Source organism: Sphaerisporangium flaviroseum (assembly GCF_039537005.1).
Classification (GTDB): Bacteria; Actinomycetota; Actinomycetes; order Streptosporangiales; family Streptosporangiaceae; genus Sphaerisporangium; species Sphaerisporangium flaviroseum.
This window is the reverse complement of record NZ_BAAAZR010000009.1, coordinates 228,832-344,174: the sequence shown is the minus strand read 5'-3', so window position 1 is coordinate 344,174 and position 115,343 is coordinate 228,832. Positions and strand designations below refer to the sequence as shown.

Genomic DNA, 115,343 nt, shown 5'->3' with positions numbered 1-115,343 from the left:
GACGCCATCATGGACGCGGTCACCCGTTACGACATCGACGGCGTGCACCTCGACGACTACTTCTATCCGTATCCGGTCGCCGGTGAGACCATTCCGGACGCGGCCACCTACGCGCAGTACGGCGCCGGTTTCGACAACGTCCACGACTGGCGGCGCGACAACGTCAACCTGCTGATCCAGGAAATGGATCAGCGAATCCACGCGGCCAAGCCCTGGGTCGATTTCGGCGTCAGCCCGTTCGGCATCTGGCGCAACGCCGCCACCGACCCGCTCGGCTCGCGCACCTCCGGCCTGCAGTCGTACGACGCCATCTACGCCGACAGCCGGCTGTGGGTGAAGCGGGGCTGGGTCGACTACATCACGCCGCAGATCTACTGGCACATCGGATTCCCCGTGGCCGACTACACAGTGCTGACCGCCTGGTGGTCCGACGTGGTGCGGAACACCGGCGTGCGGCTGTTCGTCGGGCAGGCCGCCTACCGGGCCGGAGCGGCCGGCCAGGACCCGGCATGGCAGCGGCCCGAGGAGCTCACCGAACACCTCCACTACGGCCGGCAGCACCCCGAGGTGCTCGGCGACGTGTACTTCAGCGCCAAGGACGTCAGGGCCGACCGGATCGGGGCCATCACCCGGCTGGTGGGCGACCACTACTCCAGGCCCGCGCTGGCGCCCGTCCACGGCACCGCCACCGCGCCGCCCGCTCCCTCGATCACCTCCGCCACCCGCGTGTCCGGCGGGGTCGCGCTCTCCTGGCGGCCTGGCGGCTCCAGCGGCCCGGTGTCGTACGCGGTGTACCGCGTCGACGGCGCTCCGGCCATGGACCCGTGCCTGTTCGCCGACGCCCGCAACCTGATCAAGACGACCCGCGAAACGTCGTTCACCGACACCACCGCCGACCCCACGCGCGCCTACACCTACTACGTGAGCGCCCTGGAACGGCTGCGCAACGAGGGCGAGCCCAGCGCGGGCAGGGCCGTCACCGGCACCGGCGCGTTCAGCGTCGTGGTCGACAACGGCGGCACGGGCTTCACCGCCGGCCCGAACTGGGGTACGTCGAACTACTCCTCGCAGCTCTACGGGGCCGACTACCGGTTCGCCGAGCCTGTCGCGGCCAGCGACCCGGCGTGGTTCCGGTCCACCATCCCCTCGGCCGGCAGCTACCGCATCGAGGTCTGGTACCCGGCGAACGCCGGCTACAACGGCTCGACGCCGTTCATCGTGGCGACCGGCGGCGGCAGCCGGACCGTCACCGTCGACCAGCGCGTCAACGGCGGCCAGTGGCGCGACCTCGGCACCTTCACCCTCTCCCCCGGCACCTACAACCTTGTCGGCGTGAGCCGCTGGACCTCCGCCCCCGGGTACGTCATCGCCGACGCGATCCGGGTGACCCGGCTGTAGCCGGGGGCGTCCGTCCTTGCGTTCTCCGAGGTTATAGACGGGTTACCCGTGGGTACGATCATGTCAATAAGACGTGCTCGGCCCCCCAGGTCGTCGGCCAGGAGTACCCCCATACCGGTGCGAGCCGCTCGATCGAGCGCCGTCGGGGCGGTGTCGGCCTGGACGATCCGCCTCGAGACCGAACCGACCGGAAGGAGGGGGCGAGATGGCTGGGAGGCGGAGGAAGCACGGCCGCCGGTGCGGGGACCGGGAACGGCGCGAGTGGGTACGGCTGGCAGTCGAGATCACGCTGACCGTATGGCGCACGGCGCTCGCGATCTGGAGCTCCGTGCACGGATGAACCACGGGACACGGGCCGCGGGACCACGCGGCGACGGGGCGTCTCAGCGCGTCACGAGGGCGACCAGCCAGGCGTCGTGATCGGTGCGGCGCAGATCGATCTTCCGGGTGAAGTCGAAGGCGAAGTCGTTCGTCGCCATGACGTGCTGGACGTCGCCGTCACCCTTGCGGAACCAGCCCGGAGGGACGCAGGCCTGCGCGTCCGGCCATCCGCGGAACCTCAGGTTCAGGTCCCCGCCCATCACGCTCGGCTTGGTGGCCCCCTGGGAGGACCAGAGGCCGGGCACGATCCCGCTCATGAGGTACCGGCACTGGTTGGCCGCGATGCTCCCGCTTGAGCTGGCCAGGTGGGTGGTGCAGCCGTAGGAGTTGCCGACGGCGTAGGCGCACAGCCACGCCCGCTTCTCGCTGGAACCCGTGTCCTGCGTGGGCGAACCCTCGTGGGAGTCGGGATAGACGTCGCCGAAGACGCGGACCTCCTCGTACAGCGGGGCGGGCACGTGCCCGAGGATCCCGATGCCGTACTCGTCGCCGTTGGCGCAGAGGTAGGGGGCGTTCCTGCCGCGGTCGTAGGCGGGCATGAATCCCGAGTACACCCAGTCGCCCGGCCAGATCTCCCGCATCGTGGCGAAGAGCGTCTCCATGACGTCGGCCTCGCAGATCTCGTTCAGCGTGACCAGGTCGGGCCACTGCGCCCTGATGACTCCGGCCGCCTCGCCGACCGCCTGGCCGTTGTTGTACCTCGTGTAACAGCTCGCGATGCCGCTGTTGCAGAGGTTGAGCTGCAACTCCCAGAAGTTCGTGCCGGTCGGCAGCGTCGCCGCCGACCGGCGCGGGCCCGGCGCGCCGGGCTCCGCGGGGGGAGCGACCCGCGTCCGCGAGCACGCCGCCGGCGTACCGCCATCGCAGGTGACCGCCGCCGGCGTGGGATCCTCGGCCTGAGCCGCGGCCGGCGGCATGAGCAGCGCCAGCATGACGCCCACGAGGGCTCCCCCGAGAAGGCGGCCTCCCGCCGGGCGCCCGATCCGTGCCGCATGAGGTGACCGGAACCGCTCTGGCATGTGCTCCCCCGTCCCCGAACGCGCGGACGTGCGACGACCGCTGACGGCCGGCCGGCCGGATGGGGGAACGCAGGGGACCCGCCGCCGGTGGCCCATCACCGTCCCGGCGAGGCGCCGATCTTCCCCTCCCAATCTGTGATCGGCATCGGGAGCTGTCAAGGCCCAATCGCCCGTACCCGTACGAATTAGGACACGGCGGGATCAGCCGGTGCCGAGACCTTGATGGGCGCGGGGGCGGGGTCGAGCAGGCCGTCGTCCGGACCCGTGTCCTTGTCGGCGGGCAGGGTGATCAGGAAACGGGTGCCGCCGGTGTGAGCGATGTCCAGCTCGATGCGCCCGCCGTGGTAGGCGACGATCTTGCGGCACAGGGCCAGCCCGATCCCGGTTCCCTCGTACTGGTCGCGGTTGTGCAGCCGCTGGAAGATGAGGAAGATCTTGTCGGCGAAGCGGGGCTCGATGCCGATGCCGTTGTCGGTCACGCTGATCCGCCACTCGGCGCCCACGCGCTGGGCCTGGATGCACACCACGGGCGCCCGGTCGGGGTGGCGGAACTTCAGCGCGTTGCTGATGAGGTTCTGGCAGAGCATCACCAGCTGGGTGCGGTCACCGATGATCGTCGGCAGCTCGCCCACCTCGACCCGGCCACCGGAGTCCTCCAACCTGGCGGCCAGGTTGCGCAGGGCCAGGTCCACGGCGTCGTTGAGGTCGAAGGGCACGGACTCGGCGTTGGTCCTGCCGATCCTGGAGAAGGTGAGCAGCTCGTTGATGAGCACCTGCATCCGCTTGGCGCCGTCGACGGCGAAGTCGATGTACTGCTTGGCCCGATCGTCGAGCTGATCGGCGTAACGCTGCTCCAGCATCTGGGTGAAGCTGGCGACCTTGCGCAGCGGTTCCTGCAGGTCGTGGCTGGCCACGTAGGCGAACTGCTCCAGCTCGCTGTTGGAGCGCTTCAGCTCCCGCGTCTGGCGGGTGAGCAGCTCACGGGACTGGCGGGTCTCCTCCAGTTCGGTGACGATGCGCAGCCGCATCGCCTCCATGTCCTGCGCCAGGGCCGCGACGTCCGCGGGACCCCCGGTGTCGACGTGGTGGCCGAAGTCGCCCGCGGTCACCCTGCGCGAGGCCGCCGCCAGCCGTTCGAGCGGCCGGAACACCACAAGCCGCAACAGCACGGCCAGGGTGATGATGGTGAGCAGGAAGACGGCGACGATGGTCATGAAGCTGAAGTCCCTGACCGCCCGCGCCGACAGCAGATCGGCGCGCGCCTCGTTACGGGCCCGCGACCATGCCGTTTCCTGGACGGTCAGCGCGGCCCGCAGCATATCGAAGGACTGCCTGCTCGCCTCGGTCTCCGAGGTGGGAACGCTGTCGGGGCCATCCCGGCGGACCCGTTCGATCATCGGCTCGGCGTGCCGCAACCGCCACTGGGCGCTCAGCCGCTCCACTTGCCCGAGCTCACGCAGCGGCGGTGCCCCGGCGGCCAGTCGCTGGATGCGCGCGGCGGCCTGCTTCTCGGTCGCCTGCCCGCGCCGGTAGGGGTTGAGGAACTCGTCCTTCCCGCTGAGCAGGAAGCCTCGCACGCCGGTCTCCTGGTCGACCAGAGCCGTCTGGATGCGCTCGGCCTCGAGCCTGGAAGGGGAGATGACATCGGCCAGCCGGTTGGAGGCCTGCGTCGTCCGCCGCAGGACCACCGAACCCACCACGGTCGACAAGCTCAGCACGATGACCATCACAGCGAGCACCAGGCTGAACCACGCCTGAGCGCTCCATCGTCCACTCATGCCCGCACCACACCAACCTCGACGACGACAAACCTAGCGGAATCGTAGCGAGACAAACGGTGACCGCATGGCATACGGCGACCCGGAATGCTCCGGCCTCGTGAAGCCGCGTTCGACGCCTCCCGTGGAGACCCTATGCGCATCTCCGTGCGGGGGTCGCCCTGCCGGCGCCGGCCCCGCATCGCCGGCGTGCTCCTTCACCAGGGCGGCGACCGTGGCGGATGGTCCCCGGCCCGCGTCGCCCAGTTGAAGGACGGACCGGTCCCGTCGGTGACGGTAAATCATGGTACGGGCGTCATCTGGATGCAAGAACCGAATTGTATCGAGCAAATAACGCTTCACATCCTACGAAGTCCTCCCAGCTGAATGGACACCAGGCTTCATCTCGGCCGAGTCTCATCCCATCATTTCGCCGAGGCGCTGGCTCGACAAAGAACTCATATCCCCATTTAACATCACAAATCGTACGAACAGGCAGCCGTATCTCTAGGTCTTGACACCTTGTACATCCGATGTAACCATCGCAAAAAATTGCATCTCTATGAAAATAGATTCGAGTAACTCGAATGCAAGGTGGCAGGAAATCATCCAGCGTCGGCAAGGCGTTCGAGCTCATCCAAGCGGTCTCCGAGACGGGCAGGTCAGGGATCACGCTGAGCGAGCTCGCCCGCCACGCCGGCATCGCCGTCAGCACGGCCCACCGGTACCTCACCACGCTGCTCGAACTGGGCGTGCTCGACCGGGACGCCGCCGGTTCGTACCACCTCGGCGTGACCCTCGTCGCGCTCGCCGGGCAGTACCTGGAGGAGGACGGCCTGCGGGCGGCGGCGCGCCCGTACCTGGTGGAGCTGGTCGAGCTCAGCGGCGAGACGGTCCACCTGGGGATCCCCGCCGGCAACCAGATCGTCTACATCGACAAGGTCGAGAGCGCCAAGTCGGTGCGGCTGGTCTCCCGGATCGGCAGCCGCGTACCCCTGCACTGCACGGCGATGGGCAAGGCCGTGCTCGCCCTGCTGGACCGGCGGCGCGCCGAGGAGATCGTGGCCTGCCCGCTCGACCGCCGCACCCCGCGCACCCTCACCGGCCTCGCCCTGATGGACGAGCTCGACCTCATACGTGAGCGCGGCTTCTCGATCGACGACGAGGAGAACGAGGAAGGCGTGCGCTGCGTCGGCCTGCCGATCATGAACGCCTCGGGCCAGCCGGTCGCGGCGTTCAGCGTGTCGGCTCCGGCCAACCGGTTCAGCGTGGAGGACTGCCATCGCCTCGCGCCGTCCGCGCTCGCGATGGCGGCGGAGATCAGCCGCCGGATCGGCTACGCGGCGGCCCGGAACGGGACGTCCGGGACGGGAAGGCGAGCCGCCCCGGCCACCGCAGAGGCCAGGGACCCCTGACCTCGGCGAGGAAAGCGCCAGCCGTGCCCCGACCGAGAAGCCGATCCACCCGAGGAGTGCAACGGATGTCCACCCCCATTTCGCCATCTGGTCACGTCATCGTCGTCCGCAACCCCGGCACCGGCGAGCCTCTCGGAGAAGTGGAGGCCATGAGCGCGCGGGACGTGGCCGCGGTGGTCGACGCCGCGCGGGAGGGTCAGCGGGCCATGGCCGCCATGCCCGCTCACCAGCGGGCCGGCCTGCTGCGCCGGGTGGCCGACCTGGTGGAGCAGGAGGCGGAGGGGCTCGCCGTCCTGCTCGCCGGGGAGAACGGCAAGCCCCTGCCGCAGACCCGCGGCGAGATCGAGGCCGCGATCCGCATCTTCCGTGGCTACGCCGGCGAGGCCACACGGCTGTTCGGCCGGCAGATCCCGCTGGACGCCGTGCCCGGGCTGGAGCGGAACCTCGCCGTGACGATGCGCGAGCCGCTCGGCGTCGTCGCTGCGCTGGTCCCCTTCAACTACCCGGTCGAGCTGTACGCCCACAAGGCGGCCGCGGCCCTGGCCGCCGGCAACGCCGTCGTCGTGCAGCCTCCCGCTCGCTGCCCGCTGTCCCTGGTGCGGGTCGCCGAGCTGGTCGATCGCGCGGGCGCGCCCGCCCACGCGCACCAGCTGGTCACCGGCGGGGTGGAGGTCTCCACGGCGCTGGCCGAGTCGCCGGGGATCGCCGCGGTGAGCCTCACCGGCAGCACGGCGGCCGGCCGGGAGATCGCCCGCCGCGGCGCGGGCACCCTGAAGAAGGTGCTGCTGGAGCTCGGCGGGAACGACGCGCTGATCGTGTGCGACGACGCCGACGCCGAGGCCGCCGCCCAGGCGGTGGTGCTCGGCCGCCTGGCACGGGGCAACGGGCAGATCTGCTGCGCGGTCAAACGGGTCTACGTCCAGGACGGGATCCACGACGCCTTCGTGGAGTCGCTGCTCGGCCAGACCGCCAAGCTCACCGTGGGCGACCAGCTGCTGGAGTCGACCGACGTGGGCCCGCTGATCAGCGAGGAGGCCGCGGAGCGGGTCGAGGCGGCCGTCGGCAGGCTGGTCGAGGACGGGGCCCGGCTCGTCGCCGGGGGCGGCAGGCGCGCGGCGTTCGTCGATCCCGCCGTGCTGGTGGACGTGCCGGTCAGCAGCGCGGCGTTCGCCGAGGAGATCTTCGGCCCGGTCGCGCCCGTGGCGCGCTTCACCGACCCGCTGGACGCGGTGCGGATGGCCAACGAGTCCCCGTACGGCCTGCACGCCGCGGTCTTCACGCGGGACGTCTCCCGCGCGTTCACCATCGCCAGGCGGCTCGACGTCGGCGCCGTGATGATCAACGGCTCGACGGCCTTACGCGCCGAGAACCTGCCTTTCGGCGGCACCAAGGACACCGGGGGCCATCGTGAGGGCCTGCACGAGACGGTCCTGGACCTCACCCGGGAGAAGACCATCGTGCTGATGGAGGCCTTCGGATGATCCTGGAACTCCGGGGCGTGCGCAAGGACTACGGCGGCGTGCCGGTGCTTCACGGGGTGGACCTCGCGGGCCGCGGCGGCGAGGTGCTCGCCGTGGTCGGCGCCAACGGGGCCGGCAAGTCCACCTTGATCAAGATCCTGGCCGGCGCGCAGCCCATGAGCCAGGGCGAAATGCGGATCGACGGGGAGCGCGTGGAGCTCCGCTCACCCCACGACGCCCACGCCCGGGGCATCAGGACCGTCTACCAGGAACTGACGCTCGTCCCCCAGCTGTCGGTCACCGAGAACCTGCTCATGGGCAACTTCCCCCGGCGGCGCGGCGGGCTGATCGACTGGCCCGCGGCGCACGCCCGCGCCCGGGAACTGCTGGACGCCGCCGGGTTCGGCGCGATCGACCCGCGCACCGTGGCCGGCCACCTCTCGGTGGCCCGGCAGCAGATGGTGGAGATCGCCAAGGCGCTGGTGGACGAGCCCCGCGTCCTCGTGCTGGACGAGCCGTCCGCGGTACTGGCCGGCACCGACCTGCGGGCCCTGTTCGCGCTGATCCGGCGGTTACGGGACCGGGGCGTCCTGGTCGTCTACGTCTCCCACCGGCTCGCCGAGGTGCTGGAGATCGCCACCTCGATCGTGGTCGTCAAGGACGGCCTGGTGATCGGGACCACCACCCCGGCGCACACCAGCGAGGGCGAGCTGATCGGTCTCATGGCCGGCCGCCGCCTGGAGCAGATCTACCCCGACCGGCGTGCGGAGCGAGGCGAGGCGGCGCTCAGCGTGTCGCGGCTCGGCCGTGCCGGGAAGTTCGACGACGTCTCGTTCACGCTGCACGCCGGGGAGATCGTAGGACTGTTCGGCCTGGTCGGCTCGGGCCGCAGCGAGCTCGCCCGGTGCGTCTTCGGCGCCGAGCCCGCGACCTCCGGCGAGGTGCGCATCGCACGTGCCCCCGAGGCCTCCGGCCAGGTGCCCCTCGCACGTGCCCCCGCGGCTTCGGGCCACGTACGTTTCCGCACGCCGGGCGAGGCCATCGCGGCGGGGCTGGCGCTGGTCACCGAGGACCGCAAGGGGAGCGGCCTGGTGCTCGGAATGAGCGTCTCCGACAACATCGGCCTCGCGACGCTGCGCGCCACCACGCGCGGCCCGCTGATCGACACCGGGCGCCGCCGCCGGAAGGTCGCGGAGATGATCGACCGGCTGGACATCCAGCCGCCCGGATGCGCCTCCATGGCGGCGGCCCATCTCAGCGGCGGCAACCAGCAGAAGGCCGTCCTGGCCAAGTGGCTGCTCACCGGGCCCCGCGTGCTGATCCTGGACGAGCCGACGCGCGGGGTCGACATGGCCACCAGGGTCGCGATCTACCGGATGATCGACGGCCTCACGCGCGAAGGTCTCGCCGTCCTGCTCATCTCCTCCGACCTCACCGAGGTCCTGGGCGCCACCGACCGGGTGCTCGTGATGAACCAGGGACGGATCACCGGTGAGGCGCGCTCGGACTCGGCGACCGAGGACCAGATCCTCGCCTACGCGATCGGAAGGGCCGCATGACAGGTCAGCTCGCCGAGGCCGCACCGGCCGCCACGGCAGGCAGGAGGTTTCCCCGGCTCGTCGTCGGCGGGCGGGACCTCACAGTGCAGGCCGCCTTCGTCACGCTCATCGTGCTGCTGGCGGCGACGGCGGCGCTCACCTCCGACACGTTCCTGAGCCAGGCCAACCTCACCAACCTGCTCAAGCAGATGGTCACCACGGGCCTGCTCGCCTTCGGCATGCTCGTGGTCATCCTCACCGGCGGCATCGACCTGTCGGTGGGATCGGTGGTGGCCTTCTCCGGCATCGTCACCGCGGGCCTGGTACCGGGGATCCCGATCCCGCTGGCCATGGCGGTGGGCGTCGCGTCGGGCATCGGCTTCGGGATGGTCAACGGCACGCTGGTCGCCCGCTTCGGGCTGGCGCCGTTCGTGGTGACGCTGGCCGCGCTGACCACCATCCGGGGGCTGGCGTTCGTGTACTCCGAGGTGCCCATCGCCCCCGACGATCCGGCGTTCTTCGCCCTCGGCTCGGCCATGGCGGGCCCGCTCCCGGTGAGCACCCTGATCATGCTCACCGTGTTCCTGGCCGGGGGGATCTTCCTGACCCGGACCCCCGCGGGCCGGTCGATCGTCGCCATCGGCGGCAACGCCGAGACCGTACGGCTCGCCGGCATCGACGTGCGCAGGCACGTGATCCTCGCCTACACCATCAGCGGCGCCTGCGCCGGTCTGGCGGGGGTCATCCTGGCCAGCCGGGTCGGCATCGCCCAGCCGAGCGTGGGGGTGGCGTTCGAGCTGGACGCGATCGCCGCGTGCGTGATCGGCGGCGCCAGCCTCGCGGGAGGGCGGGGCTCCACGCGGGCCACCTTCGGCGGGGTGCTGGTGCTGGTCCTCATCAACAACCTGCTCAACCTCTACGGCGTGCAGAGCTTCTGGCAGCAGGTGCTCAAAGGGTTGATCATCATCGCCGTGATCCTCGTCCAGCGCACCAACCGGGTGCGTCCCTGACACCTCACATCCCAGGAGGTCCCCCGCCAATGAACGCCAAGAGGTTGTGCGGCGTGCTGGTCACCGGCGTCCTCGCCGCCGGCCTGACCGCCTGCTCTTCCGGTACCGACAAGCCCGCCGCGCCCACCGGCAAGGCCGGTTACACCATCGGCGTCGCCAACTTCATGCTGAGCGGCCCCTACTTCAGCGGCATGGACAAGGCCATCGCCGCCCAGGCCAAGAAGCAGGGCAACGTCCAGATCATCAGCACCGACGCCAACGGTGACGCGGCCAAGCTCGCCTCCAACGTCGAGGACCTGCTCACCAAGAACGTGGACGCCGTCATCATCTCCGGCGGCCCGCTGGAGTCGGCGCCCGCGGCCCTGAACGCCATCAAGGCCGCCGGCAAACCGGTCGTCCTGGTCGACCGCAAGTTCCAGACCGGCGAGTACACCAGCTGGATCGGCCCGGACAACGAGGCGATCGGCAAGCAGGACGGCGAGTTCCTGGCCGAGAAGCTGCCCGACGGCGGGAAGGTGGCCATCATCAAGGGCGGACCGGCCGACAACAGCATCGGCCTGGCCCGCACCAACGGCGTCAAGTCGGTGTTGCGGGGCAAGCCGTCCATCACGCTCGTCGAGGCCCCCGACTTCGGCAACTGGGGATCGGACGGCGGGCTGGCGGTGATGGAGAGCCTGCTCGCGAAGAACTCCGACCTCAAGGCCGTCTTCTGCGAGAACGACGCGATGTGCCTGGGCGCCCAGCGCGCCATCGCGGACGCCGGCAAGTCCAAGCAGATCATCATCGCGGGCGTGGACGGGCAGGCCGAGGCGCTCAAGGCGATCCTCGACGGCACCAACTACGCCGTCACCGGCCTGAACGACGCGGACATCATCGGCAGCCGCGGCCTCGACAGGGCGGTGGAGATCCTCAAGGGCTCCACGGTGGAGAAGGACACGGTGGTCCCCTCCCCCAGAGTCACCAAGGAGAACGCGGCGAAGTACTACGACCCCAAAGGCGCCTTCTGAGGCATCCAGGGACCGACGCCCTGGTCAGGTGGCGGGCGGCGACGCCACCTGACCGCCACGCGGACGCCCCCGCGTCACGCGTTCACGCCCCCTACCGGAGGACACCGACCATGCGACAGACCGTCAGACGAGTCATGCGCGGGGCGGCCATCGCCGCGGCCACCTCGAGCCTGGTGATCACAGGCTCGATCACCACGGGCGCCACGGCCGAGAGCCCCGCGGCCGGGAAGGCGGCGGCCGACGACCCGGCCCGCCCCGGCTGGACCCTGCTCTACAACGAGGACTTCTCGGCGCCGCTCACCGGAGCGGGCGCCCCGTGGGTCAAGGAGAACTACACCAACCCCTTCGACACGATCACCGACGACGCCGGCCAGTGGTACAGGAACGACTACGGACCGGCGTGGACCACCGCCTTCAACTCGTTCTCCACCTACCGCAAGGAGTTCAAGGTCGGTAAGGACGGCTGGCTGACGGCCTCGCTCTCGGCCCGCGACTTCAACAAGGACGGCGTGATCGAGGCCCCGCCGTCGATCACCACCCAGGCGCTCGGCGGCGAGCACGTCGCCGTACTCAACGTGCCGGAGTCCACCGGTGGCGCGATCTTCCGGCCCACGAGCAAGCTGCCCGAGCGGTACCGCATCGAGTACAAGCTCAAGACCCTGGACTTCGGCGGCAAGCGCAACGGCACCATCGAGTACGGCGGGCGGATCAACGGCTACAGCACGCAGGGCTGCAAGACGCAACATCCGTGGGGTGAGGGGTCCAGGTCACCCGGCTGGACCGGGGACGCGTCGGTGCCCTACTGCCAGTGGCAGGACGTGCGGCAGGGGGCCTACGGCTACAACGGCTACCACTTCCTGTCGATCGTCGACTTCGCCGACCCGGCGCCCCGCAACAACCACTTCTGGCACTACCACCGCAAGGTGCTGATGGACGCCTTCTCCCAGCATCCCGACAGGGTGGGCGGCGGCACCGGCGGGCGCGTCTGCGACTCCGCCACGAACCAGTACTACAACTACCGCGACAGCAGCTTCAACACCGTGAACATGTGGATCAGCGGCATGCCCAACTGGACCCCGGGGCCCGGCGGCCTGCCCGGCAACTCCCAGTGGTTCATGACGAGCTGCTCCGGCGGCCTCGCCGAGCAGCAGCTCTCGTCGGCCGCCGAGCTCCAGCCCGAGCTCATGCCCAACCAGTCCTACACCTTCGCGATCGAACGCGACGCCACCGGCTATACGCTGGAGGCCAGCGGGAACTTCGCCCGCGCGGGGCAGAGGACGCTGCGCTTCCACCGCCCCTTCGTCGTCGGCAACGACCCGATCTGGCACTACAACGTGAAGGCGTCGGAGTACGACGGCCGGTTCAACGGCAACCTCGTGCAGAACGACGCGCACGGCAGCGCGACCTGGCCGAACCAGTGGCCGTCGAACTCGGCCTACCCCGACTACTTCGTGATCGGCGACCTGTACACCAACGTCTACGAGGGCAGCGCGAGCCTGACGGACATCCGCCTCTACGTGCCCGGCCAGACCGGCGCGAACCTCGCGCTCAACAAGCCCGCGACCGCGGACGGCCAGTGCGCGGCGAGCGAGGCGCCGGCCAAGGCCGTCAACGGCAGCTGGACCGGCGGCGGGGCGGACAAGTGGTGCTCCCTCGGCGCGAACAAGTGGCTGCGCGTGGACCTGCAGTCGCCCGCGACGTTGCGGCGCTTCGTCGTACGCCACTCCGGCGCGGGCGGCGAGAAGCCGGTATGGAACACCCGTGACTTCGACATCCAGGTCAGCGGCGACGGCACGACCTGGACCACGGTGGCCTCGCCTCGCGGCAACACCGCCGACGTCACCACGCACACCATCTCCCCCGTGACGGCCCGGTACGTGCGGGTGAACGTCCTGAATCCGACCGGCGACAGCGACAGGGCCGCCAGGATCTACGAGCTGGAGGCGTACGCTTCCTGAGCCGCGCGTTCCCCGGCCGGCTCCCGCGCGGCCGGGGAACGCGCCCGTCCCGCTCCGGGACGGGCGCGACTCAGCCGGTGGTCACCGGGCAGGTGGCCAGGTGGGCGCAGGCCACCTGGTGCCCCTCCTCGACCTCCAGGAGCCGGCCGGTCGTACCGCTGTCGTGGTAGAGGCAGGTCTCGACGGGGGCGGCCTCCTCCCAGGAAGAGCGGAGCCGGGGCACGGCGGAGAGCAGCTGGCGGGTGTAGGGGTGCAGCGGGTCGCCGAAGACCTTCTCGGTCAGCCCCATCTCGACCACGCTGCCGTGACGCAGCACCACCGTGCGCTCGGCGAGGTAGTTCCCGAGAGACAGGTCGTGGGTGATGTACAGCACGCCGAGCCCCCGCGCCTTGAGGTCGGCCAGCAGGTTGAGCACGTCGATGCGGGTGGAGGCGTCCAGCATGCTGGTGATCTCGTCGGCGACCAGCAGCTTGATGTCCAGCAGCAGCGCCCGTGCGATGAGCAGGCGTTGCAGCTGGCCGCCGCTGAGCTGGTGGGGGAACTTGTTCAGCACCTGGCCGGGGTTGAGCCGGACCGCCGACAGCGCCGTCTCGATGCGCTCGTCCCAGTCCCGCGCCGAGGGGAAGTACTCCTCTCTGATCATCCGGAACACGCGGTCGGCCTTGAACACGGGGTTGTAGGAGCTGAACGGGTCCTGGAAGACCCCTTGGACGTTGCGGTAGTAGGCCTTGCCGGGCTTCACCGGGACCCCGTCGAAGGTGATCGTGCCCGAGGTGATCGGGATCAGGCCGAGGATCATCTTGCCGATCGTGGTCTTGCCGCTGCCGCTCTCCCCGATGAGGGAGACGACCTCGCCGGGGGCGACGTCGAAGCTCACGCCGCCGACGGCGGTCAGCGTCTTGCCGCCGAACGCGCCTACCTTGTAGACCTTCGTCAGGTCGTCGAGTCTGAGCATCATGCCTTCCAGCAGGCGACGAAGTGATCGGGTTCCATCTCGACCACCGGTGGTTCCTCCTCGGCGCACTTGGCGAACGCCAGGGGGCAGCGGTCCCTGAACCTGCACCCCGAAGGCGGGTCGAGCAACGAGGGCGGGCTGCCCGGGATGCCGGACAGCCTCTTGTCGGCGTAGCGCACGCCGACCTCGGGCAGCGAGTTGATCAGAAGCCGGGCGTACGGGTGCCGCGGGGCGTTGACGATCACATGTGCCGGGGCCTTCTCCGCCAGCTTCCCCGCGTACATCACCATGATCGTGTCCGCGATCTGGTACGTGAGCGAGATGTCGTGCGTGATGAAGATCATGCTCTTCACCAGGCCCTGCTCACGGAATCCCGCGAGCGCCCTGGCGACCGCCTTCTGCGTGGACACGTCCAGCGCCGAGGTGATCTCGTCGGCGATGAGCAGGGACGGGTTCAGCAGCGCGGAGATCACCATCACCATGCGCTGCTTCATGCCGCCCGACAGCTCGATGGGGTACCGGTCGAGGACCTCGTGGGACAGCTCCACCTGGTCGAGGCGTGCGAGCAGATCCTGGCGGTCCAGCTTGCGGCCGCGGGACCTGACCAGCTCGCCGACCATCTTCCCGATCTTGCGGGTGGGGTTCATCGCGCTCATGGAGTACTGCGGGATCAGCGACACCTTGTGGAACCGGTAGGGATTCATGCGCACGTCGTCGGCGATTGGCAGCACCTCGCCGTCGAGCTCCACCGTGCCGCCGACGTGCTTCATCCGGCCGTCCATGCGGATCAGGCTCTTGCCCAGGGTGGTCTTGCCGCACCCCGACTCCCCCGCCAGGCCGAGGATCTCGTCGTCCTTGATCGAGAAGGAGACGCCGTCGAGCGCCTTCACCTCGCCCCTCAAGGTCCGGTAGTAGACCTTGAGGTCGTCGACCTTGAGGCTCATGTCTCCCTCAGCTTCGGGTTGAAGACCTCGTCGAGGCCCACGTTCGCGACGTACAGGGCGCCGACGATCGCCGTGATCCCGGCGCCGGGCGGGACGAACCACCACCACAGGCCGAGGTGCAGCGCGCTCCACTGGTGCGCGTTCTGCAGCATCAGCCCGAGCGACACCCCCTCGGTCGGGCCGAGTCCGATGAAGTCCAGTGAGGACGCGATGAGGATCGACCCGCCGAACAGCAGGATGAACGTCATGAACAGGTAGGAGCTCATGTTCGGGGCGATCTCCCGGCGGATGATCTTCCCGGTGCGCACCCCGCTCAGCCGGGCCAGGTCCACGAACTCCCGTGTGCGCAGCGAGAACGTCTGCGCCCTGATGGCCCGCGCCGCCCAGGGCCAGGAGGTGAGGCCGATGAACAGGCCCTGGACGGCCACGCTGCGGATGCCGAGGTAGGCGTTGATGATCAGCAGCACGGCCAGCGTGGGGATGACGAGGACGATGTTGGTGATCATGTTGAGCACCTCGTCGATGAGGCCGCCCCGGTAGCCGGCGACGAAGCCCACGAGCATGCCGATGATCGCGGCGATCCCGCCGCCGAGGACTCCCACCTCGAAGGTGGTGCGCAGCCCGTAGACGAACTGGATGAAGATGTCCTGGCCGAAGGTGTTGGTGCCGAACCAGTACTTCGACGAGGGCGGTCGCATCGGCGGGCCGATGTAGTCGTTGGGGGTCCCGGTGACCAGGATCGGCCCGAAGATCGCGGTGAGGAGGAGGACGACGATGACGCCGAGGCCGAGGAGCAGCTTTCCGTTGCGCAGCGCGAAGTACAGGGCCTCGCGCCTGATGGTCGGCGGGGTCTGCGGCAGTGCCGTGTCGATGGTGGTCATGCGGCCGCACCGGCCATTCCCGCCCTGGTCCGCGGATCGACCACGACGTAGACGACGTCGATGATGAAGTTGGCGATCAGCACGCCGATGACGATGAACAGGAACGTGCCCTGGAGGAGGAAGAAGTCCTGGTTCTGGATCGCCTTGAGGATCAGGCTGCCCAGCCCGGGATAGGAGAACACGATCTCGGTCACCAGGGCGCCGGCCACGAGCACGCCCAGTTGCAGGGCCAGGCCGGTGATCTGCGGGAGTACCGCGTTCCTGAAGGCGTACCTGCGGATGAGCCGCTGCGGAGCCCCTAATGCGGCGAGATAGTGGGAATAGTCAGACTCCAGCTCATAAATGATCATATTGCGCATGCCGATCGCCCACCCTCCGAGTGCGACCAGGAACAGGGAGGCGAACGGGAGCGCCCAGTGCAGCGCCAGGTCTCCGAGGAACTCCAGGGACCAGTTCGGGCGCATGGCGAAGCTGTAGCCGCCGGCCACCGGGAAGATCCCCGCCACCACCCCGAGCCCCCAGGCCAGGATCACCGCCAGCCACATGTACGGCATGGCCGTCAGCACGTACCCCACCGGCAGCACGGTGTTGTCGAGCAGCTTGCGCCGGGCGGCGAAGGCGCCGAGCCGGTTGCCGGCCACCCAGCTCAGCAGCACCGCGGGGATCATCAGGCCCAGCGTGTACGGCACCGCGCCCAGGATGACGGTGGCGACCGGGGTCGGGAACACCCAGACACTGATCCCGAAGTCTCCCTGGAGCAGCGCCGCCCAGAAGTTGAAGTACTGCTTCCACAGGGGCTGATCGAGCCCGAACAGATTGGTGTAGTACACCCGCATGGCCTCGACGGCCTCCGGCTGCGTCACCCGCGCCCTGGCCAGCATGCCGGCCACCGGATCGCCGGGCATGAAGCGCGGGACCATCCAGTTGATCGTGACGGCCACGAAGAAGGTCAGGCCGTAGATGAGCAGTTTCCTACCGAAATATCGACGCACGTGGTCTCCAGAAGGCCCCCTCCCGAAGATCGGGAGGGGGCGAGGGTCATCCGGTCAGGGGTTGGCCGGCTGCAGCCGCGCGATGGTCTCGAAGCCGCCCAGCTCCAGCCAGTTGCGCCACATCGCCGGGGCGGACTTCGGCGTGCCCGGCGCCGAGCTGGGCCAGTTCTTCCAGACACCGCCGCTGACCTGGGACCACAGGCCGTTGTACCAGAGCGGAATGTTCGGCATCTCCTCCAGATGGATCTTCTGGATCTGCGAGGTGATCTTCTTCATGCCTTCGAGGTCGTCGGTCTTGACCTGGTCGAGCTGCTGGACCAGGTCCCAGGCCTTCTTGTTCTCGTACCGGCCGAAGTTCACCGTGTTCTGCACCTTCTGGATGGGCAGCTGGAAGACGTAGTCGTAGTACGTCCACGGGCTGCTCGACAGCTGGCGCTCGTTGTTGATGACCAGGTCGAACCTGCCGGCACCGCGCTTCTCCACCAGGGCGTTGAAGTCCGGGAAGTCGGGGGTGATGGCGATCCCGGAGTCCTTGGCGCTGGCGGCGATGACCCGGATGGCCTCCATCCAGTCGGTCCAGCCGGAGGGGACGATGAGGCTCAGGTTGATCTTGGAGCCGTCCTTGTTCTCCACCATGCCGTCGCCGTCACGGTCCTTGTAGCCGGCGTCGGCGAGCAGCTTCTTCGCCTTGGCCTTGTCGTAGGCGAAGCCGTTCTGGCTCACCACGTTCTGGTCGATGTACTTGTCCCACTGGGGCAGCAGGCCCGTCGGGCTCGAGGCCTTGACCAGGTTGCCGTAGACGCCTTCGACGATCTTCTTGGTGTCGATGGAGCTCGCCAGGGCCCTGCGGAACGCCGGGTCGTCCAGCGGCTTCTTCTTGGTGTTCGGCACCAGCCACGCGGTGTTGGCCGAGAGCATGTACGGGGGCTCGGGGTAGTAGGTCGTGATGCCGAAGTTGCCCTTGACCAGGTTGGCCGCGCCGGGCAGGAAGTTGTTGCTGAGGTCCAGGCCCTTCTGCAGCAGCAGGCCCATCGCCACCTCGTTGCTGGAGTTGACGATGTCGACGATGTACTTCGGCTTGGGGTCCATCCCCAGCGCGGCCTTCCCCCACCAGTCGTCCCGCTTCACCCAGGCGACGCGGTCCTGGTCGTGACTGAGGTACTTGTACGCGCCCGTGGAGACCGGGTTCTCGTTGACCCCGTTGAGCACGTCCTCCTCGGACCTGCCCTCCCACAGGTGCTGCGGCACCATCGCCCTGCTGTACAGGTTGAAGTCCCACTCCTGGTAGTTGGCCTTGGAGAAGGTGAACTTCACGGTCTGGTCGTCGACCGCCTCCACCGACTTCAGCCAGTTCCAGATGTTCGCGTACGGGATCGTCTTCATCTTGCCGAGCTCGAAGGTGAAGACGACGTCCTTGGCCGTGAAGGGCTTGTTGTCCGTCCAGGTGACACCCTTGCGGAGCTTGACCTGGTAGGTCGTGTCGTCGCTCCACGTGCCGCTCTCGGCGAGCCAGGGCGTGAGCTTGCCCGCGTTCGGGTCGAAGTGGAAGAGCGTCTCGTACGCGAGCCCCTTGGTGCCCGTCGCGGAGTCCCACTCCCTGATCGGGTTGAAGTTGGCCGGCGGGCCCCACTGCGTGCCACTGGTGTACAGCGTCTCGTTCCGGGGGAACGAGTTCGGATTGGCCGGGTTGGCGGCGGGCGCGCTGCCCGCAGCGGATCCCTGGGGGGCCGGCGTGGCGCCGCCACCCGTACAGCCCGCGGCGACCAGACCGGCCACCACGAGTGGGACCAGGAACCGCGCTCGGTTTCGCATCGTGTCTCCTTCCTCCGCGACGGATCACGGAGGGTCCGAACATCCTTCATGCTCCGAACAAGATCGGGTCGAGGGGTCGAGATGGCCTCCGGTGGCCCGAGGGAGCGCTCCCACGAGCGAACGGCCACGCCCACCGCCCATGAACCGATCAGCTGTCGTACCTCGCCCTACTGCGGGAACGGCCAGCGAAGGGGCGCTGAGCGTGCTGAATCAGGATTTGATGAACCGGATAAGTACCGCGAACGTAAATTCGATATATCTCGTGTGTCAATAGCTGTGACACGTTCGATACACGCCGCCCGGGTACGGGCCGGGACACGCGGCAAGCCGCACGGACGCCCCTGCGGAGGGCGCTTTCGGTAACCTGTGCACCGTGCGACCATTGCCGGAATAAGCCCTCATCCGGCAGGTCACGCCGTCACCCGCTCGTCGCCCACGGTGTCCGATCGGGCGTTCGGGTCCGGCCCCCTGTAAGGGCCTCGTTGCGTTGAAAGCTAACCGGTTAACCCGGTCCCGCCGCGCCGGTCGCGCTCCTCCAGCAACCGCGCGGTCTCCTCGGACACCTCGGTGGCGAGGACGGCCGACACCACGTCGATCAGGTGGCTGGTGAAGAGCCGGTCGTCACGGCCTTCCGGGCCGCCGGCCCTGCGAGCCAGCTCCACGTAGGTCACCCTGATGGCCATGAAGCGCTGGTGCAACCGGCGCACGGCCACCTCGGCGAGCAGCGGGGCCACCAGTTCCCGCCAGCGGTTGATGCTGTGGCCGCCGTCCTCACTCACGCCGTGCGGTGCCGGTGGGCCGGTGCGGTGCACGAGCTGCTCCATGATCCGCAGGTAGGCGCGGCCGCCGTCCGGGTCGGCCAGCTTGGCGGCGGACGGCCGCACGAGCGCGGCCGCCAGCGTGCGGCGTGCCTCCGGGCCGGGCGGGGCGCTACGGGACTCGTACTCGTCGAGCAACCGGTGCCGGTGGACCTCGATCGCGGGCTGGTGCTTGGCGAGCACCGCGTTCAGCAGCCCGGCACGATCGCCGTAGTGGTACTGCAAGGCCGTCGAGTTGCGCTGGCCGGCGGCGGCGTTGATCTCGCGGAGCGACACCCCGTCGATGCCACGCTCGGAGAACAGCCGCTCCGCGGCGGCCACCAGCCGCCTGCACGTGCTCTCGGAGCTGGGGGGCATGCGCGCTCCCTGTCTTGTCGGGGGACGGCGACCCGCTTATGGTAATCAGGCAAGTGCCTGATTACACAAGGCGGCCCTGCACACCGCACTCCGGTCGCTGAGACCCACCCGCAGACAGTGTCAAGGGGAGCCCCATGGCCATCGACTTCACGCTCGCACCCGAGTACGAGGAGATCCGCGCGCGCGTGCGGGCCTTCGTCCAGAAAACCGTGATCCCCGCGGTCGAGGGCTTCGGCGGGGAGGACCCCGTCTCGCGCGAGGAGTACCTGCGCACCATCTTCGAGCTGCGCGGGAAGGCGCGGGCGGAAGGGCTCTGGCTGCCCCACATGCCCAAGGAGTGGGGCGGCATGGGCCTTGGGCAGGTCGAGCTGGCCATGGTGCAGGCCGAGGCGGCCAAGACGCGGCTGGGTCCGTGGATCCTCAACTGCTCGGCCCCGGATGAGGGCAACATGCACACGCTGCTGCACTGGGGGGACGAGGAGCAGAAGGAGAAGTACCTGAGGCCGCTGCTCGAGGGCAGGAAGATGTCCTGCTTCGCGATGACCGAGCCCGAGGTCGCCGGATCCGACCCCACGCTGATCCGCACCCACGCGGTCCAGGACGGCGACGAATGGGTGATCAACGGTCACAAGTGGTTCATCTCCAACGCCCGCCGGGCGAACTTCGCCATCCTCATCGCCAAGACCGAGCTCGACATGCCCGAGGGCGCCCGCGGGGCCAACACCGCCTTCCTCGTCGACCTGCCCCAGGAGGGCTGGAACGACGTGCGGGAGGTGGAGACCATGCACGGTTCGACCGGTCACAGCGAGATCGTGATCACCGACCTGCGCCTGCCCGCCTCGCAGATACTCGGCGGGCGGGGCAACGGCCACCGGCTGGGCCAGTACCGCCTCGGCCCCGCCCGGCTGGCCCACTGCATGCGCTGGATCTCGCAGGCCGAGACCGCCCTCGACATGATGGTCGACCGCGCTCTCAACCGGTACAGCCACGGGTCGCTGCTGGCCGACAAGCAGGGCGTCCAGTGGCTGATCGCCGACTCGGCCATGGAGCTCTACCAGTGCAAGCTCATGGTCCTGCACGCCGCCTCGAAGATCGACAAAGGTGAGGACTTCCGCACGGAGGTGTCGATGGCCAAGCACTTCGTGGCCAACAGCCTCAACCGGATCATCGACCGGGCGATCCAGGTGCACGGCGCGCTCGGGTACTCGACCGACACACCCCTGGCCAACATGTTCCAGCACGCCCGATGGGCCCGGTTCGCCGACGGGGCCGACGAGATCCACCAGATGCGCATCGCCGAGCGCACGATCGCCGCCTACCGCGCCACGGGCTCCACCGCGGTCGCCACCGGGAACCTGCCGCTGTAGCCGTCACTCCGGCGGCACATCGGCGTCGTACGCGGCGCAGCGGCGGCGGCCGTCGTCGAGGCAGACGGTGAGCCGCAACCGGTCGAGGTGCTCCAGGAGGGGCACGGCGACGCGACGGCTGGTGCCCAGTGCCTGGCGGGCCTGGCTGACGGTGAAGGGCTGGGGCAGCTCCGCCAGAAGGGCGGCGGCGCGGCGGTCGGCTCCGGGAAGCAGCACCACGCCCGGGGCCAGGCGCAGCAGCGCCCCGGCGCGGGCGGCGGCCGCCATCTCCTTGGGCCCCAGGCCGAGCGCGGCAAGGCGGTCCGCGTCCGGAGCGCGGAAGGGGTCCGCGGCCAGCTCGGCGCGCACCCGGTCGACGGCGGCGGCCACCGGCCGGGGCAGCACGGGCACCTCGGTGACGATGCGGCCGCCGGTCACGGCCAGCGGCGCTCTGATCAGCGCGTGGACCAGCCGGCGGTCGGGCAGGTCCAGAACCCGCCGGGCGGCCTCCACCGGCATGCCCGGGTCGAGCGGATGGGCGGCGCCGTGCTCGCGGACGGCCACGGCGAGGCGGGCGGGCAGCGCGGCCCACAGCGCCGGATCGGCGTGCCAGTCACCGGCGACCGCCTCCCGCGGCGGGACGACGCCCATGGCGGCCAGCTCGGCGGTCCGCAGGAAGCGGTGGGTGCGCAGCAGGAACTCCGCTCCCGGCGCGTCGGCCAGCTGCGTGGCGCGCTCGGACGCGGCGCCCCTGCGCCGCAGTGGCGGTGGCCGCACGTCCAGCACGGTGGCCCCGGCCAGGACGCGCAGCCGATCGCGGGCCCGGCCGGGATCGCGCAACAGCAGCACGTCGCCGACATGCAGCGGCAGCGCCCTCGACAGGCGCAGCCGCGCCGTGTCCTTCCCGAGGGGACGCACCTGGCAGCTCACCGCCGCCGACCCGATGTGGGCGGTCACCTCACCGGGCATCGGCGCCACGCTCGCCGCCGTTCCTGCCGTTCCCGTCGTGCCGGGTCCGGCGGGCGACAGGCGCACATCCACCAGGTCGGTCTCGGTCCAGCCGGAGGGGGTGATCAGGGCGGTGCCCCGGTCGAACGAGCCGCGCAGATTCGCCGCGACCCTGGCCACGCCGGTCACCGACTCCACCTGCTCCTTCAGGGCCTGCAGGCCACGGATCCTGACCGGCGTTCCGTCGAGGACCAGCTCGTCGCCCACCGTGATGCGCCCGGCCGGAAGGGTGCCGGTGACGACGGTGCCGCTCCCCTTAACGGTGAAGGCGCGGTCGACCCACAGCCGGACCGGGGCCGAGTCGTCGGCGGGGGGCAGGCGGGCGACCAGCCGGTCCAGGGCATCGAGCAGGCCGGGCAGCCCGGCACCGGTACGGCCGCTGACCGTCACCGTCTCCACCCCGCTCAGGCCGCCCGCGGCGAGCCTGGCCCGCGCCTCGATCGTCGCCGGCCCGGGATCGGCCAGATCGGCACGGGTCACGACCAGGAGAAGGTGCCGCACGCCGAGGGCCTCCAGCGCCACCAGGTGCTCCTCGGACTGGGGCATCCAGCCCTCGTCGGCGGCGACCACGATCATGGCCGCGGGCACCGGGCCCACACCGGCCAGCATGGTGGCGAGGAACCGCTCGTGGCCGGGCACGTCGACCAGGGCCAGACGCGCCCCGGACGGCAGGGTGGTCCAGGCGTAGCCGAGCTCGATGGTCAGGCCGCGACGGCGCTCCTCGGCCAGCCTGTCGGGCTCCATCCCGGTCAGAGCCCGTACCAGCGTGGACTTCCCGTGGTCGACATGGCCGGCGGTGGCCACGACGTGCATCATCCGGCGACCGCCCGGATCAGCTCGGTGTCCTCCTCCGGTGCGACGGCTCGCAGGTCGAGCAGGAGACGGCCGTCCTCGATGCGGCCGGCCACGGCGGGCTCGCCCGTCCGCAGCGGTGCGGCCAGCGCGGCGGGGAGGCTGACCGCGGCGCTCGGCAGGGTGACGCCCGGCGCTCCCCCGCCGCCCACCGTGGCAAGGCTCGGCACGGCGGTGGCCTCGACACCGGCTCGCCGCAGGGCCGCGGCGATGGCCTCGGCGCGCTTGGCCAGCAGCGCCGGATCGGCGTGCAGGGCGGCGGCGACGGGCGGAACCGGATCGCGCAACGTCGCCTCCAGCGCCGCCAGGGTCAGCTTGTCCACCCGCAGCGCCCGCGCCAGGGGGTGGCGCCTCAGCCGCTCGACCAGGTCGCGGCGGCCGAGCAGCAGCCCCGCCTGCGGCCCGCCGAGCAGCTTGTCACCGCTCGCGGTCACCAGGTCCGCCCCGGCGCGCAGCACGTCGGCGGCGGCCGGCTCGCCGGGCAGCAGCGGCTCGCGCTCAAGCAGCCCGGAGCCGATGTCGACGACGACGGGGACGCCCAGCGTGGCCAGCTCGCCGACCCCGACCTCGCCGGTGAACCCCTCGACGCGGAAGTTGGACGGATGCACCTTGAGCACGAAGCCGGTGTCCTCACCGATCGCATCGGCGTAGTCGGGCAGGTGGGTGCGGTTGGTGGTGCCGACCTCGCGCAACCGGGCGCCCGTGGAGACCAGCAGATCAGGGATGCGGAAGCCGTCGCCGATCTCCACCAGTTCCCCGCGGCTGATGATGATCTCGCGCCCCGCGGCCAGCGCGGTGGCGGCGAGCACCAGCGCCGCCGCGTTGTTGTTCACCACGTGGACGGCCTCGGCCGCCGGCACCGCCGCGGCCAGGGCCGCCATCGCGCCGCGCCCCCGGCGACCGCGGGCGCCGGTGTGCAGGTCGAACTCCACGTCGGTGTGCCCCGCCGCGATGGCGGCCGCCCGGATCGCGCCGGCCGACAGCGGCGCCCGGCCCAGGTTGGTGTGCAGCAGCACTCCGGTGGCGTTGATCACGCGGCGTAGCGGCCCGAGCGCGCGAAGCCCCTCCAGGGCCGACTCGGCCACCTGCGCGGGTGTGATGGCGCCCGCCCTCGCCCGTTCCTGGGCCTGGACGACGACGGTCTTGACCAGCGGCCTGCCCAGCCGCTCAGCGGCGGCGACCAGCCGGGGATCGGCCAGCACGGCGTCGGTGCGCGGCACGTTCCTGCGAGGATCGTCCACGCTTGTCGAGCATAGGCGTGAAGCGGAGGCGGACGGGAATCGAACCCGCCAGGCCGAGATCCTCGGCCTCGTCGGTTTTGAAGACCGCGGGGGCCACCAGACACCCTGACGCCTCCAGGAATGAGGATAAGCGTATGACTGTGCGGCTTACGCAGTACGCCCATGGTGGCGGGTGCGCCTGCAAGATCCCGCCCGGGGAGCTGGAGTCGATCGTGAAAGGGCTGGTCAGACCCGGCGGCGACGGCCTGCTCATCGGCCTGGAGGACGGCGACGACGCCGCGGCGGTCCGCATCGACCGCGACCGGGCCGTGGTGGCCACCGCGGACTTCTTCACCCCCGTGGTGGACGACGCCTACACCTGGGGCCGGATCGCGGCCACCAACGCCCTGTCGGACGTGTACGCGGTGGGCGGCGAGCCGCTGCTGGCGGTCAACCTGCTCGGCTGGCCCAGGGACGTCCTTCCGATGGAGCTGGTGACCGAGGTGCTGCGGGGCGGGCTGGACGCCGCCGACGCGGCCGGATGCCACGTGGCGGGCGGGCACAGCGTGGACGACCCCGAGCCGAAGTACGGCATGGCCGTCACCGGGCTGGCCGACCCCGAGCGGTTGCTGCGCATCGGGACGGGCCGCCCGGGGTCGCCGCTGTCGCTCACCAAGCCGCTGGGCATCGGCGTGCTCAACACCAGGCACAAGGCGACCGGGGAGGTGTTCCCGCAGGCCGTCGCGGTCATGACCACCTTGAACCGGGACGCCTCGCGCGCCGCGCTGGCGGCGGGCGCCACCTGCGCGACCGATGTGACCGGGTTCGGGCTCCTCGGGCACCTGTACAAGCTGGCCAGGGCGAGCGGCGTGACGGCCGTGGTGGACGTCGCGGCGGTGCCGTACGTGGACGGGGCCCGCGAGGCGGTGCGCGACGGCCACGTCAGCGGCGGCACCCGGCGCAACCTGGCCTGGGCCGAGCCGCACCTGGACGCGGGCGGCATGGACGAGGAGACCCTGCTGCTCCTGGCCGACGCCCAGACCTCCGGCGGCCTCCTGGTCGCGGGCGAGGTCCCCGGGGCCCCCGTCATCGGGGAACTGGTGGCCGCCGACGGCCCGGCACTCCTACTGCGCTGACCCGCCCTCGGTGCCGCGCCCGGCGGCCGTGAGGCGTTGCCGCTGGGGGATGATCGTGTACGCCGGGTCCTCCGCGGAGGCCCGGCCGGCGCGGAGCACGCCGAAGCGGGTGCATAGGGCTCCGGCCGTCAGCGCCGCCGCGGCGGCCGCCGCCAGCGCCGGCCCCAGTACGCGACCGCCGCCCCTCCGCGACGGCAGGGCGCTCAGGGCGGCGAGCGCGCCGCCGCCCACGGCCAGCAGGCGGGCCGCGCGCATCAGCGGTTCCCGCCGGTAGGGTTCCGCCACCAGGCCGAGGCGGCGTTCCATGACGGCCCCCGCCGCCGTCTCCAGCGCCGCGCCGAACACGGCCATCCGCCTGACGGGCGCCGCCTCCTCGGGTCTGGCCAGGGTGGCGAGCATGCCCAGCGCTCCCGCTCCGGCCATCGCGCTGCCCCCGAACAGGAAAGGCAGCTCGTGGCGGGCCTCGTGCCAGGCGGGCACGGCGGTGTCGGCGATCAGGACGGCCGTGTAGGTCGCCATCAACGGCCCGGTGACCCCCAAGGAGAGCGCGGCGGCCCGGCCCGCGCCGGGAAGGACGCCGGTCACGGCCGATGCCGCGGCCATCGTCGACAGCCCGCCCTGCGCGGCCAGCAGCCACGATCCCATGCTCATCGGCGAGGTCGGCTTGAACACGCGCATCATGTTGAGGAACCGCTCGGGACGGCCCAGCTCGGCGATCAGGAACCCGGTGCCGAGGACGGCGCCGAGCGCCGCCCCCAGCCGGGCCAGCGTGCCGAGACGCCCATGGGGGCGGGGCTGGAGCTCCTCAAGGGCCGCCGACAGGGCGCAGGCGCCGGACACGCCGCCCAGGTACAGGTACAGGGGCATGTGCGGCTCGTGCCAGATCGGCGCCTTGATGACCGGGCGGCCATAGTAGGAGCTGAACTCGGCCTCGGGCACCATCGCCCGCTCGCGCGCCATTCTCACCGTCCCCCGAACCGGGTCCATGCGGTCGCGCCGGCCATCGTCAGGGCCGCGACGGCGGCCCATCCCCACATGGACGGCAGGTCACGGGTGGTCACGACGGGGTCGGGTGGCAGTCCGTACACTTCCGGTTCGGCCATCAGCAGGAAGAAGGCGCCGTCGCCGCCCACCCCGTCGCCGGGGTCCTCCCCGTAGAGGCGAGCCTCGGTTCTGCCGTTGGCGTGCAGGTCGGCCAGGCGCGCGTCCGCGCGTTCGAGCAGCTCGTCCAGCGGCCCGAACTGGATGGAGTCGGTCGGGCAGGCCTTGGCGCAGGCCGGTTCGAGGCCGCCGAGCTGCCGGTCGTAGCACATCGTGCACTTCCACGCCCGCCCGTCGTCCTCCCTGCGGTCGATCACGCCGTACGGGCAGGCCGGCACGCAGTAGCCGCAGCCGTTGCAGACGTCGGCCTGGACGACCACCGTGTCGAACTCGGTGCGGAACAGCGCGCCGGTGGGGCAGACGTCCAGGCACGCCGCATGCGTGCAGTGTTTGCACACGTCGGAGGCCATCAGCCAGCTGTCCGGGGTCTCGATGAAGGCGACGTGCCGCCAGGTGCTCGCCCCCAGCGACCCGGTGTTGTCGTAGGAGGTGGCGCGGAAGACGAACCCGTCGTCGGGCACGCCGTTCCACTCCTTGCAGGCGACCTCGCAGGCCTTGCAGCCGATGCACACGCTGGTGTCGGTGAAGAACCCCATGCGCTCACTCACGCCGGTACTCCTCGATCAGGTCGAGCAGGGCGCGCCCGGTGGGGCGCCGTCCTGCACGGATGTCGCAGGTAGAGGCCTTGCTCTCCTGGATGTAGACGTTGGGGTCCAGCACGATGGGCGTCAGGTCGTTGGCCGCGTCGCCGGTGACCACGCCGCCCCCCGCCCAGCCCCAGTGGTACGGCACGCCGACCTGGTGCAGGGTGCGGCCCTGCAGGCGCAAGGGCCGCATCCGCTCGCTGACCAGCACGCGCGCCTCGATCGCGGCCCGGCTCGTCACGATCGTCGCCCACCCGCCGTTGACCAGGCCGCGCTCCCTGGCCAGCTCGGGCGAGACCTCGCAGAACATCTCCGGCTGCAGCTCGGCGAGATAGGGAAGAGTGCGGCTCATGCCGCCGGCGGTGTGGTGCTCGGTCAGGCGGTAGGTGGTGAGCACGTACGGGAAGCGCGGCGAGGCCGGAGGGTTGTAGGGAGACTCGGACCGGTTGTAGACCTTGCGCGCGGGATTGCCCCGCCGGCCGTACATGATGTTGGGCAGCGGCGACTCGTGCGGCTCGTAGTGCGCGGGCAGCGGCCCGTCGGCCAGCCCTGCGGGGGCGAACAGCCAGCCCTTGCCGTCGGCCTGCATGACGAACGCGTCGGTGCCCGACAGGGCGGCCTGCGCGGTGGCGCCGGGCGGCGGCCGGTAGCCCGGCGGCTTGTCCCTCTCGAAGTCGGGTACGTCCAGCCCGGTCCACTCCCCCTTCTCGGCGTCCCACCAGATGTAGGCCTTGCGCTCGCTCCACGGCCTGCCCTCGGGGTCGGCGGAGGCGCGGTTGTAGAGGATGCGCCGGTTGAGCGGCCATGCCCAGCCCCATTCCGGGGCGACGAGCGACTGCTCGCGGCCCGGCTTGCGGCGGGCGGCCTGGTTCACCTCGTCGGCGTAGACGCCGCAGTAGATCCAGCAGCCGCAGCGCGTGGAGCCGTCGGGCTTCAGCTCCAGATAGGAGGAAAGGGCGCGGCCGTCGGGCCCGGTGCCGTTGATCTCGCGCAGCACGGCCTCCGCCGACGGTTCGCCGCTCTCGCCGTGCTCGGGGTAGTCCCAGGTGAGGTCCCGGAGAGGGCGGTCGATCTCGTCGTCGCCGATCCGCTGCCTGATCCGCTTGCCCAGGTGGTAGTAGAACCACAGGTCGCTGCGGCAGTCGCCGGGAGGCTCGACGGCCTTCTCCCGCCACTGGAGCAGCCGCTGGGTCTGGGTGAAGGTGCCCTCCTTCTCCACATGGCCGGCCGCCGGCAGGAAGAACACCTCGGTGGCGATGTCCTCGGGGCGCATCTCCCCGGTCTCGATCTCCGGGCCGTCCTTCCAGAACGTGGCCGTCTCGACCAGCGTCATGTCGCGGACCACCAGCCAGTCGAGGTTGGCCAGCCCGAGCCGCTGGGTCCTGCCGCCCGAGGAGCCCACAGCCGGGTTCTCGCCGACGACGAAGTACCCCTTGACGATGCCGTCGATCTGCCCGAGAACGGTGGCGTAGGTGCCGTGGTCGCCGGTCAGGCGCGGCAGGTAGCCGTAGCAGAAGTCGTTGTCCTCGGTCGCCGCGTCCCCCCACCATGACTTCAGCAGGCTGACCATGTAGGAGCGTTTGTTGCCCCAGAAGCCGGTGTCGCCCGCGGCACGTTCGAGGTACTGGTCCAAGGTGCGGTTCTGATGGGCGTGCGGCATGGGCAGGTAGCCGGGCAGGATGTTGAACAGCGTCGGGATGTCGGTGGAGCCCTGGATGCAGGCGTGGCCGCGCAGCGCCAGGATGCCGCCGCCCGGCCGGCCCATGTTGCCCAGCAGGAGCTGCAAGATCGAGGCGGCGCGTATGTACTGCACGCCGACGGTGTGCTGGGTCCAGCCGACCGAGTAGACCCAGGCCGTGGTGCGCTCCCTGCCGCTACCGGCGACGACGGCCTCGGCCAGCCGGTTGAAGTCCTCCGCCGTGATGCCGCACACCTGCTCGACCATCTCCGGGGTGTAGCGGGCGAAGTGCCGCTTGAGCACCTGGTAGACGCAGCGGGGGTGGCTCAGGGTCTCGTCGGTGTGCGGGCGCGGGTGGGCCGCCGCGCCGCCCGAACCGTACTGGTCGGCCCTGGCCGCCTCCGCGTGGTGCCGGCCGCCCTCGACCCTCTCGCCGCTCTGGCCCGAGGCGGCCTCCTCCTCCACCCCTTGGTACGCCCAGCTCGCGGGGTCGTAGGTGCGCGTCTCGGGGTCGAAGCCGGAGAACAGGCCGTCCAGGTCCTCGGTGTCGCGGAAGTCCTCCGACACCAGGACCGAGGCGTTGGTGTAGGCCAGCACGTACTCCCGGAAGTCGTGCTCACCCGCCAGCACGTGGTTGATCAGCGCGCCGAGCAGCACGATGTCGCTGCCCGCGCGGATCGGGACGTAGTGGTCCGCCATCGCGCTGGTGCGGGTGAAGCGCGGGTCGATGTGGAAGACCTTCGCCCCGCGGGCCTTGGCCTCCATCACCCATTGGAACCCCACCGGATGGCACTCGGCCATGTTGGAGCCCTGGATGACGATGCAGTCGCTGTTGACCAGGTCCTGCTGGTAGGTCGTCGCGCCGCCGCGCCCGAAGCTGGTCCCCAGACCGGGGACGGTGGCGGAGTGTCAAATACGCGCCTGATTCTCGATCTGCACCGCGCCCATGGCGGTGTAGAGCTTCTTCATCAGGTAGTTCTCTTCGTTGTCGAGCGTCGCCCCGCCCAGGCTCGCGATCCCGAGCGTACGGCGTACGGGGTGACCCTCGTCGGTCTCCTGCCAGGTCCTGCGCCTGGTCTCCACGACCCGGTCGGCGATCATGTCCATCGCCCGGTCCAGGTCGAGCCGCTCCCACTCGGTGCCGTGCGGCCGGCGGTACAGCACCTGGACCGGCCGTTCGGGGCGGGTCACCAGTTGCTTGCTCGCCGAGCCCTTCGGGCACAGGCGGCCGCGGGAGATCGGCGAGTCGGGATCGCCCTCGATCTGGGTGACCCGGCCGTCCTTGACGTAGACGAGCTGCCCGCAGCCGACCGCGCAGTAGGGGCACACCGATCGGGCCACCGAGTCCGCCTCGGCCGTGCGGGGGGTCAGGGACAGCGTTCTCGGGGAGCGCGCGGCCGAACGCCGGCCGTCCTCGCCTCTGAGCTGGCGGTACACCGGCCAGCGGGCGATCCACTCCCGCGGTCCCATAGGTTGCACGTGCCCCGTATCCGGGGTGCTATACCTACGACCGCGACGCCTTTACGAAGTCGAGCGCCATGACCGCTCAGCGTTCCAGAGGGTTCAGGCGCATCCGAAGCCGGACCCGGGACCTGCCGCCCTCCTGGTGGATGGCGAACTCGTCGCACAGCCTGCCCATCAGCCACAGCCCGAAGCCCCGGGGCGCGGGCGAGTCCGAGCCGGGCAGCTCGCGCCGCACGTCGTCCCCCGTCAGGCGGCCGGCGGTGTCGGTGACGTCGATGGTCAGGGCCGCCTCGTCATGCCAGAGTGCCAGGACGCCGCTTCCGCCGCCGTGTTCCAGCACGTTGATGGCGGCCTCGTTGGCGGCGATCAGCAGGTCGTCGAGGCGCTGCCCGGTCAGTCCGACCCGCTGGGCGTGGTGGTGGATGTGGCGCCGTAGCCCGGCGAGATCTTGGGTGATCGGCCAGCGCCCACAGTGGTTGACACGCACGCGAACCCCCCCTCAAAAGGGTGACCTGTCTGGTGTCACCGGGGGCGACCGACTCACCTATCAGGATGGTTGTCCGGAACATTCTATGAGGTAGCTACCCGCTCAAGGGCCCTCTACCATCACCGCGCGTCCAGGTTCTGGTGGATCGGCCCCGGGGGGGCTTCCGGCGGACCGGTGGAGCTTCCGAGCGGACCGGCGCACGTGGTCATCAGGCGGGCAGCTGTGGCCTCAGCAGCTCCACGGCGTCGGCGACGGTCGGCTGGACGGCGAAGAACTGGAACAGCCCGGTCACCTTGAAGATCCTGTTCAAGCGAGGCTGCAGGCCGCTCAGCGCGACCGTGCCGCCCCGGTCGTCGATCAGGCTGCGCAGGGCCAGCAGGATCCGCAGCCCGGTGGAGTCGCAGAAAGGCAGCTCGGACAGGTCGACGATGAGGTGGCGGTGCTCCGGCGTCAGCACACCGAGGACATCCTGGCGCAGCTGCTCGGCATTGGTGTAGTCGAGCTCACCGGTGAACGAGACGATGGCGACCTCGGGCAGGGAGTCGTCGGGATGGGCGGCGAGTTGGACGACAGCGGTCACCTGAGCACCTCTGGGCGCGGTAGGGAGGGATTACGATCAAGCCGGTATGCGGTCATCGCCGAACAGGTGTCCGCCGTGCGACGCGTGCCTCGGTCAGCCCGTAGTGTAGAGCAGCAGGTCGGAGGATGGCGGCGGACACGTGCGGAGGACGGACGACTGGCCGGAAAGCGGCCTAGTATCCTTTGTATTCTGTCCGACCGAAGGATCACCGGGATGCGGGAAGAGTGGGTAAAAGGCCGCTCGAGGGGTAGAGGGATCGACCCGCGGGGTCAGGCCGGATCCATTCGACGTCGAGCGACCGGAGCCCGATGAGCATGTGCTGGACATCGCACGACCAGGAGCGGCGGGCCCGGACCGCCGTAGTGACATGATCCATCCGGCAGGTAGGGGCACCGGCACCGCAGCGGATCCGTTCGAGCACATCGGTCTTTTCTATCGTGACGAGGACGAATACGCCACGGCGTGTGCGGGCTTCCTGGACCCTGCCCTCTCCTCTGGAGACCCCGCCCTGGTGGCCGTGCCCGGTGACAACGGCCGGATCATCAAGGACCGGTTAGGCGCCAGGGCCGACGCCGTCGCCTTCGCCGACATGACCGTCGCCGGCCGCAATCCGGGACGGATCATCCCCTCGGTGCTGCTGGCCTTCGCCGGAGCCCACCCCGGCCGCCGGGCGTGGATCATCGGAGAGCCGATCTGGAAGGGCAGGAGCCCGATCGAGTACCCCGCCTGCGTCGCCCACGAAGCGCTGATCAACGCGGTGTTCACCGGCCTGCGGGTGGCGATCCTGTGCCCCTACAACAGCTCCCAGCTCGACGCCATGGTGCTCGCCGACGCCGAACGCACGCATCCCCTCGTCGCCGACGTCGCCGGCACCCGCCCCAGCCCCGCGTACGCCGACCCCATCAAGGTCGCCGGCATGTTCGACTGGCCGTTGCCCGAACCGCCGCGGGACGCCGCGTTCCACACCTTCACCGGGACGGACGCGCTGCCGGAGGTGCGAACGTTCGTCACCGAGCGTGCCGGGGCCGCAGGCCTGGGCGAGCAGCGTGTCGCCGACCTGCTCCTCGCGGTCAACGAGCTGACCACCAACACCACCGAGCACACCAGCGGGCCCGGCACGCTGACCATGTGGACCGAGCACGACACCCTCGTGTGCCAGCTCGACGACTTGGGCCGGATCGCCGATCCTCTCGCCGGACGAGTGCCGGTGCCGGACAATGCCACCCGGGGGCGCGGCCTGCTCATCGTGAACGAGCTGGCCGACCTGGTCCGCCTGCACCACCACTCTTCCGGCACCACGATCCGCCTGCACTTCGGCCTGTGAAGCCCGCGATCGGCCGCTGATCAGCGCCCGTGCCGGTCACCGGCGGCCGGCGCGGACCAGGCGCCGAGCACGCGGCGCCCGAGGAGCTGCATGGGCTTCTCGACGAACCGGTACGTCAGCCAGCTGGCGAGCAGGATCACGGTCACGAAGACCGCGGCCATGAGGAGCTGGACGGGCAGCGGTGACCAGCGCAGATCGCCGGTGATCTCGATGAACAGCTTGAGCATCGGGTGGTGCAGCAGGTAGAGCGAGTAGCTGATCAGCCCGAGGCGGACCAGGACGCGCGGCAGGCGGCGAGCCCGCAGCGCCATCACTCCGGCGAAGGTCGCGCCCGCCAGGGCGATGGTCGTGATCCACACACTCGGCTGGACCCACCACCAACCACCCTGGATCGCCCAGATGGGGGCGAGCGCCACGAGCACCGTGGTGACCGCCACCGGCCACAGCCCGCCCGAGCCCTCCTCCCATCGGTGGATCGCCGTGCCGGCGAACATCACCGCCAGGATCGCCACGCCGAACCACGGGGTCCTGCCGCCCAGCGGCAGCAGGACGAGCGCCATGAGGCCCAGGGCGCACGCGGCGGCCGTACGCAGGCGGCCGGAGATCACGCACGTCAGCCCCACGACGAAGATCGCGCACGACACCATGGCGACCCAGCCGCCCCTCAGCGGCGCCGCGGCGAGCACGAGCCCCACGACGACGGCCGCCACACCGAACAGCACGGCCGCCACACCGCTGCGCCGGTGCGCGCCCATCACGAACAACGCGGTGACCAGCAGGTAGAAGACCATCTCGTACGACAGCGTCCACATCGTGTCGGCGACGCCACCGACGCCGACCACGTCGAGCAGCATCGTGGCGTGCGCGGCCACCGCGGTCGCGTCGCGCGGCACGGCCTCGCGGACCGGGATCCACCAGCCCATGACCACGACCAGGCCGATGACGAGAAGGTAGAGCGGATAGAGACGGAAGATCCGGCTGAGCCAGAACGCCCTCACGTCCCCGCGCCGCTCGAGCGAGGTCGGGATGATATAGCCGCTGACCAGGAAGAACACGAAGATGCCGTAGATGCCGAGGTTGAACCAGTAAGGGCGCAGCGAGGGAACGACCCAGGGCAGCAGGTGCTCGGCCAGCACGGCCATGGCACCGATACCGCGCAGCGCGTCCAGCCAGCCGAGACGGGTCGGCGAGCCGGTCGTGATCGGAGTGGTCGTGGCTCGGGGAGTCGGCACCGGGTCAACCTACCGAAGATGCTCCCGATGGGCCGACCGTCACCACCGTCCCGTACGGGCGCGCATTTAGGTAGGGGACTACTCATGCTTCGGCGTCGCCGTCCGGTCACCGTGGGCCCAGACACTCGCGATGAAGGGACGAAGATGCCCAATCTGGATGGACTCTACGAGGGTGACAACGGCGACCTCGCCATCGTCCTCCGAGTCGACGCGAACGGCTCGGCAGTGATCAGCGGCGACGTCTTCAGGAGACAGCCCGATGGCAGGAACGCCTACATCGCGTCGCTCCGCACCGCCCCGGGATCGCCCGTGACCACGGGAGCGGGACAGTGGCCGGTGGCCTGGCAGTCCGTACCCGGCACCCGCACGACGGGCTCGCTGGCCATCGGCGAGGGGGCCGAGGGCGCCCTGCCGGTCGTGCTGCGCCTGGACGAGCCTCTCGGCGGGCTGCCCTTCCGCACCGACCTGGCCGCGACGCTCACCCGCAAGGGCGACGCGCTGCGCCTGCTGGGCTTGGAGATCGAGGTGGAACAGGGCGTGACGCCACCGAACCCGGTCACCTTCCAGGGCGAGAACGTGGACTTCGGCGGATGCCTCGCGGCCGCTGGGTTCGCCGTCGGCGCCGTCGGGACGACCAGCTCGATCCCGGCGGGGCTCGCCAGTTCCTGGGACGACTCCATGCTCTACTCGGTGCTCAGCGACATCATGCTCATCAAGGGGGACGCCTCCCTGCGCGCCGTCACCTGGGAGCTGCACCTTCTGCTGCTGTCGAGGGCGGCGGAACCGCGCCTGCTCGGGGTCATGTTCGACGCCGAAGGACTGCTGCAGCGCCAGGGCGCCGCCGTGTTCGCCGGGGCGATACCGAACAAGGCCAACCGGGACAGGAAGCTGGTGCAGACGATCGTGCACGAGCTCGGGCACGCGCTGAACCTCGCGCATCGCTTCGAGCGGGCGGTCGGGCGCGCGGACTCGACCTCGTTCATGAACTACGACTGGAAGTACCGGGGCGGGGGCCAGGAGGAGGCGTACTGGGAGGGGTTCGACTTCACCTTCGACGCGGATGAGCTGGAGTTCCTGCGCCATGGGCCGCAGCTGCAGGTGGTCCCGGGCGGTGCCGCCTTCCACTCGGTCCGCTACTGGGCCGACGGGACCGGCGGCCACGTGTCTTCCGTACCCGAGATCGCCTCCGACGCCTTCCGGCTGACGCTCACCGCTCCTGCGGGCGGCCCGCTGTTCCGGTTCGGGCAGCCGGTGTTCCTCACCGTCACGCTGGAGAACCGGGGAACCGCCGAGGTGGAGGTGGAGCGCGAGTTCCTCGATCCGAAGGCCGGAGTGCTGGAGATCCTCGTGCGCCGGCGCACCGGGACCCGCGCCGAGACCGAGACGGAGGCGGTCCCCTTCACGCCGATCGCCCAGCGATGCCTGGCCGACCTCCAGGAGGGAGAGGCCCTCGCCCTGGCGCCAGGGGCCTCGATCAGCAACAACCTCAACCTGACCTTCGGATCGGGTGGCTTCACCTTCGCCGAGCCGGGAGACTACGACGTCATTCCGGTGCTCGGCATCTACGGCCGGACCCCGCTGGGGGACGTGGTGCAGTGGGTGGTCCAGGGCGAGCCGTTGCGTATTCGGGTCGCCCATCCCCAGAGCCTGGCCGAGGAAGGCGACGCCACGGTGCTGCGGCGGCCGGACGTGGGCGCGTGGTTCGCCTTGGGCGGCGCCGCGGCCCTGGAAGGCGCGCGCGACGCGCTGGCGGAGGTACGGGAACGCCGGCAGGCGAAGGAAGGGCTGCTGGACCCCGTCGTGGCGGCGATCGTGCGAGCCGAGGGCATCGCGGCCAACCGGACGTCGGTACGTCTGGGCGACAAGGGATTCACCCGATACGAAGGCGACCCGGAGGTCGCCGCCCAGCTGCTCGGCAGCCTCGACGAGCGGGCGCTGCGCGCCTTCGACCCGCACACGGCCCGCCAGACCACCCTTCTCGCGGACCGGCTGAAGGCGCTCTCGTAGACCAGAGCGTCCGTAACGGACCGACCGGTTGGCCGGCAGGGCCGGGGGCCCGCGTAAGGGGAGCCGGCCGGCTGGTCGCCGAGGGGGGCCGCGGCGGCACCGGACCTGCCGTCCGTCACCAGCCCAGCCGAAGGCCGTGGTCCATCGAACACCCGGACCTACAGAGCCGGCCCTCCGACCGCTCGGCGGCCGTCCTTGACACGGCCGGACACAAAGCGGTCCGGACCTATTTACTCTTAGGAAAGTTTCTTTTATGTTTCAGTCATCCCCCCAGCAAAGGAGTATGCCGTGCGAAGAACGATCATGGTGGTCTCGACGGCGTTGCTGACCGCCGGTGTCACGGTCCTCGCCGCCTCGCCCGCCTTTGCCCACGGTTACATATCGTCACCGCCGAGCCGGCAGGCGATGTGCGCCCAGGGGCGCGTGGCGAACTGTGGCGACATCATCTACGAGCCGCAGAGCGTGGAAGGGCCCAAGGGACAGCGGAACTGCCACGGCGGCGTGGCCCGCTTCGCGCAGCTCAGCGATGAGAGCAAGCCCTGGCCCGCGACCTCGGTCGGCTCCTCGGTCACCTTCAACTGGGTGCTCACCGCGCGGCACGCCACCAGCACCTGGGAGTACTACATCGGCGGCACCCGCATCGCGGTGTTCAACGACGGAGGCCGCCAGCCCGGCGCGACGGTCTCCCACTCGGTGAGCCTGGGCGGCTTCAGCGGCAGGCAGAAGGTCCTGGCGATCTGGAACATCGCCGACACGGTCAACGCCTTCTACTCGTGCGTCGACCTGCAGATCGGCGGGGGCGGCGGCAATCCGACGCCGACCCCCACCCCGACCCCGACGCGCACCCCCACCCCGAACCCGACGCCCACCACCACCGCACCCTCGGGAACCTGGGCGGCGGGCACCGCCTACGCCGTGGGCGCCCAGGTCACCTACAACGGCCTGCGCTACCGCTGCCTCCAGGCGCACACCGCCTTGACGGGCTGGGAGCCGCCGAACGTCCCGGCACTCTGGCAGAGGATCTGACCCCCAAGGACCGGATCCATGTGGGCGCCTCGTCCCGCCGGCGCGGCGCCCACCGCACGCACCTGACCGGCAGCCCGGCACACCCCGATCCAGAGAGGCGGAACCCATGAGGCGCGCTGCCCTCGCCCTCGTCACGGGCCTGAGCCTGATGGCGCTTCCCGCCTGCGCCGCTACGGCCTCGCCCGCCTCACCGGCGAGGAGCAGCGTCTCGGCGACCCCAAGTGAAGGTTTCAACGCGGCCGACGTGATGTTCCTGCAGATGATGATCCCGCATCAGCGCCAGGGCATCGAAATGGCGCGTCTGGCCACCACCCGCGCCGTGCGAGGCCAGGTCAAGGCGCTGGCGTCGGCGGTCGAGACGACGCAGCGCGACGAGGTGCACACCATGACCGCCTGGCTGATCGGCTGGGGCCGGCCGGTGGCCGCGGACCCCCGCGCGCACGCCGCCCACGGCGGGCTGCACGTCACCAGCCCCGCGGAGATCGCCACCCTGAGGACGATGGACGGCGACGGCTTCGAACGCAGGTTCCTCAACGTGATGATCGCCCATCAGCACAACGCCATCGACATGGCGCGCACGGAGATCGGCACAGGGCTGAACGCCCAGGTCAAGAGCCTGGCCCGCCGGGTCGACCAGTCCCGGTCGGCCCAGATCGGTCAGATGCTCGCCGAACTGAACTGACCCGGGCACCGGACATATCGACGGCCGCGATGAGTAGCATGATGGTCCATGCCCGACAAGCCGCGTGTCCTGGCCGTGCAGCACGGGCCGTACGGCGGTCCCGGCCGGTTCGGCGAGTGGCTGTCCGGCGCCGGGCTCGACGTCGAGACCGTCACCGCCTTCGACGGCTCTCCCCTGCCGCCGCGGCTGGAGCACGACGCGCTGCTGGTGCTCGGCGGGGGTTACATGCCCGACGACGACGAGAAGGCGCCGTGGCTTCCTGCGACCCGGGACCTGGTCGTCCAGGCCCTCGCCGCGTCGGTGCCGCAGTTCGGCATCTGCCTCGGCGGGCAGATGCTCGCCTCGGTGGCGGGCGGAAAGGTGCGGGCCGACGCGGGGGCGCCCGAGCACGGCAGCACGCCCATCACCATCAGGGCCGAAGCGGCGCACGACGCCCTCTTCCACGACCTGCCCGGCGTCGTCCCCGCCATCGAGCACCACGTCGACGCGATCACCGCCCTTCCGCCGGGGGCCGCGTGGCTCGCGGAGACCGGCAGCTGCCCCTACCAGGCGTTCCGCGTCGCAGACCACGCCTGGGGCGTGCAGTTCCATCCCGAGGTCGGCCCCGAGCGGATCATGCGGTGGGACGCGGCCCGGTCGCGCGTACAAGGACTCGACCGTGACGAGTTGTACGCGAGGGCCGTGGCCGACGAGCCGATCTCGACGCCGGCCTGGCGGCAGGTGGCGGGGCGCTTCGCCGCGCTGGTCCGTGAGCGGCATTCCGTACGCCGATCGGTACGGGCTCCCGCACCAGCCGGGAGGAAGAACGGGCAAGCTCTTCCGCCACACAGAAGGACGACCGGTATGAACGGCGCGCAGTCACTGATCCGCACCCTCGTCGACGCCGGTGTCGAGGTGTGCTTCGCCAACCCGGGCACCTCTGAGATGCATTTCGTGTCCGCGCTGGACACCGTCCCGCAGATGCGCGGCGTGCTCGGCCTCTTCGAGGGCGTGGTCACCGGCGCGGCCGACGGTTACGCGCGCATCGCCGGCAAGCCCGCGGCGACGCTGCTGCACCTTGGCCCCGGTCTCGGCAACGGCCTGGCCAACCTGCACAACGCCCGCCGCGCGCGCACCCCGATGGTGAACATCGTCGGCGACCACGCCGGCTACCACAAGAAGCACGACGCGCCGCTGGAGTCGGACATCGAGGCCGTCGCCGGGTCGCTGAACGGCTGGATGCGCCGCTGTGCCACCGTCGCCGAGCTGGGCGCCGACGCCGCCGCCGCGGTCGCCGCCGCTCAGGACGCACCGGGCCGCATCGCCACGCTCATCCTGCCCGCCGACGTGTCCTGGGGCGACGGCGGCCGGCCGGGCACGGCCGTACGGTCCACGGGGCCGCGGCCCGTGAGCCGGCAGACCATCGAGCGTGTCGCCGAGTTGCTGCGCGGCGGGGAGCAGGTCGCCCTGCTCGCCGGTGGCCCGGCCTGCCACGAGGCGGGGCTGCGCGCGATCAGCCGCATCTCGGCCGCCACCGGCGCACGCGCGCTGGCCGAGACCTTTCCCGCCCGCATCGAGCGCGGCGCCGGGATTCCGCCGATCGACCGGCTGGCCTACCTCTCCGAACAGGCGACGGGCCAGCTCGCCGGCTGCCGGCACCTCATCTTGGCCGGGGCGCCGGCGCCGGTGTCGTTCTTCGCCTACCCCGGGGAGCCCAGCGAGCTCGCACCCGCCGGTAGCGAGGTGCACACGCTGGCCGTGCCCGGGGAGGACGTGATCGCCGCACTCCGCGACCTCGCCGACCTGGTCGCTCCCGATCAGGCCCCCGTGCCGCAACCGCCCCACCGTCCGGTGCTTCCCTCGGGGCCGCTGACCGTCTTCAACTGGGCGGACGTGATCGGCGCCCTGCTGCCGGAGAACGCGATCATCTCCGACGAGAGCAACACCTCGGGCTTCATGCTGCCCACCGCGACCGCCGGGGCGCCCCGCCACGACGTGCTGACCCTGACCGGTGGCGCGATCGGCCAGGGCATGCCCGTGGCCACCGGCGCCGCGATCGCGGCGCCGCAGCGGCCGGTGGTCAGCCTGCAGGCCGACGGGAGCGCGCTCTACACCATCTCGGCGCTGTGGACCCAGGCCCGGGAGAACCTCGACGTCACCACCGTCCTGCTCAACAACCGTGCGTACGCCATCCTGCGTCACGAGCTGCGGCGCGTCGGGGCCGAGGTCTCCGGCCCCAAGGCCGGCAGGCTGCTCGACCTGTCCGCCCCAGACCTGGACTTCGTCCAGATCGCCGAAGGGCTCGGCGTACCCGCGACCAGGGCGACGACCGCCGAGGAGCTGGCCGGACAGTTCTCGCGGGCGATCGCCGAGCCGGGGCCGCACCTGATCGACGCGCACGTGCCTTCGGTGTTCTGAGCGGTCCCACGACCGGGTCGTCCACGCGAACCCGCCGGCCGGCGCACACGATCCGGGGCTCACGCGGCACCGGACGAGGGCACTCCGGCCGAGCCCTGGCGGCGGAAAACGTGTCGCCTGGGCCTGGAGAGATGCCTGATACTCGACCGCATGGTGGATTTCTCCGAATTTGACACGCGCGGCTACCGGACGGTGGACGTCACCACCGGTTACGGGCAGTGGGTCGGCTCTTATGAGCAGACCGTGGAAGACGTGATGGACATCGCCCTCCTCGACGACCTCGCCGAACCCCGCTGGTCCGCCGTGGCCCGCGCCGCCGACCTCGGATGCGGCACGGGCCGGACCGGTGCCTGGCTGCGGCGCAACGGCGTCACCGCCATCGACGGCGTGGACCTCACCCCCGGGATGCTCGCCGTGGCACGCTCCCGTGGCGTGCACGACCGGCTCGTGGAGGCGGACGTATGTGCCACCGGGCTCGACGCCGGCGCCTACGACCTGGTCATCGCCTCGCTCATCGACGAGCACCTGCCCGACCTGCGGCCCTTCTACGACGAGGCGTGGCGCCTGGGCGGGCCTGGCGCCACGTGCGTCGTGGTGGCGTTCCATCCGCACTTCATCATGGCCACGGGCATGCCGACCCACTTCACCGACGCCTCGGGCGAGCCTGTCGCCATCACCACCCACGTCCACCTGCTGAGCGAGCACATCATGGCGGGGCTGCGGGCGGGCTGGACGCTGGTGGAGATGCGCGAGGGGGTCGTGGACGAGGGCTGGCTGGCGGTCAAGCCCAAGTGGGAGCGGTTCCGCCACCACCCCGTCTCCGCGGCCCTGGTGTGGCGCAAGCACTCCTGATCGTCCCGCGCGCCTCTTCCCGGCCGGCAGGTCACCGTGAGGCGGTTCCGGCAGGGTGAAAGTTTCACGGACTTCCTGACTGAACACCCGGATTCAAACACATTCCGTCAAGGCACGCTTGACTCCATGAGATGTTGTGTGGGATTCAGTTCGAACGTGGGGAATCGGTGTCGCCGGTCCTGGACGCGTGAGGGCCATCCGAACCCGGAGCCCTCCGTCCCGAACCGGTAAGGAGTCCGAATGCGCAGAATCCTCCGCCTGGCGCTGGCGATGACGCTCTCCGCGGGAACCCTCGTCGCTCTCGGCGGCACCTCGCCTCCAGCCCTGGCGCTGAACAACGGCCTCGCCCGTACGCCGCAGATGGGATGGAACGACTGGAACTCCTTCGGCTGCAACGTCAACGACGGGCTGATCCGCCAGACCGCGGACGTCATGGTCTCCAGCGGCATGGCCGCGGCGGGCTACAAGTACGTCAACATCGACGACTGCTGGTCGACGAGAAGCCGCAACGCGAGCGGGGACCTGGTCGCCGACCCGCAGAAGTTCCCGAGCGGCATGAAGGCCCTGGCCGACTACGTGCACGGCAAGGGCCTGAAGATCGGCATCTACTCCTCCGCGGGGCTCACCACCTGCGCCGGATACCCGGCCAGCCTCGGCAACGAGACGCGGGACGCGAACCTGTGGGCGTCCTGGGGCATCGACTACCTCAAGTACGACAACTGCGGCGACCACCAGGGCAGGACCGCACAGCAGCGGTACACCGCGATGCGCGACGCGCTCGCCGCCACCGGCAGGCCGATCCTGTACAGCCTGTGCAACTGGGGCCAGGACAGCGTCTGGACGTGGGGCGCCGCCGTCGGCAACTCCTGGCGCAACACCGGCGACATCCAGGCGAACTGGAACTCGGTGATGGGCATCCTGGACAGCCAGGTGGGGCTGGAGAGCTATTCGAGCCCGGGAGCGTGGAACGACCCCGACATGCTGGAGGTGGGCAACGGCCTCTCCGGCACGGAGTCGCGCGCCCACTTCAGCCTGTGGGCGCTGCTCAACGCGCCGCTCCTCGCGGGGAACGACCTTCGGTCCATGAGCGCCGAGACCCGTGGCATCCTCACCAACTCCGAGGTCATCGCCGTCAACCAGGACTGGGGCGGCAGGCAGGGCCACAAGATCAGCGACAACGGCAACCTGGAGGTCTGGCGCAAGCCGATGGCCGACGGCTCGGTCGCCGCCGTGCTGCTCAACCGGGGAGGCGGCACGGCCACCGTGTCCACCACCGCCGCGGCCCTCGGGCTCGGCGCCGGGACGTCGTACTCCGTACGCGACCTGTGGGCCCACACGACCGGATCCTCCTCCGGGACGGTCAGCGCGTCGGTCCCGGCGCACGGCGCCGCGATGTACATCGTCTCGGGAGGTGGCACGCCTCCCACCGCCACCGCACTCAGAGGCGTCGGCTCCGGCAAGTGCCTGGACGTGACCGGCGCGTCCCAGACCAGCGGCACCGCCACGCAGATCTGGGACTGCAACGGCCAGTCCAACCAGCAGTGGACCCTCAACGGCGCCGGCGAGCTTCGCGTCTACGGAAGCAAGTGCCTTGACGTGTACAACCGGGGCACCGCGAACGGCACCGCTGTGATCATCTGGGACTGCAACGGCCAGTCCAACCAGCAGTGGCGCGCCAACTCCGACGGCACCATCACGGCCGTCGGCGCCGGCAAGTGCCTCAACGTGCCGAACAACGGCACCACCAATGGCACGAAGGTGCAGATCTACGACTGCAACGGCGGCGCCAACCAGAGATGGACCCGCGCCTGACACCCCTGCGCACCCGCCCGTCCCGGCCGGGCGGCCTCACCTGCCCGTCCCGGCCGGGCGGCCTCACCTGCCCGTCCGGGCCGGGCGGCCTCATCTGGGCCGCCCGGCCGGCGACGATCGCAGGTGATCCTTCACCCCTGACGCCCTTCGACGTCCGCCCTGGCTGACCGGCTTGAGTAGGGGCCTACTCATGTGCCGCTCCCCGAAGCCCGCGACCGTCGGTACCTCAGGCGGAACCGCCTGTCCCGGCGCATCCGGGGATGTCAGACATGAGGAGCACGCCATGGACCGTTCCACCAGACCCCTGCTCGGCCTCGCCGCCGCCTTCGCCGTCGTGGCGGTGGGCGTGCCCGCCGCCTCCCCCGCCGTCGCGGAGACGACCGCGCTCTCGAACACCACGGCCCGTTCGCAGCCGGCCCCGGGCACCGCGCTGATGCTCACCAACGTGCAGACCGGCAAGTGCCTCACCATCGCCGGCGGAGTGAGCACCGCCAACAACGTCACCGCCCTGCAGTACAACTGCGACACCCACCCCTCGCGCCGCTGGAGGCTGGCCGACGTGACCGGCACCGGCCTGTACCAGATCAGGAACGTCCAGACCGGCAAGTGCCTCACCATCGCCGGCGGGGTCAGCACCGCCAACAACGTCGAGGCCCTGCAGTACAACTGCGACACCCACCCCTCCCGCCGCTGGACGCTCCGGCTCGTGGGCTGACCGTGGGCTCGGGCCGTTCCGGGGCGGACCACATGTGTGAGCGGCTCAGATGATCGGGCCGTTCCGGGATGAGCCACGGGGATGAGCGGCTCAGATGAGGGTCTCCCACCATCCGTCCACCGCCGGCGAGGCGTCGACGTCGACGCTCTCGCCCGGCCGTGGCACCACGATGCGGGCATCGCGCGCCTTCGCCTCCCGCCACAGCCGGTCGGCCGGCTCGGCCCACGGATGCAGGGCCAGCGTGAACGTCGCCCAGTGCACCGGCAGCATCAGCGCGCCGCCGAGGTCGATATGGGCGTTGACCGCCTCCTCGGGGTCCATGTGGATGTCGGGCCAGGCCGCGTTGTAGGCGCCGATGGGCATCAGCGTGAGGTCGAAGGGCCCGTGCCGCGCGCCGATCCCGGCGTAGCCCTCGAAGTAGCCGGAGTCTCCCGCGTAGAAGACGCGGCGGCTCTCGCCCGTCACCACCCATGATCCCCACAGGGTGTCGTTGCGGGCGAGGGTTCTGCCGGAGAAGTGCCGCGCGGCCGTGGCGGTGAACCGCAGCCCGGCGACCCGCACGTCCTCTTCCCAGTCGAGCTCGACGATCCGTTCCACCGGCACGCCCCACCTCTCCAGGTGCGCGCCGATGCCGAGCGGCACGAGGAAGGGAGCCGTGGTGGTCCGGGTGAGCGTACGCACCGTCGCCCGATCGAGGTGGTCGTAGTGGTCGTGGGAGATGACGATCGCGTCGATCGATGGCAGCTCGCCGAGCGCCACGGGGACCGGATGCAGCCTTCTGGGGCCCACCAGCCGCGAGGGCGAGACCCGGTCACTCCATACCGGGTCGAACAGAACGGTACGCCCCTCGATCTCCACCATCGTCGACGCGTGACCGAACCAGACGACCCTCAGCCCGGCCGGTTCGGCGGACGTGGACGACGGCGTGAGAATGGGCACGCGCCCGGCCGGACGGCGCCTGTCGCGCCCGGTGAGCAACTCGCGGACGAGGTTCGGATTCGGCGCCGGCGGCAGGTTCCCGCCCGGCATCGGGTTGTGGAAGGCGCCGTCCCTGAACTGGGGTGAGCGCCGGATGCGTGCGGCCCGCGCCTCTCCCGTCTTCAGGGGTCGCGATCCGAGCTCCGCGGGGAGGTCCCGCAGCGCCCATCCGGCCGCGGCCACGGCGCCCCCGGCCAGAACCCGCTTCACTATCCGGCTTGCTGTCATGCTCACTCCCCAAATCAGCTCTAACCTGCCGAACTGAAGGCGGTATCGACGTTGTTCCCGATTGGAGAAGATATATCGCGTTGCTGCCATCCATACCCGCGCGGAGCTCAGAACGTGGTGGCCGCGTTGTGGTGACGTGGGGCACCCCGGCCCGGGAGAGCGCGCGGTGGGAGCGTGATGGTGGAGGGCTGCTCCTCGCACAGTGGCAGGTGAGGCAGCATGGAGGGGTGAGCGAGGCGACGAGCATGCTGGCGGAACTGCTGGCCGCGGGCGACGTGGTGGTGCTGAGCGGAGCGGGGCTGTCGACGGAGTCGGGGATCCCGGACTACCGGGGGCCGAGCGGGGCACGCACCCGGCACAGCCCGATGACCTACCAGACCTTCGTCGCGGACCCGGCGGCGCGGCGGCGTTACTGGGCCCGAAGCCACGTCGGGTGGCGCATCATCGCCCGTGCGAGCCCCAACCGCGGCCACCGCGCGGTGGCGCACCTCCAGCGGCAGGGCCTGGTGACCGGCATCGTCACACAGAATGTCGACGGCCTGCACCAGGCGGGCGGCGCCCGGGCCGTCATCGAGTTGCACGGCAGCCTCGACCAGGTGGTCTGCCTGGACTGCGGCGACCGAAGCCCGCGTGAGGAGCTGGACCACCGCCTGCGGCGGGCCAACCCCGGGTTCGACACCGGGGTCACCGCCGTCAACCCGGACGGCGACGTCGACCTGCGGGACGAGAAGGTCGAGGGTTTCCAGGTCGTCGGATGCCGCGCGTGCGGCGACGGGATGCTCAAGCCCGACGTCGTCTTCTTCGGCGAGACGGTCCCGGCGGACCGGGTCGGCGAGTGCTTCGCCCTGGTCGAGCGGGCCCGGGTCCTGCTCGTGCTCGGGTCGTCGCTGACCGTGATGTCCGGGCGCCGGTTCGTGCTCCGGGCCGCCAAGCTCGGCATCCCCGTGGCGATCGTCAACCAGGGCGAGACCCGCGGCGAGAGCTACTCGTCGCTCACCGTCGACGCCGCGCTCGGCGAGGTGCTGCCCGAAACCGTCCGCCTCCTCGGCGAGCGGACGGCGAGCGGGGAGATGTCCGCGCCGTTCACCCGGTGAGGGGCTCGCCGGCGGTGCGGCGGCGCAGGTGGAGCGCCAGCGCCACCACCCAGGCCCATCCGATGACGATCGTCAGGCGTTGCATCAGCCCGGCGATCGGCGCGAGCGCCGGCTGCCGCGCGAACCCCATGCCGGTGAGCACGAAGCAGCCGAGGAAGGCGACGGCGGTCCCGGCGGAGTAGGCGGCCCACCCCTTGCGGCCCAGGACCGCGAACCGGTAGGCGGCCACCAGGCAGGCGGCGGGCAGGCCCAGGAAGAACAGCGCGGAGAAGGCGTCGTGCGAGGCCCCGTGCGCGGTGGGCGGGTCCATCACCATCGGCGTGCCCCCTGCCAGTGCCGTCTCGCACTCGCATCGGCGAGTACACCGGCGATGTCGGTCGTACTCGCTACCATCGGCGCTGTGAACAAGGAGGGGTTCCCGATGGTCAACGCGCTGATCGTCCCTGTGCTCGTCACCACCGACCTGCCGCCGGACACCGATCTCGCCGCCTTCGCGCAGGTTGTCGCCGACGCCGTGGGAGCCCTGGCCGGCGACTCCGGCACGCCGTATCCCGGCTACCTGCGCGGTGCCGCCTTCTGGCTCGACCGGCCGATCGCGCTGCGCGCGTCCACCGACCCGGCTCCCGCGACCGAGCAGCTCCGGTTCGCCGCGATGCTCGGCTTCCTGTCCACCTGCGGCCCGCGCGGGTCGGCCAAGGAGGTCCTCGCCGACGCCCGCACGGCGATCAGGGCCGCCGTCGGCGGCCGTTACGGCGACCTGGGCAGCCCGCCCGCGATGCTGGCCATCACGGCCAACGACATCCGGGAGCGCACGCCGGAGTCGGCCGTCACCGCCGCCACCGAGCACGCCCACCCCGAGCTGGCCGCGGCCACCCGTCTGCACATATAGGCGACTTACATTTAATTCTGGTGACAGATCGCGGTTTCGCGAGCCAAGTCCTTGTCAAGCAGACAAGATCGAATCACGATTCTCCACATGGGATGTAAAGATCACCCCGCATCCCACGTCACTTTCCCCGGCGGGACACTCCCGCCCGGCGTGAAGGAGATCGTGTGTCATTCCTCCCCCGGCACTGGCGAGCGGTCCTGACGGGAACCCTCACCGCTCTCGCGCTCCTGACCCCCCAGGGCGTGGCCCAGGCCGCGCCCGACCCCGTCAAGATCGACAAGACCGTCCTGGCGAAGCTGGCCGTCGACGACAAGGCCACCTTCTGGGTCCGCCTCAAGAGCGACGCCGACCTCAGCGTGGCCCGCAAGGCGAAGACCAAGACCGAGAAGGCCAGGCAGGTCTACCAGGCCAAGACCGAGCTCGCCACGACGTCGCAGGCCGGCCTTCGCAAGCTCCTCACCGGCGAGCACGCCCAATTCACCCCGTTCTGGATCGCCAACGCCATCCAGGTGACCGGCAACGCCAAGCTGGCGGCGGAGATCGCCGCGCTCCCCGAAGTGGAGCGGATCGACCCCGGCCACGTCGTCAAGCTCCCCGAGCCGCTACCGGGCAAGGAGGTGAAGCAGGTCAACGCCATCGAGTGGAACATCGACCGCGTCAACGCCCCCCGGGTCTGGAGCGAGCTCGGCACCCGCGGCGAGGGCATCGTCGTGGCCAGCATCGACAGCGGCGTGCAGTTCGACCACCCCGCGCTGGCCGCCCAGTACCGCGGCAGGAGCGCCGACGGAAGCGTCGACCACGACTACAACTGGTTCGATCCGGCCGGAGTGTGCCCGAGCGCCGCGCCATGTGACAACAACGACCACGGCACCCACACCATGGGCACCATGGTGGGCGGTGACGGGGACGCCAACGCCGTCGGCGTGGCCCCCGGCGCCAAGTGGATCGCGGCGAAGGGATGCGAGTCCAACAGCTGCTCCGACGCCTCGCTGCTCGCCGCCGGGCAGTGGGTGCTCGCGCCCACCGACCTCGACGGCCGCAACCCCCGCCCCGACCTGGCGCCGGACATCGTCAACAACTCCTGGGGCGGCAGCGGCTTCGACCCCTTCTACAAGGAGATCGTCGAGGCGTGGGTCGCGGCGGGCATCTTCCCCGCCTTCGCCAACGGCAACCTGACGGGCGCGGGATGCAACTCCAGCGGCTCCCCCGGCCAGTACATCTCCAGCTACAGCGCCGGCGCGTTCGACGCCGCCAACGCGATCGCGAGCTTCTCCACCCGCGGTTCCGGCGAGAACGGCGAGATCAAGCCCAACCTCGCGGCGCCCGGCGTGGACGTGCGCTCCTCCATACCCGGCGGCTACGACAGCTTCTCCGGCACCTCGATGGCCAGCCCGCACCTGGCGGCCACCGTGGCGCTGATGTGGTCGGCCTCCCCCGCACTGCAGGGCGACATCGCCGCCACGAGGGAACTGCTCGACCGGACCGCGATCGACGTCGACGACACACGCTGTGGCGGCACCGCCACGGACAACAACATCTGGGGCGAGGGCCGGCTCGACGCGTTCGCGGCGGTCCGGGCCGCCCCGGTGGGGGCGCTCGGCGCGCTCGCGGGCACCGTCTCCTCGGGCGGCTCGCCGGTGGCCGGCGCCACCCTCACCGTCACCGGGCCGCTGAGCCGCACGGTCACCACCGCGCAGGACGGGACCTACACGCTGCCACGCCTGCTCGTGGGCGACTACCGGCTCACCGTGAAGAAGTTCGGGTACGACGACGCCACCGCCACCGTCACCGTCGTGGCCGACGAGACGGTCACCAGGGACGTACCGCTGACGCCGCTACCCTCGGGCACGGTGTCGGGCACGGTCACCGCCGCGGGCGCGCCGGAGGCGGGAGCCACGGTGACCGCGGTCGGCACCCCGATCAGCGCGGTGACCGACGCCGCCGGGCGGTACCGGCTCACGCTGCCGCACGGCGCCTACGAGCTGAAGGTCACTCCGGTCTCCCGGTGCGCGGGCGGCCTGACCGTGCCGATCACGGTGAGCGGCGACCTGGCCAAGGACATCGACCTGCCGCGGCGCGCCGACACCTTCGGCTACACCTGCGCGAGCGCCTCCGAGGCGTACGTCGCGGGCACCGAGAAGCACCCGCTCACGGGCGACGACGTGGCCGCGCCGGTCACGCTCCCGTTCACCTTCCCCTTCTACGGCGCCGGCTACACCGGCGGCTGGATCAGCAGCAACGGGCTGCTGAGCTTCACCGCGAGCAACACCACGGCGGGCAACGGAACCCTGCCCTCCACCTCCACGCCCAACGCGGCGCTCTACCCGTACTGGGACGACCTGGTGCTGGACGACCAGGCGGGGGTCTACACCGCCACCATCGGAACCGCGCCGAAGCGTACGTTCGTCATCGAATGGCGTCAGGCCCGGTTCTACTCCGACGCCGCCCAGCGCATCTCGTTCTCGGCCCTGCTGGGCGAGGACGGCTCGATCGGGTACCGCTACCGCGGCATCGTCAACGAGCGCGCCTCGGGTACCAGCGCCACGATCGGCATCGAGAACCCGGGCGGCACCGACGCCCTGCAGTACTCCGCCAACAGCGCCGCGCTCACCGACGGTCAGAGCCTGACCTTCTCCGCGAGCCGGCACGGGTTGCTCACCGGCACCGTCACCGACGCCAACGACGGCCGGCCGCTGGCGGGCGCGACCGTCAAGGTGGGCGACGTGGCGAGCTTCACCACCGGGCAGAACGGCACGTTCCTCGGCCAGATCCTGGTGGGCGACTACCAGGTGGAGGTCTCCAAGGAGAACTACGGGACCTTCACCCAGGAGGTCACCATCACCGCCGGAGCCGTGACCCGGGTCGACACCGCCCTGGCCACCGGCCGGGTGACGGCCTCGGCCGGCGAGCTGACCCTGGTGATGCCGGCCGAGTCCACCCGGACCGGCACGGTCGAGCTGTCCAACCTGGGGGTGGCCACGGCCTACACCGTCGTGACCGATCCCGCGCAGGGGTGGCTGGGCGTGACGCCCGCGGCCGGTCAGCTCGGTACGGGCACGTCGGTGACGCTGAAGGTCACCGCCTCCAGCGCCGGTGTCCAGCCGGGCACCGTTCGCACCGGCAAGCTGCTGGTGCGCTCGGCGAGCGGCCGTAACCCGCTGATCGAGATCGTCGTGACCGTCGTGGTGCCCAAGCATCAGGTGGCCGTCGAGGTGGGCGGCACCAAGGACCTCGTGGACGCCGCCGGCGACCGCTGGACCGCCGACCGCAAGTACAGCGCCGGCGGCCACGGGTACGTGGGAAGCAACACCAGGACGCACACGGCGAGCAAGACGATCAAGGGCACCACGGAGCAGGAGCTGTTCAAGCGTGCCCGCGAGTCGATGCTGGAGTACCGGTTCGACCAGGTGCCCAACGGCACCTACACCGTCGAGCTGGGCTTCGCCGAGACGCGTGACATGCGCGAGGGCCGGAGGGTCTTCGACGTCATCGTCGAGGGTCAGCTCGCGATCCCCGCGCTCGACCTGGCCCTGGAGTCCGGCACCTACACCGCCGTCACCCGGCAGTACACGGTGAAGGTCACCGACGGCCAGCTCAACGTGCGGTTCGCCGAGCGGGTCGGCGTACCGATCGTCAACGCCGTGCGCATCTCCGAGCGTCCCGACAAGGCCACCCCGTAGCGGCCTGAACCTCCCACCGGCCCGTCCCGCCCGAGTGGCGGGGCGGGCCGCGCCATGTCCGCCACCACAGGATGGAGAGCGCTCTCCAGGAAGAACATGCCCCCACCAGGTCGTTCTCCCCCGGCTGATCTGAAATGCCCTGCTCACTCCGCGAAACCTCGCACGGGTGGCCGCGTCCCCGGCGGGAGCCGCTCCCCGGCAGGCCGAACCTGTTCGCAGGCCGCCGCGCGGCGAGTGAGGGGCGGGTCATCCCGTTTCCGTGCCGTGAACAGCAGGTTTCGGATTGGTGGTGCCCCTTGTATTGACAGCCGCTGTCATCGGCGGTCACTCTTCTTGGAGAGCGCTCTCCCACCTGTCGTCCCCACGGCAGGGCACCCCCCACTCGAAGGAGAGGCCGTGCACCCTTCCCGAAGTCCGGGCCGGTTCCGCCTGGGACTGGTCACCGCCATGCTGGTCGCGCTGGTCGCGACCGGTCTGGCGATCATCTCCCCCGCCGTCGCCGCCGACGCCCTGCTGTCGCAGGGCAGGCCCGCCAGCGCCTCATCCGTCGAAGGAGGCGGATACGGCGCCGGCGCCGCCTTCGACGGCAACAACGGCACCCGCTGGGCCAGCGCGTACAGCGACCCGCAGTGGATCCAGGTCGACCTCGGCGCCACCGCGACGATCTCCCGTGTCGAGCTGCGCTGGGAAGGCGCCTACGGCACCGCCTTCAAGATCCAGACCTCCGCCACCGGCACGTCGTGGGCCGACGTCTACTCGACCACGACCGGCACCGGGGGCGACCAGAGCCTCAACGTGTCCGGCAGCGGCCGCTACGTGCGGATGTACGGCACCGCCCGCAACACCGGATACGGCTACTCGCTTTGGGAGTTCAAGGTGTACGGCACGGGCGGCTCCGGCTCCACCCCCGTCCCGAGCCCCACGTTCACCGATGAGGTGACCCACCACGAGTTCCAGGCCAACTGCTCGTTCACGCAGAACCGGCCGGACGACCCGATCGTCTACCCCGGCCTGCCCGGCGCCTCGCACATGCACACCTTCGTCGGCAACAGGACGACCAACGCGAGCAGCACCCCGGCGTCGCTTCTGGCCGGCGCCACATCGTGCACCAACCCGCACGACAGGTCCGCCTACTGGTTCCCGAGCTTCTACAAGGGCGACCAGCTGATCCAGCCGACGGGGCACCAGGTCATCTACTACAAGTCCGGCATCCTGGAGTACTGGAGAGTGCGGAACTTCCCGCAGGGTCTGCGCTTCGTCGTCGGCAGCCCGACCTCGACGCTGGCGCAGTTCCGCGACTCCCCCGGCGCGGTCGAGGGCTTCGAGTGCGGGAACATCTCCAAGGTCTGGGACATCCCCACCTCCTGCCCCGCGGGCACACAGGTGAACGTCCGCTTCCAGGCGCCGAGCTGCTGGGACGGGGTCAACCTCGACAGCCCCGACCACAAGGGTCACATGGCCTACCCCGACCACGGCTACTGCCCGGCCGGCCACCCGGTGCCCGTGCCGATGCTGGAGTTCAAGATCGCATTCCCGGCGAGCGGTGACCTGTCGCAGGCACGGCTGGCCAGCGGCCGCGGCTACACCTGGCACTACGACTTCTTCAACGCCTGGGACAATCCGGCCATCCTCAACGCCCTGGTGACCCACTGCATCAACGGTGGCCTCCAGTGCAACCCCCGAGGTTACGACCTGTACAAGCCACACCGCGGCGCCGCCCTCACCGAGGACTTCGAGCTGCCGTAGGACCCCGCCTGCCCGGCCGCGGGCTCACCGCCGCCGGGCAGGCGCCCAAGACCGGGCTCATGACTCCGCGGATGGCGAATGGGCGTCTTGTCGGGAACATTGTGATCTGTCAGAGTCGGCAGAAGTTCCCTTGACACCTCGTCGACGCACGCCGAAGGGGCGGAACCAGGTGATCGAGCTGACATCGGGCCATCTTGAGGACGTGCTCGCCACGGTGACGGGCCAGGAGATGGAGACGCCCGGTGAGCTGCTCTACGTGACCCGCCGCGAGCAACCGTCGTTCCTCGCCACCCTGCTGAGCGCCTGGGATCGGGACGGACGTGACCTGGGTCCCGCCCTCTCCCACGAGCTGGGCCAGCAGCGCACGCGAATGGACTTCTACCGGGACCTGCGGGAGCGGCTGGGGGCGGCCTGGGAGAACCCGGTCGCGTTCAAGGGCCTGGAGGTCGCCGGCCGCTATCCCCCGCCCTTGCTGCGCTACATGAACGACCTGGACTACTGGGTTCCCGAGGAGGAGCGCCTCTGGCGGATCGTCTCCTGGCTGCGCGACGACGGCTGGTCGGTGCACAGCGCGACGTTCCTGCGGTTCGAGGAGGACCTGCACTTCATCGTCAGCCTGCGCAGGCTTCCGGATGATCCTTACGCCCTGCCGTACGGGGTCGAGCTTGGCACGTTGGCGCTGCTCGGCGACCGTGTCGGCGTCCCGGCCCGGCGTGACCTTCCCGAGGCCTGCGCGGATCCCATCGCCAAGAACCTGGTCGCGCTGCTGTTCGAGCGGTTCGAGCAGCCGTACCGGGCCCGTGACCTCGTCGACGCCGCGGTCCTGCTGGGCGACGCCCCTCTCCCCGCGTTGAAGGCGTGCGCGCTCGCGGTCCACGAACTGGCCCTCTGGCCCGAATACGCGGAACTGGCGTCGTTGCTCGAGGCGACCGGGCCGGCCGTCCCTGCCCTTCCCGGCGACCTGCGGCTCCTGACCCGGGCCGGCCAGGCGCGCCGCCGCGTGAGGGCGGCCTCCGGACTGCGGCGACCGCTCAACCTCGCCCTGACCAGCCTGCAGAACCGCATGATGGACGGCGGGTCGGGCGCGCTGGCCCGGCGGGTCTGGGGCCTGGCCGAGCGGAGGCTCGACACGCGGGCGGCGCTGGACGCGGGCCTGCTGCTGTTCGCCCTGCCCGTCGAGGGCGACCACCACGCCGAGCGCGCCACGCTGCGCGAGCGCGGGGGCACGCTGTGGGCCGACACGCCGGTGGGCGGCTTCGTGCTGGTGCACGGCGAGGAGGTCGACGAGTCGGCGCTGGAGGGGGCCAGGGCCACGGGCGGCATCGGCGAGACCACGAGGGCGGGCGAATGAGGGCACCGGCGCGGGCGGCGCTCGCCAACGGCATCCCGGTCTGGACCCTGCCGCGACCGGGGGCGACCGCGACGACGGTGACCCTGTGGCTGCTGACCGGGTCACGGTACGAATCGGCGGAGGTGGCGGGCGGCACCCACCTGCTGGAGCACATCCTGATGCAGGCGCCGCTCGGCGGTTCCGGCCGCCCGACCGACCTGCTGGAGGCCCTCGGCGGCGAGGCCAACGCCATCACCAGCCGCGACCACCTCGCGCTGTACGCGCGCGTGCCCGCGCCGGAGTCGCTGAGCGCGCTGGAGATCCTGGCCCACGCCCTGGCCGAGCCGCGGCTCACCGAGGAGGTCCTGGAGGCGGAGCGCAAGGTCGTGCAGGAGGAGCTGCGGCTGGCCGCGGGCGATCCGTTCGACGTGGTGCACGACGTCTTCTACGACGTCGCCTTCGCCGGCCATCCCCTCGGCCGGGCCGTCGGCGGGACCGCCGAGAGCGTCGGCCGGGTGGACCTGGACGACCTGCGCGCCTACCACGCGAAGTGGGTGCGCGCGGGGTCGGTCGGCGTGGTCGTCTGCGGTGACGTGACCCCTGACGCGGTGCTGAAGGTCCTGGAACGCGGGCCGCTGAACGCCGTGCCCTCCTTGTCGGCCCCCCGCCCGGACCAGGGCCTGCCACGGATCCATGGCGGGCGGCGCGGCCTCGCGCTGAACAACGACTCGGCCGGGGTGGTGCTGGGCGGACCGGCCGTGCCCTACGGCCACCACCTGCTCCCGGCGTGGCAGGTCCTCATGGACCTGGTGGCCGGAGCCAGCTCGGCGCTGCTGTTCGAGGAGATCAGGAACCGCCGTGGCCTGGCGTACGACATGTGGGGGTTCACCAACGCCTATCACGACACCGGGGTGTGGCGGGCGTTCGTCGCCACCGCGCCGGAACATGTCGAGGAGGTGGTGGAGACGGCCACGACGCTGCTGGCCCAGCGGGCCGAGGACGGCTGGACGGCCGGGGAGGTGGAGCTGGCCACCCGGCGCACGGCGGGCCTGCTCCAGCTGGAGACCGAGCAGTCACTGGAGGAGGCGTTGTTCTACGGCCGTTACGGGCTGATCCCGGCCCATCCCTCCTGGACGCTCGGCGACCACATCGAGGCGATCCGCGCGGTCACCGCCGACGATGTGCTCGGTTGCCTGCGAATGGCCATCGATCCCTTGATAATCACGGTCGCTGGTATTGACTAATCATTTCCTTGCCCCGAAAACTCGTAAATACGGGTAAATCGCGAGGAGTGGACCGAATTGTCATACTCCAACGATCCGAAACAGGGGTGACCATGGACCGCCACGCCAAGTCTCTACGCCGCCCGAAGATCGCCAAGCCGAAGAAGGGCTGATCATGGACCGCAGGCACCACGCATTACGCCGTCCCAAGATCGCCAAGCCGAAGAGGAGTTGACCATGCAGACACTCCGCCGTCCAAAGATCCGCAAGCCGAAGAAGGGGTGATCGAGAACCGCAGCAGCGCCGCGCCGCGGCGCCCGAGAATTCGCGAACCGAAGAAGGGGTGACTATGGACCGCATGCTCCTAGCACTACGGCGCCCGAAAGTTCGTAAGCCGAAGAAGGGCTGACATGGACCGTCACCGCCGAGCGGCACGCCGGCCCCGTGTTTCCAGGCCCTCCAAGGGCTGAGCCCGCTGATGCTAAGGAGTGATGGGTGACAGCGATCGACTGGCAGCGAACCATCCTGGTCCTCCTGCCGCCTGACGCGCTTGAACGTCACCTGTGCTCCCCCGTCCTGGACATGCTCGACGAGCACGGGTTCACTCCGGTGCGGTACGAGGTGCTGTGGCACCGGCCGCCCAACCAGGACGCCTGGCAAGAACGCAACATCTCTTCCGTATGGAAGGCCTACTTCTACCGGCAGGTCGACCTGGTGTTCGATCTCGGACCCACCCTCGCCCTGCTGGTAGAGGACAGGCGCGCCGATACCGCGCCGGGCACCGGCCACAAGCGCCTGCGTGCGCTGAAGGGCGCCAGCGATCCCGCCGAGGCCGCTCCGGGGACGATCCGCCGCGACCTGCGCGGCATCAACGTGATGCTCGACATCGTGCACACCGCCGACACACCCGAGGACTCCGCGCACGAGGCGACGGTGTTCTTCGGACCCGATCTGGGCAGGCCGCTGACCGGGGGGCAGAGCGAGCTGCGCGACGTCGTGGCCCTGCTGGAGGCGGGCATCCCCAAGGAGACCAGGGAGTACGACGACGTGCTCGTGGGGCTGCGGTCCAAGCTCGTCGCGGCCGTGTGGAACGAGCTCACCGCCGAGGGCCGCAAGCTGGCGCCGGGGCTGGTCGCCGAACCGCGCGCCGGCGCGGGGGCGGAGCTGGCGGCGCTGCTCCCGGGCGGAGCCGCCCATCCCCTGGCGGAGTTGCTCGCCTGCGAGTTCCTGCCCGGGCACCCGCGGCCCGACCTCAGACGGGCGGCGGCGCAGCTGGCCGTCTACGGCCTCACCCTCGACCGGTGGGAGCACGTGGTCCTGCAGACCTCGACGATCTTCGAACCGCTGCGCCGGTCGTGAGCGGTCAGGGGGCGAGGACGGTGGTCCGCGCGCTGTCGGCCACCACCGGCGCGAGCCGCGGGTCCAGCGCGAGCACCCATCCCGGCAGCTCGACCGCCCGGCATCCCCTGGAGAGCTTGGCCCGCCAGCTGCCCTGACCGTAGTGCAGCCGCCGCACGCCGGCCGAGTAGGCGAGCCGTACCGGCTCGTAGAAGACGGTCGCGAAGTAGGCGTGGCGTGCCTGGTGGCGGCCGTAGTCCATGGCGGTGCTCACGCAGTACCACACGCCGGCGTGCTCGATGAACAGCCCGTAGCCGACCAGCGTCCCCTCCAGCTCGGCGCGGACCAGCAGCCCGGACTCGGCGCACAGTCCCTCCAGGCGGGCGCGCACCTTGGCGCGGTCCGCCGGGACGCCGTTGTACTTGGCCGAGTGCCCGCACTTGAGCCCCACCACGTCCTCGGGGACGCGGGTCACCCGGACGGCCCGCACCACCACGCCCGCCTGGGTGAGCCGGCGCAGCTCCCGGCGCGCCTCGGTGCGCCGCTTGCGCGGCAGCGCCGCGAGGTAGTCGTCGAACCCCTCACCGGTCAGCGCGAGCTCGCAGGTATAGGCCAGCGGGATCCTGGAGAATCCTCGTGAGGCCAGCGCCTCCTGCAGCGCGGCCGTGCTCGGCGGGGTGTAGAGGAACGCGACCAGGCGCAGGCCCTGGTCGCGTGCCCAGGCGACCACGGCGCCGGTCAGCTCCGACAGCGCGTCCGGGTCGCCCGCCAGCGGGCCGATCGGGTGGCATTCGTAGCCGGGCAGCATCACGACCAGATGGGGATACCAGCTCTCCGGGGGCGGCACCCGCCATGAGGCGCGGGCCGCGAGAGAGTCCTCGGCGAGCGGGAGGTCGCGGGCGTCTCCGGTGAGGATGTACGGCAGCCCGAAGACCTCGTTCCTCTCCGCCCCCGCCAGCACGGTGCCGTAGAGCGCGAGGACCGTCTTGCCCGGCTCGCGGAGCACGAAGGTGAAGTCGGCGCCGGGTATCCGGCCGCGCATCGCGTCCAGCCACAGCTCGGTGGCGAACATCGGCCCGCCCGCCGCCAGGTCCCGCCAGTCCGGTGGGCGGCCGGCCACGGCGGCGAAGCGCCGCATCAGACCGGGAGCAGGCAGGCGTCCAGCGCGAGCGGCGTGAGCCCGTGCCGCACTTTGAAGACGTGGTTGCCGCGCCCGCCCTCCAGCGTGGAACGGCCCTCGCGCAGCGCCTGCTCCACCGTCGCGGTGTAGAGGATGGGGTAGGGGCTGTAGTTGCCGCCGACGGCGTAGTCGACCCCGCAGGCCCAGGCGTGGAAGCGCGTCTCGTCGCGCAGGCAGATCGCCGCGCCCACCAGCCGGCGGCCCTCGCGGACCTCGATGACGCAGGCCCCCTGGCCGATCTCGGTGACGAACCCCGCGAACAGCTCGTGCGGGTAGAAGGAGCCGGTTCCGTGCCGGTCGGCCGTGACCGCGCAGAGCCGGGCGATCTCCGTCAGGTCGCTCCGCGCCACGTCGGCGACGCTTGTCGTCACCCCTGTCTCGTACGCCCGGCGGCCGTTGCGGCGCAGGTTGGCCCTACCCCGGCGGCCGGCGGTGGCGATGTAGTCCGCCACCCCCGCCATGCCGCGCAGGTCGGCGACGAAGCGGTCCTCGATGTGCCGGGCGGGGAAGCCCGCGGCCACCAGGCCGTCGCGCAGCGGGGAGCCGTGCGGCACGTTGACGAAGCCGTACCAGGCGGCGCCGAGCTCGGCGGCGAGGGACCGCATCGCCTCGACGATCACCGCGGTGTGGTCCCGCCCGGGGAGCCAGGCATCGTAGCAGTGCCAGACGTGGCTGATCAGGCCCCGCTCGTCGCCCGACAAGGGATAGCGGGTGCGGAGCTGGCCGAGCGGATCGAGCCCGCGCAGCAGGGAGACCGGCAGCACCGTGACGGCGCGTCCGCGGTCGCGCACGACGAAATAGAAGAAGGCCTCGACATCGGTGAGCGGAAAATGCTCATAAGCACGTAAATAGCCGGACCGATAAAAGATCGGCGCGCCTGACCTCGATACAACATCATCCCATTCGGGTGCGTCAACCGCATCGGCCGACTTATGGACTTCGACTGTCAATGACACGCTCAAGGCACACCTATCCAGGGTTCACAAGGCTGTCAGCCGCAGGCTTGCAACGCTTGACGCGAATGCCGCAAATGACCCCATACTAAGCGGACGCCGTCGCCGTAGCGAGGGAGGAAAGTGGTGGCCCATGTCGTCTTCCACAACAAAGTCGGGGGTTCGGAGACTTTGGCCGCCACTCCCGGCCGGCCGTTGACAGAGGTCCTGACGATGCACGGCATTCCGGTGAACGCCGTGCTCACGACCTGTAACGGGAGAATCGTTCCTGAGGAGACGACGACCGTCGGCGCCGACGACGTCATCGAGATCCGCCAGGTGCGCCACTACGACTTGGACGTGACCCGGCGGCCCGCGCGCACGGTCTACGGCACCGCCGACCCCATCTACGCCAAGTCGGTGCTGTTCGACACCGCCGGGCAGCTGGAGCAGCGGGTCGAGCAGTTCGACGCGGACGGCTTCGTCCGCTACGTCGAGGAGACCTTCGCCCAGAGCATCACCGCGCACGACGTGCTGCGCGCGGGCGACTCGGTGGTGATCGGGCTGTCCGGCGGCAGGGACAGCGTCGCGTTCCTCAAGCTGCTCGAACGCGTCGGCCACCGGCTGCCGAAGTTCGCCATGACCTCGGTGACGATCACCGGGCTGCCGGACTGGGAGGAGCCGGCGACGTTCGCCGCGGCCCGCGCCTCGGCGGCCGGGCTCGGCATCGAGCAGGTCATCGTCGACGCCTCCGACATCGAGCGTGTCTTCAAGCTCCGCAAGCCGTTCGTCGAGGCCATGAACAGCGTGGTCTCCGGCGAGATGCGCCACCTCAACATGGTCGTCGGGCACCAGGTGCTGCGGCGCATGCTGGAGAACCACGCCAGGGAGATCGGCGCGGGCACCGTCGCGTTCGGGTTCAACGCCGACGACCTGGTGGCCAGCATGGTCACGTGGCTGACGAGCGGATTCCGCATGGGCGGCATCCCGGTCAGGGAGATCGGCGGCCTGCGCTACGTCTTCCCGCTCTACCGGGTCACCAAGAAGGAGCTCATGCTCTATCTGGAGCTCGTGGCGCCCGAGCTGAACCGCCAGGGCGCTCCGGGACGGTTCACCACCGGCCCGCAGGAGAGATCGATGGCCTACGCGATGGCCGACCATCTCTACGGCCTGTGGCCGGGCATCGACTACTACCTGTTCGAGGCGTTCACGAACATGCAGCGCTACATGTTCCCGCTGGTGGAGCAGACGTGCCGGATGTGCGACGGCGTCTACATCCTCCAGGAGGGAGTGCCCAACCCGGCCGACCTCTGCGACGTGTGCGACTTCTTCGGCCGCCAGGAATTCTCGTGACCGGCTGGTACGCCGACTACTTCACCGCCGACTACTGGAGCTTCGCCCGTCACGAGTACAACGCGGAGCGCACGGCGGGCGAGGTCGCCTACCTGGTCAAGACGCTCCAGGAGCACGCGCCTGGACGGCGGGTGCTGGATCTCGGCTGCGGCGTCGGGCGGCACGCGGTCCCCCTGGCCGAGCACGGCTTCCAGGTGGTCGGCGTCGACGTCTGCCGGTGGGCGCTCGACCAGGCCGCGGACGCCGCCCGGCGAGCGGCCGTCCCGCTCGATCTGATCCTGGCCGACCTGCTCGCGCGGGTGGAACTGCCCGAGGCGGACGCGGCGATCTGCCTGCAGGCCTTCGGCTGGGGCAGGGACGAGGAGCAGCTCAGGTTCCTGCGCCGGGTGCGCGACCGGCTCGCCCCCCAGGGGGTGCTGATCCTCGACCACTCCAACGTCGGCGCGATCCTCGGCAGGTACGAGCCCACGGCGCGGTTCGAGGCCGAGGGCACCGTCTTCGACTTCCTGCGCTCCTACGACCCGGTGGCGGGCCGCAGCCAGGGGGAACTGCGCGTCACCCGCCCCGACGGCACCGTCACCGGCCTCCGCGACGACGTGCGCCTGTACCAGCCGCCCGAGGTGGCGGCCATGCTCCGCCAGGCCGGATACGAGAGCCTCCGCGCCGAGGCCGACTTCACCATCGGGTCGCGGGTACGGGCCGACACGCGGTACGTCCAGTTCGTCGCCCGCGCCGTGGCCGCACCCGAGCCCGCCGTGCTGGACTACGCGCGCGCGACGCCCTCCCCCGGTTCCGTGGACCTGCGCTGGGCCCCCGACGAGGTCGAGTTCGCGCGCGCCGCCATCGACGAGGTCTGGGCGGAGGTCGCCGCGTCGGAGCGCGAGATCGCCGACCTCGCCAGGGACTACGCGGTGACCGACCCGTACGGGGGCGCCCGCTCCGCACCGGTGCTCGGCCGGCACTTCGGCACCGAGATCACCCCTGACCGGGTCACCGCCGGCGCGGGGACCACCGGCCTGCTGCACGCCCTGAGCGCGCTGGCGGCCCCCGGGACGCTGATGTGCACGCCGTACGCCCACCCCGACCTTCCCGGATGGGCCGCACGGCTCGGCGCGACCCTGCGTGTCTTCGACCCCGCCGACGACCGCGCGCCGGAGCTGGTCGCGGCCGTGCGGCCCGCACTGGTGCTCGTCGAGCGCCCCGGCGTCCGCGGCGACCTGCTGCCGCTGGACCGGGTCCGCGCGCTCGCCGAGGCGGTCCACCAGGCGGGCGGCGTGCTGGTGCTGGACGAGGCGTGCGCCGCGTACGCGGGGCCGGCCGCCAGCGCGGTGCCGCTCACCTCGCGGATCCCCGGCCTGGTCGTGCTGCGCGGCGTGTCCAAGGGCTACTGCTGCGGCGGCCTGCGCGCCGGTTTCGCCGTCGCCTCCGGCGACGTCGGCCCCGCGCTGCGCCGGGTCGCGGCGCCGCTTGCGGTCTCGGCGCTGTCGCTGGACGTGGCGCTGCGCCTGCTCGACCGGGGCGACGTGCTGGAACCGCTCCGTGCGGCCCTGACGGTGGCCAAGCCCGAGCTTGTCGAGGGACTGCGCCACCTCGGCCGGACGGTGGAGCCGGGGCATCCGGCCCTGCCCTGGGTGACGGTCGAGGGTGAGAGCCCGCCGGGCATCCTCGGCAAGCCCCTGCGCCCCATCTCGGGCGACCCGCTCACCAGGGTCAGCGTGCCGCTGTCGCCCGCTCGCCGGGACGCCTTCCTGGCCGTGGTCCGCCGGTGAGCGTCAAAGCCGTCGCCGAGCACCTGCATTCGTCCTTCGACACCGCGTCGGCCATGGCCGACGTCGCCGCGCTGTGCGAGTTCGACCGCTACCAGGCCTCGGACGGGATCATGGCGGCGGCCGAGTACGTCGCCGACCGTGCCGAGAAGGCCGGTCTGGCCGACGTGCGCCTGCTGCGGTTCCCCGCCGACGGGAACCGCCGGTGGTGGACGTTCCGTGCCCCCTCCTCGTGGACGCCGATCCGCGGCGAGCTGTCGAGCGTGGCGGCCCACCCGGCCCGGCCCTTCACCTTGGCCGCCTACCCGGCGCAGCCGTTCACCCTCGCCGCCCACTCGGCGCCCACCGGCCCGGCGGGGGTGGACATGCCCGTCGTCCGCATCAGTGCCGCGGACCCCGCGCCGCTGCGCGGCGCGCTGGCCGTGCACGACGATCCCCTGCTTCCGCTGCCCCGGGCGCTGGCGCTGGCCGAACGGCACGGCGCGCTCGGGGTGGTGACCGACCAGGTCTCCGCGGAGGGTGGGATCGGGCGGGTCGAACTGCGCGCGGGCACCCCGCTGTTCGCGTTCGCCGTCGGGCACGGGCAACTGGCGGACCTGCTCGCGCGCGGGCACGCCCACGTCACGGTCACCGCGCGGGAGTCGGCGCCCATGCCCGTGGTGACCGCAGTGCTGCCCGGCGAGGAGGAGGCCGAGACGCTGCTGTGCGCGCATCTGTGCCATCCGCGGCCGAGCGCGAACGACAACGCCTCCGGTGTGGCCGCGCTGCTCGGGACGGCCGGCGTGCTCTCCGGCACCCGCCGGCGCCGGGGCATCCGCTTCGTGTGGGGCCCGGAGTTCACCGGGATGGCCGCCTACCTCCACGACGTCGCGTCCGCGCCGCCGATCGCCGCGGTCAACCTGGACATGGCCGGCGAGGACCAGCGGCTGTGCGGCGGCCCGCTCATCGTCGAACGCGGGCCGGACCACCTGCCCGGCTTCGTCAGCGCGCTGGCCGAGCACGTCGTCGCGCTGATCCCCCAGGCCGCCCGCTCCTACACCGGCGCCGTGGCCTGCGACACCTGGGCCTGGCGGGCCACCCCTTTCGTCGGCGCGTCCGACCACAGCCTGCTGGTGGACCGGTCGGTCGGCTGCCCCACCGTCACGCTCGGCCACTGGCCGGACCGCTTCAACCACAGCTCGGCCGACACCCTGGACAAGGTGGACCCCGGCGAGCTGAGACGTACCGCGACGATCGCCGGCGCGACCGCCGCGGTGCTCAGCGCCGCGACCGCCGCCGACCGCCCCGAACTGGAGCGGATCGCGACCCGGTGGGCGGCGGCACGGCTCCTCGAATGCCTTCCGGGCCAGGATGCCACCGGCACTCCGGCCCACCCCCGTGAGCTGCTACGGCACCGCACGCACGTGGCACTCGCGGCGCTCGCGTGGATCGACGAGCTGTGCGGGGACCGGGGCCGGCCCGAGGCCGGCCGATGGATCGAGGACCTCTCCGCCCACATCGGCGGCCTGCTCCCCGGCCCGCCACCGGAACCCGCCGGCACGCCGGCGGTGGTGTGCCGTACCTGGCCGGGGCCCTTCAACCTGCGCGGCCTCGCCGAGGCCGCACGTCCACCGGGCAGGGAGTGGATCGACGCGCGGCTGGCCGAGGACCGGTCGCGCGGCTACGCGCTCATGCTCGCGCTGGCGCACGGCATCGACGGCACGCGGGACCACCGGGCCGTGGCCCGGTACGCGGAGCTCACCTCGGGGATCCCCGTGGACCCGGACTTCGCCCGGGGGTTCCTCGACGTGCTCGTAGAGGCCGGGTGGGCAAGGGAGTCGGCGACTACGGACAGAGGTGACGATGCGCCGCCTCATGCGTGACCCCCGGTTCGTCCTGCTCTTCTTCGGCCAGGCGGTCAACATGTTCGGCGACCGGGCGCTTCTGGTCGTGCTGGCCATCTGGGTGAAGGAGCTGACCGGCTCCGACTCCCTGGCCGGCGTGACGTTCGTGCTGCTGTCGCTGCCGTCGCTGCTCGCCCCGGTGACCGGGCTGCTGGTCGACCGGTTCCCCCGGCGGGCGACGCTCATCGTGAACGACGTGATCGCGGCCTTGCTGGTGCTGTCCCTGCTTCTGGTGCAGGACCAGGGCGACCTGTGGATCGTGTTCGCCGTCACGTTCGGCTACGGCCTGTCCAACCAGATCTTCAACGCGGCCCGGGGCGGTCTGGTGCACTCCATGGTCCCCGCGGAGATGCTCGGCGACGCCAACGGCCTGTTCGGCTCGCTCAGCCAGGGTCTGCGGATCATCGGCCCGCTGCTGGGCACGGGCGTCTTCGTGGCCACCGGGCTGGGCGCGGTCGCCGTCCTGGACGCCGCCACGTTCGCGGTGTCGGTCGTGGTACTGCTCCTGCTGAGAGGCACCCCCGACCTCACGCGCTCCCGGGAGAGGGCACCGCGCCTGCTGAAGGCCGAGCTGATGGCCGGCGTGCGGCACCTGGTGACCCATCAGGAACTGCGCGGCGCGGTCGTCGCGGTCGGCCTCGCCCTGGGCGCCGCCGGCCTCATCAACACCGCCATGTTCGCCGCCGTGGACGAGGGCCTGCACCGGCCCACGGCGTTCATCGGCGTGATCGCCGCGTTCCAGGGCGCCGGGTCGATCGCCGGAGGGCTGATCACGGGCCGGCTGATCAGGCGGTACGGCGAGCAGCGCACGGCGGCCATCGGGTTCGCCTTCAGCGCCGCGGGACTGGCCCTGGTGATCCCGACCAGCGTGGTGGGGATGTGCCTCGCCGGCGTGCTCGTGGGCGTGTCGATCCCGGTGTTCATGGTCGCCACCACCACCCTCGTGCAGCGCCGTACCGAGGGAGAGCTGCAGGGGCGGGCGCTGACGGCGATGGACGCGTTGATCGACATACCGTTCGTGTCGTCGCTGGCCGTGGGATCGTTCGTCATCCAGTTCGTGCCGTTCCGGTTCGTCTACGCCTTCAGCGCGGTGGCGTTCACGGCCGTGGCGGTCTTCGTTCTCGCCTCGCGGCGCAAGGAGACCGCGGTGGCCCGCTGACCGCCTCAGGACCAGGTCGCCAGCGGCACGAGCATCTCCCCCGGGGAGAGCGCCCCGTGCTCGAAGGCCATGCCGCGCACGGGCGCGGGGAACCGGGGCGAGGTGGCCATGGCCACCACGCCCCCGATCCGCTCGCGCACGGCGGGGGTGAGCCTCAGCAGGCCGAGGCCGGGCAGCTCGTCGGCGGGGATCACCAGGGCATGGCCGGCCAGGGCGGTGCCGAGCCGCTCGGCCACCTCGGTCGCCCGTCCCTGGCGCGGATAGAGCCAGCGCACCCGCCCGGCGCCGCCGCCCGGAAGCCTGCACAGCGCGGGGACCTCCACCCGCGCCCAGGCCGCCTCCAGCTCGGGATCGGGGGCGCACGGCACCTGGCCGTGGTCGGAATGGGCCAGCACGGTCCATCCGCGCCCGGCCCAGGACAGCGCGTGCCGTTCCAGCAGCTCGACCGCGCGCATCGCCCGGGGGTCGTACCCGTGACGATGCACGTGATCGTCGAGGTTGACGTAGATCCACAGAAGGAGCGGCCGGTCCTGCCGGTGGCCCACGAGCGCGCCTTCGACGTCGCGGGCCACGGCCGCGACGAGTTCCTCCGGGTCGCCCGCCTGGGCGGCCAGTTCTCGCGGATCGGTCATCTGGCCGCGCCGGGCTCCCCGCAGCAGCGCGGCCGCCCAGGATCCGCCCAGGGTGTCCAGCTCGCGGCCGAGGGCGAGGGGGTGGGCGCGGGACGCCGCGGCCTCGAACACGGTGGGCCGCGCGCTGAGCGCGTCACACCGGCCGGCGGGCACCTGGCCGGTCAGCGGCTCGCCTCTGATCACGTCGACGAGGGCATCGCCGGCGGGGGAACGGTAGACCGCGCCGACGACCAGGTGCTCGGTCACCGTCGTGCCGGTGACGGCGGTCATCCATGCCGTCGCCGAGGTGCTCGGGAAGGTCGACGTCAGGCAGACGAGGTCGGCCGACCTCCATCGTTCGCACGCGGCGCGCCACGACAGGCCGTCCACCGCGAGGATCACGACTCCCCGGCCTGAGCGGCCGAGTTCGTCCAGAATCCGCCCGGGCACCGAATGGAGCGACTGCGTGGAATGCGGTCGGACACCGCCCCCGTACGCCATGGCGCATTCGCGGACCAGTGCGGCGTCGCTCAGCAAGGGCGGCCTTCATGACCGGCCACCGGCACCGGGGTCACGGCGCCGGCCCTCGCGGTGAATGGACGTTCAATCAGTAATTCGGTACGCAGTCGGTGCAGGTCGTGCGGAACTTCGCCACCTGTACGGCCTGGCGGGCGGTGAGCATCTTCTGCACGAATTCGGGGGTGAGCATAACCGGGGTTTCGGTCGTCGTTCTCTGCATGAGCTCGGGCGCCATTCTACTCCTCCTGCCGTGAGAAATGACATCAGCCTAATAATCAGGCCAACGTAGTCTAAAATACGCATTTTTCTCTGTCAATAGCATTATCGCTTGTCGGAGCACATGATCTGATAAATCATGACATATTATGCGTGAGCTGCTTTAACGAGGCCGGTCCTGGTGGAAATAGGATTCCGGCGCCGCCCTCGCCTTTCCCGGCTTACTCATGCCACCTGGTCGTTTCACCGAGACCCCGGCCGGCCGTACACGAGGTGATGGCGTGGGCCGGCCGATGGCAAGGGTCACCCAGGCGGGTCACGAAGCGTGGACGCGGCGGAGCACCGGGCGCGCCGGACCGGCGCCCCCCGGCGGTGCCGCGACCTGCTCCGGAGAGCGGGCACCACGGACCTAAATATCGCGCGCGAATCTGGATCAAGTCTGCCAATGTTGGGCACATGGACCTCACTGCCGCCAAAGGGCTGGCGCAGGCTCTGAGCGACCTTCTGAAGGACGCCCATCAACAGCTGGCCGAAGAACGGGAGCGGCCCGAGCTGGTGGCGCGGGTCACCGGGCACCTGGGATGCGAGCTCAGGAACATCGTCAACGTGGTCGAGCGCTTCCCCGCCTGGGAGCACGTCAACCTGCAGCGTGGCGTGGACGCCTACCTGGCGGCCCAGAGCCCGCGGGCCGACTGGTTCGGGATCGCCGGGCACGGCCGGGAGCACAACGACCTCGTCAACATGCTGGCCAGCGCGGCCCGCGGCTGGGAGCGCTTCGAGCCGGGCGCCGTCGACTACGCGACCGCGGCGACCGGCCCCGACGAGACCACCGAGGTGGTCTCCCTCGGCCTGGTGCTTTCCCGCTCCCCAGAGGGCATCCCGGTGGTCCTGGGGGTGCGCGGGACGCAGGAGCACATGCCGCAGTGCCAGGTGGTCGTGCTGGCCCCGGACCGGCGCAGCGCCACGCGCACCCGCGACGAGATCGAGCGGCTGATGCGCGAGCACGACGTCTACAAGGGCCAGATCCTGTCGTTCCTGTGGAGCGAGCACCGCGGCAACGACCTGGTGACGTTCCTGCCCCGGCCGGAGCTGACCGCCGACCAGGTGATCCTCCCCGACGGCGTGCTGACGACCGTCGAGCGGCACATCGCGGGGATCGCCGAGCACGCGGCACGGCTGCGCGAGCACGGCCAGCACCTCAAGCGCGGCCTGCTGCTGCACGGCCCGCCCGGGACCGGCAAGACGCATACCGTCCGCTATTTCATGGGCCGGATGCGCGAGTGCACGGTGATCGTGCTCACCGGCTCCGCCATCAAGTACGTCACCCAGGCGGCCGGTCTGGCCAGGCGGTTGCAGCCCGCGATCGTCATCCTGGAGGACGTGGACCTGGTCGCCCGTGACCGCTCCTACACCGAGGACGGCAATCCGCTGCTGTTCGCGCTGCTCGACGCCATGGACGGGGTGGGCGCCGACGCCGATGTCACGTTCGTGCTCACCACCAACCGGGCCGACGTGCTGGAGCGGGCGCTCGCCGACCGTCCCGGCCGGGTGGACCTGGCCGTGGAGATCCCCAAGCCGGATGCGGCACTGCGGACCGCCCTGCTGCGCCTCTACGCCCGTGACCTGCGGCTAGAGGCCGATCTCGAACCGATCGTCGCCAGGACCGAGGGCGCCACGGCCTCGTTCTTCAAGGAACTGCTGCGCCGGGCGGTGCTCGGCGCGCTGCTGAGCGGCGACACCGTCCCCACGCTCACCGACGAGCACCTGGGCACGGCACTGGAGGACATGCTCGGCGAACGCGAGGCGCTGACCAGGTCGCTGCTCGGTTCGGGCGATCCGGTCCACGAGGGCGGCGAGGAGTACGGCCCGCCCGGCTTCTCCCCCAGCGCCTTCTCCTCCGGGCTTCACGAGTTCTGACCGCCGCGCGGACACCGGCGCGGACGGGAAATCCATCTGAGGAGGGGCAGGACATGGACAGCGCTTCGTTCGCCGTGGAGCCGATCGGCTGGGTCGAATCATCCCTGGTCGACCGGGACACGGCTCCCAAACAGGGCGACGAGGGCTCGCCCGAGTCCTGGCTGGTGTTCGAGGAGAGGGTCAGCGAGGGCCTGCGCGATCTCCGGGCGGGTGCCGAGGTGATCGTGCTGACCTGGCTCGACCGCGCGCGGCGCGACACGCTGGTGGTGCATCCGCGCGGAGACCGGACGCGGCCGCCGCAGGGTGTGTTCAGCACGCGTTCGCCCGATCGGCCGAACCCGGTCGGTCTCCACCGGGTGCGGATCGTGTCCGTCGAAGGCACCAGGATGCTGGTCCGCGACCTGGAGGCGCTGGACGGGACACCGGTCGTCGACGTCAAGCCGGTGCTCGACAGGGACACCGAACGCTGACCCCGAAGCGGGGGAACCTCGCGGCCTAGTGCTGCTTGCCGTTGCCGTTGCCCCCCTTGGCCTTGTTCTTGTTCTTGGCCTTGGCCTTGTTCATTGCCTTGTCCTTGGCCTTGTCCTTGTACTTGGCCTTGTCCTTGGCCTTGGCGGGGCCGTGCTTTTCGCCGGACTCGGGCTTCTGGGGCGAAGTCCTCGGTTTCACGGTGGAGGGTTTCGACGGCGGGGGCATCGCCTTGGGGCCCCGCCCCGTCGTTGCCGAGGGCTGCCGGTGGCGGCCGGGCTGGGCGGAGGCGGCGAGGTCTGAGTACCTGGCCGGCTGCGCGGTGTGGACAGGCGCCGGTGACGCGGTATGGGTCTGGAAGACGGTCGCGGTGGGCGCGGCCACCGTTCCCGGGTCGGTGGCGCGGGCCGTCTCGTAGGACAGCGCACCCGACGCGACGCCGACCGCCAGGACGCCCGCCGCCGTCCAGGCGAACCGGCCCCGCCACCCGCGCGGCGAGGGTAGGGAAACCCGCGTCGGGCTCTGGCCGGGCTCGGCCACCTCCCCGGCCGCGACCGCGTGAAGGCGCCTCGCCGCTTCGGAGGCCGTCATCCTGGCGGCCGGATCCTTCACGAGCAACCCCTCGATCACGGAGGCCAGCGCGCCGGCCCGGAGCAGGGGTTCGGGCTCCTGGTACAGGATCGCGGCGAGCGTCGCGAGCGCGGAGCCGCGGCGGAACGGCGGCCGGCCCTCCACCGCCTGGAACATCGTCACGCCGAGGGCCCACAGGTCGGAGGCCGGTTCCGCCGGCCCGCCCATCGCCCGCTCGGGGGCGATGAACGCCGGCGTGCCCACCAGCATTCCGGTCCGGGTCACCGGAGAGTCGTCCTCCAAGGTGGCGATGCCGAAGTCGGTGAGCACCGCGTGCCCGTCGCCGGTTATCAGCACGTTGTCGGGCTTGACGTCCCGATGCAGTACCCCCGCCGCGTGCGCGGCGCGCAGGGCCGCGAGCACCTCGACCCCGATCGCGGCGACCCGCCGGACCGGCAGCGGGCCCTCCTCACGGATGATGGACCCCAGCGTGCGTGACGGCACCAGTTGCATGACGATCCAGGGATGCCCGTTCTCCTGGAAGACGTCATAGACGGCGGCGACTCCGGGATGGCTGAGCCGGCCCGCAGCCCTGGCCTCGCGCAACGTCCGCGTGGTGAACATCTCCCGCTCATCGCCCGCGAGGTCGGCCAGGCCCAGCAGTTCCTTGACCGCGACCTCCCTGCGCAGGAGCTCGTCCGCGGCCCGCCAGACGACTCCCATGCCGCCCCGGCCCAGCGGCTCGATCAGCCGGTACCGTCCTGCCACCACTCGTCCGGACGTCCCTGTCTCCACCATGATCCGGCCGCTACCCAGGCTGCGCCGTCCCATTCGCCAGGGCCGCGGGTACGGTGTCCCGCCAATCCATGGCTGCGCTTGGCCTTACGCAGAAATTGCCGGTAGGGGCCGCAGGGTAGGAGGACGACACGGCCGCCCGGTGGGTGGCCGTTCGTAAGGGTGATCGAGTCCGAGGCCCGCACGTGATCGAGCGTCGCGGCCAGGACCGGTCACCGGAGACAGCGACACCATCGGGACACATGATGATCACACGCGGTCGGCCCACTCAGAACGGGCTCGTCGAACTCACCTTCACCGTACCGGTTGACCAGGCCCCGAACGGGCTCTCCCTGGTCGGTGACTTCAACGACTGGGATCCCTACGCCGATCCGATGCGGCCGGACGACGGCGTCTACCGGGTGAGCATCACCGTGCCCGCCGATCAGAGCGTCTGCTTTCGCTATCTGGGGGACGGCGGAGTGTGGTTCGACGACGCCGACGCCGACCGTCACGACGGCCGCGGCGGCCACCTGGAACCCGCTCTGGCCCACGGGTCCGACGCGGCCGACCGGACCTCGGTCCTCGCGGAGTGATCGGCGCATCCGGCGGGCACCGTTCGCCGGATGCCTTTCCGCACGACGCAGGAAGCGGGTCGTGATCCACCTCGGCGGGCCGTCCCCGCCGGTGTGCTCACGACCCGCCGCCTCGCGGACCTACTGGCTGGCGCTGCCGGCGCGCCGCTTGGTCCACACGTCGAACGCGACCGCGGCGAGCAGGACGATGCCCTTGACGAGCATGACCCGCTCGCTGGGCGCGCCGATCAGCGACATGCCGTTGTTGATGACGCCCATGATGAGGCCGCCGGTGATCGCGCCGACCACCTTGCCGACGCCGCCCTGGACGGCCGCGCCGCCGATGAAGGCCGCCGCGATCGCGTCCAGTTCGAACGCGTTTCCGGCCGTGGGCCCGGCCTGGTTGAGGCGCCCGGCGAAGATGATCCCGGCCAGGGCGGACAGGACGCCCATGTTGACGAAGAGCCAGAAGACCACGGACTTGACCTTGACGCCGGACAGCACCGCCGCCTGCAGGTTGCCGCCGATGGCGTAGATCTGCCGGCCGAACACCACGCGGTTGGTGATCAGGGAGTATCCGAGTACCAGGGCCGCCAGCAGGATCAGCACCCATGGCAGGTTCTTGAAGCGCGCGAGCTGGATCACCACGGCCATGACGACGGCGGCCCCCGCGATGAACTTCAGCAGGAAGAGCGGCATCGGGTCGACGGTCTGGCGGTAACGCAGCCGCGCCGCGCGGGTGCGCCACTGGGCCGCGCCCATGCCGGCGATCGCGATGATGCCGAGCAGCAGGCTGAACAGGTCGGCGCCGCCGAGCGCCCCGAGCCCGATGTTGCCCAGGTAGCCGTCGGTGAACCCGTTGGCCAGCGTGCGGACCTGGTCGGGGAAGGGGCCGATGCCCTGGTTGCCCAGCACGGTGAGGGTGAGCGCGCGGAACAGCAGCATGCCCGCCAGGGTGACGATGAACGCCGGGATGCCGAAGTATGCGATCCAGAAGCCCTGCCAGGCGCCGATGAGCCCGCCCGCCACCAGCGTGAGCAGCAGGGCGAGCGGCCAGGGGACGCCGTAGTTCACCATCAGGACGGCCGCGATGGCGCCGGTGACGGCGACCACCGACCCCACCGAGAGGTCGATGTGCCCGGCGATGATGACGAGGATCATCCCGATGGAAAGGATCAGGATGTAGGAGTTCTGGACGATGATGTTGGAGATGTTCTGCGGTTCCAGCAGGGCGCCGTCGGTCAGCACCGAGAACAACACGACGATCAGCGCGAAGGCGATGTAGATGCCGCTCTGCCGGACGTTGAGCGAGATGCCGAACAGCGAGGTGCGGCCCGGTGGGCGGGCGGGCCCGGAGTCCTTGCCGCCGGGGGCCACATCGGCGCTGGCGGGGGAGATGCTGCTCATCGGATCTGCTCCTGTCCCTTCGTCATGTAGTGCATCAAGCGTTCCTGGGTGGCGTCCACCCGGCCGACCTCGCCCGTGATGCGGCCGGCCGAGAGCGCGTAGATCCGATCGCACAGACCTAGCAATTCGGGCAGTTCAGAGGATATGACCAGGATCGCCTTACCCTGGTCGGCCAGGCGATTGATGATCGAGTAGATCTCGTACTTGGCGCCCACGTCGATGCCCCGGGTCGGCTCGTCCAGGATGAGAACGTCGGCGTCGGTGAAGATCCACTTGGACAGGACGACCTTCTGCTGGTTGCCGCCGCTCAGCTTGCCGGTGATGCTGGACACGCTGGGCGCCTTGATGTTCATGCTCGCCCGGAACTCCTCGGCGACCTTGTACTCCTCATGATCGTTGATCCATCCCCGGCGGGCCAGCTTGCCGAGCATGGCGGCCGAGATGTTGCGCTTGATGTCCTCGATGAGGTTGAGCCCGTAGCGCTTGCGGTCCTCGGTGGCGTAGGCGATGCCGTGGTCGATGGCATCGCGCACCGAGCGGATCTCGATCTGCTTGCCGTCCCGGTAGATCCGGCCGGAGATGTTCGTGCCGTAGGTGCGGCCGAACAGGCTCATGGCCAGCTCGGTGCGCCCGGCGCCCATCAGCCCGGCGAGCCCGACGATCTCGCCCCGGCGCACGGTCAGGCTGGCCCCGTCGACCACCTTCCTGTCGCGCTGGACCGGGCTGAACACCGTCCAGTCCTCGACGCGCAGCGCCTCCTCGCCGATCTTGGACTCGTGCGGCGGGAAGCGGCTCTCCAGGTCACGGCCCACCATGCCGGCGATGATGCGGTCCTCGGTGACCTGGTCGCGCTCCATGTCGAGCGTCTCGATCGTGCGCCCGTCACGCAGGATCGTGATCGAGTCGGCGATCGCCGTGACCTCGTTGAGCTTGTGCGAGATGATCACGCAGGTGATGCCCTCGTCGCGCAGCCCGCGCAGCAGGTCGAGCAGGTGCGAGGAGTCCTCGTCGTTGAGCGCGGCCGTCGGCTCGTCGAGGATGAGCAGCCGCACCTCCTTCGACAGCGCCTTGGCGATCTCGACCAGTTGCTGCTTGCCCACCCCGATGTCGGCCACCGGGGTGACCGGGTTCTCCGGCAGCCCCACCCGCTCCAGGAGCCGGCCGGCCTCGTGGTTGGTGCGGTTCCAGTCGATCAGGCCCCGGTTGGCCCGCTCGTTGCCGAGGAAGATGTTCTCGGCGATCGACAGCTGCGGGCTCAGCGCCAGTTCCTGGTGGATGATGACGATGCCGCGCTGCTCGCTGTCCCTGATGGTGGAGAAGCGGCACGGCTCGCCCTCGAAGGAGATCTCGCCCTCGTAGGAGCCGTGGGGGTAGACCCCTGACAGCACCTTCATCAGAGTCGACTTGCCCGCGCCGTTCTCACCGCAGATGGCGTGGATCTCGCCCCGGCGCACGGACAGGTTCACGTCCTGGAGCGCTTTGACTCCCGGGAACGTCTTGGTGATTCCACGCATCCGCAGGATGTCGTCGGTCATGTCGTTCTCGTCTCTCAGGGGAATGTCACGGCGGGGTGCGGCGCCGGCCGGGCGCCGCACCCCGGGGGATCAGCCCAGCTGCGCCTGCGTGTAGTAACCGCTGTCGACGATGATCTTCTGGTAGTTGGACTTGTCGACGATGACCGGGTCCAGCAGATAGGAGGGGACGACCTTGTTGCCGTTGTCGTAGTCCTTGGTGTTGTTCACCTCGGGCCTGCCACCCTTGAGCACGGTGTCGGCCATCTTCACGGTGACGTCCGCGAGCTGGCGGGTGTCCTTGTGGATGGTCGAATACTGCTCACCGGCGATGATCGACTTGACCGAGGCGAGCTCGGCGTCCTGGCCGGTCACGACCGGGTACGGCTGGCTGGAGGTGCCGTAGCCGTTGCTCTTCAGCGCCGACAGGATGCCGATCGACAGGCCGTCGTAGGGGGACAGGACCCCGTCGACCTTCTTGCCACCGCTGTAGGTCTTGGTGAGCAGGTCCTCCATGCGCTTCTGCGCGGTGGCCGGGTCCCAGCGCAGGATGGCCACGGTCTTGAAGTCGGTCTGGCCGCTCTGGACCTTCAGGGTGCCCTTGTCGATGTAGGGCTTCAGCACGGACAAGGCGCCGTTGAAGAAGAAGGTGGCGTTGTTGTCGTCCGGCGAGCCGGCGAACAGCTCGATGTTGAACGGGCCCTTGGCCTCGCCGTCCGCGCCGTCGGCGGTCTTCAGCTTGAGGCCGACGAGCAGGGAGGTGGCCTGCTGGACGCCGACCTTGAAGTTGTCGAAGGTGGCGTAGTAGTCGACGTTGGGGCTGTTGCGGATCAGCCGGTCGTAGGCGATGACCGGGATCTTCTTGTCGGCCGCCTCCTGCAGCTGGGTGGTGATGGCCGTGCCGTCGATCGAGGCGATGATGAGCAGCTTGGCGCCCTTGGTGATCTGGTTCTCAAGCTGGTTGACCTGGGTCGGGATGTCGTTCTCCGCGTACTGCAGGTCGACCTTGTAGCCCAGCTTCTCCAGGCTCGCCTTGACGTTGTCGCCGTCGTGGATCCAGCGCTCCGACGACTTGGTCGGCATGGTGACGCCTACCAGGGCGCCGCTGGTGTCACCGGTGCCGGCCGAGGCCTGGACGTCGGCGGTCTTCTCCGAGGAGCCGCACGCCGTCATGACCGAGGCCAGCGCGAGGGCGGAGACCACCGTCGCCAGTCTTGTGAATCTCATCGTTCTACTCCTTGCAGGTGGGGGTGGCCCGAGACGGGGTGGGATCGGACCGGGCCGCTCGCGGAGATCCCCGAGGCAACCGCGCGGTTCAGCCGGGACGGAGTGACTCGCACCCGGTCGGCCACCGCCCCGAGCCGCGCGCGGAACCGTCCGCAAGCGGTGCGGTCCGCCACAGGTGAGGCACATGGCCGGCGCCGGAGGGCGCGCATCCCGACGTTACCGTCCCGTCCGCACTGGCCACGGGCCCTGGTCGGTCGCGAGACCCGCTGAACGGCCTGCTGGCATGTACGGCGACCTCCCGTTTCCCGATCAGGCAGGCCGTGATGCCTTGCGCCTGAGCGGCTAGTGTTATCGCTAACAATTTCTCTGTCAATAGAGTCCGATAACTTCGCTGTAACAAGACGGACTTGTTATGAGCAGGCGTGGGGGCCGGAGCGCGTGGGGGCATGCGGCGGCGGGGGCACCTGGCCGGGCTCCCTGCGGATCTACCGCGAAGATGGGTAGTGAGCGTTAACAGCCGAGGGGCGTCCCCAGTAAACGACGCATCAGACCCGGCGTCAAGGAGGTTAACGCGGCATTCCAGCGTAACCGTACCGTAACAATTAACGCCTTGACGGATCCTGTTGTTAACGTTCACAGTCTTGCCCAGATGATGGAAGGAGTACCGGTGAGCCCACGTACCGAGCGCCGCTCCCCCGTGATGGCCGATGTGGCCAAAGCGGCGGGCGTATCGCACCAAACGGTCTCGCGGGTGCTCAACGACCATCCCAACGTCCGCCCCGAGACCCGCACCCGGGTCCTCGAGGCGATCGACGAGCTGGGCTACCGCCGCAACCTCGTCGCCCGCGCGCTGGTCACCCGCCACTCGCGCACGCTGGGCGTGGTCAGCTTCAACACCACGTTGTTCGGACCGGCGAGCACGGTCGACGGCATCGAGCAGGCGGCCAGGGCGGCCGGCTACTTCGTGAGCATCGTCAGCCTCCGCACCATCGACACGGCGGGCATGCGGGACGCGATCGACTACCTCGCCGACCAGGGAGTCGACGGGATCGTCGTGGTGGCGCCCCAGCGCTCCGCGGCCGGCGCGTTCGACGGCCTGCCCCGGGGCATGCCCGCGGTGGCCGTGGAAGGCCAGCACGTGGGCGAGGTCTCGGTGGTGAGCGTGGACCAGGCCAATGGCGCGCGGCTGGCCACCGAACACCTTCTGGACCTGGGTCACGAGACCGTCTGGCATGTCAGCGGTCCCTCCGACTGGCTGGAGGCCGAAGGGCGGATCGAGGGCTGGCGCACGGCCCTGGAGGCCGCCGGCCGGACCCCGCCCGAGCCGCTGGCCGGCGACTGGAGCCCGCGTTCGGGATATGTGGCGGGCCGCCGGCTCGCCGCGATGGCGGAGCAGGTCACCGCGGTCTTCGTGGCCAACGACCAGATGGCGCTCGGGGTCCTGCGCGCGTTCACGGAAGAAGGAGTGAAGGTCCCCGAGCAGATCAGCATCGTGGGCTTCGACGACATTCCCGAGTCGGAGTTCTTCTCCCCTCCGCTCACCACCATCAGGCAGGACTTCGGGGCCGTGGGCAGGGGCAGCATCGAGGTGCTGCTCCGGCAGATCGAGACAGGTCAGGCATGCGAACGCGAGCGCCTGGTGGTACCTCCTCGTTTCGTCACCAGGGCCAGCACCTCCCCGTCGCGCTGATCACAGGCGACACGACAGCCCGGACTATGGAAGTTAACGTTCACAGCAGGAAGGACCCCCCATCGTGTTGAGGAAACTGGCGACACTGTTATTGGCCGGCGCCACGGCGGCGACCTTGGCCGGCTGCGGAGGCGGCGGCTCCACCTCGGCCACCCCTGGCGGCTCGGGAGGGGACGGCAAGATCACCATGGGCTTCGCCCAGGTCGGCGCGGAGAGCGGATGGCGCACCGCCAACACCAAGTCGATCCAGGAGTCGGCCAAGTCGGCCGGCATCGACCTGAAGTTCTCCGACGCCCAGCAGAGGCAGGAGAACCAGATCAAGGCGATCCGCTCCTACATCCAGCAGAAGGTGGACATCATCGCCTTCTCGCCGGTGGTGGAGTCGGGCTGGGACCCCGTGCTGAAGGAGGCCAAGAACGCCAAGATCCCGGTGATCCTCACCGACCGGGCCGTGGACTCCAAGGACACCAGCCTGTACAAGACCTTCCTCGGCTCCGACTTCGTCGAGGAGGGCAAGAAGGCCGGCCAGTGGCTGGTCGACCAGTACAAGGACAGCAAGGACGAGGTCAACATCGTCGAGCTGCAGGGCACGACGGGCTCGGCTCCGGCCAACGACCGCAAGGCCGGCTTCGGCGAGGTCATCGCCTCCGACCCCAAGTTCAAGATCATCGCTTCGCAGACCGGTGACTTCACCCGCGCCAAGGGCAAGGAGGTCATGGACGCCTTCCTGAAGGCCAACCCCAAGATCGACGTGCTGTTCGCCCACAACGACGACATGGGCCTCGGCGCCATTGAGGCCATCGAGGGCGCGGGCAAGGTTCCCGGCAAGGACATCAAGATCATCACGATCGACGCCGTGAAGGACGGCATGCAGGCCCTCGCCGATGGCAAGATCAACTACATCGTCGAGTGCAGCCCGCTGCTCGGCCCGCAACTCATGGACCTGTCCAAGAAGGTCCTCAAGGGTGAGCAGGTGCCCACCCGCGTGGTGACCGAGGAGACCGCCTTCACCCAGGAGCAGGCCAAGCAGGCCCTGCCCAGCCGCAAGTACTGATCCGGATGGGCCGTCCCCCGGGACGGCCCATCCGCCCGGCGGCCGCGCACCCGCGCGACCGCCGGCCACGAGGACGAGGACGAGGAGAGGGGCGCCGCATGGACGCACCCGAGCCGATCCTGCGGATGAGCGGGATCGGCAAACAGTTCCCCGGCGTCAAGGCGCTGGACGGCGTCGACTTCCGCCTGCTCCCGGGCGAGATCCACGCGCTGATGGGAGAGAACGGCGCGGGCAAGTCGACGCTGATCAAGGTGCTGACCGGTGTCCACGACATCGACACGGGCGAGATCGAGCTGGAGGGCCGCAAGGTCGCCTTCTCCAGCCCGCTGGCCGCCCAGCAGGCCGGGATCAGCACGGTGTACCAGGAGGTCAACCTCTGCGCCAACCTGTCGGTGGCGGAGAACATCTTCATCGGCCGTGAACCGCGCCGGATGGGCCGGATCCTGTGGAAGGAGATGCGGCGCCGGGCGTCCGTACTGCTGAGGACTCTGGAACTCGACGTCGATCCCGCGGCGTCCCTTTCCTCCTACTCCCTGGCTATCCAGCAGATGGTGGCGATCGCCAGGGCCGTGGACATCGACGCCAGGGTGCTGATCCTGGACGAGCCCACCTCCAGCCTCGACGCCGGCGAGGTCGCCCAGCTGTTCAGGGTGATGCGGCGGCTGAAGGACCAGGGCATCGCGATCCTGTTCGTCTCCCACTTCCTGGACCAGGTCTACGAGATCGCCGACCGCATGACGATCCTGCGCAACGGCAGGCTCGTCGGCGAGTACCCGACCCGGGAGCTGCCCCAGGTCGAGCTGGTCGCCAAGATGATCGGACGCGAGCTGGCCGACCTTGAGAAGCTGGACGACAAGCCGCCGGCCCGGGTGAGCACCCCGCTGGTGGAGGCCGTGGAGCTGGGCAGGACCGGCGCGATCGAGCCCTTCACGCTGACCATCCACCGTGGCGAGGTCGTCGGCCTGGCCGGGCTGCTCGGGTCGGGCCGCACCGAGATCGCCAGGCTGCTGTTCGGCGCCGACCACGCGAGCACGGGATCGGTGCGCGTCGACGGCGAGCCGACCGGCCTGCGCACCCCCCGGGCGGCCATGGGTCACGGCATCGCCTTCTGCTCGGAGAACCGGCGGGCCGAAGGGCTCGTCCCCGAGCTGACCGTGCGGGAGAACCTCATCCTCGCCCTGCAGGCGACCCGCGGGTGGACCAGGCCGATCCCCCGCAGCAAGCAGGACGAGCTGGTCGCCAAGTACATCGCCGCGCTGAACATCCGCCCGGCCGATCCCGAGCAGCTCGTCAGGAACCTCAGCGGCGGCAACCAGCAGAAGGTGCTGCTGGCCCGCTGGCTCATCCTCGAACCCCGCCTGCTCATCCTGGACGAGCCCACGCGCGGCATCGACGTCGGCGCGAAGGCGGAGATCCAGCGCCTGGTCGCCGAGCTGTCCGACGGGGGCACGGCCGTGCTGTTCATCTCCGCCGAGCTGGAGGAGGTGCTCCGGCTCAGCCACCGGGTCGGCGTTCTCCGCGACCACCGGCTGGTGGCCCAGCTCGACAACGGTGAGACCCTCACCTCAGAGGTGCTGATGGAGACCATCGCGAGCGGAGGCTCCTCATGACCGCCCTGCTGAGACACCGGTTACTGTGGCCCGTGGTCATCCTGATCGCGTTGTTGCTGCTCAACGTGGTGTTCACCGACAACTTCCTCAGCGTCCAGATGAAGGACGGCCACCTGTACGGGAGCCTGATCGACATCTTGCGCTTCGGCGCGCCGCTGATCCTGGTCGCGCTGGGCATGACCCTGGTCATCGCGACCAGCGGCATCGACCTGTCGGTCGGCTCGGTCGTGGCGATCGCCGGGGCGCTGGCGTGCCTGCGGATCAGCGAGCTCGGCGACCAGAACTCCGTCGGCGGCGTGCTGTCCGCCGTCGCCCTCACGCTGGGGCTCTCGCTGCTGCTCGGTGCGTGGAACGGCTTCCTGGTGGCCGGGGTCGGCATCCAGCCGATCATCGCCACGCTGATCCTGATGGTCGGGGGACGCGGCCTGGCCCAGCTCATCACCGACGGCCAGATCCTCACGATCAACAGCTCCTCCTACAAGCTCATCGGCGGCGGGTACTGGCTCACGCTGCCGTTCGGCATCATCATCGTGCTGGCCATGGTGGCGCTGACCGCCTTCCTCACCCGGCGCCTGGCCCTCGGCCTGCTGATCGAGTCGGTGGGCGGCAACGCCGAGGCCAGCCGGCTGTCCGGCATCCGCTCGCGCGGCGTGATCATCATGGTGTACATGTTCTGCGCGCTGTGCGCGGGCATCGCCGGCCTGATGGTCAGCTCCAACGTCTCCAGCGCGGACGGCAACAACGCGGGACTGTGGATCGAGCTGGACGCCATCCTCGCCGTCGTCATCGGCGGCACCTCCCTGGCGGGCGGCCGTTTCTCGCTGTCCGGAACCGTGCTCGGCGCGCTCATCATCCAGACGCTCACCACCACCATCTACTCGATCGGTGTGCCGCCCGAGACGACGCTGCTGTTCAAGGCGCTGGTCGTGACCATCGTGTGCCTGCTGCAGTCCCCCGCGTTCCGTGAGAAGGCGTTCCATCGCCGCAGGCGCCCGCCGCGGGCGCCCTCGGCGGTCGAGGAGAAGGTGAAGGTCCCGGCATGACGACCGCCGACATCCTGGTGGGCGGCCGTACGCTGCCGCGCAAGTACGTGCCCGTGCTGGTGACCGCCGGCCTGTTCGCGGCGATGTTCGTCATCGGCGGCATCCGCTACGAAGGCTTCGCCAGCGGCCAGGTCATCCTGAACGTCCTGGTGGACAACCCGTTCATGCTGGTGATCGCGGTCGGCATGACGTTCGTGATCCTCACGGGCGGCATCGACCTGTCGGTCGGCTCGGTGGCGGCCCTGTCGACCATGGTCGCCGCCAGCCTGCTGTCCGGCCCCGGATGGCCCGCGCCGATGGTGATCGTGCTGGTGCTGGCCATCGGAACGGTGCTGGGCTTCGGCATGGGCGCGATCATCCACTACTTCGAGATCCAGCCGTTCGTCGTGACGCTGGCGGGCATGTTCCTGGCCCGCGGCCTGTGCTACACGATCAGCACCGACTCCATCCCGATCACCGACCCGCTGTTCACCTCGGTCGGGCAGGCCCAGTTCTACCTGACGTCCGACCTGTGGGTCTCGCCCAGCGTGCTGATCGGGCTGGTCGTGGTGCTGGTGGCGGCGTACGTGCTGCACTACACCCGGCTCGGCCGCAACGTCTACGCCGTGGGCGGCGGCGAGCAGTCGGCGCTGCTGATGGGCCTCCCCGTGGCCCGCACCAAGATCGCTGTCTACACGATCAGCGGTTTCTGCTCGGCCCTGGGCGGCCTGTTGTTCTCGCTGTACACGCTGTCCGGCTACGGCCTGCACGCGGTCGGCTGGGAACTGGACGCCATCGCCGCTGTGGTGATCGGCGGGGTCCTGCTCACCGGCGGCTCGGGGTACCTGCTCGGCACCTTGCTCGGCGTGCTCATGCTCGGACTCATCCAGACCATCATCAGCTTCGAGGGCACCCTGAGCTCGTGGTGGACCCGGATGGTCATCGGCTTACTCCTGTTCGCCTTCATCCTGATGCAGCGCCTGATCGGCGTGCGCCGGAAGTAGCGGTCCCCAACCCCAACCATGAGAGTCAACGTGAGCGTTTACAGCAACCGGTATGTGATCGGCGTGGATTTCGGCACCCTGTCGGGCCGCGCCGTCGTGGTCCGTGTGGATGACGGCGCTGAGCTGGGCGAGGCCGTCCACGAGTACGCCCACCGGGTCATCGAGGACACCCTGCCCGGCGGCGAGGTCCGCCTTGGCCCCGACTGGGCGCTGCAGTCGCCGCAGGACTGGCGCGACGTGCTGCGCATCGCGGTGCCCAAGGCGCTGGCCGTGGCCGGGGTGCCCGCCTCGCAGGTCATCGGCATCGCCACCGACTTCACCGCGTGCACCGTGCTGCCGGCCACCGCGGAGGGCACCCCCCTGTGCGAGCTGCTGCCCGACCGCCCTCACGCCTGGCCCAAGCTGTGGAAGCACCACGCCGCCCAGCCGCAGGCCGACCGCATCACCGCCCTGGCCGCCGAGCGGCGCGAGCCCTGGCTGCCGCGCTACGGCGGCAGGATCTCCTCGGAGTGGCAGTTCGCCAAGGGCCTGCAGGTCCTGCAGGAGGACCCCGAGGTCTACGGCCTGGCGGAGCGGTGGATCGAGGCCGCCGACTGGATCGTCTGGGAGCTGACCGGAGTGGAGACCCGCAACGTCTGCACCGCCGGGTACAAGGGCATCCACCAGGAGGACGGCTACCCCTCCGCGGACTTCCTGACCGCCCTGGACCCGGGCTTCGCCGGTTTCATCGACAAGCTCGGCCAGGAGCTGTCCCCCCTCGGCGGCCTGGCCGGGCGGCTGACCGCCAGGGCGGCCGAGTGGACCAAGCTGCCCGAGGGGATCGCGGTCGCGGTCGGCAACGTCGACGCGCACGTCACCGCCGCCGCCGCGGACGCCGTGCGGCCGGGCCAGATGGTGGCCATCATGGGCACCTCGACCTGTCACGTCATGCCGTCGGACCAGCTCGCCGAGGTGCCCGGCATGTGCGGCGTGGTCCGCGACGGCATCGTGCCCGGGCTGTGGGGCTACGAGGCCGGCCAATCGGGTGTCGGCGACATCTTCGCCTGGTTCGCCGAGACCTCGGTGCCCGCCGCCTACACCGAGAAGGCCGCCGAGCTGGGGCTCAACGTTCACGAGTACCTCACCTCGCTGGCCGCCAAGCAGAAGGTCGGCGCGCACGGGCTGGTCGCGCTCGACTGGCACAACGGCAACCGTTCGGTGCTGGTCGACCACAACCTCTCCGGGATGATCGTCGGCCAGACGCTGGCCACCAGGCCCGAGGACGTCTACCGGGCGCTCATCGAGGCCACCGCGTTCGGCGCCCGCGTGATCGTGGAGACCTTCGAGAGCTCGGGAGTGCCGGTGGAGGAGTTCGTCGTCGCCGGCGGGCTGCTCAAGAACGCCTTCCTCATGCAGGTGTACGCCGACGTGCTGCGCCGGCCGCTGTCGGTGATCGGCTCCGACCAGGGGCCCGCGCTGGGCTCGGCGATCCACGCCGCCGTCGCCGCCGGGGCCTACGACGACATCACGCAGGCCGCCGCGGCCATGGGCAAGCGCTCCACGGCCGTCTACGAGCCGGACTCCGCGCGGGCCGACGCCTACGACCGGCTGTACGCCGAGTACCGCCGCCTGCACGACCACTTCGCCGACGGGGAGCTGCTGCACCGGCTCCGCGCGATCAGGAACGAGGCCGGGGCATGATGCTGCGAGAGCTGAGGGAGACGGTCAGCCGGCTCCACTCCGAGCTGGTGCGGTACAACCTCGTCGCCTGGACCGCGGGCAACGTCTCCGGACGGTCACCGGACGGGGACCTGTTCGTCATCAAGCCGAGCGGCGTCTCCTACGACGACCTGACCGCCGAGGCGATGGTCGTCTGCGACCTGGACGGGCAGCTCATCGAGGGCGACTTCGCGCCCTCGAGCGACACCGCCGCGCACGCCTACACCTACCGGCACCTGCCCGAGGTGAACGGCGTGGTGCACACCCACTCCACCTACGCCTCGGCGTGGGCCGCGCGCGGCGAGGCGATCCCCTGCGTGCTCACCGCGATGGCCGACGAGTTCGGCGGCGAGATCCCCGTCGGGCCGTTCGCCCTGATCGGCGGCGACGACATCGGCAAGGGCATCGTCGGGACGCTGTCGGGTCACCGCTCCCCCGCCGTGCTGATGCAGAACCACGGCGTCTTCACCATCGGCGACTCGCCGAAGGCGGCCGTCAAGGCCGCCGTCATGTGCGAGGACGTCGCCCGCACCGTGCACGTCGCGCGGCAGCTCGGTGAGCCGTTGCCGATCGCGGGCGCCGACATCGACCGCCTGTACGACCGCTACCAGAATGTCTATGGACAGAGGAGTCACCTGTGAAGTTTTGGTTCCTGACCGGCAGCCAGGGCCTGTACGGCGAGGACACGTTGCGGCAGGTGGCCGACCAGTCCCGGCAGATCGCCGACGCGCTCGGCCGGGCACTCCCCTTCGAGGTGGTCTGGAAGCCGGTGCTCACCGACGCCGCGGCCATCCGCAGGGTGTGCCTGGAGGCCAACGCCGACGAGGACTGCGGCGGTCTGATCGCGTGGATGCACACCTTCTCACCGGCCAAGATGTGGATCGCCGGGCTGGACGCGCTGCGCAGGCCGCTGCTGCACCTGCACACCCAGGCCAACAGGGAACTGCCGTGGAGCTCCATCGACATGGACTTCATGAACCTCAACCAGGCCGCGCACGGTGACCGCGAGTTCGGTTACATCCAGTCCAGGCTGGGCGTGCCCCGCAAGACCGTGGCCGGGCACGTGAGCGACCCCGCCGTGGTGGAGCGCGTCGGCGCGTGGGCACGGGCGGCGGTGGGACGGGCCGAGGTGGGCTCGCTGAAGCTGGCCAGGTTCGGCGACAACATGCGCGACGTCGCCGTCACCGAGGGGGACAAGGTCGAGGCGCAGCTGCGGTTCGGCGTCTCGGTCAACACCTACGGCGTCAACGACCTGGTCGAGGCCGTCGAGGCGTCCGCCGACTCCGAGGTGACCGCGCTGGTCAAGGAGTACGAGGACGGGTACGTCGTCGCCCCCGAGTTGCGTGCGGGCGGCGAACGGCACGATTCCCTGCGGTACGCCGCGCGCATCGAGCTGGGCCTGCGTCACTTCCTGGACGACGGCGGCTTCAAGGCGTTCACCACCAACTTCGAGGATCTAGGCGGGCTGCGGCAGCTGCCGGGGCTGGCCGTCCAGCGGCTGATGGCCGATGGCTACGGGTTCGGCGGCGAGGGCGACTGGAAGACCTCGGTGCTCCTTCGCACCCTGAAGGTGATGTCGGCGGGGCTTCCGGGCGGCACCTCCTTCATGGAGGACTACACCTACCACCTGACGCCCGGCGAGGAGGTCATCCTCGGCGCGCACATGCTGGAGGTCTGCCCGACGATCGCCTCGGACACCCCCTCGTGCGAGATCCATCCGCTGAGCATCGGCGGTCGCGAGGATCCCGTGCGGCTGGTGTTCGACGCCCGGCCCGGACCGGCGGTCGTGGTGGGCCTGGCCGACATGGGGGACCGGTTCCGGCTGGTGGCCAACGAGATCGACGTGGTCTCCCCCGCCGAGCCGCTGCCCAGCCTGCCGGTGGCCCGTGCCGTCTGGAAGCCCCGCCCGAACCTGCGCACCTCCGCCGAGTCCTGGCTGACCGCCGGGGCCCCGCACCACACCGTGCTGTCCGCCGCGGTCGGCGCCGAGGAGCTGAGCGACTTCGCCGACATGCTCGGCGTGGAGCTGGTCCTCATCGACGCCGACACCACCCCCCGCCGGTTCGCCCAGGAGCTGCGCTGGAACCAGGCCTACTACCGCCTCGCCCAGGGGTTCTGAGCGCGGGGACCGCGGGGCTCGGCATGGACGCGGACCAGTTCGCGCGGTTCCGCGAGTTCATCGCGCCGGCGATCGAGGCCCGCGACCGTACGGACGCCTTGTAGCCCGAGATCGCCGGCCGGAGCCGTCCCGCGGAGGGACGGCTCCGGCGTCACACCGGCAGGTGCCCGCTCAGGCTCTCGAGCCGGTCGACGCGCGCGGGCGGCCCCGCGCCCAGGAGCCGCCCGGGGTCCGTGTGGGCGAGATCACATTGTGATGTGACGCCTCGTTGACGGGACCCCGCGCGACCCGATCAGATATCTAGAAACGCGTTCTAGAACTGATCGCCTACCGCCCCTCGCGGGCGGTGAGATGCAAGCGAGGCCGCATGAAACCGTTCTACGTGCGCGAGCTCTCGATCTACCCCACAGGACGCCGCCGGCTGTGGCTGCTGTCCATCGCCGTGCTGGCCAGCCTGATCGCCAACTTCGAGACCACCATCGCGACGATCCTGCCCTTGCTGCGCGAAGACCTCGACATGTCCCTGGAGATGTACGGGCTGATCGCGGCGGCGTCGGTGCTCGTGGGCGGGATCTCGGCCGGATTCGGCGGGATCCTGAGCGACAGGTGGGGGCGGGTCACCATCCTGGTGCCCACCCTGACCGTCACCGCGGCCTGCAACTTCCTGCTCGCGACGGTCGACAGCGTGAGCGGGCTGTTCGCGGTGCGCTGCCTCATGCTGTTCATCGAGGGGGCCGGGATCACCATCACGGCCAGCCTGGTCAGGGACTTCTCTCCCCGCCTCGGCAGGGCCCAGGCCTTCGCGTTCTGGACCTGGGGACCGGTCGGAGCGGCGTTCCTCGCCTCGGCCATCGCCGGGGTCACGCTGCCGCTGTTCGGCAACGCCTGGCAGTCCCAGGCGATCATCATGGGCGTCGTCTCGCTGGTGCTGTGCGCGGTCGTCATCTGGCAGATCGCCGAGCCGTCGGCCGCGCTCCGCGCCCGCGTCCTCACCAAGGAAAGCGCCCTCTCGGCCGAGGAGAAGATCGACCCGGGCAAGGTCCGCGAGCTGTTCCGTCATCCCCATCTCTGGGCGCACGTGCTCGGCAACACCGGCTGGCAGATCCTCTACTGGACGCTCGCCATCTTCGGGCAGACCTTGCTGGTGGACGCGTTCGACGTGCAGGTGGCCACGGCCAACGGCATCGTCGCCCTGGGCATCGTGCTCAACGCCCTCGCGGTCGTCGTGGTCGGCCGGATCTCCGACCGGCTCCAGCTCCGCAAGCCGTTCATCCTCGCGGGCACGATCGCGACCATCGTCCTGCTGGGCTACTTCGTCAGCCTGATGGGGGGCGACCCGCCCGGCACCGGTCACATCACGGCCGTCTACGCGCTGGTGTTCCTCGCCATGGGCGTCGCGTACGTCCCCTGGATGGCCAACTACTCCGAGGACGCCGAGGATGTGCAGGCCAGCCTCCAGGGCGCCGCGCTCGGCCTGTGGGGCATGGTCGTCCGGCTCATGATCGTGGCGCTGCTGGTGACCGCACCGCAGGTCGTGACGGCCGGAGGCTGGAACACCTGGCTCCTGGTGGCCCTGGGCGGCCAGGTGGTCTTCCTGGCGTCGATGGCCGCCTTCCACGGCCCCTGGCGGCGCGCCCACCCCGAAGTCCCCTCGTCCGACGCGCTCGCCAAGAGCTGAACGGCGCCACCGGACCCGCCGCGCGGGCGGGGAACGCGACCGGGCCCTGGCCCGATCGCCGCCCCCGCCGGCCGAGTCACTGGCGCGAGAGAGCGCGGGTGATGCCGGCGGCGATCGTGGTGGCCAGGATCCACCCAGCGGTGATGAGGGAATAGGCGATCCACTGACCGGCGCCCGAAGGCTGGAACGCCTTCTCCTGGCCGAAGTCGATGACGGGCAGCAGAAGGTCGAGGGTGTAGACGACAGCGTTGAACCTCGGCCCCGTCCCCGTGGCCAGGGGCACCGGCGGGTTCACGGCGAACAACGTCGCTCCCACCGCGACCAGCGCCGCCAGCCAGGAGGCGGCGCGAAGAGGGCGATAGCCATACCCGACAAGCCAGTCTTGGAGATACCCCCAGGTCGCTGCGTACTTGGGGAGCGACGCGCGGCGGTTCCGCTGCTTGGCCAGCAGCACGGTACGGGCGTCCGCGTCGAGGCCGAGGCGGCGGTAGGTCGCGGCCAGTTGCTCGTACGGGTAGGGCTGGTAGCCGCCATCGGCCCTCTTCAGCCATGACAGGCGCTGCCGGGCTGGCAGACCGGGTACGAGCCGTTCGTACTTCAGGCCGTCCAGGCGCATGGGGACCTCGCCGGCCTTGCCGTCCACCTCCAGGGTGATCACGTGGGTGTCCGACAGGTCGACGACGCCCTTGCCGACCGAGGGCAGGGACAGGCCCTTGGCCTCCAGGCCCGCGAGGTTGAGTGCGAGCGTGCGTGTGGAGGAGATCTCGGCGCGGCGCAGGTCGAGAGTGGAGCTGATCCGGCCACCGGCCACCCGGATCTCCCCGCGCACCTTGGCGTTCGACAGGTTGGCGTCGTTCCCCACGGACATGTTGAGGGCGTCGATGGCGTATCCGCCGGGGTTGTGGACGATCGCCCCCGGCATCCGGAGGGTCGTCCCCACGTGGACGCTGTGCAGGTGCAGCGTGCCGTCGCTGATGAAGGCGCGTCCGCGCTTCCCGTCGTCCTGGCGTCCCGCCCCGTCTCCCCTGGACCTCGCCCCGCCTTGCAGGAACAGGGCGCCTCCGACGGACATCCGGCTGGCAGAGAGCGACTTGCCCCCGGGGTTGATCAACCAGGCGCCGAAGAAGAGGATGCTGTCCCTGATGACGGCGTTGTAGAGGCGGATCTCGCCCTCGGACGACAGCCAGTTGCCGTGCAGGCTTCCCTCGACGGTGAGGTGCGTCCCGTACAGCGAGCACCCCCCGATGTTGACCAGCCGCGCGTGATCCATCTCCAGGTTCCCGCCGAGGACGGCGCCGTACAGCATGACCTCCCGGCAGCGGATCCCCCGCAGATCGAGGTCGCTGTAGGTGTGGAGATAGTGCGCGCGGAGCGAGGGAAGGCGACTCCCCGACAGCGACCAGCGATGAACCTGCGCGCGGTTGAGGAGGACATCGTCGTCGAAGTGGCAGTCCTCCAGCTCCACCGGACAGGTGATCTGGCTGTGGTCGAGGTCGAGCGGCCCGGTGATCCGGGCGCCCGCCAGGCGCAGCGCCGGGATCCGCCCGTCGTCGGGCGCGGAGGCGCTCAGGACGAGACGCGCGATGACCTCGGCCCGTACGGTGCGCTCGACGTCCCACTTCCGCCCGTTGGCGGGGTCGTCCTCACCGGGGCGCCCAGTGCGGAGGTCCACCTGTCCGCCCCGGCGGAACGCGGACATCAACGCACGCTCAGCGGCGGTCTCGGTGTCAGCCACCAATCGGGACCCTCGTTCCAGGCGAGAACATGTCACCGCGAATCTACGGTCTTCAATCGATCAACGCCACCCGGTCTGAAACCCGACCACTCCACCGCCGGCCGAAGACACCGGCCCCGCCCTCAGCCGCCCTCATGCGCCTCGACCAGGTGCTTGGGAGCCGTCAGGCACCATGCCTCGGTGACCAGCTCGAACAGCTCATCGGCGTCGATCTTGGCGAGCTGGACCACGACCCACCCGAACCGGCCCGCGGTGAACTGGACCTCGAACACCTCGGGACGCTCGGCCACCAGCGCCATCTGCTCCTCGATCGTCGCCTTCAGGCCGACGGTTTCGGTCCGCTCCCACAGGTAGCCGAAGCCCTTGCCCCGCACCTTCAGCGCCAGCCAGTCGCCGCCCTCGCTCTGCTCGACCCCGGGCAGCTCGGCCAGCATCTCCATGAACTCATCAACGCTCACACCCATGACCCACGTCTACCAGAGCCCTCCGACACTTGTCCCCGGCGGTCCGACGGAGCCCGTGGCCAGGACCGGAGCCCGGCGGGACCGCCCGTGATCCACCGGCCCGCCGCGTAGCCCCTGGGAAGACCACGAGCACCGGGGCCACGACCCGATCCGCGGGGTCGACGTCACCACCGAACGGCGGCGCGTGCGCGTTGACCGAGAGCTGCCGATGAAGGACGAGTACCGGCGGCTCGTCGCCACCCTGGTGGACCTAGAACACTCCTGATCGGCTCCGGCCGAAGCGGGTGGCGGGGACGGTCTGGTGGAACACTGCTGCCATGGCCCACTCGCAGGACACCCCTTCACAGGAGGCGGACCCGGCCTGCGCCGTCGCGCATGGTGATGTCCCCTCCCCCGCCGCGGAGCGCACCCTCGTCGCCGTGTTCGCCTCGCCGGTCGCCGGCTACCTGCTGCGCTACGGCGCCGACCTGGGGTATCGCGGCATCCTCATGGAGCCCGACCCCGAGCGTGCCGCGGCCGTCGCGCCCGGCGCCTTCGAGGTCGTCACCGGTCCAGCCGCCGGCCTGGACGACACCGCGGACGTGGTGATCACCGACCACCACCGCCAGGAGCTCGGGACCGTACTGCTGGGGCTGCTCGCCTACCGGCCCCGGTGGATCGGCGTGATGGGCAACCCGCGCCACCCCGCGCCCCACGTGGCGGCGCTCACCGGGCTCGGCGTGCCGGGCGAGGACATCGCCCGCGTCCACCGGCCGGTCGGGCTCAACATCGGCTCCCGCACCCCACCGGAGATAGCCATCGCGACGCTGGCCGGCCTCATCGCCGACCGCAACGAGCGGCCTGGCGGCTTCGCGTTCTGACGCCGAGGGATCAGCACAGATCGGCGCAGGTCGATGGTCGGGGGGCGTTTCGGTTGTGAGGTGGACGGTGGATCAGGACAGGTCGGCGTAGATCGGTGGGCGGCGGTGTTTCCAGGGGGCCGCCTGTTCCAGCTGGGCGGCTACCCGCAGCAGCAGGTCTTCCCTGCCATAGGCGGCGACGAGCTGTACCCCGATCGGCAGCCCCTCACGACTCTGCCCCAGAGGCAGGCTGATCGCCGGATTGCCGGATACGTTGAACGGCGCGGTGAACGGCCCGTACTCGAAGATCCGTCTCAGCCACGAGCGCACCGAGTGATCGGGGTCGTCGTAGCCGAGCGTGCCGTGCGGAGCGGGCAGTTGCCCGAGCGTCGGCGTCACGAGCAGATCGTACCGGGTGAAGAACAGGCCGATCGGACGCGTCACCTGGTGCTGGGCGCCGACCGCCGCCATCACGTCGAGCGCGCTGAACGCCTCGGTCTCGGCCAGGACCCGCCGCGACACGGCCTCCATCAGCGACCGGTCGGGCCGGCGGGGCGCCATGAGCAACGCGGCCCCGGCCGCGACCACGCCGAGCATGGACGCCTCGACGAGCGCATCCGGGTCGACGGCCGGGCTCGCCTCGGTGAGCGTGTGCCCGACCCACTCCAGCACCTTGCCCACGTTGACCGCCACCGCGGCGACCTGCGGGTCGACCGCCACTCCCGACCACGCCTCGGTGGTGATCGCCACCCGCAACCGGCCCGGATCGGCGCGCACCTCCTCGATGTACGGCCGGACCGGCGGCGGAGCCATGTACTTCTCTCCGACGGGCGGCGCGGCGGCGACGGCGTCCAGCAGGTGCGCGGTGTCCCGCACGGTTCGCGTCAGCCCGAACTCGACGGTGTGCCCGAACGCCATCTCCCCGGCGTACGGCCCGCAGGGGGTGCGGCCGCGGGACGGCTTGAGGCCGACCAGCCCGCAGCACGACGCGGGCACGCGCAGCGACCCGGCCCCGTCGTTGCCGTGCGCGAGCGGCACCGCCCCGGCGGCGACCAGCGCGGCCGAGCCCCCGCTCGACCCACCGGCGCCGCGGTCGAGCGCCCAGGGATTGCGGGTCGGCCCGTGCTTCACCGGCTCGGTGGAGAAGCTCAGCCCCAGCTCCGGAGCGGTGGTCTGGCCGAGCGCCACCAGGCCCGCGGCGCGGAAGCGCGTCATGAGCTCCTGGTCCACCAGGGTGCGGGCACCCCGGATGCTGCGGCTGCCGAGCGCGAACGGCACACCCCGGGCGAACGGGCCACTGTCCTTGATCACGAAGGGCACGCCCGCCAGGGGCCCGGTGGGCTCGTGTTCGAGCGCCGGCTCGAAAAGCGGCAGAGTAAGCGCGTTGAGGCCGGCGTGGGCGTACTCGAGCGCACGCCTGGCGGCCGCCTCCACCTCCGCCACGCTCACCTCACGCGCTTGGATCAGCTCGCGCAGGCCCACCGCGTCGAGGTTGGCGTATTCGTGCGGTTCCACCGGTCCCACTCCCCCTGTCTCGTGCCACGACCAGCCTCGCGCACGACCGGACGCGGCACCACCGAGTTTCCGCCGGGTCAGAGGGCTCGGGTGGGTGGGTCAGGACAGGGGCGCGAGGGCCTCGGCCAGCGGGAGGAGGATGTCGGGCTTGGCGTGGTGGGGAAGGTTCATGATCGCTAGGTCCACGCCCGCGTCACGGTAGGCGACGACCTGGTCGACGACCTCGTTGACGTCGTGGCCGGGTTCGACGCGGACGTTGACCGAGCACACGATCTCGCCCGGGTCGCGGCCGACGTCGGCGCAGTGCGCGAGCAGCGTCTCCTTGAGACCACGCCACTGCTCGGGGCTCTCGGTGATCGAGTTCCACTGCTGTGCCCACAGTGCCACGGCCCTCAGCGTGCGCTTGGGCCCGCGTCCGCCGATGGTGATCGGCGGGTGCGGGCGCTGTACGGGCTTCGGCTCGCACCGCGCCTCGGTCAGCCGGATGTACTTGCCCTCCAGCGTGGTGGTGGTCTGGCCGAGCAGCGCGATGACCGCCTGCACCCCCTCGTCGAAGCGATCGAACCGCTCGCGCAGCGGCGGCAGCTCGATGCCGTACGCGTCGCACTCGTGCTGGTTCCAGCCGGCGCCGAGACCCAGCTCCAGCCGTCCCTCGGAGATGATGTCCACCGTGGCGGCCATGTTCGCCAGCACCGCCGGATGACGATAGATCATGCCCGTCACCTGGCAGCCGACGCGGATGCGCCGAGTGGCCTGGGCCAGCGCCGCGAGCATCGTCCAGCCCTCGAGGTTCGGGCCGGACAGGTCACCTGTCAACGGGTAGAAGTGGTCCCAGTTCCATGCCGACTCGAACAGGTCGATCTCGTCGGCCGCCATCCAGACATCACGGACCTCGGCCCACGTCGTGTGCTCGGGCCTGGTCTTGATCGCGAAACGCATTCGCACCCCTCCGTCTTCGTCGCGGGGAACCGGCGCCCGGTGGCCGCACCGGAGCCGACCATGGGGCACATTATCCCCATCACGACGACCGCAGCGGATACCTGACAGTCCAGACCATCGGGCCTGGACCATCCACGGTGGCTCCCCTGGCGAGGTTCTGCGATCGTCGACTCATGACGACAGCAGAGTGGGAGCCCATCCACGGACAGGAGTACCAAGGGGTGTCCTACCGCCCCCGTCGCATACCGGAGGCGGAAGGGCTGGCCACGGCCGCCTGGCTACGCCGGCGGATGGACGAGCGCCGGTCGGTCCGCCGCTTCTCGGCGGAACCGGTGCCCGAGCAGATCATCCGCGACGCCATAGCGGTGGCGTCGAGCGCGCCGTCGGGCGCCCATCAGCAGCCGTGGACGTTCGTCCTGGTGAAGGACGCCGACGTGCGGCGGCGGATCCGCGAGGCCGCCGAGACGGAGGAGCGCGTCTCCTACGCGGGGCGGCTGGGCGAGGAGTGGCTCAACGCCTTGCGCCCTCTGGGCACCGACGAACACAAGCCCCACCTGACCGACGCACCGTATCTCATCGTCGTGTTCCAGCAACGCTTCTACCTCGCGGCCGACGGGACCACCCGCAAGCACTACTACGTGGACGAATCCGTGGGGATCGCGGTGGGGATGCTGATCAGCGCGCTGCACCTTTCGGGCCTCGCGGCGCTGGTGCACACGCCGAGCCCCATGCGGTTCCTGTCGGAGGTGCTGCGACGGCCCAGGAACGAGAAGGCGTTCGCGGTGATCCCCGTGGGTTACCCGGCGGAGGACTGCCAGGTCCCTGATCTGGTGCGCAAGCCGCTCGGCCAGGTTCTCGTGGTGGTCTGACGGCATAACCGCCCCCGCGCGCAGGCGCCTCAGCGAGCCGGGCGGGCGGCGTGGACGCGCAGCCGTGTCGCCGCCTCGGCCAGGTCGGCGGCGGCCGTGACGCAGGCGGCGACGTGGGCGTCCACCGTCTCCCGCAGCCACTCGGGCGCGGCGCCGTCTCCCGCCAGCCGGGCCCCGATGTCACGCAGGCGTTCGGCGCATTCGGCGAGCACGCGGGCGTCGGACTGCAGGACCCCGGCGTGGGCCTCGATCGCGTCGGGAACGTCGGGCATGCGGATGCTCCTTCGATCAGATGGTCCGCACCGGGACACCGGCGCCCCGGAGCGTCTGGTGGGCGGGCGCCGACAGGCACAGCAAAGGGCGGGCACCGTCGAGGCCGAGTGCGCGAAGGTGGCGCGCCATCGGGTGGGCGCCCTGCCCGACGATCAGCCGCGCCCGCGGTGCGAGATGCACCCGTCCCCGGCCTCGGGTCTGGACGCACGACCGAAGCGTGGTGTCCCCGCGCCGCGAGTAGCAGACCATGTCCCCTGCCTCGGCCGGCACCCCCGGGCCGAGGGACCCCCGGAAGGTGAGCAACCTGTCGTCCGGGCCGCCGGCCACGACGCGGGCGAACCCGGCGGTGACCTCCACGTCCAGAGCCGCCACCGACGGCTCGCAACCCCAGATCTCCGGCGCCACGGCCGACACGGTCTCGGTGTCCACCACCGAGCCGACGAGGCAGCTTCCGGAACGCCGGTGATCGGCCCGCCGGAACAGATCGGGCCAGACCCGCAACGACCGCGGCCGCCACGGATCGTGCACGACGATCCCGACATCGACCTGGCGGTACCCCCCGAGGCTGCTGCGCCGGTTGGCGGACGCATGGACGGTGACCAGGGCGCGCCCCGCGACCCGGACGGCGGGTCCGAGCCCGGTGCCGCGCAGCAAGGTCGCGGCCATGCCGGGGTCGGCGGCGAAGTACGCGGTGAGGGCGCTACCCTCCTGGCATCTGACCGGTAACTCCAGTGCTCCGCCCGAGGTCGTCGCCGGATAGGTCGGCACGGTCAGGAAGGGAAAGCCGTCGGGGCAGGGGACGCGGTCGAACAACAGGTAGGCCTGCGAGCGGGTGACCCGCCCCCGGTAGGGGGTGAGCCGGTCGTCGATGCGGTCGCGGGCCTCGGGCAGGTCGTCGGCGATGGTGGCGGTGTAGTGCTCGATGCCGTGGCAGATGGGGAACAGGTGGGTCGAGTCGAAGTAGTCGACCACGTACCAGTCGGGATGCAGGTCGAAGCAGCCGCCCGCGCCCTGCCCGTCGAGGGTGGGGATGATGTCGTGCTGGTTGGTGACGCTGGCGACCCAGGTGCGCGGATCGGCGGGCTTCTTGAAGTCGACCGGTGACCCGATGGCCACGGCGTGGGTGACGGTGTAGCGGGCGCAGAACCGCGTGTCCTGCGCCAGGTTCATGATCGCCGCTCCGCCGGCGCTGTGCCCGATCAGGGCGATCTCGGCGCCCGGGGGGATGCCGTAGTCGTCGACGGCTTTGACCAGCGCACGGCTGTAGGGGCCGCTGTCGAGCACGGCGCTGCTGAAGGCGCCGAGCAGATCCTGCGGGGAGTCGTTGTCGGGCCGGCCGGGCCGCATGCCGGGCGCCTGGACGACGTGGCGCTCCACCCCGTCCGGGCCCGCCACGCTCTGGATGAGCATCCGCCCTGAGGCGCCCACCACGCCGATGTTGCGGAGGAAGTCGAGCAGCGACCCGCGCGTTCCGAGCCGGGCGGCCTCGGCGGGATCGAGATCGAGCCGGCGCGCGGCCCCCTCTCCGGTGTCGAGAACGGCTATGGCCCGGTTGCTCAGGCCGGTGACCGGATCGGCGCTGGCGTACCCCGTGCCGGTGGCGATCAGCCACGCGGCGGTGTCGTTGAGCGGGTTCTCGTCCAGCAGTGCCCGCAGTGCGAGCACTTCGCCGAAGACCGGGGCCAGCCCGCTGAGGGTGCGCACCGCGCCGCGGTCCTTCAGCAGCGCGCGCAGCGCACGGAGCGCCTCGATGTCGCGGTCGGCTCCGACCGCCTCGATGAGCCTGCCCAGCAGCGGGTCGTCGGCCAGCTCGGGATGAACGAGGGTCACGGCGGTGATCCGCAGCCGCAGCGAGGTGGCCAGGATGAGGACGGCCAGGCTCTCGGCGCCCGCCATGCCGCCGAGCCTGGCCGCCAGCGAGCCCAGCCGGCCGCCGGTGACCGCGTATCCGAGCCCCTTCCGGTCGGTCACCGCGCGGAGCAGGGCACGCTGCGCCCGGTATCCCCGCGCGGGAGCGCGCAGCAGGGCCTTGAGCACGGCGCCGTCGGTGAGCGCCGCCGTGGCGTGGGCGGACGCCTCCTGGATCGCCACCCCGATGTCGGCCAGCTCACGCGCCGCGTCGCGCAGCAGCTTCGCGTGCGCCTCCGGGCCGCCCTGCTCCTGGACGCCGGGGTGGTGCCGGTCGCTCACGGCTCCCCCTGCCGGGTCAGGCTCACGAAACGCGGTCGCGGATCCTCGGGGACGTTGCGGTGGAGGACGTCCGACAGCGTTCGCGTGCCGGTGATGACGCCCATGCCGAGCGGGGAGAACGTCGCGGCGTTGAACACCCGCGATGCCAGCAGTGGATTGGTCAGCGCCTGCGAGAAGGCGTCGATGGCGATGATCTTCGTGAGGAGCGGCGGCAGCATGGCGTCCGGGGCGCCGGGCTCCTCGGCGAACAGGCCGACGTACAGATCGAGGTCGTCCACGTCGCGATAGAGCTCGCGGAGCGCCTCGCTCACCTTCGGCTCGCCCGAGACCTGGTCGAAGGACCGCACGCGGGGGAAGCGGCAGTGCTCGCGGTAGTCGTTGTAGGGGGCGAGCCTCAGCGCGCGCGACTCGGCGATGCTGGCCACGTCGACCGCCCGCAGGGCGGGGTCGGTGTTGAACAGTCCGATGCGACCGGCGCGCTGGCGGGAGGCGTCCTCGAAGAGCCGGCCCAGCCCCGGACCGGGGATGAGCGCTCCGCCGACCATGGTCTCGGCCATCGGGAGCTCCCGGCCGCCCACCGACAGGCTGGAAGGGATCAGGCTGTGCCAGCGGTACACGAGGTTGAACTCCGCCGAGGCCCAGTTCTCCCGGTGCCAGGGCGCCCGGCCGAGCATGGCGGACAGCCGCGGATCGAGGGTGAAGCGGAAGTGGTACGGGGTGATGTGGTTGATGTACTCCTCGACCACGAGCTTGATCAGCAGCACGATGAGGATGTTGCGCGTCGTCTGGAACAGGCGTTCGTCGTCCCAGCGCGGATGGCGCTCGGCCAGGAGGCGGGCCACCCTGTTGTGCTCGCGCAGGAACAGCACCGTGAGCATGGTGAAGCCGATGTGGATGTTGCCGCGGTCGCTTCCTGTCGCGAACAGGGTGTCGCGTTGCGCGTCGGTGAGCTCGGCGAAACGGATCACGCTCAGCGCGGCGAACTCGGCCTTGATCTTGCCGTTCTCGCAGAGGTGGGGAGGGAACTCGGCGCCGTTGATGACCTGGCTTTTCAGCAGCCCGCCGTCGAACGTGCGGAGCGCGGCGGTCGCCGCGGCGTTGAGCCCGTAGAGCTGGTTCAGGTCGATGTGGTGGTTCGAGCTGTTCTTACGCGGGTCCCTGGGGATGTTGACGTCGCCGCGCAGGAACCCGTCGGTGAACCACTGGGCGAAGTAGGCGAACAGCACGGTGGACCGCGGGCAGGGGATCATGGTCTCACCGCGGGTGAACAGGTCCGCGGCCCGCTCGGGCGTGGGCCTGACGTCCTCGCGGGCTGCGACCGGTGGCAGGTGCCGCCCGCTGAAGGTGCGGTCGGTCAGCGAGGCCCACGAGGTGTAGTCGGCCATGGTGCTCAGCGGCTCGGGTCGCGGCGGCATCTCGCGGATCGCGTGGTCGATCAGCGAGGCGTTGAGGCGCCGTCGTACCGGCTGGACGCGCTGCGCCAGGTCCCACAGCGGTCGCCCGTGGGTCAGGGCCAGGAATCTGAGGCGGTTGACGGCGCCGTCGGTCGCGACGCTCCTCGCCTTCGCTCTGGTGGGCGCCATCGTCAGGCATCCTTTCCCTGCGCGCCGATCGCGAGGACGAACCGGTCGGGGAAGATGCCGTGGTCGCGGACGATCGCCCCGTCCGGTGGCGGGAGCATGCGCACCCCGGGCCGCACGAGCAGGCGGCGCACGACCTCGCAGATGACGGCTCTGGCGGGATGCACGCCGAGGCAGGCGTGGTGGCCGTGACCGAAGTACAGCCCGAGGTGCCCCGGCCGGTCGAGGCGGAAGTCGTCGGGCTCCTCCACCACGTCGGCGTCGAACATGGCCGAGGCCGGCGCGGCGAGCACGAAGGTCCCCGCGGGGATGACCGTGCGGCGCGGGGTGCCCGCGGCCAGGACATGGTCGCGCTCGCACACCCGGGGAAGCAGCTTGAAGAAGGGGCTGAACCGCAGCGCCTCCCAGACATAAGAGTCGAAGCGCGCCGGATCGGGCGCGGTGGCGGCCTCCACGGCCTCCGCCAGCACCCGCGGGCGCAGCATGAGCTGCTCCACCGCCTCGACCATGGCCCCCGGCCCGCTCTCGACGAACCCCAGGGGCAGCCCGGCCATGTTGATCAGTATCCGCTCGTCGGCCACCTCGACCCCGGACGGAAGGGTCGTGCGGATGAGCCGGGTCAAGACGTCGTCGGGCACCGGCACCCGCCCCGCCTGCAACTCGGCCCGGCGCTCGGCGAGCAGGCGGCGCAGGTAGCCGATCATCTCCTCGCCGGCGCGGACCGACGCCGCCTGGATCGCCGGATCGCCCTGGAAGTTGGCGAAGCCGTCGGTGATCACGGCTCTGGTCCACCGCGAGAGGACCTCGGGAGCCGGCCCGGGGAATCCGAAGTACTCCGCGCACACGCGCAGGGCGACGTGCCGGAAGAGCTCGTGGACGGCTTCGATGTGGCCTCGGCGCGACGCGGCGTCCAGCGCCTTGTCGGCGACGCGACCCGCAAACCCGCGCACGCCCGCCGCGTCCTGCGGAGCGAGCATGACCTGCATCAGGCCCTTCTCCCGCCAGTTCATCGGCGTCGCGTCCCTGGAGAGCATGAACGGGCCGCCGAGCGCCGCCTCCAGGCGCGGGCCGAAGGCCCGGACCGTGAAGACCTCCTCCCGGGAGAGCACCTCGGTGACATCGGCGAAACGGGTGACGACGGTGAAGGCGGGCGTGACGAAGATCGGCCTGCGGTCACGGAGCTGGGCGAAGAACGCACGCCAGTCGGTGCGCATCCACTCGCGGACGAGGGCGAACGCGGACATCGGATCGCGGGCCAGGGCCGCGTCGTACCTCTCCAGATGGTCGCCCGTAGTCGCTTGATCGACAGCACCCATGCCGTAGGACCCTCCGTCTCACCTGTGAACCGGCCGTCGAAGCCATGACGCGGCCGAGACCGTCACTTTGCGTGTCGACGACATCGGCCTGCGTTACATCACCTCAGGATAGCTACAGAACGCATTCTCTTGCCTCCGCTACGTGAGTGATCCATAACTCCCAGGCAACTCCCGCCGCGCGCCCGCGCGGCCGTTGAATGGGTGGCCGGACCGCACACCAGGCGGTCTTCGCCGACCGCAGGGAGCGAGCATGACCAGGTCCGCCGTCCCGCCAGGTCAGCCGGAGCCGGTCACGCCGGCCTTCCCGCCGGACCGCGGGGAGCCGGACGCGAGCGCGAATGCGGACGCGGACGCGGGCACGAATGCGGGCGCGGGCACGAATGCGGGCGCGAATGCGGGTGCGGGCGCCGGTACGAGTGCCGGGGCCGGGGCCGGGGCGGGGTCCGGGACCGGGACCGGGGCCGGGGCCGGTGAGACGGTGGCGGTGGCGACCGGGCGCCGCACCCTCTACCTGGTCGTCCTCGTCATACTGCCGGTGCTGGCCCTGGCCGCGGCGGTCCCCGCCCTCTGGGGATGGGGGATCGGCCCGCGCGACGCGGTCATCGCCGTCGTCATGTACCTGATCAGCATCTTCGGCATCGCCATCGGCTACCACCGGCACTTCACCCACCGCGCCTTCAGGTGCCGAAGGCCACTGCGCATCGCGCTCATGCTCGCGGGCGGCATGGCCCTGGAAGGCCCGGTCACGCTGTGGGCGGCCGAACACCGCCGTCACCACAAGTACGCCGACCGGCCCGGCGACCCCCACTCACCCTGGCGCTACGGCGACGGCGGCCTCGCCCTGCTGCGGGGCATGGCACACGCGCACGTCGGCTGGTTCTACACCGCGCGCCACCGCTCCCGCCGGCAGCGCTGGGTGCCCGACCTGCTGGCCGACCCGGACGTCCGGCGGTTCGACTCCGCCTACCCGGCCGTCGCGGTGCTGTCGTTCCTGCTGCCCGCCATGGCGGGCGGGCTGTGGGCGATGTCGTGGACCGGCGTGTGGACCGCCCTGTTCTGGGGCGGGCTCGTCCGCTACGCCGTGGTGCACCATGTCACCTGGTCGGTGAACTCCATCGCCCACACCTTCGGCGAACGCCCCTTCACGACCAGGGACCGGTCGTCCAACGTCCGGTGGGTGGCGCTGCTGACCCTTGGCGAGGGCTGGCACAACTGGCACCACGTCGAGCCGAGCTGCGCGCGCCACGGGGTGCTCAAAGGTCAGCTCGACCCGAGCGCCCGGTTGATCCGCTGGTTCGAGCGGGCGGGCTGGGCGTACGGCGCGCACTGGCCGGACCCCGCGCGCCTCAGCGCCCGCCGCAGATCGTCCGCCCCAGGCACCGAAGGCATGCCTGCCGGTTGAACGGCCCGGCCTGAACGGCCGGGCCTCGCGTGGTCCTGGTCAGCCGTAGTACTTCTTCGCGCCGTCGTGCAGGGGGACCGGCTCGGTCTTGGGGGCGTTGTCGCGGGTGATGCTCTTGGCCGAGGGATGGACCTTCTCCAGCTCCGCCTTGTGGTCGAACAGCAGCCTCGCCAGGCTCTCCGCGAGGGCGGGGTCCATCTTCTCGTTGACCACCAGCAGGTTGGGCACCGTGATCGTGGAGACCTCGGACGGAGTCGCGTAGACGTCCTTGGCGATCGTGCCCGCCGCGTACACCTGACCGTGCTCGGCCTGCATCGGGGCCAGCACCTTGTCCAGCGGGACGAAGGCGACCTTGTCCTTGAGGCTGGTCACGAGGTCGGTGATGCCGGGGGTGGGCAGGCCGCCGGACCAGATCAGGGCGTCCAGGCCGCCGTCCTTGATGCCCTGCACGCTTTCGGGCAGGCCGAGCGACTGCCGGGTGACGTCCTTGTCCGGGTCGAGGCCCGCGGCCTTGAGCATGCGCAGGGCGATGACCTCGGTGCCGGAGTTCGGGGATCCGGTGGAGACGCGCTTGCCCTTGAGGTCGGCGATGGACCTCACCCCTGAGTCGGTGGTGGCGACCACCTGCGTGTAGTTGTCGTACAGGCGGGCGATGGCGCGGATCGGCTGGGGCGAGGTGAACGAGCCCTTGCCCGCGGCCGCGTCGGCGGCGGAGTCGGCCAGGGTGAAGGCGATGTCGGAGTCGCCCCTGACCACCCGCTGGATGTTCTCCACCGAGGCGCCGGTCGCCTCGGCCGTCGCCTGGTAGCCGGGGATGTTCTTACCGATCTGGTTCGCCAGGCCGCCACCGAGGACGTAGTAGACACCCGTGGTGTTGCCGGTGGCGATCGACAGCCGCTTGCCCGCGACAGAGCTCGTGTCACCGGTCTGCCCGGCGGACCGGTCACCGCCACAGCCGCCGAGGGTCAGCGACCCGGCGACCAGCAGGACGGCCAAACGTCCGAGTTTCATGTGCTTTCCTCCCGTGTTCGTAAGACCAGATGGAGTCCGATGGCGACGACCAGGACCCCCGCCCCGGCGAGCACCGGGCCGGGCGACAGGAACAGCAGCAGGACGGCCGCCACCCCGCAGAGCGCCCTCTCGACCGGGCCCGCGGGACCGGCCAGCCAGCCGCCCGTCGCTGCGGCCAGTGCCGTCACCGCCAACGCCGAGACCGCGACGGCCAGAAGGATGTCCCCCGCCGTCCCCTGCGCCAGCAGCGCCGAGCCCGCGGGGGTCAGCACGAAGGCGAACGGGACCAGGAAGGCGGGAAGGGTGTACTTCCAGGTGGCCATCATGGTGCGGTAGGCGTTGCCGCCGGTGATGGCCGAGGCGGCGAAGGCCGACAGAGCGGTGGGCGGGCTGACCTCCGACAGGACCGCGTAGTAGAAGACGAACATGTACGCCTCGGCCTGCGTGACCCCGAGGTCCATCAGCGCGGGCCCGATGATGATCGCCGCGATGACGAACGACGCGGTCACCGGGACGGCGAGGCCCAGCACCAGCACCGCCAGCGCGCACAGCAGCGCGGTGACGGCGAGGATCCCGCCCGAGGCTCCGACGATCAGGGAACTGGCCTTGAGGCCGAGTCCCGTCAGGGTGACCACGGCGACGATGAGGCCGGCGGCGGCGCAGGTGGCCGCGACCGCCAGCACTCCGGTCGTCCCCGCGGCCAGGGCCTCGGCCGCGCGGCGCGGGGTGAGCCTGTGCTCGCGGTCGAGGAAGGACAGCGCGAAGGCCAGCAGCGTGGCGTACACCACCGCGCGGAACGGCGACTGCCCCAGCGCCATCAGGATGACGATCACGAACAGCGAGCTGAAGTGGTATCCCAGCCGCCGCAGCAGCGGCCAGAACCTCGGCGCGTCCACCTCGACCGCCCCCGTGCCGTACTTGCGGGCGTCGATCTCGATGGCCAGGAAGATGCCCAGGTAGTACAGGATGGTGGGGATCGTGGCGTAGATCAGCACGGTGAGGTAGCCGACCCGCAGGTACTCCGCGATGATGAACGCCGCCGCGCCCAGCGTGGGCGGGGACAGGATCGCCCCGATGCCCGCGGCCGCGAGCACTCCCCCGCCCTGCTCGGGGGGATAGCCCGCCCTGCGCAGGATCGGCCAGGCGACGCTGCCCACGCTCACCGTCGTCGCGACGCCCGAACCGCTGACGGTGCCGAGCAGGAACCCGGCGAGCGTGACCGTGCGGCCCGGCGCCGCGCGCGAGCGGCGGAAGGCCGCAAGAGAGATGTCGACGAAGAACTTGCCCGCGCCGGAGTGGTCGAGGACCGCCCCGTAGACGGTGAACAGGATGATGTAGGTGGCCGCCACGTCGAGCGGCACGCCGTACACGCCGTCGGTGCCCATCACCGAGGAGACGATGATCCGGTCGAAGTCGTAGCCTCGATGCCCGATGACCCAATCGAAGGGCAGGTAGCCGCCGTAGTAGGCGTAGGCGAGGAAGGCGAGGCAGACGGCGGGCAGGATCCAGCCGACGGTGCGACGGCAGGCCTCCAGCACCAGCAGGATGATCAGCGCGCCCGCCGCCACGTCGAGGGCCGTGGGGTCGAACGCGCGCCGGATGAAGTCGTCGAAGACGACCAGCGGGTAGAGACAGACCGCCAGCGACACCACCGCCAGCGCCCAGTCGACGGCGCCCGGGCGGTCGCCGCCCCGCCGCCGCGGCTTGTAGCAGACGAAAGTGAGCGGGAGCACGACCGCGAGGAAGATCATCCGGTACGGCAGCACGGCACCAGGACGGAACGCCCAGTACAGCACGTAGAGCGAGAGCCCCAAGGCGACCAGGGTGACGGCCGCGGCCACCCGGCCCCGCAGCCGCCGCGCGGGCCGCTCGGCGTCGAACTGCGCGATCAGATCATCGGGTGCTCTGGTCTCCGTCAAGCGCGTTCTCCCGGTGTGGTCTCCGTAAGCGCCGTCTCCAGGTGTGCGCCGCCGATCCCTGACCGGACGTTACCCACCTGGCTGACCGCGTCCCGTCAGGTCGGGATCACATTCTCATCGCGATTGCCGCGCGAGGCACGCTCCACGGCCGACACTCCGGGACCACACCCGCCTACCGGTCACCGCATCGGAGGAAACGGACAAGTCCCCGGCCGGATCGGTGCCGATCTCGGTGTCTCTGCCCGCAGATGCCAAGACCTAGGGATTTTCCCTGACATAAAGGGCAGATGACCGCCCGATGAGCAACCCAGATCTGATCTTCGCCCTCGGCGGCGCAGGAGCCCTGCTCGCGGCGGTGCTGCCAGGCGTGCTCCACCGGCGGCCGTTCTCGCTACCGCTGGCCTGCCTGCTCGGCGGCGCGCTGCTGTTCCTGCTCCCCCTTCCACTACCCGAGCCCGACCCGATGGCCCATCGGGTCGCGCTGGAGCACATCACCGAGATCTGCGTGGTCGTGTCCCTGATGGGCGCCGGTCTGGCGATCAATCGCAGGATCGGCCTGAGCAGGTGGTCGTCGACCTGGCGGCTGCTCGGCTGGACCATGCCGCTGACCGTCGCCGCCGTCGCCGTGACCGCCTGCCTGCTGCTCGGCTGGCCGCCGGCCGCCGGGCTGCTGATGGGCGCGGTGCTCGCTCCCACCGACCCGGTGCTCGCCTCCGATGTGCAGGTGGGCGAGCCTGTCGACGCGGAGAACGCCGACGACGAGGTCCGCTTCTCGCTCACCTCCGAGGCGGGTCTCAACGACGGACTGGCCTTCCCGATCGTCTACGCCGCCATCGCGCTGGCCGCCACCGGCGGGATCGGATGGATCGGCGAATGGGCGCTCGTGGACGTGCTGTACCGGGCCGCCGCGGGGGTGATCGGAGGGCTGCTGATCGGCAGGCTGCTCGGCCGCCTGTTCTTCCACGCCCAAGTGGAGGGCCTGCGGCTGGCCGAGCACCGCGACGGGTTCGTCGCCCTGGCGGCCACCTTCCTCGCCTACGGCCTGACCGAGCTTGTCCACGGGTACGGCTTCATCGCCGTCTTCGTCACCGCCTGCACGATCAGGAACGCCGAGCGCACCCACGGCTACAACGGCGTCCTGCACGGCTTCATCGAGCAGATCGAGCGGCTGCTGACCGCGTGGCTGCTCCTGCTGCTGGGCGGTTACATCGCCGCGGGCGGCCTGGCCGCGCTCACCTGGCGAGGCGCCGCGGTCGGCCTCCTGCTCCTGCTGGTCATCCGGCCGGTGACAGGGTGGCTGGCCCAGATCGGCGGGCCCGCCGGGCCGCGCGAGCGGTCCGTGATGTCCTTCTTCGGCATCCGCGGCATCGGATCGATGTACTACCTCGCCTACGCCCTCGGCCAGGCCGACTTCGGCGTGCCACCGCAGGAGCTGTGGGCGGTGGCGGCCTTCACCGTGATGGCGTCCGTCGTCCTGCACGGGATCACCGCGACGCCGGTCATGGCCCGCCTGGACCGCCTCCGGGGCGACACGCCCGAGGCCACCCCGCTGACCGCCAACGACCGCTGACAATCCTGCAAGATCGGTGTAAATTGTGGTGTGCGTCACGCAACAGGTTCTCCGTGGCGCGATCGGAGACGGCATCCTCCCTTCGCACCGCGACACCTACGGCAACAGCGCGGCGGGCGCCTTGCCTGACTGACTCCTAGGTCAGGAAGGAACGCGATGTCATCACTCCCCCGCCCGACCGGACGGCGCCCGCGAACACCACTTCGCCGCCTGTCGCTCGCCGCGGCGGCACTCGTCGCGGCCGCCGCCGCGCTCTTCCCCACCACGGCCGGGGCCGCGGCCTACCAGGTGCTCGTTTTCTCCAAGACCGCCGGCTTCCGCCACGACTCCATCCCCGCCGGCGTCCAGGCCATCCGCGACCTCGCGGCGGGCGGCGGCTTCACCGTCACCGCCACCGAGGACGGCGGCGCGATCACCACCGCGAACCTGGCCCGGTACCAGGCCGTGGTGTTCCTCAACACGACCGGCGACCTGCTCGACGAGACGCAGCAGACCGCCCTGCGGTCCTACGTCGACGGCGGCGGCGGCTTCGTCGGCGTGCACGCCGCGGCCGACGCGGAGTACGGCTGGCCGTACTACGGCCAGCTCGTCGGCGCCTGGTTCGCCAGTCACCCGAGCATCCAGCAGGCCACCGTCAGGACCGGGGACCGCGCGCACGCCGCGACCGCACACCTCGGGACCACCTGGTCCAGGACCGACGAGTGGTACAACTACCGTGCCAACCCGCGCTCCGCCGTGCACGTGCTGCAGAGCCTCGACGAGGGCAGCTACGGCGGCGGCACGATGAACGGTGACCACCCCATCACGTGGTGCCATCCGCAGGGCGCCGGCCGGTCCTTCTACACCGGGCTCGGCCACACCCAGGAGTCCTACGCCGATCCGGCCTTCAGGTCGCTGCTGCTCGGCGGCATCGCCTACGCCGCCGGAGCCGTCAAGGCCGACTGCCGCCCGGAGAACGGATACACGCCGATCTACAACGGCTCGACGAGCGGCTGGTCGCAGGCAGGTCCCGGCTCGTTCGCCAACGTGGACGCCACGCTGACCTCACGCGACGGGCTGGGGATGCTGTGGTACAGCACCAAGGAATACCACGCCTTCTCGCTCAAGCTCGACTGGAAGATGGACGGGGACGATAATTCCGGCGTGGTGGTCGGCTTCCCCGCCTCCAGCGACCCGTGGTCGGCGCTGAACAACGGCTACGAGGTGCAGATCGACGCCACCGACACCCCCGACAAGACCACCGGGTCGATCTACGGGTTCAAGGCGGCCGACATCGCGGCGCGTGACGCGGCGCTGAACCCGCCGGGACGATGGAACACCTACGAGCTGCTCGTCGAGGGGGAACGGCTGCAGGTGTTCCTGAACGGCGTGAAGATCAACGACTTCACCAACACCGACCCGGCGCGCTCTCTCCAGCAGGGGTACATCGGCATCCAGAACCACGGGACGGGCGACGACGTGTCCTTCCGCCACATCCGGGTCAGGGAGCTCGGCGGCGGGGGCGGGCCGGTGACCGTCGAAGGCGAGGCGTACACCTCCGGCTCGGGCGTTCAGCCGGCCGACCACGGCGCCGCAAGCGGCGGCAGGACGCTGGGGTACGTCAACAACGGGGACTGGGCCGGATACTCCTCGGTCGAGACGTCAGGGGCGAGGACCTTCAGTGCCCGCTTCTCCTCGGCCGGCTCGGGCGGCACCATCCAGGTCCGTTCCGGCTCGGCCACCGGAACGCTGCTCGGCTCGGTCAGCGTGCCGGTCACCGGCGGCTGGGAGAACTTCCAGACCGTCTCCACGACGCTGACGGGCTCGGGGTCGGGGCCGCTGGTCCTGGTCTTCACCGGCACCGGCGGCGGCTACCTGTTCGACGTCGACACCTTCACGGTGACCAAGGACTGAGCCGCGCGACAGCGGGCGTTCGAGGTCCGCGCGGGCTGAGCCGCGCCGCAGCGGGCGTTCGAGGTCCGTCACCGGGACCTCGGACGCACCGCCGCGCCGCTCACGCCCGCGGCGGTCTACTCATCGCCTTGGTCCGGCCGATGGGTCCCGGCGTCGCCGGACAGGCGTGCGGCCTGCTCGGGTTCCAGCCCCTCGGTGGGGTCGACCGCCGGACGTCCCCGCTCGACCCGCCAGGCGCTGAACGCGGCCGTCATCGCCAGAACCCAGGCCGCGCCCAGGGCGTACCCGGCCAGGACGTCGGAGACGAAATGGACCCCGAGCGCGACGCGTGAGAACCCGATGCCGATCACCAGCAGCACCGCGACGACGACGGCGACGCGGCGCCCCACGCCGCGCAGCGCGGGCCAGAACGACAGCAGGAGCACCCCATACGCCACCATGGCCGCCTGCGCGTGACCGCTGGGAAAGCTCAGCCCCTGGGCGGAGGCCACCGGATCGGTCACCACCGGGCGTGCCCGGTCGACCACCTCTTTCACCGTCACGTTCAGCAGCCAGCCACCGAGCGTCGTGACCACCACGAACAGCGCGAGGCGCGGCAGCCCGCGCCGCCACAGCCAGGCGGCCACGACCGCGAAGACCACCAGGTACACCGCCGAGGAGCCGATCGCGCTCAGCGCCTTCATCACCGCGACGAACCCCGGCTGCTGCACGGCGTACTGGTTCAGATCGTCGCGGGCGCTCGCGTCCAGCGCCTCCAGGGGCGGCCACCGGTCCTTCACCAGGAGCAGCAGTAAGCCGAACGGCACCGCCACCAGCGCCAGCGCCCCCGCCGACAGCGCCGCCCGGACCCCGAAGCGCACATCTGACCGCACCACCCGACCTCACCTTCACCGGCACCATTTCCTCCGAACCCTGCCCAGCGTCACCGGGTTCAACAGCCGTTCACCAGGAATTCCCAGTTCACGGCCACCGACCAGGCCGACCGGGAAAGAGGGGAGGTCGTCTGTGCCCGGCCGCGAGGATCTTGAAGAGCCGTCCCCGCGACCGTCGAGACCTTCGCGGGCCTGGGCTTCGAGGCGCCGCCGCTCGGCGCCGCGCGGCCTTCTCAGGCGAGTATGCGGACGGGGTTCTCCAGCAGTGACAGAAAGGTCCTCATCCATTCGGCGGCGACCGCTCCGTCGACCGGGCGGTGGTCCACCGAAAGCGTCACTCGCATCACCGTCCCGGCCTTCAGCTTGCCGTTCTCGGCGATCGGCTCCTGCCGGGCGGCTCCGACGGCGAGGATCGCGGCGTGGGGCGGGTTGATGATCGCCGCGAACTCCTCGGTGCCGTACATGCCCAGGTTCGTCACGCTGAAGGAGCCTCCCTCCAGCTCCTCCTGCCTGAGCCGCCCCGCCTTGGCCCGCTCGGCGAAGTCCCTGACCGTCGAGGCCACCGTCGAGATGGTCATCCGCTCGACGGACCTGAGCACCGGCGTCACCAGCCCTCTCTCTGTCGCGATCGCCACCGCCATGTCGACGGAGGAGAACGACCGGATGGCTTCCGGGGTCCAGATCACGTTCATCGCCGGGACAAGCTGGTGCGCCCGGGCCGCGGCCTTGACCACCATGTCGTTCACGGAGATCTTCACCGGAGCGCCGTCGTTCAGCTTCCGCCGGAGCTTCATCAACCTGCCGACCCGCGCCGTGCCCCGCAGGTAGAAGTGCGGCGTCGTCTGCTTGCTCGCGGTGAGCCGGGAGGCGACGGCCTTGCGTATCCGCGAATGCGGCACGTCGGTGAAGGCGGTCGAGGTCGTCACGGTCCCGGCCGCGGGAACGCCTGCCGGTGCGGCCGCCGGAACGCCCGCCCGTACGCCCGCCCGTACGTCCGCCGGAACGCTCGCCGGTACGCTCGCCGGCGCGGCGGGCGGGCCGGCCTCGGCGGTCGCCGTGGAAGCGCGCGCAGACGCGGCTCTGCTCGCGATCGCCGCCTCCACGTCCCTGCGTATGATCCGGCCGTTGGGGCCCGTCCCCGCGATGTCCTCGTAGCGGATGCCCGCCTCACCCGCCAGCCGGCGGGCCAGCGGGCTGGAGAAGACGCGCCCGGCCGAGCCGTTCGCCGCCGGGGCCCCGCCGGCGGTCCGCTCCGTCGCCGGCGGCTCGGTGACGTCGCGGCGTCCCGGTGTCGTCACCCGGCCTGGCGCCGCCATCCCCAGCTGGGCCAGGAGCGCGTCGAGGTCCGCCACCTTCTCCCCCGGTTCGCCGATGAGCGCGATGGGCGCGCCGACCTCGACCTCGGCGCCCTCGGGCACGAGCGTCTTGAGGATGACGCCGTCGGCCTCGGCGGGGACGTCCACCACGGCCTTCTCGGTCTCGACGGTGGCGATCACCTCGTCGGCGGAGAAGGGGACGTTCTCGGCGATCGACCATCCCTGGAGGACCGCCTCCACCGCGTTGGCGGCCACTTCGGGCATGTGCAGCAGTCTGGCCATGTTCAGTACCCTGTGATCTCGGTGAGCTTGACGGCCGCTTCCTCGCTCTTGGCGATCGCCGCACGTTCCAGGACCTTGCTGATGCTGGGCGACGCCTCGCCACCGGTCAGGCGCTGCACCGGCTGGTCCAGCCAGTCGAAGTAGCGCCGCTGGATCTCGTCGGCCAGCCAGCCTCCGTACGACGTGCCGACCGCGCCTTGTTCCGCGATGAGCACGTTGTTCGTCTTCTTGATGCTCTCGCCGATGGTGTCCCAGTCGATGCTCGCCCGATCGAGCCAGCGCAGGTCGATCACCTCCGCGTCGACGGTGCCCAGCGACTCGACCGCCTCCAGCACGTAGTTGGTCATCATCAGGTAGGAGATGACGGTGATCTCGGATCCCTCCCGGCGTACGGCGGCGCTGCCGACGGGGATGCAGTAGTCCAGGTCGTCCACCGGCCCCTCGCCCATGGAGGAGTAGAGGTCGACGTGTTCGAGGACGACCACGGGGTCCTTGCAGCGCAGCGCGCTGTTCATGAGGCCCACGTAGTCGAAGGGGGTGGAGGGGGCGACGATGCGCCAGCCCACCGAGGTCGCGAAGACGCCGGCGGGGTCCATCGAGTGCTGCGAGCCGTACCCGGTGCCCATCGCGACCTTGCTCCGCAGCACGAACGGCACCTCGCCCTCGCCGCCGAACATGTGCCGGGCCTTGCCGATCTGGTTGAAGAGCTGGTCCGCGGCCACCCACATGAAGTCGGCGTACATGAACTCGACCACGGGCTTGTAGCGGCCGTCGAGCGCGATGCCGCCGCCGAGGCCGGCGAAGGCGTTCTCGCTGATGGGGGTGCCGAGGATCCGGTCGGGGTAGGCGTCCTTGAGGCCCTTGGTCGCGCCGTTGGTGCCGCCGTTGAGGCGGTGCACGTCCTCGCCCATCACGACGATGGTGTCGTCGGTCTCCATCCTCCGGCCCATCACCCCGGCGACGGCGTCGATGAACCGCTGCTCCGCGAGGGCGCCGGTGAAGGTGTCGCGGTCCGCGAACCGGGCGCCGGAGAACTCGCTGAGGTCGCCCCGTACGCCGACGTCGACGAACGCCGGGTCGGGCCACTCCTCCGGCCTGATCCGGCGCTGGCCCGGCTTGCCGCCGGGCAGCGGTTCGAGGAGCACCTCACCGATGCCGGCCATCAGCTTCCTGGCCCGGTCGATCGTCGCCTCGATCTCGGGCCCGGTGAGGAGGTCGCGCCGGACCAGGTGGCCGGAGAGCTGCTTGATCGGGTCCCGGTCGCGCCACTCCTGCTCCTCCTCCTTGGTGCGGTAGCCGAACGCGCTACCGGGGAAGGGGCCGTTCTGGTGGAAGTAGCGGTAGACGTCCGCCTCGATCACGGTGGGGCCCTTGCCCGCGCGCATGTGCGCGAGTGCCTCCCGCATGGCCAGGTAGACCGCCAGCGGGTTCATGCCGTCGACCTTCCAGCTGGGGATGCCGAAGCCCGGCCCGCGCGCCGAGAGCCGCGGCTCTCCGGTGGCCTCGGTGACGTTGGTCGAGACGGCGTACCGGTTGTTCTCGATGAAGAAGCACAGGGGCAGACCCCAGGCGGACGCCAGGTTGAGCGTCTCCAGCGTGGATCCGATGTTGACGGCGCCGTCGCCGAAGTAGGTCACCGACACCGCGTCGGTGCCGGACTGCCGGTGCGCCCACGCGGAGCCGGCCGCTAGGGGCACGCCACCCCCGACGATGGCGTTGGTGCCGATGGCACCGGCCTCCTTCAGCTGCAGGTGCATGGACCCGCCGCGCCCGTGGCTGAAGCCGCGGTCGAGGCCGCAGATCTCGGCCAGGCTGCGCAGCAGCACCTCTCGCACGTCGGCCGAGAACTCCTGCCGGGGGTCGATGCCCTTGGGCTCGACGTGGGCCAGCACCTTGGCCAGGAACTGGTGGTGTCCCCGGTGTGACCCGTTGACCGTGTCCTTGCCGGTGAGGGGCAGGATCGAGCCGACGGCGCCGCCTTCCTGCCCGATGCTCGAATGCGCGGGCCCGTGGATCAGGCCGGCGCGGGCGAGTTCGAGGACGTACTCCTCGAAGGTCCGGACGAGGACGAGCTGGCTCAGCATGGCCGTGAGCAGGTCCGGGTCGGCCGCGTCCCAGTCGGCGTCGGTGGCGACGACCTCGACCCACGGCGCCGCGGGTTCGAGCCGCTTGTGCTCGGTCATGACACTCTCCATGCAATCGATCGCAGAGATCCCCAGCGTGCCACAGGATGGATCCGATATCCAGTGAGGAACCGCACTGGACGCCCGAAATACCCCCTGACTATGATGCTTTGGATCCAATGATTGCTGGGAGGGGTGCAGGATGAACACCGGACTTCCCGGGCTGACCCGCTTGGACCACATCGGTTTCACGGTTCCCGATCTCGAAGAGGCGCGCGGGTTCCTCGTCGACGTGCTCGGCTGCGAATACATGTACACACTGGGGCCGTACCGCCACGACGGCAGCGACTGGATGTCCGAGCACCTCAACGTCCACCCCCGCGCGGTGATGGAGGAGCTCCACTTCTTCCGGTGCGGCGGCCAGGCGGTGTTCGAGGTCTTCCAGTACTCCGCGCCGGAGCAGGACACGACGCCGCCCAGGAACAGCGACATCGGCGGCCACCACATCGCCTTGTACGTCGACGACCTGGACGTCGCGGTCGACTACCTGAAGAGCCAGGGGGTCACGGTGCTCGGCGAGCCCACGGCCAGCAAGGGGCCGAGCGAGGGCCAGCGCTGGGTGTACTTCCTGGCTCCCTGGGGCATGCAGTTCGAGCTGGTGTCCTACCCCCACGGCAAGGCCTTCGACCGTCAGACCGCGGCCGGCTGAGGGGTTCAGGTGCCAGGACAGACGAGGCGGACGGCGGACGGCGGTCCCGGTCCGGTGGACGCGGCGAGCCGGCGCGTGGCCGGCCACCTTCGCGACGCCATCCTCAGCGGTGAGATCGCCCCGGGCGAGCGGATCCGGCAGGAGGAGGTCGCCGAGCGCTTCGGAGCCAGCCGCCTGCCGGTGCGCGAGGCCCTGCGCATGCTGGAGGCGGAAGGACTCACCGAGAGCCAGGCCCACAAGGGCGCCTGGGTGCCCCGCCTGGGCAGGCACGAGGTGGACGTCATCTACCAGATGCGCGAGCGCCTCGAACCGCTGGCGCTGGCCGAGAGCCTCCCCCATCTGACCGAGGACGACGTCCACCGGATCGGCGAGATCCAGGAGCGCATAGAGGCCAACACCGACCTCGCCGAGTTCCTCGCGCTCGACCGCGAGTTCCACCTGCTGACCTACTCGGGCTGCCCCATCGACCAGCTCTCCTCGATGGTCGTCAGGCTGTGGAACTCCACCCAGCACTACCGGCGCGCGTTCATGTACCTGAGCGGCCCCGGCCGCCGCTGGGTCGTCAACGCCGAGCACCGGCTGCTCCTGGACGCGATCGAACGGCGCGACGCCGTCGACGCCGAGCGGCACCTCAGCGGGCACATCCGGCGGACGCGCATCGAGCTCTCCCGGCACCCGGAAGTATTCGAAGGGACGACTCCATGACGCGGGCATTCCAGCTGACGGTCAACGGCGGCCTGGTCAGCGTCGACACCGATCCGGACACACCGCTGCTCAACGTCCTGCGCAACGAGCTCGACCTGAAGGGCGCCAGGTTCGGCTGCGGGCTGGGCCTGTGCGGTGCCTGCTTCGTCCAGATGGACGGCCAGGTCGTGGCGTCCTGCGACGTGCCCATGTGGTCGGCGGAGGGCCGGACCGTGGTGACGGTCGAAGGGCTGGCGCCCGGAGACGGCCTGCACCGCGTGCAGCAGGCGCTCATCGACGAGCAGGCGGTGCAGTGCGGCTACTGCGTCTCCGGGATCCTGGTGAGCGCGGCGACCCTCCTCGACTCCGATCCGGCACCCGACGAACAGGCCGTCGTCGAGGCCCTCGATCGCAACCTGTGCCGCTGCGGCGTCCACCGCCGTGTCGTACGCGCCGTCATGAACGCCGCTTCCCCGAAGGCGGCCTCATGACCGTCGAACGCGAGGCCGTCCGGACCACCATCCCGAACACCCTGGAGGCGAACCCGGTCCTGTCCCGCTGGGTGAGCGTCGACGCCGATGGCATCGTGGACGTGCGCGTGGGCAAGGTCGAGCTCGGGCAGGGAATCCTCACCGCGCTCTCGCAGATCGCCGCCGAGGAGCTCGGCGTCGACCTCGGCCAGGTACGGATGCGGCCGGCCAACACCAGGCACGGCCCCAACGAGGGCCTGACCGCCGGGAGCATGTCGATCGCCCAGTCAGGTCCCGCCGTCCGCATGGTGTGCGCCCAGGTGCGGGCCAGGTTCGTGGCCGAGGCGGCACGGCGCTGGAACGTCGGCGCCGAGCGGGTCACCGTACGCCAGGGCCGGATCCGCTGTGACGAGCTGGTCACCTCGTACGGCGCTCTGGCCGGCGCCGTCGACCTCGATGTGCCCGCCGGCCCCGAGGCACCGCCGGCGCACGGCGACCGGCCGCTCATCGTCGGCACGAGCGCTCCCCGCCTGGACGTGCCGGACAAGGTCGCCGGCCGGCCGCGTTTCATCCACGACCTGCGCCTGCCCGGACAGCTGTTCGGCCGGGTGCTGCGCCCGCCGTCCCCGGGCGCGGAGCTACTGCGCCTCGACGCGACCCGCTTCGAGGCGATGAACGTCGAGCTGGTCAGGGACGGGTCGTTCGTCGGCGTGGTCGGAGCGGACGAAGCGGAGGTGACGCGTGCCGTCGAAGCACTGCGGGACGCCACGAGCTGGGACGAACGCGACACGCTGCCCGACGAGGACGACCTGCCCGGCTTCCTGAGGTCCGGTCCGCACGAGACCATCGACGTGCTGACCGGCGAGCCGCCCCCACCGGCGGGACGGACGATCCGGGCGAGCTACAGCCGGCCGTTCCTCGCCCATGCCTCGATGGCGCCGAGCTGCGGCGTGGCCCGCTGGAACCACGACGGGACGCTGTCCGTCTGGAGCCACAGCCAGGGCATCCACGGCCTGCGCGCCGCGATCGCGCTCGCGCTGGACATGGACGCTGACAGGATCGAGGTCGAGCACGCCGAGGGCGCCGGGAGCTACGGGCACAACGCCGCCGACGACGCCGCGTTCGACGCCGTGCTGCTCGCCCGCAGCGTGCCGGGCCGTCCCGTGCAGGCGCAGTGGAGTAGGCGGGACGAGCTGGCGTGGTCGCCGTTCGGCTCGGCCATGTCCGTCGACGTGGAGGCCCGGGTCGGCGAGTCCGGCGAGGTACTGGCGTGGAGCTACGACGTGTGGAGCCAGGGGCACACGAGCCGTCCCGGCTACGCCGGGGTTCCCGGCCTGCTCGCGGGCGCCTACCTGGAGCGGCCGTGGCGCTATCCGGCGCCCGCCGACCCCCCGCAGGCCCGTGGCGCGGGCACGGCGCGCAACGCGGTGCCGATCTACGACTTCCCGCACCGCCGGATCACCGGCCACCGCCTGCTCCGGACGCCGATCCGCTCGTCGTCCCTGCGCGCGCTGGGCGCCTTCATGAACGTCTTCGCGATCGAGTCCTTCATGGACGAGCTCGCGCTGTCGGCGGGGGCCGACCCGCTGGCCTACCGGCTGGCGCACCTCGGCGACGAGCGCGGGCGCAGGGTCCTGGAGAGGGCCGCCGAAGCGGCCGGCTGGGGAACCCCGGTGGCCGAGGGGACCGGGCGTGGCATCGGGTTCGCCCGCTACAAGGACAAGGGCGCCTACTGCGCGGTCGTCGCGGAGGTGGAGGCCGAGACCGAGATCCGTGTCCGCCGGCTCACCATCGCCGTGGACGTCGGCCTGGTGGTGAACCCGGACGGGGTGCGCAACCAGATCGAGGGCGGGGCCACCCAGGCGGCGAGCTGGACGCTGAAGGAACGGGTGCGCTTCGACCGGCGCCGGGTCACCAGTGACGACTGGGAGAGCTACCCGATCCTGCGGTTCAGCGAGGCGCCGGAGATCCACGTGGAGCTCGTCGAGGATCCCGGCCTGCGATCGGTGGGCGCGGGCGAGGCGGCGCAGGGACCGACGGCGGCGGCCATCGCCAACGCGGTCGCCTCGGCCATCGGGGTCCGCGTCAGAGACCTCCCCCTCACCCGCGAAGCCGTCGTGACCGCGATCGAGTCACCGGACTTCTGACTCCCCCAGCCGCGGCCTCCGCCGCCCGGCGTGCACCATCGCCGCGCGGCCTCCGCCGTCCTCACGGCCTGCGCCGTTCTCGCGGCCTGCACCGTCGCGCGGCCTGCACCATTGCCTCGCGGCCTTCACCGTCCTCGCGTGGCCTTCGCCATCGCCGCGGGTGTCCCGGGAGCCGTGTGTGCTCCCGGGTACTCCAGCTGTGTTCACGAGCCGAGGCCTTTACTTTGTAGATTTCTTTCTCGCGCCGGCGGCGTGGTCACCACTGGACGGCGATGTACTTGGCCTCCAGGTAGTCGAGCATGCCCTCGTGGCCGCCCTCACGGCCGATGCCGCTCTGCTTCACCCCGCCGAACGGCGCCGCCGGGTCGCTGACCAGGCCCCGGTTGAGCCCGACCATGCCGGACTCGAGCCTCTCGCTGACGCGCAGCCCGCGAGCCAGGTCGCCGGTGTAGACGTAGGCGACCAGCCCGAACTCCGTGTCGTTCGCGAGCCGGATGGCCTCGGCCTCCTCCTCGAAGGTGACCACCGGGGCGACCGGGCCGAAGATCTCCTCGCGCAGGATCGACGAGTCGGGGCGCACGTTCACCAGCACGGTCGGGTCGTAGTAGAAGCCCGGCCGGTCCGGGCGGGTGCCGCCGATGACCGCCTTCGCGCCCTCCTCGACCGCGCCGCGCACGAGGCTCTCGACCTTGTCGACCGCCTCCTGGTTCACCAGCGGGCCGACCTGGGTGGCCTCTTCGGTACCGGGCCCGACCGTCAGCGCGGACATCCGCTCGGCCAGCCGCCTGCCGAACTCCTCGGCGATGGAGGACTCGACGTAGAACCGGTTGGCGGCCGTGCACGCCTCCCCCGCGTTGCGCATCTTGGCGACCATCGCGCCCTCGATGGCGAGGTCGAGGTCGGCGTCGGCGAACACGAGGAACGGCGCGTTGCCGCCGAGCTCCATCGAGGTGTTGATGACCTGGTCGGCCGCCTCGCCGAGCAGCACACGTCCCACTTCCGTGGACCCGGTGAAGGACAGCTTGCGCACCCTCGGGTCGTGCAGCATGGCGGACACGACCGCGCCGGACCTGCGCGCCGGCAGCACGTTCACCACCCCGGCGGGAACGCCCGCGGCCTCGAGGATCCTGGCCATGGCGAGCGCGGTGAGGGGCGTGTCGCTGGCGGGCTTGAGGACGACGGTGCACCCGGCGGCCAGGGCGGGGCCGATCTTCCGGGTCGCCATGGCCGCGGGGAAGTTCCAGGGCGTCACCAGCACGCAGATGCCGACCGGCTGGTGCAGCACGACGATGCGGTTCGCCCCGGAGGGCGCCGTGGCCACTGAACCGGCGCCCCGGACGGCCTCCTCGGCGTACCACCGGAAGAACTCCGCCGCGTAGGCGACCTCTCCCCGCGCGTCGGGCAGCGCCTTGCCGTTCTCCAGAGAGATGAGCCGGGCGAGGTCCTCACCCTGCTCGGTCATCAGCTCGAACGCCTTGCGCAGGATCTCGGCCCGCTGCCTTGGGGCCGTC

The 115,343-nt window shown here is 70.7% G+C and carries 90 protein-coding genes and 1 tRNA gene (1 of these 91 running past the window's edge); 50 read left to right on the top strand and 41 right to left on the bottom strand.

Features of this window, described 5'->3' with window-relative positions:
• Both ABD810_RS20850 and ABD810_RS20845 read left to right on the top strand, forming a co-directional pair.
• On the top strand, positions 1-1,398 hold the 3' portion of the coding sequence (locus ABD810_RS20850; RefSeq protein WP_425566926.1) for a family 10 glycosylhydrolase. Its footprint begins 606 nt before the window's first position; 1,398 of the gene's 2,004 nt are visible here — the last part of the coding sequence; its start codon lies beyond the left edge, outside the window; the stop codon is at positions 1,396-1,398.
• A gap of 205 nt (positions 1,399-1,603) precedes the next feature.
• Entirely contained in the window at positions 1,604-1,738 is a 135-nt protein-coding gene (locus tag ABD810_RS20845; RefSeq protein ID WP_344942679.1) for a hypothetical protein, read from the top strand.
• Between the two features lie 43 nt (positions 1,739-1,781).
• On the opposite strand, the gene ABD810_RS20840 is transcribed toward ABD810_RS20845, so the two are convergent.
• Positions 1,782-2,720, bottom strand: a complete 939-nt coding sequence (locus ABD810_RS20840) for a hypothetical protein (RefSeq protein ID WP_344942676.1) — start codon at positions 2,718-2,720, stop codon at positions 1,782-1,784.
• A 263-nt stretch (positions 2,721-2,983) separates the two neighbouring features.
• Positions 2,984-4,576, bottom strand: a complete 1,593-nt coding sequence (locus ABD810_RS20835) for a sensor histidine kinase (RefSeq protein ID WP_344942673.1) — start codon at positions 4,574-4,576, stop codon at positions 2,984-2,986.
• A 566-nt stretch (positions 4,577-5,142) separates the two neighbouring features.
• Between ABD810_RS20835 and ABD810_RS20830 the strand changes: the two genes are divergently transcribed.
• The 6 genes from ABD810_RS20830 to ABD810_RS20805 all read left to right on the top strand — a co-directional run bounded on the left by ABD810_RS20830 (position 5,143) and on the right by ABD810_RS20805 (position 12,943).
• Positions 5,143-5,970: an IclR family transcriptional regulator gene (locus ABD810_RS20830; RefSeq protein WP_344942670.1), complete on the top strand. Its 828-nt coding sequence runs from the start codon at positions 5,143-5,145 to the stop codon at positions 5,968-5,970.
• Positions 5,971-6,035: 65 nt separating this feature from the next.
• On the top strand, positions 6,036-7,451 hold the full coding sequence (locus ABD810_RS20825; RefSeq protein WP_344942667.1) for an aldehyde dehydrogenase family protein: 1,416 nt from the start codon (positions 6,036-6,038) through the stop codon (positions 7,449-7,451).
• Complete coding sequence (locus tag ABD810_RS20820; protein WP_344942664.1) at positions 7,448-8,989, top strand: sugar ABC transporter ATP-binding protein; 1,542 nt, start codon at positions 7,448-7,450, stop codon at positions 8,987-8,989. Before ABD810_RS20825 ends, ABD810_RS20820 begins: the two co-directional genes overlap by 4 nt.
• Complete coding sequence (locus tag ABD810_RS20815) at positions 8,986-9,978, top strand: ABC transporter permease (RefSeq protein ID WP_344942661.1); 993 nt, start codon at positions 8,986-8,988, stop codon at positions 9,976-9,978. Before ABD810_RS20820 ends, ABD810_RS20815 begins: the two co-directional genes overlap by 4 nt.
• A 29-nt stretch (positions 9,979-10,007) precedes the next feature.
• Complete coding sequence (locus tag ABD810_RS20810) at positions 10,008-10,985, top strand: substrate-binding domain-containing protein (protein ID WP_344942658.1); 978 nt, start codon at positions 10,008-10,010, stop codon at positions 10,983-10,985.
• A 110-nt stretch (positions 10,986-11,095) separates the two neighbouring features.
• Entirely contained in the window at positions 11,096-12,943 is a 1,848-nt protein-coding gene (locus ABD810_RS20805; protein WP_344942655.1) for a discoidin domain-containing protein, read from the top strand.
• A gap of 70 nt (positions 12,944-13,013) precedes the next feature.
• Here ABD810_RS20805 and ABD810_RS20800 read toward each other — a convergent pair whose 3' ends face one another.
• From ABD810_RS20800 to ABD810_RS20775, 6 genes are all read right to left on the bottom strand, one after another.
• Positions 13,014-13,898: an ATP-binding cassette domain-containing protein gene (locus ABD810_RS20800; RefSeq protein WP_344942715.1), complete on the bottom strand. Its 885-nt coding sequence runs from the start codon at positions 13,896-13,898 to the stop codon at positions 13,014-13,016.
• Positions 13,898-14,842 carry an ABC transporter ATP-binding protein gene (locus tag ABD810_RS20795; RefSeq protein WP_344942652.1) on the bottom strand — a complete coding sequence of 315 codons (945 nt, stop codon included), beginning with the start codon at positions 14,840-14,842 and terminating at the stop codon, positions 13,898-13,900. The genes ABD810_RS20800 and ABD810_RS20795 overlap by 1 nt, the downstream gene beginning before the upstream one ends.
• A complete protein-coding gene (locus ABD810_RS20790) occupies positions 14,839-15,723 on the bottom strand; it encodes an ABC transporter permease (protein ID WP_344942648.1) in 885 nt (294 codons plus the stop codon). The genes ABD810_RS20795 and ABD810_RS20790 overlap by 4 nt, the downstream gene beginning before the upstream one ends.
• Positions 15,720-16,715, bottom strand: a complete 996-nt coding sequence (locus tag ABD810_RS20785) for an ABC transporter permease (RefSeq protein ID WP_344942645.1) — start codon at positions 16,713-16,715, stop codon at positions 15,720-15,722. The genes ABD810_RS20790 and ABD810_RS20785 overlap by 4 nt, the downstream gene beginning before the upstream one ends.
• 54 nt (positions 16,716-16,769) lie before the next feature.
• Positions 16,770-18,527: an ABC transporter substrate-binding protein gene (locus ABD810_RS20780; protein WP_344942642.1), complete on the bottom strand. Its 1,758-nt coding sequence runs from the start codon at positions 18,525-18,527 to the stop codon at positions 16,770-16,772.
• Between the two features lie 494 nt (positions 18,528-19,021).
• Positions 19,022-19,702 carry a TetR/AcrR family transcriptional regulator gene (locus ABD810_RS20775; protein ID WP_344942639.1) on the bottom strand — a complete coding sequence of 227 codons (681 nt, stop codon included), beginning with the start codon at positions 19,700-19,702 and terminating at the stop codon, positions 19,022-19,024.
• 134 nt (positions 19,703-19,836) lie between these two features.
• Here ABD810_RS20775 and ABD810_RS20770 point away from each other — a divergent pair, with 134 nt between their 5' ends.
• On the top strand, positions 19,837-21,069 hold the full coding sequence (locus ABD810_RS20770) for an acyl-CoA dehydrogenase family protein (RefSeq protein ID WP_344942636.1): 1,233 nt from the start codon (positions 19,837-19,839) through the stop codon (positions 21,067-21,069).
• Between the two features lie 3 nt (positions 21,070-21,072).
• Here the strand turns inward: ABD810_RS20770 and selB are convergent, their stop codons facing one another.
• The 3 genes from selB to ABD810_RS20755 all read right to left on the bottom strand — a co-directional run bounded on the left by selB (position 21,073) and on the right by ABD810_RS20755 (position 24,265).
• On the bottom strand, positions 21,073-22,872 hold the full coding sequence (gene selB / locus ABD810_RS20765; protein WP_344942634.1) for a selenocysteine-specific translation elongation factor: 1,800 nt from the start codon (positions 22,870-22,872) through the stop codon (positions 21,073-21,075).
• Positions 22,869-24,149, bottom strand: a complete 1,281-nt coding sequence (gene selA / locus ABD810_RS20760) for an L-seryl-tRNA(Sec) selenium transferase (protein ID WP_344942631.1) — start codon at positions 24,147-24,149, stop codon at positions 22,869-22,871. Before selA ends, selB begins: the two co-directional genes overlap by 4 nt.
• A gap of 21 nt (positions 24,150-24,170) precedes the next feature.
• A tRNA-Sec gene (locus ABD810_RS20755) sits at positions 24,171-24,265 on the bottom strand.
• A gap of 18 nt (positions 24,266-24,283) precedes the next feature.
• On the opposite strand from ABD810_RS20755, the gene selD reads away from it, so the two are divergent.
• Positions 24,284-25,264 (top strand): selenide, water dikinase SelD, encoded by a 981-nt coding sequence (gene selD, locus ABD810_RS20750; protein WP_344942627.1) that lies wholly within the window; start codon positions 24,284-24,286, stop codon positions 25,262-25,264.
• On the opposite strand, the gene nrfD is transcribed toward selD, so the two are convergent.
• The 5 genes from nrfD to ABD810_RS20725 form a co-directional block, all read right to left on the bottom strand.
• The gene (nrfD, locus tag ABD810_RS20745) at positions 25,253-26,224 is read right to left on the bottom strand and encodes an NrfD/PsrC family molybdoenzyme membrane anchor subunit (protein WP_344942624.1); all 972 of its coding nucleotides are present in this window, start codon (positions 26,222-26,224) and stop codon (positions 25,253-25,255) included. The two genes, selD and nrfD, sit on opposite strands and share 12 nt — an antisense overlap.
• Before the next feature lie 2 nt (positions 26,225-26,226).
• Complete coding sequence (locus ABD810_RS20740; RefSeq protein ID WP_344942712.1) at positions 26,227-26,961, bottom strand: 4Fe-4S dicluster domain-containing protein; 735 nt, start codon at positions 26,959-26,961, stop codon at positions 26,227-26,229.
• Between the two features lie 4 nt (positions 26,962-26,965).
• Positions 26,966-30,157 (bottom strand): formate dehydrogenase, encoded by a 3,192-nt coding sequence (fdh, locus tag ABD810_RS20735; RefSeq protein WP_344942621.1) that lies wholly within the window; start codon positions 30,155-30,157, stop codon positions 26,966-26,968.
• Between the two features lie 76 nt (positions 30,158-30,233).
• Positions 30,234-30,638, bottom strand: coding sequence for an ATP-binding protein (locus ABD810_RS20730; protein ID WP_344942618.1), 405 nt, complete (start codon positions 30,636-30,638; stop codon positions 30,234-30,236).
• Between the two features lie 208 nt (positions 30,639-30,846).
• A complete protein-coding gene (locus tag ABD810_RS20725) occupies positions 30,847-31,218 on the bottom strand; it encodes an STAS domain-containing protein (RefSeq protein WP_344942615.1) in 372 nt (123 codons plus the stop codon).
• 316 nt (positions 31,219-31,534) lie between these two features.
• On the opposite strand from ABD810_RS20725, the gene ABD810_RS20720 reads away from it, so the two are divergent.
• Positions 31,535-32,542 carry an anti-sigma factor RsbA family regulatory protein gene (locus tag ABD810_RS20720; RefSeq protein WP_344942613.1) on the top strand — a complete coding sequence of 336 codons (1,008 nt, stop codon included), beginning with the start codon at positions 31,535-31,537 and terminating at the stop codon, positions 32,540-32,542.
• A 20-nt stretch (positions 32,543-32,562) separates the two neighbouring features.
• Here the strand turns inward: ABD810_RS20720 and ABD810_RS20715 are convergent, their stop codons facing one another.
• Positions 32,563-33,774, bottom strand: coding sequence for an acyltransferase family protein (locus ABD810_RS20715; RefSeq protein ID WP_344942609.1), 1,212 nt, complete (start codon positions 33,772-33,774; stop codon positions 32,563-32,565).
• A gap of 144 nt (positions 33,775-33,918) precedes the next feature.
• Between ABD810_RS20715 and ABD810_RS20710 the strand changes: the two genes are divergently transcribed.
• The 7 genes from ABD810_RS20710 to ABD810_RS20680 all read left to right on the top strand — a co-directional run bounded on the left by ABD810_RS20710 (position 33,919) and on the right by ABD810_RS20680 (position 43,265).
• Positions 33,919-35,781, top strand: a complete 1,863-nt coding sequence (locus ABD810_RS20710; protein ID WP_344942606.1) for a hypothetical protein — start codon at positions 33,919-33,921, stop codon at positions 35,779-35,781.
• 288 nt (positions 35,782-36,069) lie between these two features.
• On the top strand, positions 36,070-36,807 hold the full coding sequence (locus ABD810_RS20705) for a lytic polysaccharide monooxygenase (protein WP_344942602.1): 738 nt from the start codon (positions 36,070-36,072) through the stop codon (positions 36,805-36,807).
• Positions 36,808-36,913: 106 nt separating this feature from the next.
• Positions 36,914-37,489, top strand: coding sequence for a DUF305 domain-containing protein (locus ABD810_RS20700; RefSeq protein ID WP_344942599.1), 576 nt, complete (start codon positions 36,914-36,916; stop codon positions 37,487-37,489).
• Between the two features lie 48 nt (positions 37,490-37,537).
• Entirely contained in the window at positions 37,538-39,886 is a 2,349-nt protein-coding gene (locus ABD810_RS20695) for an acetolactate synthase large subunit (protein ID WP_344942596.1), read from the top strand.
• A 150-nt stretch (positions 39,887-40,036) separates the two neighbouring features.
• Complete coding sequence (locus ABD810_RS20690; protein ID WP_344942593.1) at positions 40,037-40,738, top strand: class I SAM-dependent DNA methyltransferase; 702 nt, start codon at positions 40,037-40,039, stop codon at positions 40,736-40,738.
• Between the two features lie 240 nt (positions 40,739-40,978).
• Positions 40,979-42,550, top strand: a complete 1,572-nt coding sequence (locus ABD810_RS20685; protein ID WP_344942590.1) for a glycoside hydrolase family 27 protein — start codon at positions 40,979-40,981, stop codon at positions 42,548-42,550.
• 283 nt (positions 42,551-42,833) lie between these two features.
• The gene (locus tag ABD810_RS20680) at positions 42,834-43,265 is read left to right on the top strand and encodes an RICIN domain-containing protein (protein WP_344942587.1); all 432 of its coding nucleotides are present in this window, start codon (positions 42,834-42,836) and stop codon (positions 43,263-43,265) included.
• 90 nt (positions 43,266-43,355) lie between these two features.
• Here the strand turns inward: ABD810_RS20680 and ABD810_RS20675 are convergent, their stop codons facing one another.
• Complete coding sequence (locus tag ABD810_RS20675) at positions 43,356-44,471, bottom strand: MBL fold metallo-hydrolase (RefSeq protein ID WP_344942585.1); 1,116 nt, start codon at positions 44,469-44,471, stop codon at positions 43,356-43,358.
• Positions 44,472-44,716: 245 nt separating this feature from the next.
• Between ABD810_RS20675 and ABD810_RS20670 the strand changes: the two genes are divergently transcribed.
• Complete coding sequence (locus ABD810_RS20670) at positions 44,717-45,565, top strand: NAD-dependent protein deacetylase (protein ID WP_344942708.1); 849 nt, start codon at positions 44,717-44,719, stop codon at positions 45,563-45,565.
• On the opposite strand, the gene ABD810_RS20665 is transcribed toward ABD810_RS20670, so the two are convergent.
• On the bottom strand, positions 45,555-45,899 hold the full coding sequence (locus ABD810_RS20665; protein WP_344942706.1) for a DUF998 domain-containing protein: 345 nt from the start codon (positions 45,897-45,899) through the stop codon (positions 45,555-45,557). The two genes, ABD810_RS20670 and ABD810_RS20665, sit on opposite strands and share 11 nt — an antisense overlap.
• A gap of 87 nt (positions 45,900-45,986) precedes the next feature.
• Here ABD810_RS20665 and ABD810_RS20660 point away from each other — a divergent pair, with 87 nt between their 5' ends.
• The 6 genes from ABD810_RS20660 (at position 45,987) to ABD810_RS20635 (ending at position 55,792) form a co-directional block, all read left to right on the top strand.
• Positions 45,987-46,454: a hypothetical protein gene (locus tag ABD810_RS20660; protein WP_344942582.1), complete on the top strand. Its 468-nt coding sequence runs from the start codon at positions 45,987-45,989 to the stop codon at positions 46,452-46,454.
• A 164-nt stretch (positions 46,455-46,618) separates the two neighbouring features.
• A complete protein-coding gene (locus ABD810_RS20655; protein ID WP_344942579.1) occupies positions 46,619-50,134 on the top strand; it encodes a S8 family serine peptidase in 3,516 nt (1,171 codons plus the stop codon).
• A gap of 396 nt (positions 50,135-50,530) precedes the next feature.
• Positions 50,531-51,880: a DUF1996 domain-containing protein gene (locus tag ABD810_RS20650; RefSeq protein WP_344942576.1), complete on the top strand. Its 1,350-nt coding sequence runs from the start codon at positions 50,531-50,533 to the stop codon at positions 51,878-51,880.
• Between the two features lie 169 nt (positions 51,881-52,049).
• Positions 52,050-53,231 (top strand): hypothetical protein, encoded by a 1,182-nt coding sequence (locus ABD810_RS20645; RefSeq protein ID WP_344942572.1) that lies wholly within the window; start codon positions 52,050-52,052, stop codon positions 53,229-53,231.
• Positions 53,228-54,454, top strand: a complete 1,227-nt coding sequence (locus ABD810_RS20640) for a M16 family metallopeptidase (protein ID WP_344942569.1) — start codon at positions 53,228-53,230, stop codon at positions 54,452-54,454. Before ABD810_RS20645 ends, ABD810_RS20640 begins: the two co-directional genes overlap by 4 nt.
• 474 nt (positions 54,455-54,928) lie before the next feature.
• On the top strand, positions 54,929-55,792 hold the full coding sequence (locus tag ABD810_RS20635; RefSeq protein ID WP_344942566.1) for a nucleoside-diphosphate kinase: 864 nt from the start codon (positions 54,929-54,931) through the stop codon (positions 55,790-55,792).
• A 4-nt stretch (positions 55,793-55,796) separates the two neighbouring features.
• On the opposite strand, the gene ABD810_RS20630 is transcribed toward ABD810_RS20635, so the two are convergent.
• Both ABD810_RS20630 and ABD810_RS20625 read right to left on the bottom strand, forming a co-directional pair.
• Complete coding sequence (locus tag ABD810_RS20630; RefSeq protein WP_344942564.1) at positions 55,797-56,909, bottom strand: peptidogalycan biosysnthesis protein; 1,113 nt, start codon at positions 56,907-56,909, stop codon at positions 55,797-55,799.
• Entirely contained in the window at positions 56,909-57,742 is an 834-nt protein-coding gene (locus ABD810_RS20625; protein ID WP_344942561.1) for a GNAT family N-acetyltransferase, read from the bottom strand. The genes ABD810_RS20630 and ABD810_RS20625 overlap by 1 nt, the downstream gene beginning before the upstream one ends.
• A gap of 288 nt (positions 57,743-58,030) precedes the next feature.
• Here ABD810_RS20625 and ABD810_RS20620 point away from each other — a divergent pair, with 288 nt between their 5' ends.
• The 4 genes from ABD810_RS20620 to ABD810_RS20605 are packed head-to-tail and all read left to right on the top strand — an operon-like array spanning position 58,031 to position 64,044.
• On the top strand, positions 58,031-59,236 hold the full coding sequence (locus ABD810_RS20620) for a hypothetical protein (RefSeq protein ID WP_344942558.1): 1,206 nt from the start codon (positions 58,031-58,033) through the stop codon (positions 59,234-59,236).
• The gene (locus ABD810_RS20615) at positions 59,233-61,005 is read left to right on the top strand and encodes an aminotransferase class I/II-fold pyridoxal phosphate-dependent enzyme (RefSeq protein WP_344942555.1); all 1,773 of its coding nucleotides are present in this window, start codon (positions 59,233-59,235) and stop codon (positions 61,003-61,005) included. The genes ABD810_RS20620 and ABD810_RS20615 overlap by 4 nt, the downstream gene beginning before the upstream one ends.
• Positions 61,002-62,864: a DUF4910 domain-containing protein gene (locus tag ABD810_RS20610; protein WP_344942553.1), complete on the top strand. Its 1,863-nt coding sequence runs from the start codon at positions 61,002-61,004 to the stop codon at positions 62,862-62,864. The genes ABD810_RS20615 and ABD810_RS20610 overlap by 4 nt, the downstream gene beginning before the upstream one ends.
• Positions 62,857-64,044 (top strand): MFS transporter, encoded by a 1,188-nt coding sequence (locus ABD810_RS20605; protein WP_344942550.1) that lies wholly within the window; start codon positions 62,857-62,859, stop codon positions 64,042-64,044. The genes ABD810_RS20610 and ABD810_RS20605 overlap by 8 nt, the downstream gene beginning before the upstream one ends.
• A 5-nt stretch (positions 64,045-64,049) precedes the next feature.
• On the opposite strand, the gene ABD810_RS20600 is transcribed toward ABD810_RS20605, so the two are convergent.
• Both ABD810_RS20600 and ABD810_RS20595 read right to left on the bottom strand, forming a co-directional pair.
• On the bottom strand, positions 64,050-65,192 hold the full coding sequence (locus tag ABD810_RS20600; RefSeq protein WP_344942547.1) for an alkaline phosphatase family protein: 1,143 nt from the start codon (positions 65,190-65,192) through the stop codon (positions 64,050-64,052).
• A 70-nt stretch (positions 65,193-65,262) separates the two neighbouring features.
• Complete coding sequence (locus tag ABD810_RS20595) at positions 65,263-65,409, bottom strand: hypothetical protein (protein ID WP_344942544.1); 147 nt, start codon at positions 65,407-65,409, stop codon at positions 65,263-65,265.
• A gap of 437 nt (positions 65,410-65,846) precedes the next feature.
• Between ABD810_RS20595 and ABD810_RS20590 the strand changes: the two genes are divergently transcribed.
• Positions 65,847-67,307: an AAA family ATPase gene (locus ABD810_RS20590; RefSeq protein WP_344942541.1), complete on the top strand. Its 1,461-nt coding sequence runs from the start codon at positions 65,847-65,849 to the stop codon at positions 67,305-67,307.
• 53 nt (positions 67,308-67,360) lie between these two features.
• Positions 67,361-67,777: a tRNA (N6-threonylcarbamoyladenosine(37)-N6)-methyltransferase TrmO gene (gene tsaA, locus ABD810_RS20585; protein WP_344942538.1), complete on the top strand. Its 417-nt coding sequence runs from the start codon at positions 67,361-67,363 to the stop codon at positions 67,775-67,777.
• A gap of 25 nt (positions 67,778-67,802) precedes the next feature.
• Here the strand turns inward: tsaA and ABD810_RS20580 are convergent, their stop codons facing one another.
• Positions 67,803-69,113 carry a serine/threonine-protein kinase gene (locus ABD810_RS20580; RefSeq protein WP_344942535.1) on the bottom strand — a complete coding sequence of 437 codons (1,311 nt, stop codon included), beginning with the start codon at positions 69,111-69,113 and terminating at the stop codon, positions 67,803-67,805.
• Positions 69,114-69,385: 272 nt separating this feature from the next.
• On the opposite strand from ABD810_RS20580, the gene ABD810_RS20575 reads away from it, so the two are divergent.
• A complete protein-coding gene (locus ABD810_RS20575) occupies positions 69,386-69,715 on the top strand; it encodes an isoamylase early set domain-containing protein (protein ID WP_344942532.1) in 330 nt (109 codons plus the stop codon).
• 120 nt (positions 69,716-69,835) lie between these two features.
• On the opposite strand, the gene mmsB is transcribed toward ABD810_RS20575, so the two are convergent.
• The 3 genes from mmsB to chvE form a co-directional block, all read right to left on the bottom strand.
• Entirely contained in the window at positions 69,836-71,101 is a 1,266-nt protein-coding gene (gene mmsB, locus ABD810_RS20570) for a multiple monosaccharide ABC transporter permease (protein WP_344942529.1), read from the bottom strand.
• The gene (gene mmsA / locus ABD810_RS20565) at positions 71,098-72,636 is read right to left on the bottom strand and encodes a multiple monosaccharide ABC transporter ATP-binding protein (protein WP_344942526.1); all 1,539 of its coding nucleotides are present in this window, start codon (positions 72,634-72,636) and stop codon (positions 71,098-71,100) included. The genes mmsB and mmsA overlap by 4 nt, the downstream gene beginning before the upstream one ends.
• Before the next feature lie 69 nt (positions 72,637-72,705).
• Complete coding sequence (chvE, locus tag ABD810_RS20560; protein ID WP_344942523.1) at positions 72,706-73,839, bottom strand: multiple monosaccharide ABC transporter substrate-binding protein; 1,134 nt, start codon at positions 73,837-73,839, stop codon at positions 72,706-72,708.
• 700 nt (positions 73,840-74,539) lie between these two features.
• Between chvE and ABD810_RS20555 the strand changes: the two genes are divergently transcribed.
• The 9 genes from ABD810_RS20555 (at position 74,540) to ABD810_RS20515 (ending at position 85,714) form a co-directional block, all read left to right on the top strand.
• On the top strand, positions 74,540-75,529 hold the full coding sequence (locus ABD810_RS20555) for a LacI family DNA-binding transcriptional regulator (RefSeq protein WP_425566928.1): 990 nt from the start codon (positions 74,540-74,542) through the stop codon (positions 75,527-75,529).
• 64 nt (positions 75,530-75,593) lie between these two features.
• Positions 75,594-76,583: an ABC transporter substrate-binding protein gene (locus ABD810_RS20550; protein ID WP_344942517.1), complete on the top strand. Its 990-nt coding sequence runs from the start codon at positions 75,594-75,596 to the stop codon at positions 76,581-76,583.
• 98 nt (positions 76,584-76,681) lie between these two features.
• Entirely contained in the window at positions 76,682-78,193 is a 1,512-nt protein-coding gene (locus tag ABD810_RS20545) for a sugar ABC transporter ATP-binding protein (protein ID WP_344942514.1), read from the top strand.
• Positions 78,190-79,236, top strand: coding sequence for an ABC transporter permease (locus ABD810_RS20540; protein ID WP_344942512.1), 1,047 nt, complete (start codon positions 78,190-78,192; stop codon positions 79,234-79,236). The genes ABD810_RS20545 and ABD810_RS20540 overlap by 4 nt, the downstream gene beginning before the upstream one ends.
• A complete protein-coding gene (gene yjfF, locus ABD810_RS20535; protein WP_344942509.1) occupies positions 79,233-80,219 on the top strand; it encodes a galactofuranose ABC transporter, permease protein YjfF in 987 nt (328 codons plus the stop codon). The genes ABD810_RS20540 and yjfF overlap by 4 nt, the downstream gene beginning before the upstream one ends.
• A gap of 18 nt (positions 80,220-80,237) precedes the next feature.
• A complete protein-coding gene (gene araB, locus ABD810_RS20530; RefSeq protein ID WP_344942506.1) occupies positions 80,238-81,899 on the top strand; it encodes a ribulokinase in 1,662 nt (553 codons plus the stop codon).
• Positions 81,896-82,558: an L-ribulose-5-phosphate 4-epimerase gene (locus ABD810_RS20525; protein WP_344942503.1), complete on the top strand. Its 663-nt coding sequence runs from the start codon at positions 81,896-81,898 to the stop codon at positions 82,556-82,558. Before araB ends, ABD810_RS20525 begins: the two co-directional genes overlap by 4 nt.
• Positions 82,555-84,036 (top strand): L-arabinose isomerase, encoded by a 1,482-nt coding sequence (gene araA / locus ABD810_RS20520; protein WP_344942500.1) that lies wholly within the window; start codon positions 82,555-82,557, stop codon positions 84,034-84,036. Before ABD810_RS20525 ends, araA begins: the two co-directional genes overlap by 4 nt.
• 367 nt (positions 84,037-84,403) lie before the next feature.
• Positions 84,404-85,714, top strand: coding sequence for an MFS transporter (locus ABD810_RS20515; RefSeq protein WP_344942498.1), 1,311 nt, complete (start codon positions 84,404-84,406; stop codon positions 85,712-85,714).
• A gap of 76 nt (positions 85,715-85,790) precedes the next feature.
• Here ABD810_RS20515 and ABD810_RS20510 read toward each other — a convergent pair whose 3' ends face one another.
• On the bottom strand, positions 85,791-87,449 hold the full coding sequence (locus tag ABD810_RS20510) for a hypothetical protein (RefSeq protein WP_344942495.1): 1,659 nt from the start codon (positions 87,447-87,449) through the stop codon (positions 85,791-85,793).
• 122 nt (positions 87,450-87,571) lie between these two features.
• A complete protein-coding gene (locus ABD810_RS20505) occupies positions 87,572-87,883 on the bottom strand; it encodes an MmcQ/YjbR family DNA-binding protein (RefSeq protein ID WP_425566927.1) in 312 nt (103 codons plus the stop codon).
• 347 nt (positions 87,884-88,230) lie between these two features.
• Between ABD810_RS20505 and ABD810_RS20500 the strand changes: the two genes are divergently transcribed.
• The gene (locus ABD810_RS20500) at positions 88,231-88,773 is read left to right on the top strand and encodes an XdhC family protein (RefSeq protein ID WP_344942488.1); all 543 of its coding nucleotides are present in this window, start codon (positions 88,231-88,233) and stop codon (positions 88,771-88,773) included.
• A gap of 72 nt (positions 88,774-88,845) precedes the next feature.
• Here ABD810_RS20500 and ABD810_RS20495 read toward each other — a convergent pair whose 3' ends face one another.
• Together ABD810_RS20495 and ABD810_RS20490 are read right to left on the bottom strand one after the other, a co-directional pair.
• Positions 88,846-90,267, bottom strand: coding sequence for an amidase (locus ABD810_RS20495; protein ID WP_344942486.1), 1,422 nt, complete (start codon positions 90,265-90,267; stop codon positions 88,846-88,848).
• A gap of 99 nt (positions 90,268-90,366) precedes the next feature.
• The gene (locus tag ABD810_RS20490; RefSeq protein WP_344942483.1) at positions 90,367-91,206 is read right to left on the bottom strand and encodes a TIGR03560 family F420-dependent LLM class oxidoreductase; all 840 of its coding nucleotides are present in this window, start codon (positions 91,204-91,206) and stop codon (positions 90,367-90,369) included.
• A gap of 173 nt (positions 91,207-91,379) precedes the next feature.
• On the opposite strand from ABD810_RS20490, the gene ABD810_RS20485 reads away from it, so the two are divergent.
• Positions 91,380-92,075 (top strand): nitroreductase family protein, encoded by a 696-nt coding sequence (locus tag ABD810_RS20485; protein ID WP_344942480.1) that lies wholly within the window; start codon positions 91,380-91,382, stop codon positions 92,073-92,075.
• A gap of 29 nt (positions 92,076-92,104) precedes the next feature.
• Here ABD810_RS20485 and ABD810_RS20480 read toward each other — a convergent pair whose 3' ends face one another.
• Genes ABD810_RS20480 through ABD810_RS20465 form a run of 4 tightly spaced genes read right to left on the bottom strand, consistent with a single transcriptional unit; the run spans position 92,105 to position 97,434 of the window.
• Positions 92,105-92,347: a hypothetical protein gene (locus ABD810_RS20480; protein ID WP_344942477.1), complete on the bottom strand. Its 243-nt coding sequence runs from the start codon at positions 92,345-92,347 to the stop codon at positions 92,105-92,107.
• Positions 92,348-92,363: 16 nt separating this feature from the next.
• Positions 92,364-94,538 carry a hypothetical protein gene (locus ABD810_RS20475; RefSeq protein ID WP_344942474.1) on the bottom strand — a complete coding sequence of 725 codons (2,175 nt, stop codon included), beginning with the start codon at positions 94,536-94,538 and terminating at the stop codon, positions 92,364-92,366.
• A complete protein-coding gene (locus ABD810_RS20470; RefSeq protein WP_344942471.1) occupies positions 94,535-96,121 on the bottom strand; it encodes a peroxidase family protein in 1,587 nt (528 codons plus the stop codon). The genes ABD810_RS20475 and ABD810_RS20470 overlap by 4 nt, the downstream gene beginning before the upstream one ends.
• A gap of 2 nt (positions 96,122-96,123) precedes the next feature.
• The gene (locus ABD810_RS20465; RefSeq protein ID WP_344942469.1) at positions 96,124-97,434 is read right to left on the bottom strand and encodes a cytochrome P450; all 1,311 of its coding nucleotides are present in this window, start codon (positions 97,432-97,434) and stop codon (positions 96,124-96,126) included.
• Positions 97,435-97,684: 250 nt separating this feature from the next.
• On the opposite strand from ABD810_RS20465, the gene ABD810_RS20460 reads away from it, so the two are divergent.
• Positions 97,685-98,836, top strand: coding sequence for an acyl-CoA desaturase (locus ABD810_RS20460; protein ID WP_344942466.1), 1,152 nt, complete (start codon positions 97,685-97,687; stop codon positions 98,834-98,836).
• 39 nt (positions 98,837-98,875) lie between these two features.
• On the opposite strand, the gene ABD810_RS20455 is transcribed toward ABD810_RS20460, so the two are convergent.
• Both ABD810_RS20455 and ABD810_RS20450 read right to left on the bottom strand, forming a co-directional pair.
• Positions 98,876-99,847: a TAXI family TRAP transporter solute-binding subunit gene (locus ABD810_RS20455; RefSeq protein WP_344942464.1), complete on the bottom strand. Its 972-nt coding sequence runs from the start codon at positions 99,845-99,847 to the stop codon at positions 98,876-98,878.
• Positions 99,844-101,766, bottom strand: a complete 1,923-nt coding sequence (locus ABD810_RS20450; protein ID WP_344942461.1) for a TRAP transporter permease — start codon at positions 101,764-101,766, stop codon at positions 99,844-99,846. The genes ABD810_RS20455 and ABD810_RS20450 overlap by 4 nt, the downstream gene beginning before the upstream one ends.
• 298 nt (positions 101,767-102,064) lie before the next feature.
• Between ABD810_RS20450 and ABD810_RS20445 the strand changes: the two genes are divergently transcribed.
• Together ABD810_RS20445 and ABD810_RS20440 are read left to right on the top strand one after the other, a co-directional pair.
• Positions 102,065-103,336 (top strand): cation:proton antiporter, encoded by a 1,272-nt coding sequence (locus tag ABD810_RS20445; RefSeq protein ID WP_344942458.1) that lies wholly within the window; start codon positions 102,065-102,067, stop codon positions 103,334-103,336.
• Positions 103,337-103,492: 156 nt separating this feature from the next.
• On the top strand, positions 103,493-105,229 hold the full coding sequence (locus tag ABD810_RS20440; protein ID WP_344942455.1) for a ThuA domain-containing protein: 1,737 nt from the start codon (positions 103,493-103,495) through the stop codon (positions 105,227-105,229).
• A gap of 116 nt (positions 105,230-105,345) precedes the next feature.
• Here ABD810_RS20440 and ABD810_RS20435 read toward each other — a convergent pair whose 3' ends face one another.
• The 3 genes from ABD810_RS20435 to ABD810_RS20425 form a co-directional block, all read right to left on the bottom strand.
• The gene (locus ABD810_RS20435) at positions 105,346-106,104 is read right to left on the bottom strand and encodes a phosphatase PAP2 family protein (RefSeq protein WP_344942452.1); all 759 of its coding nucleotides are present in this window, start codon (positions 106,102-106,104) and stop codon (positions 105,346-105,348) included.
• Positions 106,105-106,334: 230 nt separating this feature from the next.
• Positions 106,335-107,699: a dihydrolipoamide acetyltransferase family protein gene (locus ABD810_RS20430; protein WP_344942449.1), complete on the bottom strand. Its 1,365-nt coding sequence runs from the start codon at positions 107,697-107,699 to the stop codon at positions 106,335-106,337.
• Positions 107,700-107,701: 2 nt separating this feature from the next.
• Entirely contained in the window at positions 107,702-109,882 is a 2,181-nt protein-coding gene (locus ABD810_RS20425) for an alpha-ketoacid dehydrogenase subunit alpha/beta (RefSeq protein ID WP_344942446.1), read from the bottom strand.
• A gap of 142 nt (positions 109,883-110,024) precedes the next feature.
• On the opposite strand from ABD810_RS20425, the gene ABD810_RS20420 reads away from it, so the two are divergent.
• From ABD810_RS20420 to ABD810_RS20405, 4 genes are read left to right on the top strand one after another with little or no spacing between them, the layout of a single operon-like run.
• The gene (locus ABD810_RS20420) at positions 110,025-110,531 is read left to right on the top strand and encodes a VOC family protein (RefSeq protein WP_344942443.1); all 507 of its coding nucleotides are present in this window, start codon (positions 110,025-110,027) and stop codon (positions 110,529-110,531) included.
• 9 nt (positions 110,532-110,540) lie between these two features.
• Positions 110,541-111,236: a GntR family transcriptional regulator gene (locus ABD810_RS20415; protein WP_344942440.1), complete on the top strand. Its 696-nt coding sequence runs from the start codon at positions 110,541-110,543 to the stop codon at positions 111,234-111,236.
• Complete coding sequence (locus ABD810_RS20410; RefSeq protein ID WP_344942437.1) at positions 111,233-111,706, top strand: (2Fe-2S)-binding protein; 474 nt, start codon at positions 111,233-111,235, stop codon at positions 111,704-111,706. The genes ABD810_RS20415 and ABD810_RS20410 overlap by 4 nt, the downstream gene beginning before the upstream one ends.
• Positions 111,703-113,832 (top strand): xanthine dehydrogenase family protein molybdopterin-binding subunit, encoded by a 2,130-nt coding sequence (locus ABD810_RS20405; protein ID WP_344942434.1) that lies wholly within the window; start codon positions 111,703-111,705, stop codon positions 113,830-113,832. Before ABD810_RS20410 ends, ABD810_RS20405 begins: the two co-directional genes overlap by 4 nt.
• A 256-nt stretch (positions 113,833-114,088) precedes the next feature.
• Here ABD810_RS20405 and ABD810_RS20400 read toward each other — a convergent pair.
• Positions 114,089-115,343 (bottom strand): NAD-dependent succinate-semialdehyde dehydrogenase (locus ABD810_RS20400; RefSeq protein WP_344942431.1); only part of this gene is annotated, 1,255 nt, incomplete at its 5' end.

What these genes read in the sequence shown, in the direction of transcription:
- ABD810_RS20845 (WP_344942679.1), top strand. Translation starts at nt 1,604, where the DNA reads ATGGCTGGGAGGCGGAGGAAGCACGGCCGCCGGTGCGGGGACCGGGAA.
- ABD810_RS20835 (WP_344942673.1), bottom strand. Translation starts at nt 4,576, where the DNA reads ATGAGTGGACGATGGAGCGCTCAGGCGTGGTTCAGCCTGGTGCTCGCT.
- ABD810_RS20830 (WP_344942670.1), top strand. Translation starts at nt 5,143, where the DNA reads ATGCAAGGTGGCAGGAAATCATCCAGCGTCGGCAAGGCGTTCGAGCTC.
- ABD810_RS20825 (WP_344942667.1), top strand. Translation starts at nt 6,036, where the DNA reads ATGTCCACCCCCATTTCGCCATCTGGTCACGTCATCGTCGTCCGCAAC.
- ABD810_RS20820 (WP_344942664.1), top strand. Translation starts at nt 7,448, where the DNA reads ATGATCCTGGAACTCCGGGGCGTGCGCAAGGACTACGGCGGCGTGCCG.
- ABD810_RS20815 (WP_344942661.1), top strand. Translation starts at nt 8,986, where the DNA reads ATGACAGGTCAGCTCGCCGAGGCCGCACCGGCCGCCACGGCAGGCAGG.
- ABD810_RS20810 (WP_344942658.1), top strand. Translation starts at nt 10,008, where the DNA reads ATGAACGCCAAGAGGTTGTGCGGCGTGCTGGTCACCGGCGTCCTCGCC.
- ABD810_RS20805 (WP_344942655.1), top strand. Translation starts at nt 11,096, where the DNA reads ATGCGACAGACCGTCAGACGAGTCATGCGCGGGGCGGCCATCGCCGCG.
- ABD810_RS20800 (WP_344942715.1), bottom strand. Translation starts at nt 13,898, where the DNA reads ATGCTCAGACTCGACGACCTGACGAAGGTCTACAAGGTAGGCGCGTTC.
- ABD810_RS20795 (WP_344942652.1), bottom strand. Translation starts at nt 14,842, where the DNA reads ATGAGCCTCAAGGTCGACGACCTCAAGGTCTACTACCGGACCTTGAGG.
- ABD810_RS20790 (WP_344942648.1), bottom strand. Translation starts at nt 15,723, where the DNA reads ATGACCACCATCGACACGGCACTGCCGCAGACCCCGCCGACCATCAGG.
- ABD810_RS20780 (WP_344942642.1), bottom strand. Translation starts at nt 18,527, where the DNA reads ATGCGAAACCGAGCGCGGTTCCTGGTCCCACTCGTGGTGGCCGGTCTG.
- ABD810_RS20775 (WP_344942639.1), bottom strand. Translation starts at nt 19,702, where the DNA reads ATGCCCCCCAGCTCCGAGAGCACGTGCAGGCGGCTGGTGGCCGCCGCG.
- ABD810_RS20770 (WP_344942636.1), top strand. Translation starts at nt 19,837, where the DNA reads ATGGCCATCGACTTCACGCTCGCACCCGAGTACGAGGAGATCCGCGCG.
- selB (WP_344942634.1), bottom strand. Translation starts at nt 22,872, where the DNA reads ATGATGCACGTCGTGGCCACCGCCGGCCATGTCGACCACGGGAAGTCC.
- selD (WP_344942627.1), top strand. Translation starts at nt 24,284, where the DNA reads ATGACTGTGCGGCTTACGCAGTACGCCCATGGTGGCGGGTGCGCCTGC.
- nrfD (WP_344942624.1), bottom strand. Translation starts at nt 26,224, where the DNA reads ATGGCGCGCGAGCGGGCGATGGTGCCCGAGGCCGAGTTCAGCTCCTAC.
- ABD810_RS20740 (WP_344942712.1), bottom strand. Translation starts at nt 26,961, where the DNA reads ATGGGGTTCTTCACCGACACCAGCGTGTGCATCGGCTGCAAGGCCTGC.
- ABD810_RS20710 (WP_344942606.1), top strand. Translation starts at nt 33,919, where the DNA reads ATGCCCAATCTGGATGGACTCTACGAGGGTGACAACGGCGACCTCGCC.
- ABD810_RS20700 (WP_344942599.1), top strand. Translation starts at nt 36,914, where the DNA reads ATGAGGCGCGCTGCCCTCGCCCTCGTCACGGGCCTGAGCCTGATGGCG.
- ABD810_RS20695 (WP_344942596.1), top strand. Translation starts at nt 37,538, where the DNA reads ATGCCCGACAAGCCGCGTGTCCTGGCCGTGCAGCACGGGCCGTACGGC.
- ABD810_RS20690 (WP_344942593.1), top strand. Translation starts at nt 40,037, where the DNA reads ATGGTGGATTTCTCCGAATTTGACACGCGCGGCTACCGGACGGTGGAC.
- ABD810_RS20685 (WP_344942590.1), top strand. Translation starts at nt 40,979, where the DNA reads ATGCGCAGAATCCTCCGCCTGGCGCTGGCGATGACGCTCTCCGCGGGA.
- ABD810_RS20680 (WP_344942587.1), top strand. Translation starts at nt 42,834, where the DNA reads ATGGACCGTTCCACCAGACCCCTGCTCGGCCTCGCCGCCGCCTTCGCC.
- ABD810_RS20675 (WP_344942585.1), bottom strand. Translation starts at nt 44,471, where the DNA reads ATGACAGCAAGCCGGATAGTGAAGCGGGTTCTGGCCGGGGGCGCCGTG.
- ABD810_RS20670 (WP_344942708.1), top strand. Translation starts at nt 44,717, where the DNA reads ATGCTGGCGGAACTGCTGGCCGCGGGCGACGTGGTGGTGCTGAGCGGA.
- ABD810_RS20660 (WP_344942582.1), top strand. Translation starts at nt 45,987, where the DNA reads ATGGTCAACGCGCTGATCGTCCCTGTGCTCGTCACCACCGACCTGCCG.
- ABD810_RS20640 (WP_344942569.1), top strand. Translation starts at nt 53,228, where the DNA reads ATGAGGGCACCGGCGCGGGCGGCGCTCGCCAACGGCATCCCGGTCTGG.
- ABD810_RS20630 (WP_344942564.1), bottom strand. Translation starts at nt 56,909, where the DNA reads ATGCGGCGCTTCGCCGCCGTGGCCGGCCGCCCACCGGACTGGCGGGAC.
- ABD810_RS20605 (WP_344942550.1), top strand. Translation starts at nt 62,857, where the DNA reads ATGCGTGACCCCCGGTTCGTCCTGCTCTTCTTCGGCCAGGCGGTCAAC.
- ABD810_RS20595 (WP_344942544.1), bottom strand. Translation starts at nt 65,409, where the DNA reads ATGGCGCCCGAGCTCATGCAGAGAACGACGACCGAAACCCCGGTTATG.
- ABD810_RS20590 (WP_344942541.1), top strand. Translation starts at nt 65,847, where the DNA reads ATGGACCTCACTGCCGCCAAAGGGCTGGCGCAGGCTCTGAGCGACCTT.
- tsaA (WP_344942538.1), top strand. Translation starts at nt 67,361, where the DNA reads ATGGACAGCGCTTCGTTCGCCGTGGAGCCGATCGGCTGGGTCGAATCA.
- ABD810_RS20575 (WP_344942532.1), top strand. Translation starts at nt 69,386, where the DNA reads ATGATCACACGCGGTCGGCCCACTCAGAACGGGCTCGTCGAACTCACC.
- mmsB (WP_344942529.1), bottom strand. Translation starts at nt 71,101, where the DNA reads ATGAGCAGCATCTCCCCCGCCAGCGCCGATGTGGCCCCCGGCGGCAAG.
- mmsA (WP_344942526.1), bottom strand. Translation starts at nt 72,636, where the DNA reads ATGACCGACGACATCCTGCGGATGCGTGGAATCACCAAGACGTTCCCG.
- chvE (WP_344942523.1), bottom strand. Translation starts at nt 73,839, where the DNA reads ATGAGATTCACAAGACTGGCGACGGTGGTCTCCGCCCTCGCGCTGGCC.
- ABD810_RS20555 (WP_425566928.1), top strand. Translation starts at nt 74,540, where the DNA reads ATGGCCGATGTGGCCAAAGCGGCGGGCGTATCGCACCAAACGGTCTCG.
- ABD810_RS20545 (WP_344942514.1), top strand. Translation starts at nt 76,682, where the DNA reads ATGGACGCACCCGAGCCGATCCTGCGGATGAGCGGGATCGGCAAACAG.
- ABD810_RS20540 (WP_344942512.1), top strand. Translation starts at nt 78,190, where the DNA reads ATGACCGCCCTGCTGAGACACCGGTTACTGTGGCCCGTGGTCATCCTG.
- yjfF (WP_344942509.1), top strand. Translation starts at nt 79,233, where the DNA reads ATGACGACCGCCGACATCCTGGTGGGCGGCCGTACGCTGCCGCGCAAG.
- araB (WP_344942506.1), top strand. Translation starts at nt 80,238, where the DNA reads ATGAGAGTCAACGTGAGCGTTTACAGCAACCGGTATGTGATCGGCGTG.
- ABD810_RS20525 (WP_344942503.1), top strand. Translation starts at nt 81,896, where the DNA reads ATGATGCTGCGAGAGCTGAGGGAGACGGTCAGCCGGCTCCACTCCGAG.
- ABD810_RS20515 (WP_344942498.1), top strand. Translation starts at nt 84,404, where the DNA reads ATGAAACCGTTCTACGTGCGCGAGCTCTCGATCTACCCCACAGGACGC.
- ABD810_RS20505 (WP_425566927.1), bottom strand. Translation starts at nt 87,883, where the DNA reads ATGCTGGCCGAGCTGCCCGGGGTCGAGCAGAGCGAGGGCGGCGACTGG.
- ABD810_RS20500 (WP_344942488.1), top strand. Translation starts at nt 88,231, where the DNA reads ATGGCCCACTCGCAGGACACCCCTTCACAGGAGGCGGACCCGGCCTGC.
- ABD810_RS20490 (WP_344942483.1), bottom strand. Translation starts at nt 91,206, where the DNA reads ATGCGTTTCGCGATCAAGACCAGGCCCGAGCACACGACGTGGGCCGAG.
- ABD810_RS20485 (WP_344942480.1), top strand. Translation starts at nt 91,380, where the DNA reads ATGACGACAGCAGAGTGGGAGCCCATCCACGGACAGGAGTACCAAGGG.
- ABD810_RS20480 (WP_344942477.1), bottom strand. Translation starts at nt 92,347, where the DNA reads ATGCCCGACGTTCCCGACGCGATCGAGGCCCACGCCGGGGTCCTGCAG.
- ABD810_RS20470 (WP_344942471.1), bottom strand. Translation starts at nt 96,121, where the DNA reads ATGGCGCCCACCAGAGCGAAGGCGAGGAGCGTCGCGACCGACGGCGCC.
- ABD810_RS20465 (WP_344942469.1), bottom strand. Translation starts at nt 97,434, where the DNA reads ATGGGTGCTGTCGATCAAGCGACTACGGGCGACCATCTGGAGAGGTAC.
- ABD810_RS20460 (WP_344942466.1), top strand. Translation starts at nt 97,685, where the DNA reads ATGACCAGGTCCGCCGTCCCGCCAGGTCAGCCGGAGCCGGTCACGCCG.
- ABD810_RS20455 (WP_344942464.1), bottom strand. Translation starts at nt 99,847, where the DNA reads ATGAAACTCGGACGTTTGGCCGTCCTGCTGGTCGCCGGGTCGCTGACC.
- ABD810_RS20445 (WP_344942458.1), top strand. Translation starts at nt 102,065, where the DNA reads ATGAGCAACCCAGATCTGATCTTCGCCCTCGGCGGCGCAGGAGCCCTG.
- ABD810_RS20440 (WP_344942455.1), top strand. Translation starts at nt 103,493, where the DNA reads ATGTCATCACTCCCCCGCCCGACCGGACGGCGCCCGCGAACACCACTT.
- ABD810_RS20430 (WP_344942449.1), bottom strand. Translation starts at nt 107,699, where the DNA reads ATGGCCAGACTGCTGCACATGCCCGAAGTGGCCGCCAACGCGGTGGAG.
- ABD810_RS20425 (WP_344942446.1), bottom strand. Translation starts at nt 109,882, where the DNA reads ATGACCGAGCACAAGCGGCTCGAACCCGCGGCGCCGTGGGTCGAGGTC.
- ABD810_RS20420 (WP_344942443.1), top strand. Translation starts at nt 110,025, where the DNA reads ATGAACACCGGACTTCCCGGGCTGACCCGCTTGGACCACATCGGTTTC.
- ABD810_RS20410 (WP_344942437.1), top strand. Translation starts at nt 111,233, where the DNA reads ATGACGCGGGCATTCCAGCTGACGGTCAACGGCGGCCTGGTCAGCGTC.
- ABD810_RS20405 (WP_344942434.1), top strand. Translation starts at nt 111,703, where the DNA reads ATGACCGTCGAACGCGAGGCCGTCCGGACCACCATCCCGAACACCCTG.